Source organism: Microterricola viridarii, assembly GCF_900104895.1.
In the GTDB taxonomy this organism is placed as follows: domain Bacteria; phylum Actinomycetota; class Actinomycetes; order Actinomycetales; family Microbacteriaceae; genus Microterricola; species Microterricola viridarii.
In genome coordinates, this window is record NZ_LT629742.1 from 1 (window position 1) to 112,987 (window position 112,987).

A 112,987-nucleotide genomic window follows, 5' to 3' on the forward strand; every position below is an offset into this window, starting at 1 on the left:
CCGACCGCATCGGTCGTCGCCCGATCTACCTGGCCGGCATCGCCATCTGCGGCGTCGGAGCGCTGTTCTACTTCCCGATCCTCCAACTCAACCAGCCGCTCAGCACCTGGTTGATCATCGTGGCCCTGCACGCGGTCGGAACCGGCATGATGTTCTCCATCCAGGGAGCATTCTTCGCCGAGATGTTCGGCACCCGCATGCGCTACACCGGCCTCGGCGTCGTCTACCAGAGCTCCGCCCTGATCGGTGGCGCCCCGACCCCCGCGATCGCCGTCGCGCTGACCTCGGTCTTCCTCGGCTCGTACTGGCCCGCCGTGATCTACCTGATCGCCGCCTGTGTGATCAGCGCGATCTGTGTGCTGCTGGCATCCGAGAACTCCAAGCTCGACCTCAGCGACACCTCGGCCATCGTCACGAACAACAGCGCGCGCAAGCTCGCGCGCAGCCGCTAGGCAGCGGCAGAGCGACAAGCCAGCGGAAGGCAGGCAGATACCCATGACCACCAACGACGCGCGCCCCAACATCGTGCTCATCATGACCGATCAGCAGCGCTTCGACTCGATCGCGGCCCTCGGCCACGACCACGTCGACACGCCGCACCTCGACCGCCTCGTGCGCGAGGGCACCGCATTCACCAACACCTACGTGGCCTCGCCCTCTGCGCACCGTCGCGGGCGAGCCTGTTCACGGGGCTGTACCCGCACAGTTCCGGTGTCTTGCGGAATGACGACAAGTGGTCGCACTCCTGGGTGGAGCTGTTGGCGGCGGAGGGTACCGCTGCACCAGCGTGGGCAAGATGCACACCTACCCGTATGAGGCGTCGGTCGGATTCCACGAGCGGCACGTCATCGAGAACAAGGACCGTGCACACCCGAATCTGCCGTACTTCCTCGACCAGTGGGACAAGGCCATCTGGATCCGGGGCCACGAGAAGCCCTCCCGCGTGACGTACCGCACGCGGGAGGACTACTCGGAGCGCCTCGGCGCATTCGAGTGGGAGCTGCCGGACGACCTGCACGCCGACAACTTCGTCGGCAACCTGGCCCGGCACTGGCTGGACACCTACCCGGACAAGAACGCGCCGTTCTTCCTGCAGATCGGGTTCCCCGGGCCACACCCGCCCTACGACCCCACCGCGAAGCACCTCGAGCCGTACCTGGGCCGGGCGATGCCGGAGGCCAAGCGCACCCAGGCCGACTTGGACTCGCAGCCCACGCCGCTCAAGGAGTTGCGCAAGCACCACCAGGCCAACGACCACGACGCGATCGTGCAGCTGGAGAACCCCACGGCCGAGCAGCTCGAGCGCCAGCGCCGGCACTACTTCGCCAACGTCTCGCTGATCGACGAGCAGGTCGGCGGCATCCTCGATGCCCTCGACGAGCGCGGCGTGCTCGAGAACACCATCGTGGTCTTCACCTCCGACCACGGTGACGCCCTGAACGACCACGGCCACTCCCAGAAGTGGACGATGTACGAGCCGAGCGTGCACGTGCCCGGCATCATCTGGGGCCCCGGCCGGGTGAAGGGCGACCAGCAGCTGAGCGGCCTGGTGTCGCTGATGGATGTCGCGCCGACGCTGCTGGAGCTGGCCGGCATCACCCCGCCGGTCTGGATGGAAGCCGAGTCGCTGCTGCCCGCGCTGCGCGGCGAGGAGTGGAGCGGGCGCCGCTACGTGTTCTCCGAGCACGCCCGCGACTTCATCCTCACCGAGACGGCGCTCATGACGATGGTGCGCGACGAGCAGTTCAAGCTCGTCGAGTTCATCGACTACGACGAGGGCCAGCTCTTCGACCTCGCCGCCGACCCGCACGAGGAGACCAACCTGTGGAGCGAGCCGGAGCACGCCGAGGTGCGCACCCGCCTGGAGAAGGCGATCTCGCACTGGCGCGCCACCAGCTCGATGCACACTGCAACGTGGGGCAAGGAATGGCGCTAGCCGGCCGCCCCAGCACCACCAGAGGAGACGAGATGACCACCACACCCGTGCTGCCAGAGACGATGCGCGTCTCGCAGCTGGACGCCGCGCACAGCGTGCGCCTGACCGAACGCCCCGTGCCGACGCCCGGCGCCAGCGAGGTGCTCGTGCGCGTCGCCGCCGTTGGCGTGTGCGGCAGCGACACCCACTACTACGAGCACGGACGGATCGGGCCCTTCGTGGTCACCGCCCCGCTCGTGCTCGGCCATGAGGCCTCGGGAACGATCGTGGCCGTCGGCAGCGGGGTGGATGCGGCACGCATCGGATCCCGGGTGTCGATCGAGCCGCAGAAGCCGTGCCGCGCCTGCGAGCAGTGCAAGGCGGGCCGCTACAACCTCTGCGCCGCCATGGAGTTCTTCGCAACGCCGCCGATCGACGGCGCATTCGCCGAGTACGTGCTCATCGAGCAGGATTTCGCGCACGACGTGCCCGACTCGATCAGCGACGCCTCCGCGGCGCTGGTCGAGCCGCTCTCCGTCGGAATCGCCGCCTGCCACAAAGCCGAGGTCACCGCGGGCTCGCGGGTGCTCATCGCCGGGGCCGGCCCGATCGGCGTCATCACCGCGCAGGTCGCCCGCGCATTCGGCGCGGTCGAGGTGCACATCAGCGATGTCTCCGAGCCGCGCCTGGCGTTCGCGCTGCAACACGGGGCCACCCATGCCCACCTCGCGGGGGCCCCGCTGGAGCACCTCGCGGTTGACGCCTTCATCGACGCCTCCGGAGCCGCACCGGCCATCCGGGCCGGTATCCCCGCCGTGCGCCCGGCCGGCCGCGTGATCCTCGTCGGCCTCGGCGCCGACAGCCTCGAGATGCCGGTCAACCTGATCCAGAACAACGAGCTCTGGGTGACGGGCGTGTTCCGCTACGCGAACACCTGGCCGACGGCGATCGCACTGCTGGCCAACGGCAGCGTCAACCTCGACGCCCTCGTCACCGGCAGCTTCGGCCTCGACGAGGTCGAGGCGGCGCTGACCGCATCGAGGGACGGCGCCAGCATGAAGACGATCGTGACGCCCGCATCATGAGCGCCGGCGCAGCCGCGACGGCGACGTCCGTCGCCGTCGTCGGCGAGGCGCTCATCGATGTGATCCACCGCGCGGGCGGCGTCGAGGAGCACACGGGTGGCGGGCCGCTCAACATCGCCGTCGGCCTGGCGCGGCTGGGCGTCCCCAGTGCCCTCATCAGCGCCGTCGGTGACGACGAGCACGGCGAGCGCATCCGCGGCTACCTGGCCGAGAACGGCGTGACCCTGCACAACGCCGATGTGCAGGGAGCGGCGACGAGCACCGCGATCGCCCAGGTCAGCGCGACGGGCGATGCGAGCTACGAGTTCGCCGTCAACTGGGCCGTGGAACCGGGCGGGGTTGCGCTCGACGCCCCCGTGCAGCACGTGCACGTCGGTTCGCTCGGTGCCGTGCTGGCGCCGGGCGCCGACGCGGTCTTCGCGTGGGCGCAGGGCCTGCGCGCGAGCGCCAGCGTGAGCTTCGACCCGAACTGCCGCCCCTGCTCGGCATCACGCCGGCCGAGGCGCGCGTCGCGGCCGAGCGCTTCGTGCGGAGCAGCGACATCGTGAAGGCCAGCGAGGAGGACCTCGGCTGGCTCTACCCCGGGCAGAGCCCGGTGGAGTCGGCACGGCGGTGGGCCGAGATGGGGCCGGAACTCGTGGTCGTGACCCGGGGCGGCGACGGATCCGTCGCGCTGACGCCGGGCGGCGCCGAGGCCATCGTGGTGGATGCCGTGCGCAGCCTCGGCCTGGTCGACACCGTCGGGGCCGGCGACTCGTACATGGCGGCGCTCGTCGCCGCGATCGACGACGCGGCGGCCATCGGGCCGGAGCGGCGCGGCCGCCTCGACGAGGAGACGCTGCGCTCGGTGCTGCGCTACGCGAGCGCGGCCGCGGCGATCACCTGCTCGCGGGCCGGGGCCAACCCGCCCACCCGCACAGAGGTCGCCCGCCTGCTCTGACGCGCCGGCGCTTGAGCGCCCAGCCGGAGCCTCCGTGTGACACGCCGTGCCCCGCCCGGGGCACGGCGTGTCTGCGTTTCCACCGGCGGGCCGCACTCCCGTTGGCTCGAGGAGGCGCCAGCGACCGAAACCAACCGGCCCGGGTCGCAGTTATCCCGCGAGCACCTTGTTGATGCGCTGCAGGGAGACGCTCTCCGCGGTGCGCAGCTCCTGCGCGAACAGGCTGATGCGCAACTCCTCCAACATCCAGCGGGCCTTCACGAGGTTCGCCGGCGCGTGCGGCGCCAGCGGGATCGTGCCGCCGGCATTGCGGAACGCGGTCTGCGCGGCCTCGATCTCGGTGAGCCCGACCCGGTCGCGACCCGGGTTCGCCACGAGCTTCTCAACGCGCACGCTGATGCCGCCGAGGTAGCGCGGCAGGTGCCGCAGCCGCTCCAGCCCGGTCTGCGAGACGAAGCCGGGGTAGACCAGCCCATCCAGCTGCTGCCGGGCATCCGCCAGCGCCGACATGATCGTGATGCTGCTCGCCGCCTTGAGTGCCTTGTCGGCCTTGCGTGCAGCGGTGAGGGCGCTGGTCACCATCTTCACCGTCTCGAACATGGTGTCCATCACCACGGACGACACCCGGTCGCGCACCGTCTCGAACTCGGCCTTGCTGAACACGAGCCCGTCCGGCTTCACCCGGAACAGCACATCGTCGACGCAGGCGGCCAGGCAGTCATCGAAGAGCGCCTGGGTGGTGCGGTACGGGCTGGCCGCCAGCGTGAGCTTCTCGTTGCCGGTCAGGTGCTTCTGCACGTAGCTCGACGGCGACGGCACGGCCAGCAGAAGCAGGCGCCGGATGCCGCCGGGCATCGCCCGCGCCTGCTCCTCTGCGGTCGTCAGCAGTCGCAGCGCGACGCTCTGGCCCTCGTCGACCAGCGCCGGGTAGGCGCGGATCGTGTTGCCGCCCTGCTGCAGGTCGACGAAGCGGGGGATCTCGGTGCCCTGCTGGTCCGGTCCGTTGCCCGGAATGCTCGGCAGCCCGGTGGGGAAGGTTGTGAGGCCGCTGCGCTCGACGAACGCGGAGGCCGCCGGGGCTCCGGGGCCGCCGGGCCGACCAGGGCGCCCGCCGCGCGGCTGCACGCTGAAGTCGCCGGTCTGGGGGTCGTCGGAGCCCGGCCGCCCGCCGCGTCGGCCACGGCCGCCGGCATCCGGGTCGGCGAAGCTGCTCGCCACGGCGTCGCGGGCCCGCTCGCTGAGCCGGCCCTGCAGTGCGCGCAGGTCCTTGTCGCTGTCGATCTCGCGGCCCTTCCCGTCGACGACGCGGAAGGTGACCCGCAGGTGCGGCGGCACCCGGTCCAGGTCGAAGTCTGCGCCGGTGACGGGGATGTGGACGAGCTTCTTGATCACGGCGGCGATGGCCTCGGTGAACGGCGTCACGGTGACGGGGGCGGTGCTGCGCGAGCCGGCCGCGCCGCCCTCCGGGCGCTCCGGCAGCTCGGCGGCGATCTTGGCCGCCCAGTCGGCCGCCGGACGACGTTGCGCCGGATCACCTTGGGCAGGCTCTTCAGCAGCGCGGTGATGAGCTCGCCGCGCAGGCCGTCCACCTGCCAGTCGAAGCCCTCCGGCCGCAGCCGGGCCAGCAGGGTCAGCGGCACGACGAGCTCACGCCGTCGTCGACCGCGCCCGGCTCGAACTTGTAGCGCAGTACGCCGCCGAGCTGGCGCCAGGACGACCAGGTCTTCACGCTGCGCTACAAGTTCGAGCCGGGCGCGGTCGACGACGGCGTGAGCGTCGTCGTGCCGCTGACCCTGCTGGCCCGGCTGCGGCCGGAGGGCTTCGACTGGCAGGTGGACGGCCTGCGCGGCGAGCTCATCACCGCGCTGCTGAAGAGCCTGCCCAAGGTGATCCGGCGCAACGTCGTCCCGGCGGCCGACTGGGCGGCCAAGATCGCCGCCGAGCTGCCGGAGCGCCCGGAGGGCGGCGCGGCCGGCTCGCGCAGCACCGCCCCGTCACCGTGACGCCGTTCACCGAGGCCATCGCCGCCGTGATCAAGAAGCTCGTCCACATCCCCGTCACCGGCGCAGACTTCGACCTGGACCGGGTGCCGCCGCACCTGCGGGTCACCTTCCGCGTCGTCGACGGGAAGGGCCGCGAGATCGACAGCGACAAGGACCTGCGCGCACTGCAGGGCCGGCTCAGCGAGCGGGCCCGCGACGCCGTGGCGAGCAGCTTCGCCGACCCGGATGCCGGCGGCCGTGGCCGACGCGGCGGGCGGCCGGGCTCCGACGACCCCCAGACCGGCGACTTCAGCGTGCAGCCGCGCGGCGGGCGCCCTGGTCGGCCCGGCGGCCCCGGAGCCCCGGCGGCCTCCGCGTTCGTCGAGCGCAGCGGCCTCACAACCTTCCCCACCGGGCTGCCGAGCATTCCGGGCAACGGACCGGACCAGCAGGGCACCGAGATCCCCCGCTTCGTCGACCTGCAGCAGGGCGGCAACACGATCCGCGCCTACCCGGCGCTGGTCGACGAGGGCCAGAGCGTCGCGCTGCGACTGCTGACGACCGCAGAGGAGCAGGCGCGCGGCGATGCCCGGCGGCATCCGGCGCCTGCTTCTGCTGGCCGTGCCGTCGCCGTCGAGCTACGTGCAGAAGCACCTGACCGGCAAACGAGAAGCTCACGCTGGCGGCCAGCCCGTACCGCACACCCAGGCGCTCTTCGATGACTGCCTGGCCGCCTGCGTCGACGATGTGCTGTTCCGGGTGAAGCCGGACGGGCTCGTGTTCAGCAAGGCCGAGTTCGAGACGGTGCGCGACCGGGTGTCGTCCGTGGTGATGGACACCATGTTCGAGACGGTGAAGATGGTGACCAGCGCCCTCACCGCTGCACGCAAGGCCGACAAGGCACTCAAGGCGGCGAGCAGCATCACGATCATGTCGGCGCTGGCGGATGCCCGGCAGCAGCTGGATGGGCTGGTCTACCCCGGCTTCGTCTCGCAGACCGGGCTGGAGCGGCTGCGGCACCTGCCGCGCTACCTCGGCGGCATCAGCGTGCGCGTTGAGAAGCTCGTGGCGAACCCGGGTCGCGACCGGGTCGGGCTCACCGAGATCGAGGCCGCGCAGACCGCGTTCCGCAATGCCGGCGGCACGATCCCGCTGGCGCCGCACGCGCCGGCGAACCTCGTGAAGGCCCGCTGGATGTTGGAGGAGTTGCGCATCAGCCTGTTCGCGCAGGAGCTGCGCACCGCGGAGAGCGTCTCCCTGCAGCGCATCAACAAGGTGCTCGCGGGATAACTGCGACCCGGGCCGGTTGGTTTCGGTCGCTGGCGCCTCCTCGAGCCAACGGGAGTGCGGCCCGCCGGTGGAAACGCAGACACGCCGTGCCCCGGGCGGGGGCACGGCGTGTCACACGGAGGCTCCGGCTGGCGCTCAAGCGCCGGCGCGTCAGAGCAGGCGGGCGACCTCTGTGCGGGTGGGCGGGTTGGCCCCGGCCCGCGAGCAGGTGATCGCCGCGGCCGCGCTCGCGTAGCGCAGCACCGAGCGCAGCGTCTCCTCGTCGAGGCGGCCGCGCCGCTCCGGCCCGATGGCCGCCGCGTCGTCGATCGCGGCGACGAGCGCCGCCATGTACGAGTCGCCGCCCCGACGGTGTCGACCAGGCCGAGGCTGCGCACGGCATCCACCACGATGGCCTCGGCGCCGCCCGGCGTCAGCGCGACGGATCCGTCGCCGCCCCGGTCACGACCACGAGTTCCGGCCCCATCTCGGCCCACCGCCGTGCCGACTCCACCGGGCTCTGCCCGGGGTAGAGCCAGCCGAGGTCCTCCTCGCTGGCCTTCACGATGTCGCTGCTCCGCACGAAGCGCTCGGCCGCGACGCGCGCCTCGGCCGGCGTGATGCCGAGCAGGGGCGGCAGTTCGGGTCGAAGCTCACGCTGGCGCTCGCGCGCAGGCCCTGCGCCCACGCGAAGACCGCGTCGGCGCCCGGCGCCAGCACGGCACCGAGCGAACCGACGTGCACGTGCTGCACGGGGGCGTCGAGCGCAACCCCGCCCGGTTCCACGGCCCAGTTGACGGCGAACTCGTAGCTCGCATCGCCCGTCGCGCTGACCTGGGCGATCGCGGTGCTCGTCGCCGCTCCCTGCACATCGGCGTTGTGCAGGGTCACGCCGTTCTCGGCCAGGTAGCCGCGGATGCGCTCGCCGTGCTCGTCGTCACCGACGGCGCTGATGAGGGCACTGGGGACGCCCAGCCGCGCCAGGCCGACGGCGATGTTGAGCGGCCCGCCACCCGTGTGCTCCTCGACGCCGCCCGCGCGGTGGATCACATCGATGAGCGCCTCGCCGACGACGGCGACGGACGTCGCCGTCGCGGCTGCGCCGGCGCTCATGATGCGGGCGTCACGATCGTCTTCATGCTGGCGCCGTCCCTCGATGCGGTCAGCGCCGCCTCGACCTCGTCGAGGCCGAAGCTGCCGGTGACGAGGGCGTCGAGGTTGACGCTGCCGTTGGCCAGCAGTGCGATCGCCGTCGGCCAGGTGTTCGCGTAGCGGAACACGCCCGTCACCCAGAGCTCGTTGTTCTGGATCAGGTTGACCGGCATCTCGAGGCTGTCGGCGCCGAGGCCGACGAGGATCACGCGGCCGGCCGGGCGCACGGCGGGGATACCGGCCCGGATGGCCGGTGCGGCTCCGGAGGCGTCGATGAAGGCGTCAACCGCGAGGTGCTCCAGCGGGGCCCCCGCGAGGTGGGCATGGGTGGCCCCGTGTTGCAGCGCGAACGCCAGGCGCGGCTCGGAGACATCGCTGATGTGCACCTCGACCGCGCCGAATGCGCGGGCGACCTGCGCGGTGATGACGCCGATCGGGCCGGCCCCGGCGATGAGCACCCGCGAGCCCGCGGTGACCTCGGCTTTGTGGCAGGCGGCGATTCCGACGGAGAGCGGCTCGACCAGCGCCGCGGAGGCGTCGCTGATCGAGTCGGGCACGTCGTGCGCGAAATCCTGCTCGATGAGCACGTACTCGGCGAATGCGCCGTCGATCGGCGGCGTTGCGAAGAACTCCATGGCGGCGCAGAGGTTGTAGCGGCCCGCCTTGCACTGCTCGCAGGCGCGGCACGGCTTCTGCGGCTCGATCGACACCCGGGATCCGATGCGTGCCGCATCCACCCCGCTGCCGACGGCCACGATCGTTCCCGAGGCCTCATGGCCGAGCACGAGCGGGGCGGTGACCACGAAGGGCCCGATCCGTCCGTGCTCGTAGTAGTGGGTGTCGCTGCCGCACACGCCAACGGCGGCGACGCGCACGAGCACCTCGCTGGCGCCGGGCGTCGGCACGGGGCGTTCGGTCAGGCGCACGCTGTGCGCGGCGTCCAGCTGCGAGACGCGCATCGTCTCTGGCAGCACGGGTGTGGTGGTCATCTCGTCTCCTCTGGTGGTGCTGGGGCGGCCGGCTAGCGCCATTCCTTGCCCCACGTTGCAGTGTGCATCGAGCTGGTGGCGCGCCAGTGCGAGATCGCCTTCTCCAGGCGGGTGCGCACCTCGGCGTGCTCCGGCTCGCTCCACAGGTTGGTCTCCTCGTGCGGGTCGGCGGCGAGGTCGAAGAGCTGGCCCTCGTCGTAGTCGATGAACTCGACGAGCTTGAACTGCTCGTCGCGCACCATCGTCATGAGCGCCGTCTCGGTGAGGATGAAGTCGCGGGCGTGCTCGGAGAACACGTAGCGGCGCCCGCTCCACTCCTCGCCGCGCAGCGCGGGCAGCAGCGACTCGGCTTCCATCCAGACCGGCGGGGTGATGCCGGCCAGCTCCAGCAGCGTCGGCGCGACATCCATCAGCGACACCAGGCCGCTCAGCTGCTGGTCGCCCTTCACCCGGCCGGGGCCCCAGATGATGCCGGGCACGTGCACGCTCGGCTCGTACATCGTCCACTTCTGGGAGTGGCCGTGGTCGTTCAGGGCGTCACCGTGGTCGGAGGTGAAGACCACGATGGTGTTCTCGAGCACGCCGCGCTCGTCGAGGGCATCGAGGATGCCGCCGACCTGCTCGTCGATCAGCGAGACGTTGGCGAAGTAGTGCCGGCGCTGGCGCTCGAGCTGCTCGGCCGTGGGGTTCTCCAGCTGCACGATCGCGTCGTGGTCGTTGGCCTGGTGGTGCTTGCGCAACTCCTTGAGCGGCGTGGGCTGCGAGTCCAAGTCGGCCTGGGTGCGCTTGGCCTCCGGCATCGCCCGGCCCAGGTACGGCTCGAGGTGCTTCGCGGTGGGGTCGTAGGGCGGGTGTGGCCCGGGGAACCCGATCTGCAGGAAGAACGGCGCGTTCTTGTCCGGGTAGGTGTCCAGCCAGTGCCGGGCCAGGTTGCCGACGAAGTTGTCGGCGTGCAGGTCGTCCGGCAGCTCCCACTCGAATGCGCCGAGGCGCTCCGAGTAGTCCTCCCGCGTGCGGTACGTCACGCGGGAGGGCTTCTCGTGGCCCCGGATCCAGATGGCCTTGTCCCACTGGTCGAGGAAGTACGGCAGATTCGGGTGTGCACGGTCCTTGTTCTCGATGACGTGCCGCTCGTGGAATCCGACCGACGCCTCATACGGGTAGGTGTGCATCTTGCCCACGCTGGTGCAGCGGTACCCCTCCGCCGCCAACAGCTCCACCCAGGAGTGCGACCACTTGTCGTCATTCCGCAAGACACCGGAACTGTGCGGGTACAGCCCCGTGAACAGGCTCGCCCGCGACGGTGCGCAGGAGGGCGAGGCCACGTAGGTGTTGGTGAATGCGGTGCCCTCGCGCACGAGGCGGTCGAGGTGCGGCGTGTCGACGTGGTCGTGGCCGAGGGCCGCGATCGAGTCGAAGCGCTGCTGATCGGTCATGATGAGCACGATGTTGGGGCGCGCGTCGTTGGTGGTCATGGGTATCTGCCTGCCTTCCGCTGGCTTGTCGCTCTGCCGCTGCCTAGCGGGCTGCGCGCGCGAGCTTGCGCGCGCTGTTGTTCGTGACGATGGCCGAGGTGTCGCTGAGGTCGAGCTTGGAGTTCTCGGATGCCAGCAGCACACAGATCGCGCTGATCACACAGGCGGCGATCAGGTAGATCACGGCGGGCCAGTACGAGCCGAGGAAGACCGAGGTCAGCGCGACGGCGATCGCGGGGGTCGGGGCGCCACCGATCAGGGCGGAGCTCTGGTAGACGACGCCGAGGCCGGTGTAGCGCATGCGGGTGCCGAACATCTCGGCGAAGAATGCTCCCTGGATGGAGAACATCATGCCGGTTCCGACCGCGTGCAGGGCCACGATGATCAACCAGGTGCTGAGCGGCTGGTTGAGTTGGAGGATCGGGAAGTAGAACAGCGCTCCGACGCCGCAGATGGCGATGCCGGCCAGGTAGATCGGGCGACGACCGATGCGGTCGGACCAGCTGCCGAAGAACGGCAGCAGCACCATCTGCACGCCGGCCGAGATCGTGAAGCCGACCAGGATCAGGGTGCTCGGCAGGCCGAGGTAGGTGGTCGTGAAGGAGATCGCGAAGACGTTGATGATGTTGTAGGTCACGGCGTCGGCCATGCGGGCGCCGATGCCGAGGAGCAGGTTCTTCCAGCCCTCGCGGATCAGCGCGAAGAACGGAACAGAACGCACCTCGTCCTTGTCGGCCTCGAAGGCCGGCGTCTCCGGCAGCGAACGACGGATGACGAAGGCGAGCAGGACGAAGACACCGCTGAGCAGGAACGGCACGCGCCAGCCCCACGAGAAGAAGTCGTCCTCGGGGAGCAGCTGCATCAGGCTGAAGATACCCGTCGAGACCAGGAGTCCGGCCGGGGTACCCATCTGGTGGAAGCTGCCCATGAGGCCGCGCTTGCCCGTTGGTGCGTTCTCGAGGGCAACGAGCGAGCCGCCGCCGAACTCACCGCCGATGCCGAAGCCCTGCAGCAGGCGTGCGAGCAGAAGCAGCACGACCGACAACACACCGAGCTGCTCGTAACCGGGCAGCAGGCCAATGACGAAGGTGCAGATACCGATGATCAGCACCGTCATGATCAGCATCTTCTTGCGGCCAAGCTTGTCGCCGAAGTGGCCGAACACGATGGCGCCGAGCGGGCGCATCAGGAAGCCGGCGGCGAAGCTGCCGAACGACATCAGCAGTGCAACGGTCGGGTCTGACTCGGGGAAGAAGATGCGGGGGAACACGAGCGCGGCAGCGATGCCGTACAGGTAGAAGTCGTACCACTCGATGAATGCGCCGGCGAATGCTGCGGCGACGGCCTTCTTGGGCGAGGCGGGGGTGGCGACCGCAGGTGCAGCTGCGGTTGCCACGGACGTGGGGGAAGTCATGGGGGCCCTTCTTTGGACGTGTTGCGCTCAAATGAGCGCAGCCATTTGCACATTAGTGATCGGTTCACTGTAGCCACCGGGAAAGCCTCGCGCAAACGTGAGGCGCAATTCGCACATATGAGCGGTAGAATGGCAGCTCGAAGAGGAATGAGGCTCGACGTGGCAACTCGCACACCCCCGAAGCACCCCACCCATGATCCGTCACAGGTGCTGAGAGTTGCCCGCTCCTACTACCTCGACGACGAGTCGAAGGTGGCGATCGCCGAGCGCGAGCTGCTCAGCCGCTGGCAGGTCGCCCGGATCCTCGAAGACGCCCGCGCCTCCGGGCTGGTGCGCATCTCTGTTGGCGACCCGGCCGAGATCGACTCGGTCGCCGGCGCGAAGATCACGAGCGCCCTCGGCCTGGCCGAGACCATCGTGGTCGGCCGCTCGCGCAAGCTCGGCCTGGAGCCGTCGCTCGACAGCGTCGGCGAGGCGCTGGCGCGCTACCTCACCGCGACCGTGCTCGAGGGGGATGCCGTCGGGCTCACCTGGAGTCGCGCGATCGAGGCAATGGCCGCCCACCTCGACCACCTCGCGCCGTGCGACGTCGTGCAGCTGGCCGGAGCGCTCACCCTGACGGGGAACCGCATGGGCTCCGTCGAGATCATCCGCCACGTCGCCCGTCTCGCCCACGGCACGGCGTACCCGATCTACGCCCCCCTGGTGGTGGAGAGCCCCGACATCCGGCGCGCGCTGGAGCAGCAGGCCGAGATCGCGGCCTGCCTGAAGCGGGCCGCGGACCTCAGCATCGCCGTCGTCTCGGTCGGCACCTGGTCGGAGGAGGGCTCCTCGCTCTACCCGCTCGTCCCGGCGAAGCTGGCGCAGCAGGCCGCGGCGGCCGGCGCCGTCGGCGAGATCAGCGGCCGCGTCTTCACGGCCGACGGCACGCTCGCACTCGCCGCCCTCGATGACCGGGTGCTGGGCATCTCGGCCGAACAGCTGCGCGCCGTCCCGCACATCGTGGCCACCAGCTACGGCGCCCACCGCGTCGACGCGACCATCGCGGCCGCCCGCGCCGGTTACGCACACACGCTGATCATCGACAGCGCCCTCGCCGACGCCATCACCCTGAAGCTGGGGCTCTGATGAGCGCGGGCGACCCGCACGGCAGCTCGTGCTGCGCCCCGCAGGGCCGGCACGGCCTGACCCTCTCCCCCAGCGCCGCCTCCCCCGCCACCGGTGCGGGAGCGGCAGGCAGGCCGGGGCACACGATCGAGCAGGCGCTCGTTCCCGCCCAGACGTTCGCCATGGGAGACCACCAGGGCGTCGGCTACCGCGCCGACGGCGAGCAGCCGGTGCACGCCGTGACCCTCGACGCCTTCAGCATCGACGCCACCTCCGTGACGAATGACGCGTTCCGCGCCTTCGTCGAGGCCACCGGCTACCGCACGGAGGCCGAGACGTTCGGCTACTCCGCCGTCTTCCACCTCGCGCTGGCCGCACCGCAGAAGGACATCGTCGGGCAGCCGCCCGCGACCCCGTGGTGGCTCGGCGTGCGCGGCGCCGATTGGCAGCACCCGGGCGGCAGCGACTCCGACCTGAGCGGCCTCGGCGACCACCCCGTCGTGCACGTGAGCTGGAACGACGCCGCGGCCTACTGCCGCTGGGCCGGCCGCGCGCTGCCCAGCGAGGCGCAGTGGGAGGCGGCGTCCCGGGGCGGCCTCGACGGGGCGCGCTACCCGTGGGGCACCGAGCGCGAGGACTGGCGGATGAACATCTGGCAGGGCACCTTCCCCACGGTGAACACGCTGGACGACGGCTGGCTCACCACCGCGCCGGTGCGCAGTTTCACCCCCAACGCCTACGGGCTCTGGCAGACCGTCGGCAACGTCTGGGAGTGGTGCGCGGACTGGTTCGACCCCGGGTACTACGCCGCCTCGCCGAGCGAGAACCCGCGGGGCCCGGATTCTGGCGCGCTGCGCGTCATGCGCGGTGGGTCGTTCCTCTGCCACGACTCGTACTGCAATCGGTACCGCAATGCGGCCCGCTCGTCGAACACACCGGACTCGTCGATGTCCAACGCCGGATTCCGCACCGTCGCCCGTGTCGCCCCGCCGGTCGACGAGTAGGCACGGCCTCGTCTGGTTGGCTTCGGTCGCACGCTGCCCCGAGCCAACGGGGAATGCGAAAACCCGCCGGTTGAGCGAACCCCGGCGGGGATGCAACGAGGCCCGGCTTCCCGCGGGAAGCCGGGCCTCGTGCGAGGTCTCGATACGCTCGTTCCTCGTCACTCGACCAGCGAGTTCGGCTAGAGCACCTTGGAGAGGAACGCCTTCGTGCGCTGGTGCTGCGGGTTGGCGAGCACCTCGCGCGGGTCGCCGGCCTCGACGACGACGCCGCCGTCCATGAACACCAGGGTGTCGGCCACCTCGCGGGCGAAGCCCATCTCGTGGGTGACGACGATCATCGTCATTCCCGACTTGGCGAGCTCCTTCATGACGTCGAGCACCTCGCCGACGAGCTCGGGGTCGAGCGCGCTGGTCGGCTCATCGAACAGCATGAGCTTGGGGTCCATGGCGAGTGCGCGCGCGATGGCCACGCGCTGCTGCTGGCCGCCCGAGAGGTGCGCCGGGTAATAGTCGGCCCGGTCGGCGAGACCGACGCGGTCCAGCAGCTCGCGTGCGCGCTTCTCGACCACCGCCTTCTTCTGGCCCTTGACCCGGATCGGCGCCTCCATGATGTTCTCGATCGCCGTCATGTGCGGGAACAGGTTGAAGCGCTGGAACACCATGCCGATGTCGCGGCGCTGCTTGGCGGCCTCCTTGGGGTGCAGCTCGTAGAGCTTGTCACCCGACTCGCGGAAGCCGACGAGCTGGCCGTCGACGCTGAGCCGCCCGGAGGAGAGCACCTCGAGGTGGTTGATGCAGCGCAGGAAGGTGGACTTGCCGGACCCGCTGGGCCCGACGAGGCAGAGCACCTCGCCGTGCTTGACCTCGAGGGAGATCGACTTGAGCACCTCGTTGGAGCCGAAGCTCTTCGAGACGGCCTCGGCAACGACCATCGGCGCCGCGGGGGTGGCGGGTGCAGCAGACGTGTTGCTGCCGCTCAGGGTGTCGCTCATGAGCGGGTTCCTCCGTGTCCGGGGTCGATCGGCTGGTCGCCGGCATCCGCGCCCTGGACAGGGGCAGCGCCGGTGATGACGGTGGGCTGGTTGCCGCCGATGACGGGCAGGGTTCCGGTGGCCGTCGTGCCGCGGTCGGGGCGGCGGTCGCCGACGCCGCGGGCGAAGTAGCGCTCGAGGAAGTACTGGCCGACCATGAGCACCGAGGTGAAGGCGAGGTACCAGATGGATGCCACAATGAGCAGCGGGATCGGGTTGAACGTCTCGGCCGAGATGTCGCGGGTGCGGCTGTACAACTCGGTGGAGAGCGGCACGGCCGTGACCAGCGAGGTGGTCTTCAGCATCGAGATGACCTCGTTGCCGGTCGGCGGGATGATCACGCGCATGGCCTGGGGCAGGATCACCCGGCGCATGGTCTGGAACCAGCCCATGCCGAGCGCGGTGGCCGCCTCCTCCTGACCCTTGTCGACGGAGAGCAGGCCGGCGCGCACGATCTCGGCCATGTACGCGGCCTCGTTGAGGGCGAGTCCGATCACGGCGAGCCAGAAGGCGCCGATCAGGTCGTTGGTGCTGAAGGTCACCCACGGCTCGCTGAACGGGAGGCCGATGTCGATCGTCTTGTAGATGATCGCGATGAGGCCCCAGAACACGAGCTGCACGTAGACCGGGGTGCCGCGGAAGATCCAGAGGTAGAACCAGGCGACGCCCTTGACCACCGGGTTCGGCGAGAGGCGCATGATCGCCAGCGACACACCGAGGATGATCGCGAAGAACATCGCGAGCACGGTGAGCTCGAGGGTGACGAGCGCCGCCGCCGAGACGCGGCTGTCGAAGAGGTACTTGCCCACGGAGGGCCAGTCATAGGCCGGGCGCTGTGCCGCGTCGATGACGAAGAGCGCGAAGATCACCACGAGCACCACGGCGAAGGTGTTGCGCCAGGGGTGCTTCAGGCGGATGGCTTTGAGGGCGGAGGCGCCGCCAACGCCGTTCGGCGGCAGGGAATCCCCTGCCGCCGAACGGTGTGGTTCAGATGTTGTCATGAGTTATTTCTTTAGGAGGTTGCGACGTTGATGGTGATCGTGCTGATGCCGCCGTCCGAGACGCCCCAGCCGTCGAGGATCTTCTTGTAGCTGCCGTCGTCGACCATCGACTGGAGGGCGGCCTGCACGGCTTCGGCCATGCCGGAGTCCTTCGCGACGACGACACCGTACGGGGCGACGTCGAAGGTCTCGCCGGCGAGCTGGAGGGCGTCGCCGGTCTGGGAGATCGCGTAGAGGGTGACGGGCGAGTCGGCGCTCATCGCGTCAACCTGGCCGAGCTTGACGGCGTTCGTCGCGGCATCCTGCGTGTCGAACTGCTTCTTGTCGATGGGCGCCTTGCCGGCGGCGACACAGGCCTCGCTCTTGGCGGGAACCTCATCGGTGTCCTCGTAGGTGGTGGCCTGCACGGCGACCTTGAGGCCACAGGCGTTGTCGGGGTCGACGTCATTGCCCTTGGCCGAGGCCCACTGGATGCCGGCGTTGAAGTAGTTGACAAAGTCGACCTGCTTCATCCGCTCCTCGGTGATGGTGAAGCTGGACATGCCGATGTCGGCCTTGCCTCCGGTGACGCTCGGGATGATGTTGTCGAACTTCGAAACCTGGAACTCGGGGGTCAGCCCAAGCTTGCCGGCGATGCCCTCTGCCAGCTCTGCACCCCAGCCGATCGGGTTGCCGTCGGCGTCCTTGAACTCGTTGGGCGCGTAGGTCGGGTCGATGCCGATGATGAGCTTGCCATTGGCGCCAACGCCCTCGGGCAGCAGCGCCGCCGCTGCGTCGTCCTTGGCGATGGCCGGAGCGCTCTCGTTGCCACCCGTGCTCGGGCTGGAGTTGTCTACACAGCCAGAGAGCAGAAGCACGGCGGCTGCTGCGAGGGCGGGAACGGCGTAACGAAGTCTCATTGCGGAATCCTCTACTCTAGGGTCGGTCCCCACATCGTTGTGGACGTGACCTTTTCTCGGGTGAGTTTGAGCATAGTGCACGAGGAACTCAGCGATTCGCTGCGGGGATAACGTTTTGGGCGCACATAAGAAGGCGCGATATGTGCAGTTTCGCGCAATTTACGTGCGAATGAGCCCGGGCCAGCGGAGTTTTGTTGCGTATCGGCGCGAATGCCAGCACCGATCGCGATGCGCCCTCGGCGCTGGATTCGTGCCGCCCGCTATGCGGACGCCGGACCGGTCGCCACCGGCAGCTCGGCGCGGTTCGCCCATGCCGACCACGAGCCGGGGAACAGTGCGGGCGCGAATCCGGCAAGGGTGAGCGCCAGTGCGTCATGGGCGGCGGTGATGCCGGAGCCGCAGTACACGCCGACGGGCGCGGCGTCCGTCACCCCGAGCGCCTCGTAGCGCTCGCGCAGCGCCGCGGCCTCGAGGAATCTGCCCTCAGCGTCGAGGTTGCCGGCGGTCGGCGCGCTCAGCGCACCCGGGATGTGCCCGGCGCGGGGGTCGATGGGCTCGACGTCGCCGCGGTAGCGCTCGGCGGCGCGGGCGTCCAACAGCACGCCGGAATCCGGCAGCGCCCCCGCCTGCTCGGTCGTGAGCACGGGCAGGCCGCCGGGCACCACGGTGAGGGTGCCCGGCGCCGGCGCAGTCGTGGCGTCCGCGGACGTCGCGAGCGGCCGGCCGGCGGCCAGCCAGGCGGGCAGGGCGCCGTCGAGCACGCGCACGTCGGCGACGCCGGCGTAGCGCAGCAGCCACCAGGCGCGCACGGCGGCGTGGCTGCGCCAATCGTCGTAGACGACGACGGTGTCGCCGTCGTTCAGCCCCCAGCCGCGCGCCGCGGCCTGGAAGTCGGCCATGTCCGGCAGCGGGTGCCGCCCGTCGCGGGGCTCGCCGTGGCCGGCCAGCTCGGTGTCGAGGTCGACGTAGACGGCTCCGGGGATGTGGCCAGCGTCGAACAGCGGCCGGCCGGCCGGGCCGCCGAGGCTCCAGCGCACATCGAGCACCCGCACGCGGGCGCCTGCTGCGGCGTCCTGCAGCAGGGCGGCGAGCTCGTCGGCGGTCACGAGGGGGTGCGGCATCCGTCATTCTCCAATCGGGGCGGCTCCATCGACCTGGCCGACTAGCGGCCGAAGCACACCCTCTGACACGCTATATCCTGCGACGACGATTGGCCGCCGCCTCCAACCGGGCTCGGTAGAATTGGGGAATCGTGAGCACCTACTCTGACCTCCTCAAAACGGCTGGCGTTGCGCGCATCATCACGGCCCAACTCGTGGCCCGCTTCCCGTTCGGGATGCTCTCGCTCGCGTTCCTGCTGCACGTGGAGCAGCAGACCGGCAGCTACGGAGCCGCCGGGCTCGTGCTCGCTGCCACCAGCGTCGGCCAGGCCATTGCCGGCCCGCTGACCAGCCGCCTGATGGGCCGCTGGGGCATGCGCCCCGTGCTCACGATCACCCTGGCGATCTGCGCGGCCATGGTCAGCACGATCGCTCTCGTGCCGATGTCGGTACCCCTCTACATGGTGGTCGGCGCACTGGCCGGACTCAGCATGCCCCCGATCCAGCCGGCCGTGCGCACCATCTACCCGAAGATGGTCAACTCCCGACAGCTCACTCCCCTGTTCTCGCTGGACGCGACCGCGCAGGAGATCATCTGGGTGGTCGGCCCCGTCGTCACCACCTTCGTCGCGACCCAGATCAGCACGGTGTGGGGCATCATGCTCGCCGTGATCTTCATGGTCGGCGGCGGCATCTGGTTCATCGTGCTGCCGGAACTCGGCCGGGTGCGCATCCCGCGCAGCAAGCGCAAGCTGGGTGCGGTGCTGCGCCGCCCGCCGGTACTGCTGGCGACGGGCGTCGGGTTCCTGCTCGTCGGGGCCTGCGCCGCCGTGGAGGCCGCGGTCGTCGCGACCTTCGGCCACGGCGGGGCCGAGGCCGGCATCGTGCTCGCGATCTTCTCCGTCGGCTCGATCGCCGGCGGCCTGGGGCTCGGCCACGTTCCGATCGGCCCGTGGTCGACGGCCCGCCGCATGCTCATCGTCTTCGTAGGCATGGGCCTCGCGGCCGTGGTGATGGTGCTCGTCAGCAGCGACATGGTCTTCTGGTGGCTCTCGGCGGCCCTCTTCGTGGCCGGCATCGGCATCGCCCCGGCCCTGGCCGTGCTGTTCGCCATGGTCTCGGCCAGCGTCAAGTTCAGCGACACCGCCGAGGCGTACGGCTGGGTCGGCACCGGCCAGCTCATCGGCGCGGCCCTCGGCTCGGCGGCGGCCGGCTTCCTGATCGACAGCAACGGCGCGGTCGGCGGATTCTGGGCCGCCGCGCTCTTCGCCCTGGTCGGCTTCATCGTGCCGGTGCTCGCCAAGCGCTACCACCCGGACCTCCGCGGCCGCGATGCCAGCCCACTGCCCGACACCGAGGCGATCCCGGTCCAGCCGACCTCGTAGTCGCTCCCCCGCGACGACGGCGCGCTGCCACGGCGCGCTGGCGGCTCGCTGGCGGCTTGCTGGCGGCGGATGCCGCGGGGCGGGCATGATGGACGGGAGCGCGCGGCGAGGATGCCGTGCGGCGAACGCCGAGACGGAGCGATGATACGCGTGGGCACGACTGTTTTCGAGAGACGACGACCGGCGGCATCCGTGGTCGAGCACGCGCTGACCGGCACCCGGCAGGCCGCGTTCTGGCTGGATGACGTGCAGCGGCCGCGCCACCCGGAGCTGCGCGGGGCGGTGACCGCCGACCTCGCCATCGTCGGCGGCGGCTACACCGGGCTGTGGACGGCGGTGCTCGCCAAGCAGCGCAACCCGGACGCCCGCGTCGTGCTGCTGGAGGGCCAGCGGATCGGCTGGGCGGCATCCGGCCGCAACGGCGGGTTCTGCGAGGCCAGCCTGACCCACGGCCGCGAGAACGGCGAGAACCGCTGGCCGGAGGAGCTCGATGAGCTCGACCGGCTCGGCCTGGAGAACCTCGACGAGATCGAGGCGGCCAGCGCAGAGCTCGGCATGGACTTCGAGTTCGAGCGCAACGGCGCACTCGACATCGCCGTCGAGCCGCACCAGGTGGAGTGGCTGCGCGAGGCGGCGGCGGATGCCGCGGCGCGAGGCGACGACAGCGTCGAGCTGCTCGTGGGAGACGCGGCCAGGGCCGAGGTCAACTCCCCCACCTACCTGGCCGCGCTCTGGAACAAGCGCACCTCTGCCCTGCTGCACCCCGCCAAGCTGGCCCTCGAGCTGGCCAGGGTCGCCACCGAGATGGGCGTGCAGATCTTCGAGCACAGCCCGGTGCGCTCCCTCGACACCGACAAGGGCGCGGACGCGGGATCCGTCACCCTGCGCACCTCACAGGGCAGCGTGCGCAGTCGCCAGGCCGTGCTCGCCACCAACGTGTTCCCCTCCCTGCTCAAGCGCAACACCCTGATGACCGTGCCGGTCTACGACTACGCGCTGATGACCGAGCCGCTGAGTGACGGGCAGATGCGCGAGATCGGCTGGCAGAACCGGCAGGGTCTCGGCGATGTCGCCAATCAGTTCCACTACTACCGCCTCTCGCGCGACAACCGGGTGCTGTTCGGCGGCTATGACGCCGTCTACCACTACGGCAGCAGGGTGCGAGAGAGCTACGAGGACAGGCCGGCGGCGTTCGAGCTGCTCGCCAACCACTTCTTCACCACCTTCCCGCAGCTGGAGGGCGCCCGGTTCACGCACAAGTGGGCGGGAGCCATCGACACCTGCACCCGCTTCTCGGCCTTCTACGGCACGGCGCGAGGCGGCCGCGTCGCCTACGCCGCCGGCTACACCGGGCTCGGGGTGGCGGCCACGCGCTTCGCCGCGAATGTGATGCTCGACAAGCTCGCCGGGCTGGAGACCGAGCGAACCCAGCTGCGCATGGTGCGGGAGCGCCCGCTGCCGTTCCCGCCGGAGCCGGCCGCGGCCCTCGGCATCAACGCCACCCGCTGGGCGCTCGACCGCGCCGACCACAACGACGGCAAGCGCAACCTGCTGCTCAAGACGCTCGACGCGCTGGGTCTAGGATTCGACTCATGAGCATTCTGGTTCCCGGCATCGTCAACGATGCGACATCCATCGCCCTCGCCCACGAAGCCGTCCCGGCCGAGCAGCGCATCGCCGGCAACCCGACGACCGGAGCGGTGGAGCTGGGCGAGTTCGGCGACGCGGAGATCGGCATCTGGGAGATGTCGGTCGGAACCATGAGCGATGTCGAGGTCGACGAGGTGTTCGTCGTGCTCTCCGGCCGCGCAACGGTCGAGCTCGAACCGGGCGGACCGGACGCCGAGACCATCGAGGTCTCCGCCGGCTCCGTCGTGCGCCTGGCCGGCGGCACGAACACGATCTGGACCGTCACCGAGACGCTGCGCAAGGTCTACATCAGCTAACCGGACGCGCCCAAGCCTCGTGCAGCCCCCGCTCCCCGCCTAAGCTTGGGTGCAGTGCGCGTCGCGGCCCATCTCCCTGGTGGCGCGAGCGCCCCGAGAGAGGAACGCACGAGTATGTACGCAGTGGTCAACCCCGCTACCGGCGAGACGGTCACCAGCTATCCCACCCTCAGTGACGAAGGGCTGTCAGAGGCCATCGCCGCCGCGGATGCCGCGCACCGCGGGTGGTCTCGCAACTCGAGCGTCGCCGAGCGCGCGGCCCTGATCCGCCGCGTCGGCGAACTGCACGTCGAGCGCCGCGACGCCCTCGCCGAGATCATCGTGCGCGAGATGGGCAAGCCACTGGAGCAGGCGCTCGGAGAGGTCGACTTCAGCGCCGACATCTACGCCTACTACGCCGAGAACGCCGAGGCCTTGATGGCCGATGAGCAGATCACGCTGCGCGCCGGCGAGGGCTCCGCCCTCATTCGCCGCCGTTCGCTCGGCGTGCTGCTCGGCATCATGCCGTGGAACTTCCCGTACTACCAGGTCGCCCGCTTCGCCGGCCCGAACCTGATCGTCGGCAACACCATCCTGCTCAAGCACGCCGAGCAGTGCCCGGAGTCGGCCGCGGCCATCGAGCAGATCTTCCTAGACGCCGGCTTCCCCGTCGGCGCCTACGTGAACATCTACGCCTCGCACGACCAGATCGCCACGGTCATCGCCGACCCGCGCGTGCAGGGCGTCTCGCTCACCGGCTCCGAGCGCGCGGGCGCCGCGGTCGCCGAGATCGCCGGCCGCCACCTCAAGAAGGTCGTGCTGGAGCTCGGTGGCTCCGACCCGTTCATCCTGCTCAGCACGGACGACCTCGACGCGACCGTCGAGGCGGCCGTGATGGCCCGCATCGACAACAACGGGCAGGCCTGCAACGCGGCCAAGCGCTTCATCGTGATCGATGAGCTGTACGACGCGTTCCTGGAGAAGTTCACCGCGGCGTTCACCTCCTACGCCCCGGGCGACCCGCTGGCCGACGGCACCGTGCTCGGCCCGCTCTCCTCTGCGGCGGCCGCCACCACCCTGCAGAACCAGCTCGACCGCGCGCTCGCCCAGGGCGCGACGCTCGTGGCCGGCGGCCCGCGCAACGGCAACTTCTTCCCCGCGACGGTGCTCACCGACATCCACCCGACGAACGACGTCTACCACGAGGAGTTCTTCGGCCCGGTCGCGTCCGTCTTCCGCGTCGCCTCTGAGGACGAGGCCGTCGAGCTGGCCAACGACACCCCGTTCGGCCTCGGCTCCTTCGTCTTCACGACCGACCCGGAGCAGGCGGCCCGCGTGGCCGACGGCATCGACGCCGGCATGGTGTTCGTGAACATCGTCGGCGCGGACGGCGCTGAGCTGCCCTTCGGCGGCGTCAAGCGTTCCGGCTCCGGTCGCGAGCTCGGCCGCTTCGGCGCCGACGAGTTCGTCAACAAGAAGATGATCCGCATCGGCTGATTTGTAGCCGGTCTGCGGATGCATGGCCCCGGGACGCACGCGAACGCGGCGTGTCGGGGCCATTTCCGTGCCCGCATCCGCGAACTGGCTGCGGATGCCGCAGCGGCACGTCAGCGCTTGCGGTCCAGCTGCTCGTCAATCTGCGCCTTGCGGAGCTGCAGGATGCGGCCGAGCAACTCGGCCGGAACCGGCTGCTCCGCGCTGAAGCGCAGTGCGCTGATGCTGTGCGAGAAGTCGGCGAGCTCGTCGTCGAACGCCGGCAGCACGCTGCCGCTGAACGGGTACAGCGCCAGGTGCGCCTTGGTCTGCATGGCGGCGGCATAGCCCTTGCCGCGGTAGAGCAGCGTCGGCATGCCGTAGCTCATGCCTTCTGTGACATCCGGGGCCACCTCACGGGCGATGTCGACGACCCGCTGCAGGGCGGCTCGGTCGGCCTCCGGTGCGATTCCGGCCAGGTACTCGGTGACGGTGCTCTCGGGCATCCCCCATGGTTGCACGTGGATGCGGGTTTCGCGATGGTGGCTTCGGTCGCAACCTCCCTCGAGCCACCGAGGTGGCGACGGCATCCGGCAACGCAGAAGGGCCCGCCGCTTGCGCGACGGGCCCTTCGAATGAAGCGGTGAGACTAGATGGCGTTGACGTCCAGGGGGATGCCGGGGCCGAACGTGGTCGACACAGCGCCCTTCTGGATGTAGCGGCCCTTGGAGCTGGACGGCTTGAGGCGAACGATCTCCTCGAGAGCGGCCTTGATGTTCTCGTCGAGCTGCTCGGCCGAGAAGGCCGCCTTGCCGACGACGAAGTGCACGTTGGAGTGCTTGTCGACGCGGAACTCGATCTTTCCACCCTTGATGTCGGAGACGGCCTTGGCCACATCCGGCGTCACGGTTCCGGTCTTCGGGTTCGGCATGAGGCCGCGCGGGCCGAGGACCTTACCGAGACGACCGACCTTGCCCATGAGCTCGGGGGTCGAGACAGCCGAGTCGAAAGCGGTGTAGCCAGCGGCCACCTTCTCGATCAGCTCGTCGCCACCGACCTCGTCGGCGCCGGCAGCGATAGCTGCCTCAGCCGCGGGGCCCGTTGCGAACACGATGACGCGAGCGGTCTTGCCGGTGCCGTGGGGCAGGATGACGGTGCCGCGCACCATCTGGTCTGCCTTGCGGGGGTCAACACCCAGCTTGAGGGCGACCTCAACCGTGCTGTTGAACTTGGCGGAACCGGTCTCCTTGGCAAGCGTGACTGCCTCGGTGGGGGTGTAGAACTTGTCGGCTTCGATCTTCTCGGCCGCGGCCCGGTAGGCCTTTGACTTCTGTGCCATGTTGTTCTCCTTGAGAGAATGTGGTCATCTGCGCCTGGCGGGCGCTGCCACGAGTGAAAGTTGGAGGGGGTTGGCCTTAGCCGACCGTGATGCCCATCGAGCGAGCGGTGCCCGCGATGATCTTGTCAGCGGCGTCGAGGTCGTTGGCGTTGAGGTCAACCATCTTCATCTCGGCGATCTCGCGCACCTGAGCGGGGCTGAGGTTTGCGACCTTGACGGTGTGGGGGGTACCCGAACCCTTGGCAACGCCTGCAGCCTTCTTGATGAGCTCCGCGGCGGGCGGGGTCTTCAGGATGAAGGTGAAGGAGCGGTCCTCGTACACGGTGATCTCAACGGGGATGACGTTGCCGCGCTGGGCCTCGGTCGCCGCGTTGTACGCCTTGCAGAACTCCATGATGTTCACGCCGTGCTGACCCAGGGCCGGGCCGATGGGCGGGGCCGGGTTTGCGGCGCCGGCCTTGATCTGAAGCTTGATCAGACCAGTAACCTTCTTCTTCGGTGCCATTGTTTTCTCTCTTTCTTATCGAACGCTCCGGAAGCCGGAGCACTCTCCCGTTCGCTCGGACGCTCCGAGCGACGGTGGGCTGGAAATCTGTGGGGTGCTCTGGTGCTGCTAGAGCTTGGTGACCTGGTCGAAGCTGAGCTCGACCGGCGTCTCACGCTCGAACAGGGAGACGAGGACGATGAGCTTGCCGCTCTCCGGCTTGATCTCGCTGATCGATCCGGGAAGACCCGCGAACGAGCCCTCCTTGATCGTGATGGTCTCGCCGATCTCGAAGTCGACCTCGGCCTGCAGCACGCGCTGCGCACCCTTGACCGCGCCGCCCTTGCCGCCCTTGGCAGCCGGGACGTCCTTGATCTCGACGAGGCTCTTCAGCATGCCGAAGGCCTCTTCGAAACGCAGCGGCGTCGGGTTGTGCGCGTTGCCGACGAAGCCGGTCACACCGGGGGTGTGGCGCACGACAGACCAGCTGTCCTCGTTGAGGTCCATGCGCACCAGCACGTAGCCGGGGATGCGCACACGGGTGACCATCTTGCGCTGGCCGTTCTTGATCTCGACGACATCTTCCATCGGGACCTCGACCTGGTAGATGTAATCTTCCATGGCCATCGACGCCTTGCGGTTCTCGATGTTCTGCTTCACGCGGCGCTCGAAGCCGGCGTAGGAGTGGATGACGTACCACTTGCCCGGCAGGAAGCGGAGGTCCTGGCGGAACTCCTCGTACGGGTCTGCCTCGGCTTCTTCGTCCTCGACGGCCTCAACGGCGGCCTCGGCCTCATCGGCGGAATCAATGTCGAGTGCGTCGTCCACGACGGCGTCGGCCTCGGGGTCGCTCGACTCGACGAGCGCGTCGAGAGCGGCATCCAGATCGACCGCAACCTCGTTCTCATCGAGAACGTGTACGGCGATGTGCTCAGCGGGCTCGACAGACTCTTCGGCCTCGGCGAGGATGTTGCCCTCCTGGGCCTCGTCCTCCTCAGCGGACTGCTCTGCAGCGGTCGCCCAGTCGGCGTCTTCGTACTCAGTCTTAGACACTAAATCTCAATCCTTCGTGTATTGCGTTGTTCGCTGTTGCCGCTTGGTTTCCGTGATGCGCATCTGAGCACATTCGCCGCGAAAACCGAATCCGGCATCCAGTGGAACTATCCCGCTGGAGTACCGAAGACCCACGTCACGCCGAGTGCGAACACCCAGTCCATGGCGTACACCAGAGCCATCATGATGGCTACGAACACCAGCACGACGCCGGTGTAGCTGAGCAGTTCCTTGCGGGTCGGGGTGACGACCTTCTTGAGCTCAGTCAGGACCTGCTTGATAAAGAGGCTGACCCGCGCGAAAGGTCCGCGCTTGATCTCGCGGTCTTTCTTGGCGTTCGCGACGACATCCTCACCGGGTTCGTCGACAACTTTTCGGGCCACCTGATTACACCTTTCGTGGGCCGGCGCATGCACACCGACTTGCAGGGCGGACAGGACTCGAACCTGCAACCTGCGGTTTTGGAGACCGCTGCTCTACCAATTGAGCCACCGCCCTAAGGGCTTGCCTTCAGTGCTGCACCCGCATCTCTGCGAGCACCCCACTTGAGACATTCTACCGGTTTCGTCCGCCTGGCCTGCGCACTCCCCCGCACCCGAAACAGAGTTTCAGCACGAAAATAGGCGCAAAAAAGCTTGGCGGATTCAACAACCTCGACCAAGTGTAGGTCACAGCGGCGAGCCTGTAAAGCTGAGCGGATGCGGGCCCGTGGAGTACCGTTGATCACGGCCGTCTGGTAAAACGGGCCGAACTCCGGGCGGAAGAAAGGGGCGCGCCACCGGCGCAACGATGAAACGTCGTGACTTTCTGATCGGCTCCGCCTCGGCCATCACGCTGCTGGCGCTCACCGCCTGCACCCCGGCCCCGCCGAGCCCGACGCCCACCCCGACGCGCACTCCCGCGCCCCCGCTGCCCACCGGCGTGCCCCAGCCGATCCGGCTGCAGCGCTCCAATTGGGGCACCGATCCCTTCGCGCGCGGCGCGTTCAGCTATCCCCGCGTCGACAGCACCGACGAGCTGCGCGTGCAGCTGCGGCGCTCGCTCGACGATCGGTTGTTCTTTGCCGGCGAGGCTACGGCCAGCGACTCGCCTGGCACCGTTCAGGGCGCCCAGGGCTCCGGCGTGCGTGCGGCGCTCGACATCTCGGACGTCGCGGAGCGCGGCGAGCGCATCGCGGTCATCGGCGCCGGCATCGCCGGGCTGACCGCCGCGCGGGCGCTGCGCGAGTCCGGCTTCGACGTCGTCGTGGTGGAAGCCCGCGATCGCCTCGGCGGCCGCATCCAGAGCATGGTCGACGACCACTGGCCCGTGCCCGTCGAGCTCGGCCCGCTCTTCCTCAGCGATTCCTCCAGCATGCTCGCCGGCCAGCTGGCCCTCGCCGGCGTCGGCACCCAGCCGTTCGCGCGCACCCCCGAGGTGCGCACCGGCGCCGGCACCGTCGTCGGCCCCTCGGATGTGGGCAGCAAGGCGCTCGCCTCGGCGGGCGAGTGGGCAACGGGCCACGAACCGGACAGCTCCGTCGCCGAGGCGCTGACGGAGTCCGGAGTGGCTGCCTCGCTCGGCATCGAGCCCGACGCGAACGGGGTTGCCCCGATCGATTGGCTTGGGCACGAGCTCACCAGCGTGCTGCAACCGGCGGCCGGGGCATCCGCAGACCTGGTCTCCGCCCAGCAGCTCGACCCGCTGCTGGCCAGGGCCGCGTCGATGACCGAGATCGTGACCGGTTCGGCGCAGGGCCTCGGCGGCCTGATCAGCTCGCTGGCCGACGGCCTCGACGTGCTGGTGGGCAGCCCCGTCGCGACCATCATGTGGGACGACACCGGGGTGAGCCTGCGCCTGGCGCACGGCGAATCGCTCCGCACCGACCGGGTGCTCGTGACGATCCCCCTCGGCGTGCTGCAACAGGACACCACGCTGTTCGAGCCCGCACTGCCCAGCTGGAAGCTCGACGCGATCGGCGAGCTCGGCATGGGCACGGTCGACACCGTCTGGCTGCAGTTCGACGAGGCGTTCTGGGCAACGGATGCCACGGTGCTCAGCACGATCGGGCCGGCCGTCGCGTCGGAGGATGGCACCACACCGCCCACAGCGGCATCCGATGAGCCATCCGGAGCGCTTCCCGACGCCACCCCGGTGCCGGCGCCGGAGCGCAGCCCCATCGCCTACTGGACCAACCTCGCCCCGCTCACCGGCTCGCCCGTGCTGGTCGGAACGATTGCCGCCGAGTTCGCGGCCGAGCTCGGGGCGCTCTCCGACGAGGAGTTCAGCGCGCGGGTGCTGGCGGCACTTGCCCCGTTTGCTCCCGGAGCAGGCGCTCCCTGAGCTTCGTCGCCCGCGCCGTGATGCGGCGGCTGACCGCGACCAGCATCGCGGCGACACCGAGGAAGATGCCGAGCACGAGCAGGCAGTAGAAGGCGATGCCCAGCGCCCCGCCGACCTGTGCCGGGTCGAGGAAGAAGTACGGGTACCAGCCGACATCCGCGCCGCGGATCAGCGTGAAGATGAGCCACGCCACCGGGAACGGCAGCACCCAGCCGAGCGTCGACCACGGCATCGGGTCGCTGCGCGGGCTGATCACGGCATCGAAGAACCAGCCCACCAGCGCCAGCGCGGGCACGACGAAGTGCAGCAGCGTGTCTGACCAGGGCACGTCGACCCGGTACGCCCGGGTCGAGGCCTGCGCGACGATCACGGCGAAGACGATGCCGGAAACCAGCAGGTAACACATCACCACCGTGCGCATGATGCTGAGCCAGTGCGGGTCGCGTTCGCGCAGCAGGGCCGCAATGCCGCCCGCGATCAGCATGACGACGGCCAGCATCGCCGACTGGATGGTGAAGTAGCTGAAGAAGTTGTTCGTCGCGAAAGACGAGAAGCCGAGCACGTAGTTGAAGTTGCCGAACAGGGCGAGCAGCTCGAGGCCGGCCAGGGCGAGCCGGTACACGCCGAGCCCGACCCTCAGCGGGCGCGGGCGCGCGGCGCCCCGCTCGAGCGCACCGCCCTGGCCAGCCGAGGCCGCTTGTGGCGCCGCGGGAGTCTGTTGGCCCCGTGCGGGGGTGGCGGACTCGGGGGCACGGCGGTGCATGCTCCCACGCTACGCCGTGCCGGCTGTTGGGCCGATTCCGGGCCGGGCGTGCGCGGCATCCGCGACGGCGCAGGGTGTCACATGAGGCGCGGCGCATGGAGCACCGTTTAGGCTGTGACCGTGACCGAAACTACGCGTATCTCAGCCCGTATCGCCGCAATCGCCGAATCGGCGACCCTCAAGGTTGACGGCAAGGCCAAGGCCCTTCAGGCGGAGGGCCGTCCGGTGATCAGTTATGCCGCCGGCGAGCCCGATTTCGCCACCCCGGCGCACATCGTCGAGGCCGCGCTCGCCGCCGTGCGCGATCCCAAGAACTACCGCTACACCCCGGCCGCCGGACTGCCGGAGCTGCGCGAGGCGATTGCAGCGAAGACGCTGCGCGACTCGGGCCTCGAGGTCTCCCCCAGCCAGGTGATCGTCACCAACGGCGGCAAGCAGGCCGTCTACCAGGCGTTCCAGACGCTGCTCGACCCGGGCGACGAGGTTCTCGTGCCGACGCCGTACTGGACCACCTACCCCGAGGCCATCCAGCTGGCCGGCGGCCGCCAGGTCGACGTCTTCGCCGGCAGCGACCAGAACTACCTCGTCACCGTCGAGCAGCTGGAGGCGGCGCGCACCCCGCGCACCAAGGTGTTGCTCTTCGTCTCGCCGTCCAACCCGACCGGCGCCGTCTACTCCCCCGAGCAGACCAAGGCGATCGGCGAGTGGGCGCTGGAGAACGGCCTCTGGGTCATCAGCGACGAGATCTACCAGAACCTCACCTACGACGGCGTCAAGGCCGTCTCGATCGTCGAGGCCGTGCCGGAATTGGCCGACCGCACCATCCTGGTCAACGGCGTCGCCAAGACGTACGCCATGACCGGCTGGCGTGTGGGCTGGATGGTCGGCCCTGCCGACGCCATCAAGGGCGCGGCGAACCTGCAGTCGCACCTGAGCTCGAATGTCTCCAACATCTCGCAGCGCGCTGCCATCGAGGCCCTGACGGGCCCGCAGGACGCCGTCACCGAGATGCGCACGGCCTTCGACCGCCGCCGCAAGCTGATCGTCTCGGAGCTGTCGAAGATCGAGGGCATGAACGTGCCGACGCCGGAGGGCGCCTTCTACGTGTACCCGGATGTCACCGGGCTGCTGAACCGGGAGTGGGCCGGCGTCACGCCGACCACCTCCCTCGAGCTGGCCGACCTGATCCTGGACAAGGCCGAGGTCGCCGTCGTGCCCGGTGAGGCGTTCGGCCCGAGCGGCTTCGTGCGCCTGAGCTACGCGCTCGGCGACGCCCCACTGCTCGAGGGCGTGCAGCGCCTGCAGCGCCTCTTCGCCGTCTAGTCGGCATGCCGCCGCGGTGTCCGCAAGGCTCCGCGGGAGGCAATAGTCGCGCAGGGAGGCCAGATTCTCGGAATCTGGCCTCCCTGGCTCGTTAAGGCCTCCCGCGGGCAGGCGGAGCGCGTCTAGTGGGACCCGGCCGTGGCCGCGGCTAGCTCGCTGAGCTGGCCGTCGACCATCTCGAGCACGCGGTCACAGTGACCGAGCACGTCGCGGTCGTGGGTGACCATCACAACGGCGACGGCGGACCGCTTGGCCCGCTCGGCGAGGATCGCGACGACCTCCTGGCTCCGATCCCTGTCCAGGGCGGCCGTCGGCTCGTCGACGAGCAGCAGGGACGGGTTGTTCACGAGTGCGCGGGCGATGCCGACCCGTTGCCGCTCTCCGCCGGAGAGCTGCCTTGGCCGGTGGCCCGCCCGGTGCGCCATCCCCAGCTCGGCCAGCAGTGCCTCCGGCTCGGCCGTGCGGTTGCCCGCCAGGCGCGCCGCGAGTCGCAGCTGGTCGGCGGCGCCCAGTGCGGGGATCAGGTTGCCGGACTGGAAGACGAACCCGATGTTCCGCAGGCGGAAGCGGGCCGCGGCGGCCCGGTTGAGGCTGGCCAGGTCGGTGCCGTGCACGCGCACGGACCCGGAGTCCGGCTTGCCGAGCGCGCCCGCGATGGCGAGCAGCGAGGACTTGCCGGAGCCGGACGGCCCGACGACGGCCACGAATTCCCCGGGCTGCACGCGGAGCGAGACGGAGTCGAGTGCGCGCACCCGGCCGTCGCCGTCACCCAGTTCCAGCACGGCGTCGGTGATCTCCAGCGCCGGGGCGCTCGTGAGAGCAGTGTTCACAGTGTGTGTCGTCATCGTTGGCCTCCGAGGGCGGTGATCGGGTCGACGCGGGCAATTCGGAGGACCGCGACGGCGGCGCCCAGGAGCCCGAGTGCGATGGTGAGCAGCGAGGCGAAGGCCACGGGGGCCGCCTCCAGCTCGAAGGGCATGGCCTCCGGCATGACGGCGCCGAGGCCGACGCCTGCTGCAACGCCGATCGCGGTGAAGCCGACGAGGAGCATGGCGGCCTGGGCGAGTCCGTCCCGCAGCAGGTATCCGCTCGACGCGCCCACGGCCCGCAGCACGGCGATCTCATGGGTGCGCTGGATGGTCCAGACGGTGAAGAAGGCGCCGACGACGAGCGCGCAGATGGCGTAGAGGAACACCTGGATCATGCTCAGCGTCAGCGTCTCTGCCTCGTAGCCCGGTGAGGCGTTGAAGGCCTCCGTGCGCAGCATCGTCATGGTGCCGGCCGCGTCGTCGCCCGCCTCGATGTCGATCGAGGAGCCTGCGGCGGCCTGGAGCGCCACAACGCTCGAGTACGGGTAGTCGGCGGCCAGCACCGAGGCCTCTGTCGGCACACCGGGCGCGGCCGTGTTCGACGCGATCAGGCGCCACGTGCCGATCGGCAGATAGGCGACGTCGACGTGGCCGAAGGTCGCCTGCCCGGCGGTGAAGCCCACGACGGTGAGCTCGAGCCCGACACGGTCCAGGGTGACGACACTGCCGACCTCGAGCCCGGCGGCCCGCGCGGTGTCAGAGACGACGATGCCGTCGGGCGCGCCGAGGCCGCTCCCCTCGGAGAGCTCGGGGGCGAGGAACCCGCCGGGCTCGACGCCGAAGAGTGTGAGGTCGACCTGCATGCCTTGGTCACTCGTCCCGTTGACGATGCTCACGCCCATCGGCTCAGCCGACTCGACGCCCTCGGCCCGCGCCCAGTACTCGAGTTGCTCGTCATCGACGAGGGAACGGCTGAACGCGTTGTCCGTCATGGTGCCCTCGTCGAAGGCGAATGCCGTGGCCGGCATCGACTTCAGGCCAGAGACCCCGTCGTTGACGAGGCCGGTCGAGAGGCCGGACAGCAACACCACGAGAACAGCGATCAGCGCGATCACGATTCCCATGAGTGCGAAGCGCCCTCTGGCGAACCTGAGTTCGCGCAGCGCTAGGAACATGGAGACTCCTTGGGGGTCAGAACACTCCGACAGTGTGTCGGCAAGATACCGACAGTCTGTCACCAAGAAGGCCGTGCCCCCAAATCAACGCGCCTCAGGCGAGGAGCCCCCGGGTGAGGAGCGCCATGACCTTGGCGGTGACGTCGTCGGCCGACATCCCGTGGGTCACCAGTTGGACGCCCGTGTTGAGCAGCCCCTGCACCAGGTAGGCCTGTGCCGCGGCGTCCGGGACACCGAGATCCTCGAGCACGGTGCGCACCGGCTCCAGCAGCGCATCATGCAGCGCCTTGATGTCCTCCTGCTTGCTCGGGGACAGCTCCTCGCCACGCAGCTCGGCGGCGATGGCGTGCCGCCCGTCCGCCGTCATCCGCATCGTGGCGGCCACATAGGCGGTGAGCCTGTCGATGCCCGGCTCCGTGCCGCGCAGGGCCTCGTCGATCTCGGCACCCCACTCGTCGAACGCGCGCATGGCCACGGCCGCGAGCAGGTCGTCCTTGGAGGGGAAGTAGTCGTAGAAGCTGGAACGGGCCAGGCCCGCCCGCTCGCCGACCGTGCGCGGGTTCACGCCGGCGACACCGCCCTCGAGCAGCAGCGCCTCGGCGGCCGAGAGGAGTGCGGCGCGCTGGGCGCTGCGGTGTTCGGCGACCGTCGGCTTGGATATCTTCGGCATCCGCCCATTATGCCCGGGCCCGTGCGGTGGGGCCTCAGGCCGGCAGGAGCGCAGCGCGGGCGGCGGCCTCCACGGCGTCGGCCACCCGGCTGAGCAGCCCGGAGGCGAGCCGCCACTGCTGCCAGTACAGCGGGATGTCGACGCCGCCGCTCGGGTCGAGGTCGACGAGGGCGCCGGACGCCACGCGCTGCTCCACCTGAAGCGGCGGCAGCATGCCCCAGCCGAGGCCGAGCTCGACGGCGGCGGCGAAGTCGGCGGAGGACGGCACGAAGTGGCTCGGCGGACGCGGGACCGCACCGGCATCCGCCCCCTGCCCGCGCCGGCGGAACCGCGCCGCCAGGTAGCCGTGCTGCAGGTCGTCGCGCCGGTCGAAGTTGACCACCGGCGCCTCGGCCAGCGCCGCGAGGCTCACGCCCTGCGGAAACCAGCTGGCGGCGAAACCGGGCGAGGCCATCGGCCGGTACTGCATCGCGCCGAGCGGGCGCACGGTGCAGCCGGGCACGGGCTCGGCGGCGGAGGTGACGGCCGCCATCACGGTGCCGGCCTCGAGCAGTGCCACCGTGTGGGCCTGATCCTCGCGGTAGAGGTCGAAGCGCACGTTCTCGGTGCGGGAGAGCTCGGCGAGGGCCGGCAGGATCCAGGTGCCGAGCGAGTCGGCATTGACGGCGAGCGGCACGGTGACCGGCGACTGCGCGCCGCTCTCCACGCCGAGCGTCGCGAGCGTCTCGTGCTCGAGCTGGTCGAACTGGCGCGCCAGGCGCATCACCAGCTCGCCGGAGGCCGTGGCCCTGATCGGCTTCGAGCGCACCAGCAGCACCCGGCCCAGCTGCTGCTCGAGCGCCTTGATGCGCTGGCTGACGGCGGAGGGCGTGACGCTGAGGGCGCGCGCGGCCGCGTCAAAGCTGCCCTCGTCGAGCACGGCCGCGAGGGTGCGCAGGTGATCGGAGTGCAGTTGCATGGGGACAGGCTAGTGCAGCCCCAGATCAGTTCTGCTTATGTCACGTAAAGAATATGAGCTGGATTGATTCGAGGCGAGGGCCTAGCGTCGGAGCGTGACCCCTTCGCTCGCTCCCCTGCTCGCCGGCATCGGCCTCGGCTTCTCCCTGATCATCGCGATCGGCGCGCAGAACGTCTTCGTGCTGCGCCAGGGCATCCGCCGCGAGCACGTGCTGGCCGTCGTCATCCTCTGCGCGGTCTCCGACGCCGTGCTGATCATGGTCGGCATCAGCGGGATCGGCGCGCTGCTCGGCCAGCTGCCCTGGCTGCTGCCGGTCGCCCGCTGGGCCGGGGCGCTCTTCCTCGTCGGCTACGGGTTGCTCGCCGCCTGGCGGGCGCTGCGCCCGGGCGGGGCCGGGCTGCTCGCGGATGCCGCGGGCGGCGAGGGCGAGGCAGCCGTCGCCGCGGAGGGTGCCGAGCTCGCCGCAACCGGGGGCGGGGCCGGCGCGACGCGCAGCGCGACGGCCATCCGCGCCGCACGCACCACAACGACGGGCACCAGAACGTCGGGCACCAAAATACCGGGCACCGCCAGGGCCGGCACCCTCGGAGCGGCGCTGGCGACGGCGTTCGCGCTCACCTGGCTGAACCCGCACGTCTACCTCGACACCGTGTTCCTGCTCGGCTCCGTCGCGAACGGGCACGGCGACCCCGGCCGCTGGCTGTTCGGCGCCGGCGCCATCGTCGCGAGCCTCGTCTGGTTCACCTCACTCGGCTTCGGCGCGCGCTACCTCGGCCGCTGGCTCGGCACCCCACGCGCCTGGCGCGTGCTCGACGCGGTGATCGCCGTGGTGATGGTCACCCTCGGCGTGCTGTTGGTGCTGCCGCACTAGCGAGCCGGCGTCGCACTCGCCCGCCGGCTCCGCCCTAGCTCGTCGCGGCTGCGTCGGCTCCGGCCGCGTTGATCCTGATCTGCTCGAGGCCGCCGGCCCCGACTCCCCAGGCGTCCAGGATCGCGCCGTAGCTGCCGTCCTCGATCATCCCCTGCAGCGCGAGCTGCACCGCCTCGGCCATGCCGGAGCCCTTCGCGACGGCGAAGCCGTACGGGGCGACATCGAAGGTCTCCCCGACCGGCTTCAGCTTGCCGTTCAGCTTGGAGATGGCGTAGAGCGCCACCGGGGAGTCGGCGCTGAACGCGTCGGCCTGGCCGAGCACGACCGCGTTGATCGCATTGCCCTGGCTGTCGAACAGCATCTTCTCGATCGCCGGCTTGCCCGCGGCGACGCAGGCGGCGCTCTTCTCGGGGATCTCGGTCGTGTCCTGGAAGGTCGTCGCCTGCACCGCCACCTTCAGCCCACAGGCGTCCTCCGGGTCGACGGTGCTCTCGGCCGGGGCAGCCCACTGCACTCCGGCGTCGTAGTAGTGCACGAAATCGAGCTGCTTCTCGCGCTCGACGGTGTCGGTGAAGGACGACGCCCCGATGTCGAACTTGCCGCCGCGGACGGAGGGCACGATGTTGTCGAAGCTCGCGTCGTAGACCACCGAGTCCAGGCCGAGCGCCGCGGCGACGCCCCGGGCGAGCTCCAGGTCCCAGCCGACCGCCTGGCCGTCACTGTTCTTGAACTCGTTGGGCGCGTAGTTGGGCGCGGTGCCGATCGCGAGCACGCCGGAGCCGGCGACATCCGCCGGCAACAACGCGGCCGCCTCCGCGTTCACCGTGACGGTGGCCACCCGGGCATCCGCGCCCGTCATCTCGGGCAGCGAGTTGTCGACGCAGCCGGTGAGCAGCAGTGCGGCGACGGACAGCGGCGGGAGGACGTAGCGGGCGCGCATGGGAAATCCTTAAATCGAGTACGTCAGAAGAGCCTCAGTCCTCGCCTGCGGCGGCGAGATCACGCTGAAGCTCGGAACGTCGTACAAGACAGACGACTATGGCCCCACGCGGGCGCCCCTCCGATGGGTGCCCTTCGAGTCTAGGCGAGGCACGCTGGGAGAAGCTGTGCCCGCCAGGCGGCGCCCGGCGGCATCCACCGATCGGTGGATGCCGAATCAGCCGGTCCACCACTGGTGCGGTCGCCGGGAGGCGAGCAGGCTGGGCTCATGACAACACGCAATGCAACCCCCAACGACCCGGTGGTGCGGGTGCGCGGCCTGGAGAAGCGCTACGGCGACCTCGCCGCCGTCGACGGAGTGAGCTTCGACATCGAGCGCGGCGAAACTTTCGCCCTGCTCGGGCCGAACGGCGCAGGCAAGTCGACGACGATCGAGATCCTCGAGGGCTACCGCACCCGCAGCGGCGGCGACGTCAGCGTGCTCGGCATCGACCCCACCCACGGCGGCCTCGACTGGAAGTCGCGGCTCGGCATCGTGCTGCAGTCGACCGGCGAGACCGGCAACGCCACCGTGGTCGAGCAGCTGCGCCACTTCGCCGGCTTCTACCCGAACCCGCGCAGCGTCGACGAGGTGATCGCCGCCGTCGGCCTCCAGGCCAAGGCGAAGACCCGCATCAGCAAGCTGAGCGGCGGGCAGCGCCGCCGCGTCGATGTCGCCCTCGGCATCATCGGCCGGCCGGAGCTGCTCTTCCTCGACGAGCCGACGACCGGCTTCGACCCGGAGTCGCGCCGCGACTTCTGGACGCTGATCCGGCAGCTCAAGGCCGAGGGCACGAGCATCCTGCTCACCACCCACTACCTCGACGAGGCCGCCCAGCTGAGCGACCGGGCCGGTGTCATCGCCGGCGGAAGGCTGATCGAGATCGGCGCCATCGACGAGATCGGCGGGGCGGATGCCCGGGTGCCGGTTGTCCGCTGGCGCGACGCTTCCGGCGCCCCGCGCTCCGTGCAGAGCGAGCACCCGGCCGCCACGGTGGCCGCCATCGCCGCAGAGCTCGGCGGCGAGCCGCGCGAGCTCGAGGTGATCCGGCCGAGCCTCGAGGACATCTACCTCGGGCTGGTCAAGGCGCACGACGCCGCCAGCGCGGGCGGGGCCGCCGCGGCATCCGCCACCCCCAGCATCGCAACCAGCCAGGAGGTTCGCTCATGAGCACCGTCACCGCGCAGCGGCCCACCATCGCCCGCCCCGGCGTCGTCGCGCTCGGCCTCAGCCGCATCGGCTACGAGGTGCGCAGCTACTTCCGCTCGCCGGACGCCGTCTTCTTCACCTTCCTCTTCCCTGTGATCATGCTCGGCATCTTCACCTCGGCGTTCAGCGCCTCCGGCAACATCGGCACCGCGCCAGACGGCACCGGAGGCATCAGCGTCGGCGCCTACTACCTCCCCGGCATGATCGCGGCCGGCATGCTGCTCTCCGGCGTGCAGAACCTCGCCGTCGACATCGCCGGCGAGAAGAGCGACGGCACGCTGAAGCGCCTCGGCGGCACGCCGCTCTCCCCCACCGCGTACTTCATCGGCAAGATCGGCCAGACCCTGGTCACCGGCACGCTGCAGGTGGGCCTGCTGCTGGCGGTCGCCGTGTTCGCCTTCGGCATCGCCCTGCCGACCGATCCCGCCGCCTGGGGCACCTTCGCCTGGGTGTTCCTGCTCGGAATCATCACCTCCGCCCTGCTCGGCATCGCGCTCTCGGCGGTGCCCCGCTCCGGCAAGAGCGCCACCGCTGTGGTGATCCCGATCGTGCTCGTCCTGCAGTTCATCTCCGGCGTCTACCTGCAGTTCAACCAACTGCCAGAGTGGATGCAGAACGTGGCCAGCCTGTTCCCGCTCAAGTGGATGGCGCAGGGCATGCGCGCCGTGTTCCTGCCGGAGAGCTTCGAGGCGCTCGAGCCGAGCGGCGCCTGGGACCTCGGCCTCGTCGCACTGGTGCTCGTCGGCTGGCTCGTGGTGGGTCTGGTGCTCAGCCGGCTGACGTTCCGCTGGATCCGGCGCGACGCCTGATGCCGCCCGCAGCAGCGGTGGGGCGGATGCCGGTGCAGCCGGCATCCGCCCCACTCGGCGCGCTGGCGGCACCCCCGAGGTGCCAGAGTAGGAGCATGATGACGTCTCGACGATGGTGGGATGCCGCGATGATCGCGGTCGCGGCGCTGCTCATCGCGGTCACCGTGCTGTGGGACCAGCCCGACGCGGGCGGCGAGTGGGGCGTGTTGGCCGTGCTGGCCGTCGTGCTGCTCTGCTACTTCTCCTGGGGGCGGCGCTACATCGGCGGCGACGGCGCGCTGCCCGGGCTGCTCTACGCCGGGGTGCTGCTCGTGGCGCTCGGCGTCGGGATCGCCCTCGACCCGACCTTCGCGTTCTTGCAGATCATCCTGTTCCCCTCGCTCTGGGTGCTCTCCGGCAGCACGCGGCAGGCCGTTGTGCTGAACCTGCTCGCGATCGTGCCGATCACGCTGGGCTACTGGGCCTACTTCGGCCCGAGCGGAATCCTCTCCGGACTCGGCGCCTCGGTGCTCGCCGTCGCGTTCAGCCTCTCCCTCGGCGCCTGGATCACGAGCATCGAGCGCTCCGGCGCCGAGCGGGCCAGGCTGCTCGACGAGCTGCTGGCGGTGCAGGGCCAGCTGGCCGCGGCCAACCGGGAGGTCGGCGTCGACAGCGAGCGCGCCCGCCTGGCCCGCGAGATCCACGACACCATCGCCCAGAGCCTGACCGGGCTGGTCATGGTGGCGCAGCGCACGGGCAGCGCGCTGGCCCGGGTGACGGATGCCGACCCTGCCGATGCCTCGGCCTCTGTCTCTGCCCTGGCCGGTGCCCGCGCCGATGTCGAGCTGATGGAGTCGATGGCCAGGGACGCCCTCACCGAGGCCCGCGGCCTGGTCGCCGCCATCGCGCCGGTGCGGGTGGAGTCGACGCTGGCCGAGGCGCTCGACCGGCTGGCGGAGCGATTCGAGCGGGAGACCGGCGTGCAGGTGCGCACCGAGCTGGCCGCGCTCGCGCCCGCGGCTGCGGCCGCGGGCGGGGGCGGGGCGTCCGGCGCACTCGGCGCCGAGCTGGACGTGGTGCTGCTGCGCTGCGCACAGGAGGCGCTCGCCAACGTGCGCAAGCACGCGCGGGCGGGCACGGCATCCGTCGGCATCAGCCGCAGCGCCGGGCAGGTCGTGCTGACCGTGGACGATGACGGCGTCGGACCGAGCCACTCCCCCGATGCCGGCGCGGGAACGGGCTTCGGCCTGGCCGGGATGACCGAGCGACTCGCACTCGTCGGCGGAACCGTGCGGCTGGAACAGGCGTCGCCGCGCGGCAGCCGACTCACCGTCACGATCCCGCTCGCCCCCGCCCTCGCTCCCGACCCCGCTCCCCTCGCCGAGACTGCGCGACTTGTCGTTCAGGGCGAGCTGAACAGCACTTCGCGCAGTCTCGGCGGCAAGAAGAGGGAGGCGCAGGGGTGATCCGCGTGCTTGTGGCCGATGACCACCCGATCGTGCGCAGCGGCATCGTCGGGCTGCTGCGCGGCGCCGCCGACCTCGAGGTGGTCGGTGAGGCGCACGACGGCGCGGAGGCGGTGCGGCTCGCCGCCCAGCTCACGCCCGACCTTGTGCTGATGGACCTGCGGATGCCGGTTCTCGACGGCGTCGCGGCGACCGCGCAGATCATGGGCGCCGGCGACGGGGCACCCCGAGTGCTCATCCTCACCACCTACGACACCGACGAGCTGATCCTCGGCGCGATCGAGGCCGGCGCCGGCGGCTACCTGTTGAAGGCCGCCCCGCAGGAGGAGATCCTGGCCGGGGTGCGGGCCGTCGCAGCCGGGGAGACCGTGCTGGCCCCGTCGATCGCGGCGAAGCTGGTGCAGCGGGTGCGGGCGGATGCCGCGGGCGGGGGCGCTGCGGCATCCGCGGGCCCGGCGCTGTCGCCGCGCGAGCTCGAGGTGCTGCGCCTGGTCGCGGCCGGCCGCAGCAACCCGCGCATCGCGTCGGAGCTGTTCATCGGCGAGGCCACCGTGAAGACCCACCTGCTGCACGTGTTCGAGAAGCTCGAGGTGGGCGACCGCACGCGTGCCGTCACCCGCGCGATGGAGCTGGGTCTGCTGTAGCGCGGTCCCGAGGGTGCCAGCGGGGATTGGCTTCGGTCGCAAGCTCCCTCGAGCCAACGGGAAGGGGCTCCCTCGAGCCAACGGGGAGGGGGCTAGAGGAGCTTGCGGGCCGTGGCCCACGCCGTGAGCTCGTGCCGGCTGGAGAGCTGCAGCTTGCGCAGCACCGCCGAGACGTGGGTCTCGACCGTCTTCGGTGAGATGAACAGCTCGCTGGCGACTTCCTTGTAAGCGTAGCCGCGGGCGATCAGCCGCATCACCTCCTGCTCGCGCACCGAGAGCCGGTCGAGCTCCTCATCGGTGGAGGCCACCTCGCCGCTGACCACGCCGAAGGCGTCGAGCACGAAGCCGGCCAGCCGGGGCGAGAACACGGCGTCCCCGCCGGCGACGGCGTGCACGGCGCGGCTCACGTCGATCCCGGAGCTGCCCTTGGTGATGTAGCCGCGCGCGCCGGCGCGGATGACGCCCACGACGTCCTCGGCGGAGTCCGAGACGCTGAGCGCGAGGAAGCGGGTGCCCGGAACCAACGGGGCCGCCTGCCCGATCACCGCCGCACCGCCGCTCGGCGCCGCCGCCACGGCCGTCGCGGCATCCGCCGCCACCGCGCCGTCCGGCAGGTGCACGTCGAGCAGCACCACGTCGGGCGCGGTTGCGGTGACCACGCGCACGGCGGACTCCACGTCCTGCGCCTCGCCGACGACCTCGATCGAGGCGTCCAGATCTGCCTTGAGGCCGGAGCGGAAGATCGAGTGGTCGTCCACGATCACCACCCGCACGCTGCGTTCAGCCACCTGTTGTTGCCCCATTCTGTGTCGTCTGCTCGGCGGATGCCGCCGGCTTGGCGCCGTTCGTGAGCGGGGCGCCGAAGCGCAGCCGCACCTCGGTGCCTGTTCCACCCGCGCCGACGCCCACCGTGGCGCTGCCGCCCGCGCGGCGCATGCGGCCGATGATCGATTCGCGCACGCCGAGGCGGTCGGCCGCGACATCCGCCACCGCGAAACCCGGCCCGCGGTCGCGGACGAACACCTCGACCGCGTGCGCAGTGCCCTCGATGTAGACCGAGACCTCGCCGCCGGCGTGCCTGGCCGCGTTCAGCATGGCCTCCCGGGCGGCGGCGGCGATCTCGCCGCTGGCCCGCTCGCCGGACTCGCCGACGACCACCACGTCCACCCGCACCGGGTAGTCGAGCTCGAGGGCGGCCGCCCAATCGCGCAGGTCGGTGGCCAGGTCGCTGTCGGCCGGGGCATCCGCCTCGAACAGCCAACTGCGCAGCTCCCGCTCCTGGGCGCGGGCGATGCGGGCGACCTCGCTGGAGGCCCCGGCCCGGTTCTGAATGAGGGCGAGGGTCTGCAGCACCGAGTCGTGCAGGTGCGCGGCGATCTCGCTGCGCTGCTCCTCGCGCACGCGGCGGGTGCGCTCGGCGCCGAGCTCGCGCCACAGGCGCAGCAGCACCGGGGCGAACACCAGCGCGATGCCGAGCAGCAACAGCAGGGCGTAGACGATGGCGTAGATGCTGCGCTGGGCGGCGAACGGCCCGAACAGCACCGAGATCAGGAGCACCCCGAGCACGACGGTGACTGCCGTGCGCACGAGTTTCTCGGTGCGCCGGCCACGCTCCGGGTCGATGCGGTCGACGAAGGTGACCCAGAAGCTGGCGGCGACGGCCAGGGCGATCGCCGCGAGCAGCGCCGGCGCGACATCCGCGAACGGCCACGCCTCGTAGTAGTAGTTGTTGCGGCCGAGGTACAGGGCGAGCCCTGCGGCGAGCGCGGAGAGCACGACCAGCCCCCAACCGACGGGCGCGCTGCGCGTGACGGTGTCGGCCTCGCTCGTCGCCGCCTCGAAGGGCATGAACGCCCAGAACCAGCAGTAGAGCAGGATGCCCAGGCCGGAGAACAGCGCGAGCACCACGAAGATCGCCCGCACCACGCCCACCGGCCAGCCGAGGTGGGTGGCCAACCCAGCCGACACCCCTGTCGCCATGCACGAACGCGGCCGGGAGAGGCGGGGGCGCGGCGGCGGGGCGGTCGAGAGTGCAGCGGCCGAGGGTGCGGCGCGCGTCGCGCGGTTCCCCGCGGCGTCCGCGCGCGTGCCGGCGGCCGGCGGGTGCGCAGAAACGGCACCCGGCTCGGGCGCGTGCGCACCCTGCACGTTCGTCGACATAGAAGCATCCAAACAGAGATGAGCGTCCTTCGCTGACGCCCGGGCCCGATCTCAGGGTGCGTTCAGGGATTCACCCCATAGCGAGCGGATGCCGGCAGGCGGCACGATCGATACATGACCACCGAACACCCACCCGTTGCGCCGCGCTCCGAGGCTGACTCCGACGCTGCGGCAACGGCCCCCGCAGCGGAGCCCGGCCCCGCCACCGGCACGCCCAGCCAGCCCGGCCCGTCCAGCCACGCCCACCAGCCGGGCTCCGCACAGCAGCCGACTGACGAGTACGGTGGCGCCCCGCACGGCTTCTTCGCCTGGCTGCGCGGGCTCGGTCTGCAGCGCCAGCCCGGCTGGATCGGCGGCGTGTGCATGGGCATCGCCGCGCGGATCGGCATCGACCCGATCATCGTGCGCGGCATCTTCCTCGTGCTGGCGCTCTTCGCCCCGCCCGTGATCATCTTCTACGGAGTCGCCTGGCTGCTGCTGCCGGACACGGACGGCCGCATCCAGATGCAGCGCCTGCTGCGCGGCGACCCGCAGCCGGCGCTCGCTGGCATCGCGATCCTGATCTTCGTCGGGCTGGCCCTGCCGCTCTCCTCTGCGGCCCAGCTGCTCACCGGCATCAACGTCTTCTCGCTCGGCGGCGCCTTCTTCTGGGGCTGGCCGGGCTCCTCCGCCATCGGCGTGCTGTTCAACCTCGCGCTGCTCGCCGGCGTCGGCGCCTTGGTGTTCTGGCTCGTGCGACGCAACAGGAAAGACTCTCGGAGCGGGGGTGCTGCGTCTGCCTCGCGAATGGCTTTCGCGAGCCCCACCGCCGCTCCGAGCACCAACGGCGGCGGCGTCGGGTCGGGGGACCCTGACGCCGCCGCTCGCCCGACCGGCCACCCGGCCGCCCACCTCGCCGCCCGCCAGGCCGCCCGCGAGGCCGCCCACCCGTCCACGGCGTCTGCCGTCGCGGACACCGCGCCAACGGCGGGTGAGCCCGTCAACCCCGGTGCCGGGGCCTCGGTCGACGAGATGGCCGCGTGGAAGCTGCAGCACGAGGCCTGGCGCACCGAGCGCGAGCGGTTCAACAAGGAGCAGTCCGAGGCCAACCGCGCCGCCCGCGCCCAGTGGGCCGCCGAGAACAAGGCCCGCTCTCTGCAGTTCGCCGCGCAGGCCAGCGAGCACCGCCGTGCCCGCAAGCTGGAACGCCCGCGCGCCAGCGCCGCCGCGGTGTTCTTCACGCTCGGCCTGGCCCTCGTCGCCGGTGCAGGCAGCGCCATCACCGCCCTGGCCAGCGCCGAGAACGCCGACTACGCCGCCACGATCGGCGTGCTGGTCGCGGCGCTCGTGGCCGCCATCGCGATGGTGGTGGCCGGGGCGATGCGCCGGCGCAGCGGCTTCCTCGCCTTCATCGCCATGCTCTTGCTGCTCATCGGCGTCGGCACCGCCATGCTGCCGCGGCAGACGCAGCTCCTGGCCCCGTGGTCGTGGGTGAACAACACCCAACAGCTCGGGACAATGACGCAACCGTGGGGCGACCTCGTCGTCTGGGTTCACAACCAGTCGAATGACGCGGCGGCCGCACCCCGCAACCTGGTGTTGACCAAGGCGACCGGCGATGTGCACATCTACGTCGACAGGGGCAGCTCCCTGGTGCTGCGCGCCGAGCTGGAGCAGGGCCGGCGGGTCCACCTCCTGCAGCAGTCGTATGACACCGGCGACATCGTCGATGCCCCGACGCCCCGCCCCAACGCGGGCGGCGACTACACCGTGCGGGTCGGCAGCTTCGCCGGTGGCCCCGTCGCCGACCTGACGCTCGACGCCACCCTGACGAGCGGTTCCATCTTCATCACCGAGTACACGGACTGAGGCCAGCACGATGACCACGAACAAGAAGCCGACGGCCGAGCAGAAGGTGGCGGCGGATGCCGTGACCCAGGTGATCAGCGCCGACGTGACCAGCCCCGAGGCGACCAGCACCGACGTGACCAGCACCGAGGTGATCGTCGCCGAGGTGATCGCTGACGCCGAGACCGCGACGGTGACCACCCCGCTGTTCACGACCCCGCTCGCCGAGAACCGCGGCGATGCGGACACCGTGATTGCCGGGCCGGATGCCGCGTGGGCACCCCCCGGGCAGCACGACGCCCCCGGCGCCGCGGAGCACCGCCCCACCGCCGGGCCGCGCATCCGTTGGGCGGCCATCGTGTGGGGGCTGCTGTTCGCGGCGATCGCCGCCGGCACGCTCCTCACCCTGCTGAGCCCCGAGCGCCGCGACGCCTTCGCCGCCTGGGCCGTCTCGCTCTCCCCCACGACGGTGATGCTCTACGGGCTGCTGGCCGTCGGCGCGCTTGTGCTCGTCCTCGGCCTGGTCGGACTGCTGCGCCGCGCGCAGCGCCGCCTCGCCCGGTCGTAGCGCCCGGTCGTAGCGCCCGGTCGTAGCGCCCGGTCGTAGCGCCCGACGGGCCGCGCCGATCCGCGCGCCCGCGCGGGCGGAAGCCGCGTTGTGCTGTCGTTGAAACGGCCGCACAGCGCGGCTTCTGCCGCAGTGGGCCATCGGCGGATGCCGCGGCGGGCGGCGGGCGCACGAGCGCCGCTACTCGACGGCGCTGGTGATGATGCCGCTGGCGCTGATGCCGGCGTCTGTCGTGCCGGCGTCTGTCGTGCCGGTGCCCGGCGTGCCGGCATCCGCCTGGGCGTCGCCCCTGGAGCTGCCGCCGCGCTTGGCCACACGCCGGCGCTTGTTCTCGGCCGCCTCCTCGGCGGCCAGCGCCGCGAGGGCCTCGGCCGTCTCGGACTGGCCGGAGGGACGCGCCTTCTTCTTCTTCTTTTTCTTCAGCGGCTTGGGCTCGGCGGTGGCGTCGTCGAGCATGCCGAGCCAGGCGTCGCGGCCGAGGGCGTGCACCACTTTGCTCAGCGTCGTCAGGGTCGACCCCTTGCCCTTCTCGAGGCTGCGCAGAGCCGTCAGGCCGACGCCGGCCCGGTCGGCCAACTCGCGCTGGGAGTAGTCGCGTTTGATGCGGAGCTCCCGCACGACGAGGCCGAGATCCCGCTCGACACGATCGACATCGAAGTCAATCATCGCAAATCCGGCGCTTGATGCACTAGCATGTAGTCAAGTGTCGCATATGCGACCCTTATTTCAGCCAGTGGTGGGGCAAACTCACCGCATCGCACAGATCGTTGCCCGTCGGAACCTCGCACGGGCAACCCGCTTTTGTATCTGCGCACAGAAAGGATTTCTCTCATGATCGTTCAACTTATCGCCGCAGGCCTGTTTCTGATCGCCGCATCAACCATCACGTGGGCAATGCTCGCTCTGCGCAAGTCGCAGAGCCGACGCTCGGCCGCGGCCTAAACCACTCGGTTCCTAGAGCTCGAGGCCGACCAGCACCGGCTCGGGGTGCAGGATCACGCCGAACTCTGACTGCACTCGGCCCTGCACGTAGCGGGCCAGCTGGGCGACCTCCTCGGCGCTCGCGCCACCGGTGTTGGTGATCGCGAGCGTGTGCTTGCTCGAGATGGCGGCCCGGGAGCCCGGCAGCCTGAAACCGCGCCGGATGCCGGCGTGCTCGATGAGCCACGCGGCCGAGAGCTTCACGAGCGTCTCCGCGGAGGCGGCCGCCCCGGCATCCACCGTCGAGGCGGCGAGGTCGGCCTGGTGCGCGAGGAACTCGTCGAGCGGGCTGTCGGCGACGGTCGTGCCGAGCGGCACGACCACGTCGGCGGCGGCCGGAACCAGCGGCCAGCGCGGGGCCTCGGCCGGGAGGGCGCGGGCGAAGTTCTCGCGCACGATCGGGTTCGTGAAGAACGAGCCGGCGCTGGCGGTGTCGCGGTCTGCGGGGTCGAGCACCATGCCCTTGGACGCGCGCAGCGCCAGCACGGCGTCGCGCATGGCCTGCACGCTCACCCGGTCGCCCAGCTGCACGCCGAGCGCCGACGCCAGCTGCGCGTAGGCGATCGGCTGGCCGAGGGCCTCGCCGAGGACGGCCTGCGCGTCGGCGGTGTCGTGCAGGTCGAGTTCGACCGCGAGCACGATTCCCTCGCGGCCCTGCTTGAGCACGGAGGTGCGGTAGCCGAGCTCGAGCTCGGCGGCCGGGACGCGGCTGACCTCGCCACTCAGGTAGTCGAGGAACTCGATCGCGACGAGGCTGGAGGAGAGCTCCTGGCCGTAGGCGCCGATGTTCTGCACCGGAGCGGCTCCGGTCGATCCGGGAATGCCGGAGAGCGCCTCGATGCCTGACCAGCCGCGCTCCACCGCGTAGGCGACGAGATCGTCCCACGGCTCGCCGGCCTGCACGCGCACGCGCACGCGGCCGGGGGTGTCGGCATCCGTCGGCAGCACCTCGATGCCGCGGGTGGCCACCCGCAGCACGGTGCCCTCGAAGGGCTCGTCGGCGGCGACGGTGTTGGAGCCGCCGGCCAGGACCAGCCACTCGCCGCCGTCGGACCACACGTCCAGCGCGGCGTCGATCAGCTCGCGCTGGGTGCTGGCGGTGATCATGCGCTCAGGGACCCCGCCGACCTGCATGGTCGTGAGGGCGGAGAGCGCGACTCCGGCGTCGTTCATGCCGTGAGCGTCGCTCATGCCGAGAGCAGGACGCGCGCCTGGGCCTTGCCGAGCACGGTCGCGCCGTCGAAGCTGACGGTGAGGTCGATGCGGGCGATGCCGGCGTCCGGCTCCAGCGCGCCCACCTTGGCGAGCACGGTGACCTCGGCGCCGGTGGCCGGGTCGACCGGCACCGGGCGGGTGAACTTCACCTGGTAGTCGACGACGCGGGCCGGGTCGCCCGCCCAGTCGACGACGGGCTGCACGGCGAGGCCCATCGTGAGCATGCCGTGGGCGAGCACGCCGGGGAGGCCGACGGATGCCGCCACGTCATCGCGGTAATGGATCGGGTTGAAGTCGCCGGAGGCGCCGGCGTAGCGCACGAGCGAGTCGCGGCTGAGGGCGTAGCTGCGCTCGGCGACGACGTCGCCGACGGCGAGCTCGGAGAGGACGGGAAGAACCACGCTGGTCGAGCTTGTCGCCGCGGCGGTTTCTGGTGTTCCGGGCATTATGCGTCGTCTCCTCTGACCACGAGCGTGGAGATGGCCGTGACGACGTGCTCGCCGGCCGCGTCGGTGATGGTGGACTCCGCCGTCACCATCGCGTGCGGGCCGAGCGTCTTGACGCTGGCGACGCGGAGGGTGGCGGTGAGCTCATCGCCGGCCACGATCGGGCGGCTGTAGCTGAAGCGCTGGTCCCCGTGCACGACGCGGCTGAAGTCGATGCCGGCATCCGGCTCGGCCAGCAGCTGGGCGAGGGTGCGCTCCTGCACCACGACGGCGAACGTCGGCGGGGCGACGATGTCGGCGTGGCCGGCGGCGCGGGCCGCCTCCGGGTCGAGGTTGACCGGGTTGGTGGCGAAGACGGCGCGGGCGAACTCGCGCACCTTCTCACGGCCGACCAGGTAGGGCGCGATGGGCGGGAAGATCCGGCCCTGCAATTCGGGGTTCACAGACACGAGACCAGTCTAGGCAACCCAGCTGGAAGGCTGCGCAGCCGGCGGCCCCGGCATCCGCTCGGGAGGCAGAAATGAGAATGGGAGGCCAGAATCCGTGGATTCTGGCCTCCCATTCGACCGTTCGCCTCCCGTGCGTGTGCAGGGGGCGAGCGGATGCCGCGATGCGCCTAGTCGGCGGCCGCCCGGGAGAGCGTCTCGCCGCGGAAGAAGGCCGGCCGCCTGCGCGACTCGATGATCATGATGATGGCGCCGCCGACCAGCACGACCATGCCGAGGATGAACACCAGGCCGACGCCGCCGACGTTCGAGCCCGATCCGTAGTCCGGGTCCATGCTGTCGATGAGCGTCGCCACGAAGATCACGGCCAGGATGATGCCGCCGACGAGCGGGGCCAGCAGGGTGAAGAAGAACTCCCGCACGCTGTTGGTCCACTGCTTCCGGAAGTACCAGACGCAGGCGAAGGCGGTGATGCCGTAGTAGAAGCAGATCATCATGCCGAGGGCGGTGATGGTGTCCCAGAGCACGTTCTCGCTGATGAAGCGCATCACCGCGTAGAACACGCTCGCGACGACCGCGGAGACGATCGTGGCGTAGCCGGGGGTGAAGAAGCGCGGGCTCACCTTGGCGAACTTCGGCGACAGCGCGCCGTAGTGCCCCATCGCCAGCAGGGTGCGGGCGGGCGAGACGAACGTGGACTGCAGACTCGACGCCGAGCTGGTGAGCACGGCGAGGGAGACCAGCACCGCGAGCGGTCCGAGGATCGGGCCGGCGAGGTGGAAGAACACGTTGTCCTGGATGTCGGGGTTGCCGAGGCCGAACTCCCCGTCGCTGACGCCGGCGAAGGCGATCAGGGACACCGCGATGAGCAGGTACAGGATCACGATCAGGAACACCGTGATCGTGGCGGCCCGGCCGGGCGTCTTCTCGGAGCCGCGGGTCTCCTCGTTCATGGTGAGGGTGACATCCCATCCCCAGAAGATGAAGATCGACAGCGAGATGCCGGCCGCGAACGCCGAGAAGGAGCTGACGGCGAAGGGGTTGAACCAGGAGGCCTCAATGGCCGTGGCGTCGAAGGCATTGCCGGTGGCCACCTGGTAGAGCGCCGCACCGGAGAAGATCAGCAGCACCAGAACCTGGAAGCCGACCAGCCAGTACTGCAGCTTCTGCGTCGTCTGCATGTCGCGATAGGAGATCCAGGTCGCCCCGAGCATGAACAGCAGACAGGTCACCACGTTGATGAACGGGTTCGTCGCCAGCGACGCGATGTCCGGGTTGCCGGCGATCTGCGAGATCAGCAGGAACAGGAAGTCCACCGCGATGCCGGCCAGGTTGGAGAGCACGAGGATGGTGGCCGCGATGAGCCCCCAGCCGGCCATCCAGCCGATCCACGGACCGAAGGCCCGCGTCGCCCAGGTGAAGGAGGTTCCCGAGTCCGGCATCCGCCGGTTCAGCTCGCGGTAGCCGAGGGCCACCAGCAGCATGGGGATGAATCCGACGAGGATGACGGCGGGCACCTGCACGCCCACCTCGGACACGGTCGGGCCGAGGGCGGCCGTCAGCGTGTACGCGGGGGCGATGCAGGAGATGCCGATGACTACGGCCCCGACGAGGCCGACGGAGCCTGCGCTGAGGCCCTTCTTGGAGATGCCGGTGTCGATGGTTGCAGCGGACTCAGCCGCTGCAGCGACGTCCTTGGCGCTGTCGTTGTTCATGTGGGCTACTCCCCAACCGTTGTGGTGGCGGCATCCCGTGGCACGACGACCATGGGAACCGAAAGTTCGTGCAGCATTTTCGCCGCGGTGGACCCGAGGAAGAGCCGGCGCGGCTGCGCGAGCCGGCTGGAGCCGACGAGCACGATGTCGTCGTCGTCCCAGTCGACGCGGGTGACGGCCTCTTCGATGCTCTGGCCGGATGCCACCTCCGTGGTGACCTCGGCGTCCTCGTTGAGGGTGGCCAGCGCCTGCTTCGCGGCGGCGTCGGCGTGTGCCGCGCCCACCCGGAGCACCTCTGGGTCGTCGTGCCCGCCGGGCAGGTCGACGCCCACGAGGGAGATCAGGCGGAGCGGGACATTGCCGCTGGCGGCGAGCTTGATGCTCTCCTCCAACAGCGCCTGCGCGCCAACGCGGGTGCCGATGGCGCATGTGATGCGGGTGAGCGGGCGCTCCATGCCGCCGTTGCGCGTGCCCTCAGGAGCCAGCGCGACGGGCACGTGCGAGACGTGCAGCAGCGAGCTCGCCACGCTGCCGATGGTGAACCGGCCGAGCAGGCCGTGCCGGGCGGCGCCGACGACGATCATCTCGCTGCCGAGGGTCTCGGCGGTCTCGAGCAGGCCGTCGGCGAAGGAGTGGGCGTAGACCAGGTGCGTCTGCGCCGCGACATCCGCCGGCACCATGGCCCGGGCCTCGCGCAGCCATCCGGCGGCGAGCTGGGACAGGTGACGCTCGTAGCCCGCGTCGGTCGGAACGACCGTCGGGCGTTCCTCGCTGTGCAGCACGAGGACGATGTCAATGCCCGTTCCCCGGCTGCGTGCCAGGCGGACACCGAGGGCGAGGGCATCCTCGCCCGCCGGCGTGGCGGTGTAGCCGACGAGCAGGCTCATGATCAGCCCTTGAGCTCTGCGGCGATGGCCGCTGCTGTCTCGCGGCCGACGCGGATCGCGCCGTCGACGTGCTGGTAACCGGCTCCTGCGAAGTCACTGCAGGAGAAGGAGATCGGGCCGACCGGCGTGCGCTGGTCGGCGCCGTAGCGGGAGAGGCCGCCCATGTCGAAGCTGGCCGCGTATGCACCGCGGGTCCACTCCTCGCTGCCCCAGTCGCTCTCGTAGTAGAACACCGGGTTCTTGGCCTGCTCACCGTAGTAGTGCGAGAGCGACTCGAGGATGCGGGCCTTGCGCTCCTCGGCGCTCAGCTCGAAGACGCCGTCGGCGTTGCGGTCGGAGACGAAGCCGACCAGGGTGCCGAACGGGTCGTCGTGGTTGGTGTTGTCGTAGGCCTCGTGCGAGAGCTCGTACGGGCTGAACGCGGTGCCGGAGAGGCCGGCCTCGCGCCAGAACGGCGTCTCGTAGACGGCGTGCACCTTGATGACGAAGCCCATCGAGAGGTGCTGGTGCAGCTGGTGCTGGTGGCGCGGCAGCGGCGGCTCGTAGGAGATGCGGCTGAACAGCACCGGCGGGACGGCGAGGATGGCGCGCTTGGCGTGCACCTCCAGGCCGCTGGCGGTGATGGCCACGACGCCGTCCTCGCTCCAGCGCAGGGTGCGCACCGGCTGGCCGAGGTGCACGTCGTCGCCGAGGCGCTCGGCGAGGGCGATCGAGACGCCCTGCATGCCGCCGACGACGCGCTTGTCGAGGATGAAGTCGGCGTCGACGAGGTGGGTGAAGCTGCCGGCGGATGCCGCCATCAACAGTGCCTGCAGGAACGAGAACGCGTGGTCCGGCTTGGTGATCATCGCCGCGCCGATGTACAGCGAGATGTTGTCGCGCGCCTCCTGGTCGGCCGTCGCCTCCTCGAGCCAGTGCTTGAAGGTGATCGAGTCGTACTCCTCCGCACGCGGGTGGGCCCACGGCTTCTCGGCGTCGATCTCGGCGACGATGACGTCGAGCTCATCGATGAGGCGGATCAGCTCGGCCTCGGTCTCCGGCTTGACGGGGAAGATGTCGCCGGTGAACAGGCGCTTCTCGCCGTCCTTGTCGATGTAGACGTTCTCGCCCTCGCGGTAGCGGGAGTACGTCTCCAGGCCGAGCTCGGCGAGGGTGTCGAGCAGCGCGTCCTGGTCGGGCGAGACCCACTGGCCGCCGATCTCGATCATGTGGCCATCGAAGTGGTCGGTCCAGGTGCGGCCGCCCACGCGGTCGCGGGCCTCGAGAACGGCCACCGTGAGGCCGGCCTTGGTGAGTTCGTTGGCTGCGGTGAGGCCAGAGGGGCCTGCTCCGATGATGACGACATCACGTTCAATGGCGGTCATTGTTGCTCCTTGCTGTTCAACTGCGTTGTTCGAACCGTCGACGCTGACGGGAGTGTGGTGCGTGGCGTTCGGGCGTTAGGAGGCGGGGATCAGAGTGTACTTGGTGGAGAGGTACTCGTGGATGCCCTCGAGGCCGCCCTCTCGCCCGAGCCCGGACTGCTTGACGCCGCCGAAGGGTGCCGCGGCGTTGGAGACAAGGCCAGTGTTGAGCCCCATCATGCCGGTGTCAAGCTTTTCGATCATTCGGTGGCCGCGGGCCAGCTCCTCGGTGAACACGTAGCTGATCAGACCGTACTCGGTGGAGTTGGCCAGGCGCACGGCCTCGTCCTCGGTGGAGAAGGTCACGATGCCGACGACCGGGCCGAAGATCTCCTCGCGCAGGATGTCGCTGCCGGGCTGCACGTCGGCGAGGACGGTCGGCTCGTAGAACGATCCGGCACCCTCCGGGCGCTTGCCGCCGGCCAGCAGCTCTGCGCCACGCTCGATGGCGTCCTGCACGAGGGCGTCGGTGTCGGAGACGGCCTTCTCGCTCACGAGCGGGCCGATGTTCACCCCGTCCTCGGTGCCGCGGCCCAGGGTGAGCCCGCGCACGCGCTCGGCGACACGGGCGGCGAACTCGCTCGCGATGGACTCGTGCACGATGAACCGGTTGGCCGCGGTGCAGGCCTGGCCGATGTTGCGGAACTTCGCCAGCATGGCGCCCTCGACGGCCTTGTCCAGGTCGGCATCCTCGAACACCACGAACGGCGCGTTGCCGCCGAGCTCCATCGAGGTGCGTAGCACGCCCTGGGCCGCCTCGCGGATGAGGGCCTGGCCGACGCCCGTCGAGCCGGTGAAGCTGAGCTTGCGCAGCCGCGGGTCGGCGATGATCGGGCTGGAGACGGCGCCGGAAGTCGAGGTGGTGATGACGTTGACGACACCGGCCGGGACGCCGGCGTCCTCGAGCAGCTGTGCGAAGAAGAGCGTGGTCAGCGGGGTGAGCGTGGCCGGCTTGATGACGACCGTGCAGCCGGCGGCCAGCGCCGGGGCGATCTTGCGGGTGGCCATGGCGAGCGGGAAGTTCCACGGGGTGATCAGGAAGCAGGGTCCGACCGGGCGCTGCGAGATGACCATGTGGCCGGTGCCCTCGGGGTTCTGGCCGTAGCGGCCGCTGATGCGCGGGGCCTCCTCGCTGAACCAGCGCAGGAACTCGCCGCCGTAGGCGACCTCCCCGCGGGCCTCGGCGATCGGCTTGCCCATCTCCATGGTCATCAGCAGCGCGAACTCCTCCTTGCGCTCCTGCAGCAGGTCGAAGGCGCGGCGCAGGATCTCGCCGCGCGCACGCGGAGCGGTGGCGGCCCAGGCGTCCTGCGCGGCGACGGCCGCGTCCAGGGCCCGGATGCCGTCGGCGGCGTCCGCGTTGGCAATCGTCTTGATGACCTCGCCGGTGGCCGGGTCGGTCACGTCGATCGGCGCGCCGGCGCCGTCCTGCCAGGTGCCGTTGATGTACAGGCCGCTGGGGACGCGAGCGAGCAGGTCGGCCTCGTGCGGGGCCAGGGTGGCGGTTGCTGCGGTCATGCTGTTGCTCCGATCGAATGGTGCTGCGTGTCAGATGATTCAGAAGTGTGGGGTGCCCGCCGGGTGAGCCGGTCGAAGCCACGCCCCCGGGTCTCGATACGGCCCTGGCGGGCCTACTCGACCAGCGGGTTTGAGGCGGGCGGGCCTACTCGACCAGCGGGTTTGAGGCGGGCAGGCCCACTCGACCAGCGGGTTTGAGGCGGGCGGGCCCACTCGACCAACGGGTTTGAGGCGGGCCGCCCACCGAGCGGGAGGGACGTAACCGGGGGGCCGCGCAACCGGCAGAAGTGCGGCGCCCCCGGAGGCAGGGACCGCTAGTTGGCGGCGAGTGCGTCGAGGACGACCTGCAGGCCCTCGCGCAGCAGCTCGTCGCCGATGGCGAGCGGGGGCAGGAAGCGGATGACGTTGCCGTAGGTTCCGCAGGTGAGCACGATCACGCCGAGGGCGTGGGTGGCCGCCGCGACCCGGGCGGTCAGGGCGGCGTCGGGCTCGCCCGTCGCGGCATCCACCAGCTCGATCGCCATCATGGCGCCGAGGCCGCGCACCTCGCCGATACGGGCGTCGGTGGCCTGTGCGGCGCCGAACACCTCGCGGACGATTGCGCCGATCTCGACCGCGCGCTCGAGGAGGCCGTCCTCTTCGTAGGTCTCGATGGTGGCGAGGGCCGCGGCGCAGGCGAGCGGGTTTCCACCGTAGGTGCCGCCGAGTCCGCCGATCTGCGGGGCGTCCATGATCTCGGCGCGACCGGTGACGGCCGAGAGCGGCAGGCCGCCCGCGATGCCCTTGGCGGTGACGACGAGGTCGGGCACGATGCCGAACTGCTCGCTGGCGAACATGGTGCCGGTGCGGGCGAAGCCGGTCTGCACCTCGTCGGCGATGAAGACGACGCCGTTGGCGGTGCACCAGTCGACGATGGCGTTCATGAAGCCGTCGGCGGGGACGATGAAGCCGCCCTCGCCCTGGATGGGCTCGATCATGACGGCGGCGAGGTTGCCCGCGCCGACCTGCTTCTCGATCTGGGTGATGGTGAGCTTGGCCGCCTCGGCACCGCTCAGGCCACCGTCGCGCAGCGGGTAGCTCGTGGGCACCCGGTAGACCTCGGGTGCGAAGGGGCCGAAGCCGTTCTTGTACGGCTGGTTCTTGGCGGTGAGCGCCATGGTGAGGTTGGTGCGGCCGTGGTAGGCGTGGTCGAAGACGACGACGCCCTGCTTGCCGGTGTAGTGGCGGGCGATCTTGACGGCGTTCTCCACGGCCTCTGCGCCGGAGTTGAAGAGGGCGCTGCGCTTCTCGTGGTCGCCGGGGGTGAGCCGGTTGAGGGCCTCGGCGACCTCGACGTAGGAGTCGTAGGGCGCAACGGTGAAGCAGGTGTGGGTGAACTGTTCGAGCTGCGCGGCCACGGCGGCGACAACCCGGGGGGCGCTGTTGCCCACGCCGGTGACGGCGATGCCACTGCCGAGGTCGATGAGCGAGTTGCCGTCGACGTCAACGAGCACGCCGCCGCCGGCGGCAACGGTGAACACGGGAATGGTCGAGCCGACCGAGGCAGAGACTGCCTGCGCCTTGCGGGCGAGGAGCTCCTGGGACTTCGGTCCAGGAATAGCTGTGACGAGCGTGCGCTGCTGTGGCAGTGACGGCCCGCCCACGGGCGCTGCGGTGGTGGAGACGGTAACCGCTGATTCGGTGAGTGTCATTGCTACTCCTGAGTTGTTCGTGCGGCTCGTGGCCGCAGTGCCGATGGGCAATCGTAAGCTCCGGGCGCAGCGCGGCGGCACCGCCGCGACGTATAGTTGGGGCACACAATTTCGCCACACTGTATAGGCGATCTCGGACCGACGGATGACGATGCTCCCCACCCTGCGCAGCCTGACCACCAACCGCGAGCTCGCCCTGCAGTTGCTGACCCCGGAGGAGGCCCTGCCGGCCGGCGCGTTGGACGCCCCGATCGCCTGGGTGCACAGCTCCGACCTCGCCGACCCGACCCCGTTCCTCTCCCCCGGGCAGGTGCTGTTGACCACGGGCACCCAGTTCGGCGGGCAGGACGACGACGAGCTGATCGGCGCCTACGTGGAGCGCCTGAGCGCGGCGGGCATCAGCGGGCTCGGCTTCGGCACCGAGGTGGTGCGCGCCGGCACCCCCGACGCCCTCGTCGAGGCCTGCCGGCTGGCGGGCCTGCCCGCATTCGAGGTGCCCTACAGAACCCCGTTCATCGCCGTGGCCCGCGCCGCCGCCGATATGGCCGCAGAGGAGCGCTTCGCCCGGCGCAGCTGGACGCTCGCGGCCCACCGCGCCATCGCGCTGGCCGCGCTGCGCCCGGACGGCCTGAGCGCCTCGCTGCATGAGCTCTCGCTCCAGCTCGACCGCTGGGTGGCGCTGTTCGACGCGAACGGCGGGCTCGATCGGGTGTTCCCCGCCGAGGCGGCCGCCGCGGCATCCGCGGCAGAGGACGAGGCGACCCGGCTGCTTCGGCGCGGCAACCGGGCCAGCAGCAGCCTGGCGGCCGGCGGGGAGACCGTCTCGCTGCAGACGCTCGGCCGCCGGGACCGGCTGCGCGGGGTGCTCGCCATCGGCGGCAGCAGCGAGCTCGACGCGGCCGGCAACGAGGTTGTCACCGCCGTGATCGCGCTGGCCGGGCTCTCGCTCGAGCAGGGCCACACGCTGGACCGGGCCCAGAGCAGCCTGCGCTCGGCGGTGCTGGCCGCGTGGCGACGGGGCGACGTGGAGTTGGCCCAGAGCGTGAGCCGAGAGATGTGGGGCGAGCTGCCGGAGAGCCCCGTGTGCATCGCCCTGCTCGACGCCCCGGCCGAGAAGCTGCACTCCGTCACCGAGTATCTGGAGGCGCGGGTGGCCGAGCAGCCGGGCGCCCTCTTCTTCGCCGCGGACCCGTCTGCCGGCGAGGACCGGATCGCCCTGGTGCTGGGCCAGAAGTCGCTGCCCCTGCTCGACGCGGTGGCCGCGAACTTCGCCGTGCACATCGGCGTCAGCGAGCCCCGCGGCGCGTCAGAGCTGGCAGGCGGCCTCACCCAGGCCGAGCAGGCCCTGGCCAGAGCACAGGACGGCGGGCCGGGGGTGAGCGCCTTCAGCGAGCTCGCCCAGGAGGGGGTGCTGGCCTACCTCAGCACGACGGATGCCCGCGAGATCGGTCGCGCGACGCTGCAGCCGCTGCGCGCACACGACGAGGCCGCAGGCAGCGAGCTGCTGCACACGCTGCGGGTCTGGCTGGAGCAGAACGGCCAGTTCGATGCGAGCGCCGGCCTGCTCGGCGTGCACCGGCACACGGTGCGCGCGCGGATCGGGCTGGCCGAGCGGCTGCTCGGGCGCGATCTCAGCACGTTCCGGGGCCGCGCCGAGATCTGGGCTGCGCTGCTCGTGGCCGGCGATGAGCCGCCGGCCTAGCCCGCGGGCTGGCCGCGGGCTGGCCGCGGGCTAGGCCGCGGCTACGCGGCGGGCAGGCCGTCCGGTGCGGCCCGCGCGGCGGCGGCCGCCTCGGCTGCGGATTCGGCGACGGCAGCCTCGGCACGCGCGCGGTGCTCTGCGGCATCCGTTCGCCTCTCGTCGCTCGACGTGGCGGAGACGGTGCGGAGGAAGACGATGATCCAGCTGAAGATGAGCACGGCCGCCACCAGCTCAACCGCCGTCAGGTTGTAGTAGCCGGTCGCGAACAGCACCGCCGTGAACACGATCACGGCGAGGAACAGGTAGCCGAGCGACATGAACGTCTTCGGCAGCTGCGGCAGGAACCGGGGCAGGCCGGCGACGAGCACGGCGAATGCGACCACCATGCCCGTTGCCACCGTGTTGTGGATGAGGAAGAAGTCGTCGACGTGGAAGATGCCGACGCAGGCGAGCGCGATGCCCATGACGACGAGGCCCCAGCGCACGAATCGCACGCCGCGCGGGATCGCCTCGCCCTCGCGGATCAGGCCGGCCGTTGCGTAGCGCGCAATCGTGGTGAGGATGACGCCGGCCACGATCAGGGTGAGGTTGAACGCCATGGCAGACACGTCATCCGTGATGCCCAGCGCGCTCAGGTTCATCCTCCACCAGTCGGGGTCGTTCGAGGTGAGCATGGCGGTGAGCGAGCCGACGACGAGGAACACCAGCAGCACCCCGGAGAGGCGCATGGCGTTCATGCCCGCAGCCGAGAGATAGCTGAAGTAGGCGCTGACGGCGGCCGCGGCGCCGGAGAGGATGAGCGCCGGGATGGTGAACACCTCGGCGCCCTGGAAGCTCTTCTCCAGCAGGTCGGCGATGCCCGTCCACATCAGCAGGAAGATCACGCCGTGGGCGAGCGCCAGTGCGGCCACATCGAGGAAGCGCGGCGCGCGATGGGTGGTGAACCCGACGAGGGGGCCGTCGACGCCGGTGATAACCGCGGGGCCCGCGCCGTCGTGGTGGTGCGCCGAGAGCACGCGACCGCCGACGAATGCGGCGAGCGCGACGGCCGCGCTCGCGATCGCGACGTACTCGCCGAGTGATCCGGGCCCGGCGATGTCCACCGGCTGCAGGCCCAGGACCGGCCACGCCAGCAGCGCGGCGATGAGGAAGGCGATGGCGCCAGCGGCGAGCGCGAGCGATTCGGTCGTGGCCTCTTTGGCGGCGAGCCGCACCCGCAGCTCATGCAGCTGGGCCAGTGCGCTCATCGGTGTCCCCCATGCCGCGCACCGTGCTCCGGGCGGCTCTCGTCCGGTGCGGCAGCGCAGACTGTGAAATCATCATGGCGCAGCCAACTGCCCAGTGTCGAGAGGTCGCACCATGCCTGCCGCAACACCCGCCCCCGTCGTTCTCGCCCTCGCCGCTGCGCTCGGCTCCTCGGTCGTGACGGATGCCGCGGCCCTCCGCGACGCGCAGGCCGACAAGTCGGGGCACCGCTCGGCGGTGCCGCCGCTGGCCGTCGTCGCCGCCCGCACCGTCGCAGAGGTGCAGCAGACGCTCCGCATCGCGAGCGCCCACGGCACCCCCGTCGTAACCCGCGGCGCCGGCACCGGCCTGGCCGGCGGCGCGATCGGCTCCGCCGGCGAGATCGTGCTGTCGACGCTGGCGATGGACCGGCTGCTCGAGGTGAACGCCGCGGACGAGCTCGCCGTCGTCGAGCCCGGCATCATCAACGCGGCCCTGAACGAGCAACTGGCCCCGCACGGACTCTGGTTCACCCCCGACCCGGCCAGCCGCGCCATCTCCACCGTCGGCGGCAACATCGCCACCAACGCGGGAGGGCTGCTCTGCGCCAAGTACGGCGTCACCCGCGACTCGGTGCTCGGCCTCACGGTCGTCCTGGCCGACGGGCGCCTGCTCGAGCTCGGCCACCGCAGCGTCAAGGGGGTCACCGGCCTCGACCTCACCGCGCTCATGGTCGGCTCGGAGGGCACGCTCGGCGTCATCGTCGAGGCGACCGTGCGGCTGCGCCGCCTGGTGCCCGGCATCACGCCGACGATCGGGGCGTACTTCGCCGATGTGCGCGCGGCGGCCGCCGCCTCTGCGGCGGTGACCGCGGCCGGCATCCGCCCCGCCGTGATGGAGCTCGTCGACGCGGCCAGCCTCGACGCGATCGGCGCGCTGCTCGGGCTGCCGCTGCGGGAACGGGGCGCCGCCTACCTGCTCGTGCAGACCGACGGCGCGGCGGCAGAGGCGGAGGCCGCCCAGCTGCTGGCGTTGCTCGCGGCGGCGGGCGGCACGGCCGAGTTGACGACGGATGCCGCGGAGGCCGCGCGCCTGCTCGAGGTGCGCCGCGCGATGCACCCGGCGATGGAGCGGCTCGGCACCACCCTGATCGAGGACGTCGCCGTTCCGCGCAGCGCATTGCCGGCGATGTTCGACGCGATCGCCGCGATCGAGCGGAAGTACGGCATGGTCATCCCGACCATCGCGCACGCCGGCGACGGCAACCTGCACCCGAACTTCGTGTTCGAGGGGCCGGACGTGCCCGAGCACGTCTGGCAGGCGGCCGACGAGATGTTCCAGGCGGCGATCGCGCTCGGCGGCACACTCACCGGCGAGCATGGCATCGGCCTGTTGAAGCGCCGCTGGCTGCGCGGCGAGCTCGGCGACGAGCAGTTCGAGCTGCAGCAGCAGATCAAGCGGGTGTTCGACCCGGCCGGCATCCTGAACCCCGGCAAGGTGTTCTAGGGCGCCCAACCGCCCGTTGGCTCGAGGGAGCCCGCGACCGAAGCCAGCCGCCGCAGCATGCAGGCGTAGGCTCAGTGCGGCGCACGACCTGGAGGCACGGATGTTCAGCAGCTACACCGCAATCGGCGACAGCTTCACCGAGGGGATGGGCGACGAGCTGCCGGACGGCGCGGTGCGCGGCTGGGCGGACTTCGTCGCGATCGGCCTCTCGCAGGCCTCGGTCGCCGCCGGCGCCGGCCCGATCGGCTACGCCAACCTCGCCATCCGCGGCCGCAAGCTCGGCCCGCTGCTGGCCGAGCAGCTGCCGCCCGCGATCGCCATGAAGCCAGCCCTGCTCAGCCTGAACGGCGGCGGCAACGACATCATGCGCCCGAAGGTGCTCATCGACGACGTGGCGGAGCAGCTGGTGCAGGCGGCCAGGCAGGCGGCGGATGCCGGCATCCACGTGCTGCTGCTGAGCGGCGCGAACCCGGGCAAGCACCTGCCCATGGGCGCCGTGATGAACCGGCGCGGCGACGAGCTGGCCGAGGCCGTCACGAAGCGGTTCCCGATCGAGAACATGACCTACGTCGACAACTGGTCAGACCAGGAGCTCACCAGAATCGAGTACTGGTCCAGCGACAAGCTGCACCTGAACGCCCTCGGGCACGCCCGCGTCGCCGGCAACGTGCTGCGCGGGCTCGGCGTCGAGGTGCCGGCGGCGTGGGGCATCGACGAGGCGGCGATCTCGCGGGCGAACGCGCGCAACAACCTCGGCTACTACCGCGACTACGTCGTGCCGTGGATCGGCCGGCGGCTCACCGGGCGCTCCTCCGGCGACGGGCGCGCGCCGAAGCGGGCCAGCCTGCTGCCGGTCGAGGTCGAGGCCACGGGCGCCACCGGAACCGGCGCGTGACGGGCGCTCCCCCCGTCTTCATTGCGGGGCCGGCCTCCTGGAACCACATCGTGCAGCTCGACGCGCTGCCGGATCCGACCCCGCACATGCAGTTCGCGGAGGCGGACTGGCACACCGTCGGCGGCACCTCGGCCGGCAAGGCGCTGCACCTGGCCGAGCTCGGCGTGCCCGTCGCCCTGCACACGCTGCTCGGCGAGGATGCGGACGGCGCGCACCTCCGCGCGCTGCTCGGCGCGGTGCCCGGCATCGAGCTGATCGCCACGACCGTGCCCGGCCAGAGCGAGCGCCACCTCAACCTGATGGACCCGCGCGGCGGCCGGGTCTCGCTCTACCTCAGCAGCCCGGCCGCGCCGGGCAGCGCGGATGCCGCAGCACCCCGCATCCGCACGGCACAGCAATCGGCGCTGCGCTCGGCGGAGGCGGCCGTGCTCGACCTGGCCCCGCTCGGAATCCCGCTGCTCGCCGAGGCGCGGGAGGCCGGCGTGCCGGTCTGGACCGACATCCACGACTATGACGGCAGCGCCAGCTTCCACCAGCCGTTCATCGACGCGGCCAGCTTCGTCTTCATGAACGCCGACAAGATCGGCGACCCGCTGCCCTTCGCCCGGCAGCGCATCGCGGCCGGCAGCCGCCTCGTCGTCTGCACCCTGGGAGCCGACGGGGCCGTGGCGGTCGACGAGAACGGCGAGGTGCACCGGGTGGAGGCCGTGCCGGTGCCGACCATCGTCGACACCAACGGCGCGGGCGACGCCTTCTTCGCCGGCTACCTCGCGGCGAGCCTCGGCGGCGCCGGGGTGGCTGATGCCCTCACGGCCGCGGCACGACAGGCCGCCCGGGCCCTCGGCACGCGGCACCTGAGCCCGCTGCTCGACGGCTCGCTGCAGGGCTGAGCGTTTCAGCGCTGAGGAGCGACGTGCGGAGCGCGGCCGAACGCCGCGCCCTGCCGACTAGTCGAACTTCTCGAGCAGGTGGATCGGCAGGCCGATCGAGAGTGCGACAACGCCGATACCGCCGGCGAACATCGCCATCTCGGCGCCGGGCGTGCTGAAGGCGTAGCCCATCATCACGAGCCCACCGAGGAATCCAAGAATTGCCAGAATCGCAATAAAGCCGTTCATTTCGGTGTCCTCCGCAGTGTCCGATCGCGCGCTCAAGGCACGCCTTCACTCAGTCTGGCATGAATCCCACAGCGCGGTCGCGTTGCGGCTGAGAGGGGCGGCAAGGCAAGCTAGATTCCTGCCCGCGGCGACCCGTGGCAGAGGATCGAGTGCAGGGCAATGGAACCAACAGTTCTCGGTGTAATCGCCGTGGCCCTGATCGTCGGCGCGGCGGTGCTCGGCCGCAAGACGGGCATCGCCTCCGTGCTGATCCTGTTGGTCGTCGGCGTCGCCATCGGCTACCTGCCCGGTTTCCCGCCCATCGACATCCCGCCGGAGTGGATCCTGGCCGGGGTGCTGCCGCTGCTGCTCTACTCCTCCTCCGTCAACGTCGCGTTTACCGACTTCCGTCGGAACTTCCGGGCCATCGCGGGGCTCTCGGTGACGCTCGTCGTCGTCACCTCGGTGGCCGTCGGGTTCTTGCTGTACCTGCTGATGCCCGGACTCGGCCTGGCCGCGGCCATCGCGCTGGGCGCGGTGATCAGCCCGACGGATGCCGTCGCCGCCACGTCCATCGCCAAGCGGCTCGGGCTGCCGAGCCGTCTCGTCGCGGTGCTGGAGGGCGAGAGCCTGGTCAACGACGCGAGCGCCCTCGTACTGCTGCGCTCGGCGGTGGCGGCCACCGCGGGCGCGGTGAGCCTGTGGGAGGTCGCCGGCGACTTCGTCTACGCCTCGGCCCTCGGTGTCGGCATCGGCCTCGTTGTGGGCTTCGTCACGGTGTGGATCAGGGCGCGCATCAGCGAGCCCGTGGTCACCACCACGATCTCCTTCGCAATCCCCTTCATCGCCTTCGTGCCGGCCGAGCACTTCGGGGCGTCCGGCGTGATCGCCGTCGTCGCCGCCGGGCTGGTCACCGGCCACCGCGGGGCGAGCCGCTTCGCCGCCAACCAGCGCATCAGCGACCACACCAACTGGGCCACCGTGCAGTTCATCCTCGAGCACGCGGTGTTCCTGCTGATGGGCCTCGAACTGCACGCGCTGATCGAAGACGTCTCCGGGGAGGAGGGCGGCGTGCCGTTTGCGCTGCTGCTCGGCCTCATCCTCACCGCGCTCGTCGTCGTCATCCGCTTCCTCTTCGTGTTCCTGCAGATGGCGTACCTGCGGCGGTCGGAGCGCAGGCGGGTCGAGCGCGGCGATCTGCACCGCGACAGCTTCCGCGACCGGATCGAGGCCGCGCCCGCCGAGACCGAGCGCCAGATCCGCCGCAAGAGCGGCGTGCTGCGGCGCCTGCGCAAGCACGAGGCCGACAGCGACTTCTACCGCTCGGAGGGGCTGGAGTGGCGGGAGAGTTTCGTCATCTCCTGGGCGGGCATGCGCGGCGTCGTCACGCTGGCTGCCGCGCAGTCGCTGCCGCCGTCGATCCCCTTCCGCAGCACGATGATCCTGGTCGCCTTCATCGTGGCCATCGTCACGCTGCTGGGCATGGGCGGCACTCTGCCGGCGGTGATCCGCAAGACCCGGATCAGCGGCGGCGGCGAGGAGGCGCGCCAGGCCGAGACGCACGAGCTGCTCGACGCCGTGAACCGCGCCGCCGTCGCCGTCCTCGACGACCCGGAGCAGACCGTGATCGACGGCATCCCGGCCGACCCCGCCGTCGTGGCCGGGCTGCGCCGCCGGTACCAGCGGGCGGCGGCGGTCGAGCTCGCCGAGGACTCGGCGAGCGAGATCGACGCGCTGTCGCAGATGCGCATCCTGGACGAGCGGATGCGGCAGACCGCCCGGGCCGAGCTGCTGGACGCCCGTGCGCTCGGCAGCTACAGCTCCGAGGCGATCACCGCGGTGCAGCGGGTGCTCGACATCGAGGAGAGCCGCTTCGACGCGCTCTGAGCGAGCGGGTCGGCTCCTCCCCGCGTCGACCCTCCCCTCGTCGGCTGACCGCTACTCCCACGTCGACTGAGCTCTTCTCCCCTCGTCGGCTGAGCGAGGAACGAGCGAAGCCCTGAGACCGTCTGACACTTCGGCCCGTTGGCTTCGGTCGCAAGCTCCCTCGAGCCAACGGGAAGAGGTGCACCCCCACGTCGGCTGAGCGCCTCACCCCTCGTCGGCTGAGCGAGGAACGAGCGAAGCCCTGACAGCGCCCGCCACGCCAGCGGCCACCGGCATCCACCGTGCGGCGGAGGCCGACACGGAAACCCGCCGTGCGGCGGATGCCGTGCGGTATCCGCGGCTCGTAACCTGAGAGCACCGCAGCGAAAGGTGCCCCCGTGTTAGAGATCCGGAATGTCAACAAGAGCTACGGCGAGCGCGCCGTTCTGCAGGATGTGAGCTTCACCGTCGGCCGCGGCCGGATGACGGGCTTCGTCGGCGGCAACGGCGCGGGCAAGACCACGACGATGCGCATCATCCTCGGGGTGCTGAGCGCGGATGCCGGCACGGTCAGCCTCGACGGAGCACCGCTGACGGCGGCCGACCGCCGCCGCTTCGGCTACATGCCGGAGGAGCGCGGGCTCTACCCGAAGATGCGGGTGCACGAGCAGCTGGTCTACCTGGCCAGGCTGCACGGCTTCGCGCCGGCGGCGGCCAAGCGCAATGCGACTGCCCTGTTGGAGCAGCTCGGCCTCGGCGAGCGCGGCAACGACACCGTGGAGAGCCTCTCGCTCGGCAACCAGCAGCGCGCCCAGATCGCGGCCGCGCTGGTGCACGAGCCCGAGGTGCTGGTGCTGGACGAGCCGTTCAGCGGCCTGGACCCGATGGCCGTGGACGTCGTGCTCGGCGTGCTGCAGTCGCATGCGGCATCCGGGGCGCCCGTGCTGTTCAGCTCGCACCAGCTCGACATCGTCGAGCGGCTCTGCGACGACCTGGTGATCATCGCGGACGGCCGGATCCGCGCCAACGACTCGACCGACGCGCTGCGCAAGCAGCACGGCTCCTCCCGCTACGAGATCCTGCTGGGCGGCGGCGAGGGCGGCACCGGCGACGCCGGCTGGCTGCGTGAGGTCGCCGGAGTCTCTGTCATCGACTTCGACGGCGGCTACGCCCTGTTCGAGGCCGGCGACGAGGCCCGCGCCGCCGTGCTCGAGCGCGCCGTGGCCAGCGGCCAGCTGGCCAGCTTCGGCCCGCACGAGCCCTCCCTTGCCCAGGTCTTCCGAGAGGTGATCCGCTGATGAGCACGACGACGACCCCGCGCGGCACGCGCACCACCCCGAGCATGATGAGCAGTGTCGGCCTCGTCGCCGGCCGCGAGATCAGCGTGCGGATGCGCAGCAAGGCGTTCCTGATCTCGACGGGCATCCTCATGCTCGCCGTGCTCGCCTCGGTCATGTTCGGCGGCCTGGCCAGCCAGAACCCCGAGCTGACCAAGGTCGCCGTGATCGGCAGCTCCGCGGATGCCGCGAGCAGCGCGATCGCCGGCACCGACTCGCTGGAGGCCGTCACCGCCGACTCGCTCGAGCAGGCGGAGCAGATGCTGCGCGACGGCGAGGTGAGCGCCATCGTCGTGCCGAGCGAGGACGCGGCATCCGCGAACCCGGTCACCGTGATCGGGCTCGACCAGGCCCCGAGCGACGTCGTCGGCGCCCTGAGCATCCGGCCGACGATCGAGCTGCTCGACGAGCCCGGGCAGAACCCGTTCCTGATCTACCTCGTCGCGATCGGCTTCGGGCTCGTCTTCTTCATGTCGGCGATGACCTTCGGCACCACGATCGCGCAGAGCGTCGTGGAGGAGAAGCAGACCCGCATCGTCGAGATCTTGATGTCGACGATCCCGGTGCGGGCGCTCCTGGCCGGCAAGGTGGTCGGCAACAGTGTGATGGCGTTCCTGCAGATCGTGGCAATCGCGGCGCTGGCGATCCTCGGCATGGTGGTCACCAGCCAGAAGGTGCTGCTGGGCACCCTCGGCAGCTCGGTGATCTGGTTCGTCGTGTTCTTCGCCATCGGCTTCGTGATGCTGGCGGCGCTCTACGCGGCCACGGCCTCGATGGTGTCGCGCTCCGAGGACATCGGCTCGGTGACCTCCCCCGTGATGATCCTCGTGATGCTGCCCTACATCCTGGTGATCCTCTTCAACAACAACCCGACCGTGCTCGCCGTGATGAGCTACGTGCCGTTCTCGGCGCCGGTCGGCATGCCGATGCGCATCTTCCTCGGCACGGCCGAGTGGTGGGAGCCGCTGCTCTCGCTCGCCATCCTGGTGGTCACAACCGTGCTCACCCTCGCGCTCGGCTCGCGCATCTACAGCAACTCGCTGCTGCGGCTCGGCGCCCGGGTCAAGCTCACCGAGGCCCTCAAGCGCTGACCCTCCCCCGCCCACCACACCCCGTCGAGACTGCGCGACTTGTAGTTCAGGAGGCCCTGAACTACAAGTCGCGCAGTCTCGACGCATGTGGGAGGGGGCGGGAGGGGCGGATGCCGCAGCGAAGCTGCGCCCAGCGCACGAAAACTGCGTGCGGCTGGGTGCGAGGATAGAGCGGTGACTGACTCCCTGCATGACCTGAACTCGCGCGGCTTCGCCTCGGACAACTACTCGGGCGTGCACCCCGAGATCATGGCGGCCATCGCCGCGGCCAATGGCGGCCACCAGGTGGCCTACGGCGACGACGCGTACACCGCGAAGCTGCAGCAGGTCTTCGCGCACCACTTCGGCGAAGGCGTCGAGGCGTTCCCCGTCTTCAACGGCACGGGCGCCAACGTCACCGGCATCCAGTCGATGCTGCCGCGCTGGGGCGCCGTGGTCTGCACGGGCACTGCGCACATCCACAGCGACGAGGCCGGCGCCCCGGAGCGCATCGGCGGCATCAAGCTGCTCACCGTGGAGACCCCGGACGGCAAGCTCACCCCCGAGCTGATCGACAAGGAGGCCTGGGGCTGGGGCGACGAGCACCGCGCCCAGCCTGCCGTCGTCTCGATCACGCAGACCACCGAGCTCGGCACCGCCTACACGGCCGACGAGGTCGCCGCGATCGCCGAGCACACCCACTCGCTCGGCATGAAGCTGCACATGGACGGCGCCCGCATCTCCAACGCCGCGGCCGCCCTCGACCTGCCGCTGCGCGCCTTCACCCGTGACGCCGGCGTCGACGTGCTGAGCTTCGGCGGCACCAAGAACGGCCTGCTGATGGGTGAGGCCATCGTGGTGCTGAACCCCGAGGCATCCACCGGGCTCAAATACCTGCGCAAGATGAACATGCAGTTGGCCTCGAAGATGCGCTTCGTCTCGGCCCAGTTCATCGCGCTGCTGGAGGGCGACCTGTACCTGCGGAACGCCAGCCACGCCAACGCGATGGCCGCCCGCCTCCGCGGCGCGCTCGAGGCCGGCATCGCCGACGGCTCGATCAGCGGCCTGAGCTTCTCGCAGCCGACGCAGTCCAACGCGGTCTTCGCCCAGCTGCCGGACGGCGCCGCCGACCGCCTCCGCGAGAGCTTCCGCTTCTACGACTGGGACGCCGCCAAGAACGAGGTGCGCTGGATGGCCGGCTTCGACACCACCGAGGCCGACATCGACGCCTTCGTCGACGCCATCGCGCGCGAGCTGGCAGCAGGCTAGCGGGCCGCTTGGCCCTGCTCGCCGCTTGGCCCTGCGAGCGGATGCCGGTGCGCCGGCATCCGCTCGAAGAGAATCGCGTGGGCGTGGAATAGATCCGCGCGCACTCACGTTCTACCCCGAGATGCCCCAGTGTTGTGGCTGAACTGCACGCCGCTTTACTGTGAGGAATACCTTGACTCTGCTCGAATCTGCACCCCGTACCGCCCAGACCAGCGCCCCCGTTCTCGACGTTCTCGCCGAGCGTTGGAGCCCCCGCGCCTTCGACCCCGACGCCGTGCTCGAGGCCGGCGCACTCGCCGGCGTGTTCGAGGCGGCCCGCTGGGCGCCGAGCGCGAGCAACACTCAGCCGTGGCGCTTCATCATCGCCCGCCGCGGCACCGAGACCTTCGAGACCATCGCCGCCACCCTCATGGGCTTCAACCAGATGTGGGCCGGCAGCGCCGCCGCCCTCGTGGTGAACATCGCGGTCACCGCGGATGCCGAGGGCAACCCGATGCCGTGGGCTCAGTACGACCTCGGCCAGGCCGTCGCACACCTCAGCGTGCAGGCGCACGCCGAGGGCCTGCACGTGCACCAGATGGGCGGCTTCGACCGCGCTGCGATCAGCGCGGCGTTCGACCTCGCCGAGACCTTCGTGCCGACCTCGGTGATGACCATCGGCAAGCTCGGCGACGCCGCCGCGCTGCCCGAGGCTCTGCGCGAGCGCGAGGTTGCACCGCGCGTGCGCCTCGCCCTCGACGAGATCGTGCTGCTGAACAACTAAGCACGCACACGGCAACGAGGGGCTCCCGCGCCGGCGGGGGCCCCTTCGTCGTCTCGGCGCGGGGCGGTCAGCCGGCCAGCCAGTGCGCGGGGCGCTCCAGCCACGCGGGGATGCGGGTCGCTGCGTTGCCGATGGCGGCGTTCAGCTGGGTCTGGGCGAGGAACAGCGCCGTGCTGAGGTCGGCATCCGCCAGCTGTGCGTCGCGCAAGTCGGCGCCGATCAGGTCGGCGTCGCGGAGGTCTGCGCCGCGGAGGTCGGCCGCGATCAGGCAGGCGCCGCGCAGGCTCGCCCCGCGCAGGTCGGCCCCGCGCAACTTCGCGCTCAGGAGGTCGGCGCCGCGTTTGTCGACCCTGCTCGTCTCCGGATGCCGGGCGCGCACCGCCTCGCTCAGCCGCAGCAGCAGGGTGTTCACGCCCGCCCGGTGGGCGTCGACGTCGAGGCTCAGCAGCTGGCCGGGCAGCAGGCGGGTCGCGGCGTCGGTCTCGGCGAGCGCGGTACGCAGGGCGGCGGGCAGCCCGGCGGTCGTTGCGCCGACGGCATCCGTCGCCCGCTCGCTCGCCTCGCTCAGGTACCAGAGCAGCTCGTGCAGCTGGCGCATCACCGGCAGCAGGGCGAACATGTCGCGCTGCGTCTCGGGCGCCTGCCGCCAGGAGGTGCCGCCGAAGCTCATCTGCGACACCTTCTGCCCGGCGCCGAAGCAGTCGTAGACGGTGCAGCCCTTCCAGCCGTCGCGCCGGAGCGTCGCATGGATTCCGCAGCGGAAGTCGTCCTGCAGATTGCGGCACGGCTCCCCCACCGGCTTGCTCACGGGGAAGTCCGCCGACTTCTCATACGCCAGCGCGACGCAGCAGAGTGCGAAGCAGCTGCCGCAGTCGGCACGCAGGCCGAGCTCGCTCCGCGGGGCTGCGGCCCTGTTCCCGCCGTCATTGGTGGACATGACCACCAGCCTAGGACGCCGGGTGCCGGCTGCACCCGTGGTGGTGGTGGTCGTGGTGGTGCCGTGTGCCGCCGCCCGTCTCGTCGGGCGGCGGCACACGGCGGCCATTACTCCGTCGGCGCTGCCTCGGCCAGTTCGCGGCTGCGGCGCCGGCGCAGCGTCGCGGCGACGGTCACGGCGAGGCCGAGCAGAAGCACGGTCAGTGCTCCGAGCGCCAGGCCTCCGCCCTCGAATCCGCTCGACGAGAGGCCCGTCCCGCCACCCACACCCGGTGCCGGCTTGCCGCCGGGGGTTCCGCCGTCCGTGCCGCCGTCGGGGTTGCCGCCCGGGGTGCCGCCGTCCGAGGCGATGAGGATGTCGGTGCGCAGGACGAGCTCCGCCCCCGTCGGCGAGGTGCCGATCGAGACGATGGAGTGCGTGCCCGTGAGGCCGCGCGGGATGGTGACGGTCGCGCGGGCGATCCCGTCGGCGCTCGCGGTCACCGTGGCCAGTGTTGTCGGCTCCGAGTAGATCACGAAGACGACGGGCGAGTCCGGCGCGTACCCGGCGGCGACCAGGTTCAGGCTGGCGCCCGGCGCCGCACTCGCGGGCACGCCGTCGAGCGAGCCGCTGCCGGCGGGAACGGTGCCCGGCGGGGTCGCGGCCTCGGCTGTGGCCAGGCGAATCGTCAGCGTCTGCGTCGCCGTCAGTCCGGCGCCGTTCGTCGCGGTGAGCGTCACCGGGTAGTCGCCGGCGGCATCCGAGGTGCTGCCGCTGATCGCAGCCGTTCCGTCGCCGGCGTCGGCGAAGGCGAGCCCGGCCGGCAGGGCGCCGGCGAGGTTCAGCGCAACGCCGCGCGGGTTCCCGGATGCCGCTTCCACCGTGAAGCTGCCCGAGACGCCGCGGGTGAAGGCCGCGTTGGAGCCGCTGCGGAAGGCCGGGGCCTCATGGACGCTGAGGGTGAACGCCTGCGTGCTCGCTCCCGCCGTGTTCTTCGCGGTCAGCGTCAGCGCGTAGTCGCCGCCGCTGCCGGCCTTCGGCGTGCCGGTGAAGGCGGCCGTGCCGTCGCCGTTGTCGGTGAACGTCAGGCCAGAAGGCAGCCCGCCCTTCACCGCAATGCCGACGGTGCCCGAATAGCCGGGGCTGCTGGTCACCGAGACGGCGGCGGCCGTGCCGACGGTGACCGTTGCGGCGTCCGGGGAGGTGAAGCCCGGCTTCTCGGCCACGATCAGGGTGAACGCCTGGTTGCCCGATCCGGTGGCGTTGCTCACCGTGAGCGTCAGCGCGTAGCGGCCGCCGGCGCCGGCCTCGGGCGTGCCCGTGAAACCGGCCGTGCCGTCGCCGTTGTCGGTGAAGGTGATGCCGGCCGGCAGAGCTCCGGACTGGGCGATCGAGACCGCCCCCGGGTGCCCGGCGCTGCTCGTCACCCCGATGGATGCCGCCGAGCCGACCTCGATCGACGCGGCATCCGCTGAGATGATCGCCGGGTTCTCGGTGACCGTCAGCGTGAACGCCTGGGTGCTCGCCCCCGCACTATTTCGTGCGGTCAGCGTCAGCGGGTAGTCGCCGCCGCTGCCTGCCTTCGGCCTGCCGGTGAAGGCGGCCGTGCCATCGCCGTTGTCGGCGAACGTGACCCCGGCCGGGAGTGTGCCCGTGTGCGTCAGCGCGACGGCGCCCGGGTGGCCGGGGCTGCTCGTCACCGCGACGGAGGCAGCCGCGCCGACGGCGATGGTGGCGGCATCCGGCGAGGTGATCGCCGGCTTCTCCGTCACCGTCAGAGCCAGCGTCTGCGTGTCGGGAGCGCCGTGCCCGTTGCTGGCGCTGAGCGTGACGCTTTGCGCACCGCCCGTGCCGATCGGCGGCGTTCCGGAGATGGTCGCCGTGCCGTCCCCGTTGTCGAGGAAGCTCAGGCCGGCAGGCAAGCCGGTGGCGGTGATCGCGGGCGTCGGGGTCCCGGACGCCGTCACCGTGAAACTGCCGGCGACGTCGGCCGCGAAGCCTGCGGAGCCTGCGCTGGTCAGCTGCGCGGGCGTGACGACCGTGAGCGCCGCAGGGTCACTGGGAGTGCTCGCCCCGTCGGTGAAGACCACCCGGTACAGGGCGCCGCTCTGCAGCTGCACGGCAGTGACGTCGAGGCTTGCCGTGCCGCCGTTCAGGGTTCCCCCGGGCACGTCGGCCCAGGTCGAGCCGTCTCCCGAACGCTGCCACTGGGCGGTCAGCGTTCCCGTCGTCGGCACAGCGGCAGTCGCGCTGGCAGAGAAGGTCGCGGTGCTGCCGGCCCGTGCCGTCTGCGCCGTCGGCTGCGCGGTGATGAGAGGGGGCTGTCGCACCGTCACGAGGATGACGTGCACATCGCTGACGTCGAGACCGTTGTCAGCACCCAGTTGGACGTTGTAGCTGCCCGCGCCCACGCTCGCATCGGCCGTCAGGGCGAAGCTGCCGGCGCCAGTGGACTCCACCGCGAATCCGGGAGACCCGATCACGTTCAGGTTCGCCACTGCGGGGAACCCGGGGGTCACCGTCACCGCGATCGAGCCGCTCCCGCCGACCGCGAGCTCCGCGAACGCGGGGGCGTTGATGACGGGCGGTGCCGTCACCGTCACGGGGATCGTCACCGTCCGGCTCGGCCCGGCAGCGGAGTTGCGCGCCGTGAAGCTCAACAGGTACGCGCCGGTGGCGGTGGGCGTGCCACTGAAGCTGAACGAGTCGCCGCGTGGGCCGGGGCTGATGACGAGGCCGGCGGGGACCTGGCTCGCGGCGTCGAGTTCCAGCGACGCCGAGGCGGGGAAGCCGCCGCTCGCCACCACGACGGGTGCGCCGGCCACGGCCGACCCCCGCGGCAGCACCAGGGAGGCAGGCGCCGTGATGGTCGGCGCCTCCTCCACGGTGAGGAGCAGCGGCGTCGACGCGGCCGTCCCGAAGACATTGCTTGCGGAGACCAGGAAGAGGTAGCTCCCTCCGGAGCCGGCCGGGGGTGTGCCCGCGATCGTCAGCCGTCCGCCGGCGCTCGCACCGATGCTCAACCAGCTGGGAGCCGTCGCCGGTGACAACGGCAGCACGCTGATCGCGGCATCCGGGATGCCGGTGGCGAAGATCTCGAACTGCTGCGCGCTGCCGTCCACTCGCCAGGTGTCGGCGTTCGCGCTCCCGATTGCCGGGCCGGTGCCCACCGTGAGTTGTGCTGCGGCACTCACCAGTGTGGGGTTGACGAAGTAGCGGTAGCGCGCCCCGTTGTCTGCCTGAGTTGTCTGGACCGTCAGCGTTCGGCCGGTCTCGCCGAGGTCTGTCCAGATGGAGCCGTCACGCGAGAGCTGCCAGTGGCCGCTCGGGGCAGGGTAGCCGCCGACGACCACGGTGAGGGTGACCTCGGCGCCGACCAGGACGTTGGCGTCGCTCGGCGGCGTGAGGATGCTCGCCGCCTCGTTCACGGTGAGGGTGACGACCTGCGAGGTGGAGAGCCCTGCCGCGTTCGTGGCCGTCAGCACCAGCGGGTAGATGCGGCCGGCGCCCGCCTCCGGCGTCCCGACCAGTCCGGTGACGCTTCCGGCCGTGACCTGAGTGCTGACGCCGGCGGGCAGATCCCCGCTGAGCGAGAGCACCGTGTCGGCCGGGTAGCCGTTCGCCGTGCTGAAGCGCGCGTTCATCGCGCTGCCGACGGTCGCCGACTGCGTGGCGGAGCTCGTGATAGAGGGGGCCTCGTTCACCGTCAGGGTGAAGCTCTGGACGACATTCGGATCGCGCCCGTTGTTGCGCGCGAGGGTGAGGTCGTACCGCCCGCCGGTGCCCGCGGCCGGGGTGCCGCTGAGCAGAGCGTCGGTCGCCCCGGCCGCGCCGCCGGTCAGCGTCACACCGGCGGGGAGCGGGTCGCCGCCCCGCACGAGCGCACTCAGCGGGAACCCGCTTGTCGAGATCGTGTGCGAGCCGGGGGTTCCGACCTCAAAGGTCGTAGCAGCGGGAGAGGTGAAGAGCACCGGCTCGCGCACGTTCACGATGTACGGCGCCGTGTGCGGGCTCCCCGGGCTCACCGCGTTCTCGGCCTTCAGCTCGGTGGTGAGCACAACGGCGGCCGTTGGCGTCCCACTGATCGTCGCTGTGCCGTTGCCGTTGTCGCGCAGCGTCAGGCCGGGCGGCAGCGGGGCGCCGGAGACCGTGATGGCCGCGGCGGGATAGCCGTCGCTGCTGACCGTCACGTTCACGGGCTTGTTGACCGTGGCCTCCAGCGCCGTCAGCGCGGGGAACGTGGGCGCCTTGGCCATGCCGAACACGGCGGTGGCCGCGGCGCCGTCGAGGCTGGCCGTCACGGATGCCGGCCCGCGCAGCGCGTGGGCGTCGAATCCGACCGTGGCCACGCCGGCGTTGAGCGGGGCGCCCGGCGCAGAGAGGGTGGCTCCGGCGGGGCGAACCTGGTCCCAGGCGACGCTCGCACCGGTGAAGACGCGCAGCTCGGCCGCGGAGACGGGCTTCCCCTCCGAGTTGGTCAACACCGACGCGGTGAGCGTCGTCGTCGAGCTGTCCAACGCGATCAGCGCGGGATTCGCGCTCACCGACAGCGCGAGCGAAGGCTCGACGGTGACGCCGCCCGAAGCCGTGGCACAGGCACTGCCCGCGGCGGGGAGCCGGTTGCAGCCCCACCAGTTGTTGGCGGCGTTGACGGTGGCGGCGAACGCGGGCGGGGCGCTCTCGGGTATCAGTGTGCTGTTGACGACGCTGTATCCGTTTGGCCCGGTGTTTCCGGTGAAACTGTTGTAGGTGGCCACGGTCGCGCCGCCTGCGACGTGAATCGCAATGCCGGCGCCGGTCGCGTACCCGCTGATCTTGTTGTTGGAGAACGTGTTGCGCAGCACGCTCAGCGCGCCACTGTTCTGCAGGATCGCGGCACCGCGGGCGGGGTGGACGTCAGTCGCCGACAGAGAGTTCCCGATGAAGTCGCTGTCGGTGATCGTTGCGGTGAAGCCCGCGGCAGCGGAACCGGCGGTGAATTCGATGGCGCCGCCGCCGATCGCTGCGGGGTTCCCCGAGGTCAGCGAGTTGCCGCTGAACACGCTGTCGCGCACAGTGAAGCTCTCGCCGGCGACCCCGGTCGCCTGGTAGGCGACGCCGCCGCCGCTGCTGGATCCGGAATCGTTGTCGCTGATCGTGGAGCCGGAGATGCTGAGTGCGCCGCCGACGAATTGGATGCCGCCGCCCGGAAAACTGGTTGCGGAGCCGGTTGAGTTGGCCTTGTTGCCGGTGATCGCACTATTCGTGATGGCGAGGACGTCGGCGGCAGCGCCAAGGGCCGACCCGCCGAGGATTCCGCCGCCGCCGAATTCGTTGCCAACGCCGCCGGTGATCGTGAGGCCGTCCAGGGTGGTCGAGATGCCCCCGACGAGGCCGGGGTCGAGCACCAGCACCGAGGTCTTGCCGTCGCCGCGGATGATCGCGCCGCGGTCGGCCGGGCCCTTCAGCGTGATTCTCGAGCCGGGGACGGTGCCGAGCTTGAGCGAGCCGTTCCCGGCATCCAGCGCGTACTCGCCCGCCTGCAGGGTGATCGTCGTGACATCGTTGCCGCGGTTGTTTGCGGCACAGACCGCGTCGCGCAGCGTGACCGGCGAAGCCGGGGTCTTCACGGTCGATCCGGGGGCGCAGGATGCCGGCAGCCCGGCGTCCGAGGTGCTCGTCACCGTCCACGCCTCGGCCGCTGCCGCTGCCGGCGCCGCGACCCCCACCACTGCGCCGCCGAGAGCAAGTGCGACGATGGTCGCAATCGCGACCGCGCGCCGGGGGTTTGATCGAGCGAGGGGGCCGGCGGTGCGGGGCGGAAGCATGTGTATGTGAGGGCTTTCTGCGTTCGGGGCAGGAGGAGCGGAATGGCGACGCGGGGGCAGCCGAGCGATTCCTTGGCGACAAAAATATTGGACGCCGTCCAGCAGCGTAAAGCGTAGTTGCTGCGCAGCCCTGCGTTAAGGCCCCGAACTGGGGGAATTCTCGACCACGCGTGCACGGCCGCTGGCGACAAGAATGGACGACGTCCATCTTCCGATCAAGGAGCTCCATGCTTGAGGTTTCTCGCCGAGCCGTCTTGGCGGTCGGCGCCGGAGCGGTCGGGGTCGTCGCCGTCGGCGCCTTCACCACGCCGGCCGTCGCCGGTGGCATCGCTCAGCTTGCCCCGCCGATTCCCGCCTTCACCCCCGCGCCGAGCGCCGGCCTCCCCGTGCGCTCGCACTTCGCCGGCCACGAGGGCGAGACCTTCGTCGCGACCTTCGCCGAGACGCCGTTCGCCGTCACGCTGACCGCCATCGACGACGTGCCACCGGCCATCGGCACCGACGACGAGAACCGCTTCAACCTGATCTTCACGGCGCCTGGCGTGTCCGTGCTGCCGAGCGGAATTGCCGAGATCACCCACCCCGCTGTTCCCTCGGCCACCCTCTTCGCTTCCCCCGCCGGCGACAGCCCGAAGCGCCAGCTCCAGGCCCTCATCAACCGCGACGCATGACGGTGACCCTCCGCCCGGAACAGGGCAGCGATGCCCCGCTCCTGCGGCAGCTCTTCGCCGAGTCGCGCCAGGCGGAGCTCAACGCGCTGCCCGACGCCCAGAGCCGCGAGTTGTTCCTGTCGATGCAGTTCGAGGCCCAACGGCGCCATCTCGAGGGCACGCACCCGCACGCCGAGAGGTGGATCATCGAGCCCGACATCGGCCGCATGGTTCTTGCAGAGACTGCCGATGGACTGCACATCGTCGACCTCGCCGTTGTCAATACCGAGCAGGGACGCGGCCACGGCAGCTCCATGCTGAGAGCGCTGATCGACCGGGCGAATTCCGCGGCGCTGCCCATCACGCTCAACGTTCAGCACGCCAACCACCGGGCGCGCGCACTCTACGAGCGTCACGGCTTCGCCGTCGACTCCCACCCGCCGGCGACAGCGACGGCCAGCCACCTGGCCCTCCGCTGGGATCCCCGAAAGAAAGCACACAGCGCATGAGCGGGCACACCCCCGGGCTCCCCAGCCACGCCGAGCTCCTCGCCGTCGTCGGTGATGACTTCGCCGCATCGGACGGCGCAGGGCAGCCGCTCGAGCTGACCCTGACCGCGTGCAGCGATCTGCGCAGCGGCGGCGGGTACATGTCGTTCTCGCTCACGCTGCGCAGCGCAGACGCACGCGAGCAGGGCATCTTCGCCCTCAGCCACGCCACGCTCGGCGACGTCGAGATCTTCCTCGTGCCGTCCGGCGCCGACGCATCCGGCACCGAGTACACCGCGAGCTTCACCAGTCTGGAGGCCTGAGAATGGCGCTACCCTATGTCGGCGAGATTCGGATGTTCGGCGGCAACTTCGCCCCGGCCGGCTGGATGTTCTGCGACGGGCAGTTGTTGCCGATCTCCGAGCAGGAAACCCTGTTCAACCTGATCGGGACGACGTACGGCGGCGACGGAGAGTCAACCTTCGCACTGCCCGACCTGCGTGGCCGCGCGCCGCTACACCAGGGGCCCGGCCACGCACTGGCCCAGGCAGCCGGCGTGGAGGAGGTGACGCTGAATCGAACTCAGATTCCCACGCACAACCACCAGGTCATCGCCGCGGGCGTCACCGGCACGAGCAGCAGCGCGCAGGGCAACGTGTGGGCGGGCGGGACAGACACGCCCTACGCCGTGCTCGACCCCCAGTCGCCAGACCTCGTCCAGCTCGCCCCTGGGTCACTGGGCCCGAGCGGCGGGTCGCAGCCGCATTCGAACATGCCGCCTTATCTGGCCGTGAGCTTCATCATCTCCCTGTTCGGCATCTTCCCCGCGCAGAATTGATGCGCCAGCACCGTCCTTCCACCTCCAGAAAGGCCTCCCGTGGCTGAGCCATTCCTCTCCGAGATCCGCCTGTTCAGCTTCGGCTTCCCGCCGAAGGGCTGGGCGTTCTGCGACGGCCAGCTCCTGCCGATCAACCAGAACCAAGGGCTGTTCTCACTGCTCGGCACCACCTACGGCGGCAACGGCCAAACCACCTTCGGACTCCCGGACATGCGGGGGCGCTCCCCGCTGCACGTGGGTAGCGGGCACACCCTCGGCGAGCGCGGCGGCGAACAGGCGCACACGCTGACGCTGGCGGAGATGCCCGCACATCGGCACGCTGTGAACGTCGCGACGTTGCCCGGCCAGCTGAGCCCGGCCGCCGGGATCCCGGCGGCCCCGGGGAAACCGGTCTTCGCCGCGCCCTCGCGCCTGCAGTCCATGGCGCCGTCCATGGTCGCGAACACCGGGGGCTCGCAGGCGCACCAGAATATATCGCCGTACCTCACCCTGAACTTCTGCATTGCGCTGACCGGCATCTTCCCGAGCCAGAACTAGCACCAGCCGCTCGCCCCACCTGCCCGCTCGATCTAAGGAGCACCCATGAGCGATCCATTCGTCGCCGAGATCCGCATGTTCCCCTTCAACTTCGCCCCCAAGGGGTGGGCCTGGTGCGACGGCCAGCTGTTGCCAATTTCTCAGAACACTGCCCTGTTCTCTTTGCTCGGCACCACCTATGGCGGCGACGGCAAAAGCACCTTCGCGCTGCCGAACCTCCAAGGGCGCTTCCCGCTGCACCCCGGCCAGGGCCCCGGGCTCAGCCTCTACGACCTCGGGCAAGAGGGCGGCGCGGAGACGGTGACGCTGCTCGAGAGCGAGATTCCCTCGCACAGCCACGGGTTGCAAGCGCTCAACGCACCCGGCACCTCGACGTCGGCCGAGGACAACGTGCCCGCCATCCCCCGCTCCGGCCGTGCGCAGCAACGCGGCTTCGCCCCGGCGTCGGCGCCTGCCAGCAATCTGAACCTCGCCGCCGTCGCCCCCGCCGGGGGCAGCCAACCGCACAACAATTTGCCACCGTATCTGACGCTCTCCTTCTGCATCGCACTGCAGGGCGTCTTCCCGCCGCGCGGCTGATTGCCGCGGCGCAGCAGCACTACGGCCGCAGCAGCACCTTGATCGCCCGGCGCTCGTCCATGGCGGCGTACGCCTCGGCGACGTCGGCGAGCGGCAGCTCCAGGTCGAACACGCGGCCGGGCTCGATCACGCCGGCCAGCACCTCGGGCAGCAGCTCCTCGATGTAGTTGCGCACCGGAGCGACGCCGCCGTTGACGCCGACGTTCCGGTTGAACAGGGGGCGCACGGGCAGCTCCGGCCCGCCGTTGGGCGCGCCGACATAGCCGACCATGCCGCCGGGGCGTGCCGAGCGGATCGCCTGGTCCATCGACTCCTTGGTGCCGACACACTCCAGCACGCAGTCGGCGCCGATGCCGCCGGTCATCTCCTGGATGCGGGCGACGCCCTCGTCGCCGCGCTCCTCGACGATGTCGGTCGCCCCGAACTCGCGGGCGACGGCCTGCCGCTTCGGATTCCGCGACATCGCGATCACGCGCGCAGCCCCCAGCCGCTTCGAGGCGAGGACGGCGCAGAGGCCGACGGCCCCGTCGCCGACGACGACGACCGTGCTGCCCCGGGTCACCCCGGCGGAGACGGCGGCGTGGTGCCCGGTGCCCATCACGTCGGAGAGGGTCAGCAGGCTCGGAATGAGGGCGGCGTCCGGCATCGACGGCGTCGCGACCAGCGTGCCGTTGGCGTGCGGAACCCGGACACGCTCCCCCTGTGCGCCGTCGGCGAGGGCGCCGAACTCGTCGACGCCACCCCACCACCCGCCGTGCAGGCAGGAGGTGCTGACGCCGTTGCGGCAGTTGACACAGCTGAAGTCGCAGTCGTAGAACGGGGCGATGACGAAGTCGCCCGGCTTCACCGCCGTGACGTCCGGCCCGACCTCCTCGACGACGCCGACGAACTCGTGGCCGATGCGGCGCGGCTCGGGCGTCGGCGTGATGCCGCGGTAGCCCCAGAGGTCGGAGCCGCAGACGCAGGCCGCGACCACCCGCACGATGGCGTCGCCGCCGGTGGAGAGCACCGGGTCCGGCACCTCGTCGATACGGACGTCTCGTTCACCGTGGATCACCGTTGCGCGCATGCATCGAGCCTACGCCTGCCGCGTCGGCTGAAGCCGCCCCGGTCGGTCGAGTAGTGAGGAACGAGCGTATCGAGACCCCGCACGCGGAGCGGCTTCCGGCCGGAAACCAGGTCCCGATACGGCCCTGGCGGGCCCACTCGACCAACGGGAGGGGGGATGGCGCTAGTCGGCGCCGGGGGCGTCGATAATGCGCTCGAACTCCAGCTTTGTTGTAGCGATGTGCGCCCGCATGGCCTCGGATGCCGCCTCGGGGTCGCGCGCGCGGATCGCCTCGAGGATCCGCTGGTGCGCCAGGTAGCTCGATTCCTTGATGAACTCGAACGGCATCAGGTCGACCGAGTCGAAGACGCGCACGCGGGCGTCGTCGATGGCGTGGGCGAGCATCGGGTTGTCGGCGGCCTCCGCGATGGTCAGGTGGAACGCGCTGTCGGCCAGCCGTGACTCAGCCTTCGTGACGGCCGCGGCGAGCTCCTCCTGTGCGGCCTCGAGCCGTTCGACGACTGCGTCGCTCCGCCGCTCCGCCGCCATCCGCGCCGCCGCGCCCTCGACGACGCCGCGGAACTCGGTGAACCCGATGATGTCGCCGCCGCGCGCCACGAGTTCCGTGTGCAGCGACGCGGCATCCGGCTCGGCCTGCTGGACCACCGGCCCGCCTGCTGCGCCGCGCAGGATGCGCAGCTGGCCGCCGGCCTCCAACACCTTGAGCGCCTGGCGAAGCGTCTCGCGCGCCACCCCCAGCTGCGCCGCGAGCTTGCGCTCGGCCGGCAGCCTGTCGCCCGGCCGCAGCCGGCCGAGGGCGATCTCGCGCCGCAGGAAGTCGACGACGTCGTGGTACCCCGGCCGGGCCCGCAGGCCGGTTGGGTCGATCTCGACGGGCGGGTTCACGCGCTCCCCCAACTGGCCCTCCTTCGCACTCACGTTCAGAGAGGCATCCCTGGTCGGTCGGTACCGACGATCTGGGTGCCAGAGAAGAAGTCAAGCACATCGGCATCTCCGTGGCCGCCGAGACCGCTCAGGCCGAAGAAACTCTGCGCGGAGCCTGCGGCCATATCGAGAACCGAGCTGCCGTTCACCTTCACCTCGCCCGCGACGAGACCGGCGCCCATCTGCAGGGCGGCCTGCTCGTCCCCGCCGAAGACGTAGCCGGCGAGCCCGACGTGGCCGGCGTTCGCGAGGGCCAGGGCGTGCGCATCGCCGTCGGACGGCTGCACCGTCAGGAGCGGGCCGAAGATCTCCAGCTCGACGTCGATCTCCTCGGCCACGGCGATGCTCGGCTGGAAGAACCAGCCCTCATCGGGCACGGCACCCTCCCGGTGGATGACGGCGCCCTGGGCCTGGAGCGCATCCCGCTGCCCCTCCAGCTGAATCAGGCGGTCCCGGAACGCGACCGGCCCGAGCTGCGTGCCGTCATCCAGGCTGGAGCCGATTCGCTGCGCGGCGAGCTCGGCGCGCAGCGCCTCGACCAGCTCGGGCAGCAGGGCGCGGTCGGCGATCACGCGGCGGGGTGCCTCGCACCATTGCCCAGAGAGCTTCATGGCGCCCGCGGCGATGACTCGTGCGGCCTCCGCGACGTTGGCGTCCGCGCGCACGATGGCGGGGTTGTTCGAGCCGAGCTCGAGCCGCAGACGGGTGAGGTTGACGCCGGCGGATGCCGCGATGGCGCGCCCGGTCGGGGTCGAGCCCGTCATCGAGATCGCGCGGATACGCGGATCGGCGACGAGGGCCGAGCCGATCTCGCCGCCGCCCAACACGAGGTTGACGACCCCGGACGGAATCCCAGCGGCCACCGCTGCCTGTGCAATCAGCACGGTGCTCCACGGCGAGGCCGGCGACGGCTTCATCACCACGGTGGCCCCGGCCGCGAGGGCGTAGCCGAGCTTCTTGACGGCCATCGCCGACGGCGCGTTCCACGGCATGATCAGGGCGGTGGCGCCCCACGGCACGCGGTGCAGCCGCACGTCGCGGCCGTCGGCTGCGAGTGCGCGGCTGTCCCCGAGGGCCAGCGCGCGCTCCACAACGTCCCGCACGGTGTCGCCGGCGCTTCCCGCGAAGAGTCGCGTGACAGCGATGGGCACGCCGCTGTTCACCGCATCGAGCACCGCGATCTGCTCGCCCAGCTCATCGAGCCGGGCGGCCAGGGCCCGCAACAGTGGGGCCCGGCCGGCGATGCCGAGACCGCGCCACTCGCCCGACTCGTGCGCCGCGTGCGCGGCGCCGATGGCGCGGTCGAGCTGCTCGAGCGATGAGCCGCGATTCTCCGCCAGCGGTTGGCCACTGTTCGGGTCGAACAGCTGGCCCGCCGAGTGTGCGCTCGGCTCGAAGCGCCCCTGGATCAGGGTGCTCAGCTCGGGGAATGCCCGCGGCATCTCTGTCGTACTCATGCGCTCACACCCGATCGAAGTAGCGGTTGAGGTCCCAGTCGCTGACCGCGGCCATGAACGTCTTCCACTCGTTCTCGAGCAGCACCCGGTGGTGGTCGACGATGTCTTCGCCGAACAGCGCGCGCGGGAACCCGGCAGCCACGAAGGCCTTCGACGCCTGCTGCAGGTCGGCAGGCATCTCCTCGTCGGCCGGCAGCAGGTATGCGTTGCCACGGATCGGCTCCGGTGCGGCGACGGCGCGCTCGATCCCGTCCCGTGCGGAGGCGAGCAGCGCCACCAGGGTGAGGTACGGGTTCGTGTCGGCGCCGGGCAGGCGGAACTCGAAGCGCAGGTGCTCCGGTTTGTGCCCGACCACGCGCACCGTCGTGGTGCGGTTGTCGAAGCCCCAGGTGCGGCCGTTGCCCGCCACGTCGCCCGAGTTGTTGCGCCGGTAGGAGTTGATCGTCGGCGAGTACCAGGCCATGAACGCGGGGGCGTGCTCGAGCACGCCGCCGATGGCGCTCAGCATGGTCTCGCTCATGTTCTCTGCGGCGGTGTCGCTCCAGAACAGGCGCTCGCCCGCGGCATCCTGCACCGAGAAGTGCACGTGGCAGGACGAGCCGGGCTGGCCGTTCAGCGGCCGGGCCATGAACGTCGCCGTCATGCCCGCCCGGGCGGCGGAGTCGCGCACGGCCAGCTTGTACAGCGCGTGCCGGTCGGCCATCTCGAGCGGCTCGCCGTAGCGGAAGGTCATCTCCCACTGCCCGCTGCCCCACTCGGACTGGGCGGCCTCCATTTGCACGCCGCTGGCCAGGAGGTCGTCGCGGAGCTTCTGGAAGAACGGCTCGTAGAGGTTGCCCTCGTGGATCATGAAGTCGCTGGGGATCAGCGTGGTGGGGTCGAGGTCGCGGAAGCCGTTCTTGCGCAGCTCGCGCTGTTCGTTGCGGAACAGGTAGAACTCGAGCTCTGTTCCGGCCTTCGGCTGCATGCCGAGTTCCGCGTAGCGCGCGAGCTCCTGCTTGAGCATCACGCGCGGCGAGATGGCCAGCGGTTCGCCGGTGCGCACGTCGACGGGGTCGGCGAAGCAGATGGCGACGTTCTCGAGCCAGGCCGCGCGGCGGAGTGTTCCGAGGTCCACGCGCAGCGTGGCATCCGGAACACCGTTGTGCATGCTGCAGAGCTTGAACAGCCCGGCGTCGATGAGCTCGAGGCCCTGCTCGAGGTCCCAGGCCCAGACGCAGGTGCAGACGTCGACGCCGTTCTCGATGACCCGGTCGAAGCCGTCGACGGGGATCCTGCGGCCGATGAGTCGGCCTTGCAGGTCGGGCGAGGCGACGATGACGGTGCGGATGCCGAGCGCCTCCAGCTCGGACGGGTCCAGCACGTAGTCCTTCATCGGGTGAGCCAGCCGCCGTCGACGGGGAGCTGGATGCCGTCGATCCACGACGCCTCGTCGCTCAACAGCCACGAGATCGCCGAGGCGATGTCGGCCGGCTGGCCGACGCGCGGCACGAGCAGGCGCTGCTTCATGAACTCCAGGCCCTCGGCGCTGGTCACGCTCTCGAGGTCGAAGAAGTTCGTCGCGATGGGGCCGGGGGCGACGCAGTTGACGCGGATGCCCTTCGGCGCGAGCTCGACCGCGAGAGCCTTGGTCAGCATGGGCACGCCGCCCTTGCTCGCGTTGTAGTGCGGCTGCGCGGTGGTTCCGCTGGTGACGACGACGAGGGCCTCCACCGTCGAGAGGTTGACGATGGCCCCGCCGCCGGACTCGCCGATCAGCGGCGCGAGCTCCTGGGCCACGAGGAACTGGCCCTTGAGGTTGACGTCGAGGACGAAGTCCCAAGCGTCCTCGGTGAGCGTCTCGAAGGAGTGGTTGGTGACGACACCGGCGTTGTTGACGAGCAGGTGCAGGCTGCCCCAGGACTCCCGCACGCGCAGGGCGGCGGCACGGATCTGCTCGCGCTCGCGCACGTCGACGCGGGCGGCCAGGGCGATGCCGCCCTCTGCCTCGATCAGCGACACCGTCTCCTGGGCGGCGTCGAGGTTGACGTCGGTGATCATCATGCGGGCGCCCTCGCGCGCCAGACGCAGCGCGGTCTCCCGACCGATGCCGGAGCCGCCGCCCGTGATGAAGCCGTTCTTGTTCTGGTGCCGGGGAGTCATGCTGCTGCTTTCTGTCGTGTGAGCTGTGAGTTCTGCGCGGTCTGGACGAGCCAGTCGAAGAGCGGGTCGCCACCGAAGACCTCCGGGTGCCACTGCACCCCGATCACGGGGGCACTCTCGTGCTCGATGGCCTCGATCACCCCATCAGGGGCCCGGCCGGTGACCCGGAGCCCGGGGGCGAGCCGGCCGACGGCTTGGTGGTGGTAGGAGTTGACCATGACGGTCTCGCCGTAGAGGGTGGCCGCCGTGCTGCCGGCCTCGAGCGCGACGGGGTGCACGCGCTGCGCACGGGGGTACGCGTAGGAGGCGTGCGACTCGCCCTCGCCGATGACGAGGTGCTGCACGAGGCTGCCGCCGAGGGCGACGTTGATGAGCTGCTGGCCGCGGCAGATGCCGAGCACGGGGATGCCACGGGCGATCCCCGCCTCGATGAGCGCGATCTCGAAGGCGTCCCGCTGCGGGTCGATCCAGCCCGTGTGCGGGCCCGGCGCCTCTCCGTAGCGGCGCGGGTCGACGTCCTCGCCGCCCGAGAGCACGACGGCGTCCAGATAGCCGACGAGCTCGCTCGCGTCGGCATCCATCGGCAGGTTCACCGGCAGGCCGCCCGAGCGGATCACCGAGGTCGTGTACTCGCTCATGTAGATGTCGAGCGGGGCGTCGTGGAAGCCGCGCGGGGCGCCGACGGACTCCGCGCGACCGCGTCGGCCGCTGAAGCCGATCAGTGGCTTGGGCAAGGGGACAGACATGTGATTCCTTCGTGCTGGGTGATGCCCGGTGGGCGGCGGGCGTGCGGAGCCGGGGTGATGTTGGTCAATCCTCGCCGAAGCGCTCGATGACCTGGGCGTAGGCCTCCGGCCGCTTCGCGCGCAGCACGAGGGCCTGCACGAGGCCGATGACCGGCGCGACGATCACGACGGCGAACAGCACGGCGCTGAGCACGCCCCAGCTGGGGTTGCCGTCCGCATCGACATCGCCGACCAGCAGCGGGAAGTTCGCGGCGATGAGGCCGGCCGAGACGAGCAGGCCGATGAAGCCGAGGCCGGGGGCGATGACCGTGTGCCAGGGGCTGGTCAGCACCCGGGTGCGCCGGAAGTAGGCGATGACCGAGAGGCAGGTGAGCGCCATCAGCAGCACGATCGCCAGCGTGCCGATGCCGGCGAACCAGGCGAAGATGTTCTCCGCGGTGAAGCCGATCAGCACGAGGAGCACGACGACGGTGGCGGCGGTGCTCACCTGCACGACGGCAGCGCGGTGCGGCGAACGGTGCCGAGGGTGGACGATGCCGAGGCTGTCCGGCATCACTCGCGCGTTGGCCATGCCGTGGTGGTAGCGGGTGAGCACGTTGTGCAGCGAGAGCACGGCGGCGAACATGCTGCCCATGAACAGCACCGCGATGATGATGCCGCCGATCGGGCCGAGGTACTCGTCGGTGATGCGGGAGAGCAGGGTGGCCGGGTCGGCGGCGGCCTCGTCGATGACCGCGGACTCGCCGAATCCCATGATGACGGCCCAGCCGGCGAAGGCGTAGAACACGCCGATGATGACGGCCGAGGCGTAGGTCGCGCGCGGGATCGTGCGCTCGGGGTCGCGAACCTCGTTGCGGTAGACGACGGTCGACTCGAAGCCGATGAAGCTGGCGATCGCGAACATGAGGCCGAGCGCCGGCGAGCCGGAGAGGATGTTCTCGAGCGAGAAGGGGCTGAGCGAGAGGCCCTCCGGGCCGCCCGTGATCAGGATGACCAGGCCGAGCAGCAGCACGATGCCCATCTCGGCGCCCAGCACGATGACGAGCACCTTGGAGCTGAGCTCGATGTGGCGGTAGCCGAGCACGCCCACGACGGCGATCGAGATCAGCGTGAAGACCCACCAGGCGATCTCGGGGCCGCCGAGCAGCGCGATGCTGGAGCTGAGCGTTCCGCCGAGGTAGCTGAAGACGGCGACCTGGACGGTGGTGTAGCAGGCGAGTGCGAGCCACGCCGTCGCCACACCGGGGGTGCGGCCGAGGCCGTGGCTGACGAAGGTGAAGAAGGATCCGGCGTTGGGGATGAAGCGGCTCATCGAGGTGAGCCCGACGGCGAAGAGCAGCAGGATCCCGGTCGCGACGAGGAACATGACCGGGAAGCCCAATCCGTTGCCGACGAGGAGTCCGATCGGGAGGAGGCCGCCGACCACGGTGAGCGGGGCTGCCGCGGCGATCACCATGAAGGTGACGGCGACGGTGCCGAGATTGCCGCTCAGACGCCGATTCTCGGCCGAGACGACGGTGCCTGCGGATTGCGTCATTGGGTCCTCCAGGATGGGCGGCAAGCCGCAAGAATCATTGGTCTATGTTCTAGCCCATTAACTTCCTGGAGCGCAAGTGCCCGTTTTCCCGTGGCGCAGCGGATGCGGGGCGGCGCTGCTCCGTCGTCGCGACGCGGCCCCTTGCGCCGCCGTGCATCCCGGGGCGGGTTCTCGACAGACGCAAGCGGCGGACACACGACAGGCCCAACCGCGGGAATCCCCGCTGATTGGGCCTGTCGAGATCGGGCGACTAGTCGGCGCCCACCGTGAGGCCGTTGCCGTCTGCGGCGAGATCGACCCGCACCAGGTCGCCGTCGCGCACCGCCCCGCTGAGCAGGGCATTCGCGAGCTTGTCGTCGATCTCGTGCTGCATCAGGCGGCGCAGCGGCCGGGCCCCGTAGATCGGGTCGTAGCCGCGCTCGGCCAGCCAGCGCCGGGCATCCGGGGTCACCGCCAGGGTGAGCCGGCGGCTGCTCAACCGCTTCGACAGCCGGTCGATGTAGAGCTCCACGATCTCGCCGAGCTCCTCCTGCGTCAGTGCAGAGAACACCACGATGTCGTCGAGCCGGTTCACGAACTCGGGCTTGAACGCCTGGCGCACCAGCTGCTGCACCGCGGTCTCCTTCTCGGCCCAGGTCAGCGACTGGTCGACGAGGAACTGTGAGCCGAGGTTCGAGGTGAGAACCAGGATGACGTTGCGGAAGTCGACGGTGCGGCCCTGGCCGTCGGTCAGCCGGCCGTCGTCGAGCACCTGCAACAGCACGTCGAACACCTCCGGGTGGGCCTTCTCGACCTCGTCGAGCAGGATCACCGAGTACGGACGCCGCCGCACGGCCTCGGTCAGCTGACCGCCCTGCTCGTACCCGACGTAGCCGGGAGGGGCGCCGACGAGGCGCGAGACGCTGTGCTTCTCGCCGTACTCCGACATGTCGATGCGGATCATCGCCTTCTCGTCGTCGAACAGGAACTCGGCGAGCGCCTTGGCGAGCTCGGTCTTGCCGACGCCGGTCGGCCCGAGGAACAGGAAGGAACCGGTCGGGCGGTCGGGGTCGGAGATGCCCGCACGGGTTCGGCGGACGGCATCCGACACCGCCGCGACGGCCTTCTTCTGGCCGATCAGGCGCTTGCCGAGCTCGCTCTCGAGGTGCAGCAGCTTCTCGGTCTCGCCCTGCAGCAGCCGGCCGACGGGGATGCCCGTCCACGCGGCGATGACGGCGGCGATGTCCTCCTCCGTCACCTGCTCGTTGACCATGCGGTCCTCGATCGGGTCGTTCTCGGCTTGCTCGGCCTCCGCCAGCTGCTCCTGCAGCTGCTTGATCGTCGTGTACTCCAGCTTCGACGCCTCGGCGTAGTTCGCCTCGCGCATGGCCCGGTCGCGGGCGCGGGTGGCGTCGTCGAGCTTCTTCTTGAGGTCGCCGACGGCGTTGAGCGAGCGCTTCTCGCGCGCCCAGCGGGCCTCGAGCACCTTCAGCTCGGACTCCTTCTCCCTCAGCTCCTCGCGCAGCTTCTCGAGGCGCTCCTTGGAGGCGTCGTCCTTCTCCTTCTTGAGGGCGAGCTCCTCGACCTTCATCCGCGCGACCTGGCGCTGCAGCTGGTCGATCTCCACCGGCGAGGAGTCGATCTCCATCTTGAGCCGGCTCATCGCCTCGTCGACGAGGTCGATCGCCTTGTCCGGCAGCTGGCGCGAGGTGATGTAGCGGTTGCTCAGGGTGGCCGCCGCGACGAGAGCGCCGTCGCTGATCGTCACCCCGTGGTGCGCCTCGTAGGCGCCCTTCAGCCCGCGCAGGATCGCGACGGTGTCCTCGACGCTCGGCTCGCCGACGAACACCTGCTGGAAGCGGCGTTCGAGGGCGGCATCCTTCTCGATGAACTCGCGGTACTCGTTGAGCGTGGTGGCGCCGATCAGGCGCAGCTCGCCGCGGGCGAGCATGGGCTTGAGCATGTTGGATGCCGCGACGGAGCCCTCTCCGCCGCCAGCGCCCATCAGCGTGTGCAGCTCATCGATGAAGGTGATGATCTCGCCGTCGGACTCGGTGATCTCCTTGAGCACGCTCTTCAGCCGCTCCTCGAACTGGCCGCGGTACATGGCGCCGGCCACGAGGGCGCTGAGGTCGAGCGAGACGAGCTTCTTCCCCTTGAGCGAGTCGGCGACGTCGCCCTCGACGATGCGCTGGGCCAGGCCCTCGACGACGGCGGTCTTGCCGACGCCCGGCTCGCCGATGAGCACCGGGTTGTTCTTGGTACGGCGGGTCAGCACCTGGCTGAGCCGCCGGATCTCGGCGTCCCGGCCAATCACCGGGTCGAGCTTGCCGCTCGCCGCGATGGCGGTGAGGTCAACGCCGTACTGTTCGAGGGCGCTCTTGGCTTCTTCCTGAGGAGGCTGCTGGTCTGGCTGCATGGCATTCCCTTTCGTACCGCGATCGGCCACCGGGGTGTGGCGGCCGAGCAAACTTGAGTCGATGTGGCTCAAGTTTACCAAGGCGACTGCCGGAGCGGAAGTGCCGCCCCCTGTGCGCGGGCTGTGAGTTCGACGGCCCCGCAATAGGCTGGCGGACACGCCTCTCCCCCTCAGCGACGCAGCGCAGCGCGCCCGAAAGGACAGCATGACCCCGAACCCCGCTCCCACCGTCAGCGTCCTCGTTCCGCGCCGCGCGATCTGCGGGGAGGGGCCGTACTGGCACGCGGCGAGCGGCAGCGTGCTCTGGGTCGACAACGAGCGGGGCGAGATCCTCCGCACCGACCCGGCCACCCTCGACACCGCCGTGACCGTGTACCCGCCGGGCATCGGCGCGGCCGCCCCGCGTGAGGCCGGCGGCCTCATCGCCGCCACGGGCACGGGCTTCGTCGGGCTGGCGGATGACGGCACGGTGACGCACCGCGTGGACTGCCTGGCCGACGGCATCCGCATGAACGACGCCAAGGCCGACCCGGCCGGGATCTACTGGTCGGGCAGTTGCGCACTGGACTTCGCCGCCGGGAGGGGCGGCTTGTGGCGGCTCGACGAGAACTGGCGGGCCGAGCAGGTGCTGGAGGGCCTCGCGCTGCCGAACGGCCTGGGCTGGAGCCCCGACGGCCGCACGTTCTACCTGGTCGATTCGATGGCGCGCGCAATCTACAGCTACCCCTTCGACCCGGAGACGTCCACGCTCACCCCGACGCCGAGCGTGCCCGTCGGCCCGGAGGCGTTCACCGCACTGCCCGACGGCCTGGCAGTCGACGTGCGCGGGCACCTCTGGGTGGCCGAGTACGGCGGCGGCGCCCTGCACGAGTTCGCGCCGGACGGCACGCGGGTGCAGCGCATCGCCGTCCCGACGGCGCAGACCACCTCGTGCGCCTTCGTCGGCCCCGAGCGGGATCAGCTCTGGGTGACGTCGGCCGCGAACGGGCTGGACGAGGACGCCGAGCCGCTCGCCGGCAACGTGTTCCTCGTGACCGGGCACGGCACCAGCGGGCTGCCGGTGGCGAGCTTCCGCGGGTAGGGCGACAGGAAACACAGGACGAGAGCGGGGCGGGGCCGCCCTGCGACTGTCGCGCTGCTCTCGACCTGTGTTTTGAGCAGCGTTGGCTTCGGTCGCAGGCTCCCTCGAGCCCACGTGGGTGTTGGCTTCGGTCGCAGGCTCCCTCGAGCCCACGTGGGTGTTGGCTTCGGTCGCGGGCTCCCTCGAGCCCGCGTGCGCGAGGTGGTGCCCCGCTGAGCGAGCCTGTCGAAATCAGGCGCGGCCGGCGATCCGCCCGACCAGCGCCGTCGCGTGCCGCACGGTCTCCTCGAGGGGCGGGGCAGAAGCGCCCTGCGCCTGGCGCTGCTGCATGGTGAAGCGGAGCACCCCGATGGCCAGCGAGACGACCATCTTGGCCTCGTCGACGAGCTCGGGGTCAGCGGCCGTTGTGCGCCCGTCGGCGGCGAACCGCGCGAGCACCAGATCGACCAGGAGCTGCTCCTGGTCGGCCAGCCACTCCATCCACTTGCCGGTGAGCTCGCTCGAGCTCTGGAACACGCGCATGCGCGCCTCGAACCAGGCACCGTCGCCGGCACCGCCCATGAGCGCGTGCGCCATCCGCTGCGCGAGCGCGCCCAGCACGTCGTCGGAGCGGTCGGCGAGGAAGCGCTCGGCGTCGGCATCCGTGATCGCGGCCGGGATCAGGCCCTTGGCGAAGCCCTCCTTCGATCCGAAGTAGTTGAAGAAGGTGCGCTGGGAGATCATGCTGGCCGCGCAGATCATGTCGACGGTCACGTTGTCGTAGCCGTGTTCGAGCGAGAGCGCGAGCGCCGCCTCCTCGATGGCCGCCCGGGTGGCCGCGCGCTTGCGGGCGCGCAGCCCGTCCGGGTTGCCCGGCTGCTGCTCGGGGTGTTGCTCGGGGTGCTCCTCGGCCATGGGTCCTTCCTACCGCAGCTCCGACCGAATCGCGCCCCTTCGGCGCGATTGGCCGGGATTACTCGTAGCGCAGCGCGTCGATCGGGTTCTGCTTGGCGGCGCGCCGGGCCGGGAGCGTGCCGGCCAGGAAGGCGATCGCCATGACGATGCCGATGATGGTGGCGATGGATGCCGGGGTGAACAGCATGATCGTCAGGCCGGGCAGCCCGGAGAGCACCGTCGCCGAGAGCGCGCTGCTGATGCCGGAGCCGAGCCCGATCGCGACGGCGGCGCCGAGCGCCGAGCCGAGCAGGCCGATGAAGATCGCCTCGAAGCTGAACAGGGCGAAGATCTTGCCGCCGCCCATGCCCATGGCCTTCATGAGGCCGATCTCGCGGGTGCGCTCCTGCACGCTCATCAGCAGCGTGTTGATGATGCCGAAGCCGGCCGCGATGAGGGCGATCACGGCGAAGGCGTTGAGCACGCCGATGATGCCGTTGATGACGTCCTGGATGGCGCCGATCTGGTCGGCGACCGTCATCCCCAGCAGGCCCTGCTCGGTGAGCGCGGCCTGGATGTCGTCGAGCTGCGCCGGCGTGGTGCCGTCGGCCAGGTAGGCGATCGCCATCACGTAGCCGCTCGGCACGGCGGCGGGCTTGCCGGTCTGCCTGAGGGCGTCGAGCCCGTCGCGCAGGTCGGCGTTCAGGCCTGCCCCCGCGGCGAACAGCGAGTCGTTCTGCACGCCCTGCACGACCGCCTCGACGGTGTGCTGGGTGCCCTCGTAGTCGGAGATGGCGAGCGTGACGGGCTGCCCGATCGCCGACTCGGCGTCGGCGAAGCCGAGGCCGTCGACGTAGCTGGCGGGCAGCAGGATCTGGTTCTGGCCGGCGCCGTTCTCCAGCTGCGCGCCGGCGGCGAGGTCGATGGTGGCGATGCCGGCCATCGGGTTGACGGCGATCTCGAACCTGCCGTTGCCATCGAACTCGATGAAGTCGGGCGAGAGCATGACGGCGGGCTGCACGTCGGCGATGCCGTCGACGGCGGCGATCGCGGTCACGTCGTCCTCACTGAGCAGTGACATCCCGCTGGCGGTGGACTGCTTGTCCGGGTCATAGGGCGTCGGGCCGTCGCCGGCGGGCGCGGCATCCGGGGCCGAGGAGACGGTGAGCATGGAGTCGCCGCCGATCGAGGAGATCTGGGCGTCGATGTAGCTGGAGACGCCGGCCCCGATGGCGCTCGTGATGGTGAGCGTGAACGCGCCGATGAAGATCGCGATGACCGTGAGCAGCGTGCGCACCTTGTTGCGGAAGGTGTTGGAGACGGCGGACTTCAGAACGTCGAGGGGGTTCATGCGGTGGCTCCTGCTGCCGAGTTGGCGGGGGCGACGGATGCGGCGGCATCCGGGACTGCCTCGAGCCCGTCCTTGATGAAGAACTGGCGGTCGCAGCGGGCGGCCAGCTCGTGGTCGTGGGTGACGATGATGAGCGTGATGCCCTGCGTCTTGTTCAGGTCGAACAGGATGTCCTCGACGACGGCGCCCGTGGCCGAGTCGAGGTTTCCGGTCGGCTCGTCGGCGAAGATCACCGAGGGGTTGTTGACCAGGGCGCGCGCGATGACGGCGCGCTGCTTCTGGCCGCCGGAGAGGTTGGTCGCCTTGTTCTTGGCCTTGTCGGCGAGCTCCATCTGCTCGAGCACGGCCATGCCGCGGGCCTTGCGCTCGCGCGGGCCGACGCCGGCGATCATCAGCGGAAGCGTGACGTTGTCGAGCACGCTGGAGTTGGGGGTGAGGAAGAACTGCTGGAACACGAAGCCGAAGTCCTTGTTGCGCAGCTTGTTCAGCGCACGCGGCTTGAGCTGCTTCGCGTCGGTGCCGGAGACGCTGATCGTGCCACGGTCGGGCTCGTCGAGCAGCGCGAGCAGGTGCATCAGGGTCGACTTGCCCGATCCGCTCTTGCCGACGATCGCCACGGACTCACCGGCCCGAACGTCGAGGCTGACCCCCTTGAGCGCGTCGAAGCGGCCGTCGCCGTGCCCGTAGGACTTGCCAATGTCCCTGGCCTGCAGAATCAGTTCAGTCATGGGCACAGACTAGGTGCAGAAGCTGAATAAATGCAGTTACTGCACTGTTGGCGCATGCGGTTCAGAACTGCCTTTTGCTCAGCATTTGTGGTGCGGCACGTCCGCCAAGAGCGACCCCGATCGACGCACTACCCTGACGGGGTGAATGACGCAGAAGTGATCAACCCGTTCGTATATCTCCAGCGCAACGCCGAGGCCAACCCCTCGGGAGTCTTCGTCGAGACCGCCACCCAGAAGGTGCTGAACTCCGAGGCTTTCGAGCTGGCGAAGAAGATCGCCTACGAGTTTCGCCACCTCGGCGTGAAGCCGGGCGATCTGGTCGCGCTTGACCTGCCGGAGACGCTGAGCATGATCTTTGCCGAGGCCGCCTTCCACGAGGCCGCCGTGAGCACTGTATTGCCCCACGGCTACGTCGCCGACGGACTTTTCGCCATCGACTGGATCTTCAGCAGTGCGACCCCGGCTCCTGCCGCACACGGCGGTGCGCGCGTGATCAGTGTCGATGCGGCATTCCTGCAGCGGGTGGAGCAGAACCCTTACGGCATCACCCCGCGCGATTTCGATTCCGAGCTGAGCACGGCGCGGCTCGTCTTCTCGAGCGGCACGACCGGGCGGGCGAACGCCATGGAGTACTCACTCGGGATGCTTGAGTACTGCACGGATGCCGCCGCAGACACCTGGCTGGCCGGCGATCCCTGCCTCACGCTCTTCCCGACCGCCACCCCGTTCGGCTTCTTTGCCTTCTACCTGAGCGTCAAGATTGGAAAGCCGTACTGGTCGGTCGAGGCGGGCGACCCGGCGAACATCATCGAGATCGCGCTGCGCAGTTCGGCGACAGCACTCAGGGCGTCCCCCGCGCAACTCGCAGGCCTCGTCGATGTGCTCGAGGCGCGAAACCAGACGCTCCCCGCCGTGCGGGAGGCGCTGACCGTCGGCTCGGTCATGCCGCCGGCCTTGTCTGCCCGGGTGCGCGCTGCGACCGACGGCTGCGTTATCCAGAACCTCTACGGCTCGACGGAGGGCACGGTTGCGCGCCTGCGCCTCACCGATTCAGACGACCCTTTCGATGGCGGCCAGCCGCACCCGCGCTCAGACGTGCAGATCGTTGACGAGAACCACGTTGAGGTGCCCGACGGCCAGATCGGACGCATCCGCCACAAGAGCGCGTACATGATCCAGGAGTACGTGGGAAACCCCGCAGCCACTCTCGAAGCCTTCACCGACGGATGGTTCTACCCGGGCGATCTCGGGCTGATCCGCCCCGACGGCGGGCTCACGCTCACCGGGCGGGTCTCAGAGGTGCTCAACGCGGGCGGCGTGAAGGTCGACCCCGCCACGCTCGATCTGTTTGCCGTCACGCACCCCCTGGTCAGTGACGCCGCAAGCTTCGAGTACGAGAGCAACACGGGCCTCAAGCAGATCGGGATCGTGCTTGTCACGGAAGACGGACTCGACGTGCAGGCGCTGATTCGCGACTTCGGCACCCAGTTCGGCGGCGCCGCCCCGAAGCTCGTGGCCAGGATCGACGAGATCCCCCGCAACACCATGGGAAAGCCGATGCGGCGCGCCCTCGCTGAGCAATACAAACAGAGCTGAGCAACGCCCCGGCGCACCCTGCCGCCGGGCAACGCAAAGAGCCGCCCGAGACTTCTCGGGCGGCTCTCTGCGTGGCCTGGAACTAGTTGGTCTTGCGCGCGCGTCGCGCACGCACGGCGAGCAGCCCGGCGCCCAGGCCGAGGGCGGCCAGGGCGAGCGAGGCGGCGCTCGGGTCGACTGCGGCACCGGTTTTCGCCAGCGGCCCCTCGGCCTTCGGCGGAGCCGGAGTGATGCTCGGCGGCGTCGTGGGGTTCGGCGTCGGCGTCGCGACCGCGGTCCACTTCGCGAAGAACGTCGTCGACGCGCTCACCGGAGCCGAGAAATCCGCCGGAACGGTCAGAGCCGCATCCGAGAACCACCCGTTGAATGTGAACCCAGCCGCCGTCGGATCTACCGGCTTCGCCACCGTGCCACCCGTGACGACCGTCACAGGAGCAACGGTGCCGTGACCGTTCGTGTCGAAGGAAACCGTCACCGTCACCGGAGCGACGGCGCTCCACTTCGCGTAGAACGTCGTCGACGCGCTCACCGGAGCAGGGAAGACCACCGGAACCGTCAACGCCGCATCCGAGAACCAGCCGTCGAATGTGAACCCGGCCGCCGTCGGGTCGGTCGGCTTCGCAACCGTGGCACCCACGGCCACCGTCACCGGGGCAACGCTCGCGCCGTGACCGTTGCCGTCAAACGACACCGTCACCGTCACCGGAGCGACCGCAGTCCACTTCGCAAAGAACGTCGTCGACGCGCTCACCGGAGCAGGGAAGACCACCGGAACCGTCAACGCCGCATCCGAGAACCAGCCGTCGAAGGTGAACCCAGCCGCCGTCGGATCTACCGGCTTCGCCACCGAGGAACCCGTGACGACCGTCACGGGAGCAACGGTGCCGTGACCGTTCGTGGCGAAGGAAACCGTCACCGTCACCGGAGCGACCGCAGTCCACTTCGCGTAGAACGTTGTCGACGCGCTCACCGGAGCCGAGAAATCCGCCGGAACGGTCAGAGCCGCATCCGAGAACCACCCGTTGAATGTGAACCCAGCCGCCGTCGGATCTACCGGCTTCGCCACCGTGCCACCCGTGACGACCGTCACAGGAGCAACGGTGCCGTGACCGTTCGTGTCGAAGGAAACCGTCACCGTCACCGGAGCGACCGCAGTCCACTTCGCGTAGAACGTTGTCGACGCGCTCACCGGAGCCGAGAAATCCGCCGGAACGGTCAGAGCCGCATCCGAGAACCACCCGTTGAATGTGAACCCAGCCGCCGTCGGATCTACCGGCTTCGCCACCGTGCCACCCGTGACGACCGTCACGGGAGCAACGGTGCCGTGACCGTTCGTGTCGAAGGAAACCGTCAGGTTCTGGAGGCTCCAGCGGACCACGGCGATCCCACTCGCGCCGTTGCGGTCCGGGCTCACAACGCTGCCACCGCCGGCGCCACCGCCACCGCTGTTTACCGTCGGGGCGATCAGAGCGAGGCTCCCGTTCACGAGCGCACCGCCACCGCACGTCGCGGTGCCGACGGTAGTGCCGGAACCGTTGGCCCCACCGCCGCCGTAGCAGCTCGTGTCGCCCTCGAACAGCGATCCGGGCGCTGCGACGCTGGCGGCGGTTGCTCCGGCACCACCATTAATGCCGACAGCAGCCGCTCCAGCACCGCCGCCTCCGCCCTGCTGGACACCGGCGTTGCCGGAGCCGCTCGCTCCCCCCGAACCGTTCATGCCGCTGGAGCTCGACGAACCAGCGGCTCCGCTGCCAGCCGACTCTGCGACCGAGCCCTGGGCCGCTGTGGTCGGCCGACTGCTCGAACCGACCGTGACGGTGACCGGCGACATGGAGCCCGCGTCGAATCCGACAACCTTGACTTGACCACCGCCACCGCCACCGCCGGGGGCATAGCCGGCGTTCGTCACGGCGCCAGCACCACCGCCACCGACGAGGAGGACCTCCAGTTTCGTCATCGCGGCAGTGGGCTGGAAGGTCGCGTTACCGGCTGTGATCTTCATTTCACAGACGTTGCCGGCGGGGTCGAGCAGCGTTCCGCCCGTCGCGGTGCACGCGTCCCCCGTCGCGTTCGCGGGCGATACCGCCCCGAACAGCGAGGTGAAACCGATCGCCGCCGCTGTCGCCACGAAGGCGGTTGTCTTTGTTGCCGCTTTGCGCATGTTGCTCTTCCTTGAGGCTTCCCGCTCCCTCAGCGCGCAGCACAGCAGAGCAGTCGGGAGAATCCGCCGACCTCGGCGGAGCGCTTCCGATAGTAGGGGACGCGAACGCCCTTTTTTGGACGGCGTCTGCTTTTTGGGCCACCTGGGCACAAGATCGCCCCCGCATTGGGGGCGGCATCGGGACGGCTGCTATAGCTCGGCCTACGGCAGATCGGCCTCGACCGCACCGATCAGCGAGTCCTGCAGGAAGGCGGCCCAGTCGTAGACACCGCGCTGCAACTCGCGCAGCTGGGCGAGCTCCTCCGACGCGGCCGCCGCGGCATCCGACAGCGAGCCGTCATCGGCGACCCCGATCGAGTCGGCCAACACGAGGCGCAGGTCGGTGAGAAAGGTCAGCCAGGCCAGCAGCGCCTCGGGGTCGATCTCGATGTTGTGGCCGTAGCGCTCGTCGTCGATGCCGAGGGCGGATGCCGCCTCAACGGCTTCGCGCACCGTGACGGCCGCGTCGATCTTGCGCTTCTGCAGCTCGGGCCGGGTATAGCGGGCGAACTCGGCCGCGGCCGAGGTGTCGTCGCTGTAGGCGACGGGGAACAGCCGGGTGAGGCCCGGCGAGGCGGGATCGGACTCACTGAGCAGCGTCTCGACCTGCCCGGCGAGAGAGGCCAGGGCGTCGGCCTCGTCGCCGTCCAGCTGCAGCAGCACGGCGCGCGTGCCGCCGGAGGCCAGCAGGTCGGTGCGGCTGGCTGCCGCCACGATCCGGCTCATGCGTCGGCCTTCGTCAGCGTGGCCTGCAGCCCGTAGCCGTGCAGCGCCTCGACGTGGCGCTCCATCTGCTCGCGGTTGCCACTGGCGACGGCCGCCTTGCCCTCGGTGTGCACCTGCAGCATGAGCTGCTCGGCCTTCTCCCGGCTGAAGCCGAAGTAGCTGCGGAACACGTAGCTCACGTAGCTCATCAGATTCACCGGGTCATCCCAGACGAGCACGAGCCACGGCGTCGCGAAGCGCGCCGCCACGTCGCTGACGGTGTCAGTTGATTCCAACAGTTTCGACATCCCTTCCAGTCTCCCACGCAACCCGCGGCCCGATCCCGCGGGCGAGTCAGCAGCTCTGGCCGATTTCCGGCCGTGTGAATCGTTTCAGACGGCCGGCAATGCCGTGTCGATGACGATTCGAGACGGGCGCGCGACGCCGGCATTGCGACGGTTGCTAGCGTCGAAGGGTGAGTGAACGCGTGAATGTTGCAGTTGTCGGCCTCGGAGCGATGGGGGCCAATGCACTGTGGCGGCTCGCCGAGCGCGGGGTGAGCGTCGTCGGGTTCGAGCAGTTCCAGGTCGCGCACCCGCTCGGTTCCTCGCACGGCGTCACCCGGCTGTTCCGCGAGGCCTGCCTGGAGCACCCCGACCTGACACCGATCGCGCAGCTCTCCAAGCGACTGTTCCGCGAGCTGGAGGAGCTGAGCGGCCAGGAGCTGCTGCGCATCACCGGCGGCGTGATGCTGGGCGCCCCCGATTCCGACGTGATCGCGGGCACGCGGGCCGCGGCATCCGCACACGGCCTACAGCTGGAGGAGCTCGACGCCGGCGAGCTGGCCGCGCGGTTCCCGCTGCTGGCCGGGCTGGCCCCGGCGGATGTCGCGGTGCTCGACCCCGGGGCGGGCGTCGCGTTCCCCGAGCCGACGATCCGCGCCGCCGTCGTGCGGGCGCGCGCGCTCGGCGCCACGGTGCTCGAGAACACCCGCGTGCTCGCGATCGAGCCGGGCGAGGATGGCGTCGTCATCCGCACGGCGAGCGGGCAGTGGCTGGCCGACCGCGTGATCCTCGCCCAGGGCGCCTGGCTGGCGGCCGAGCTGCCGTGGGTCAGCCTGCAGCCGATCCGCACGCCGATGACCTGGTTCGAGCCGGCCGAGCCCGCGGATGCCGCGGACTTCGGCCTCGAGCACCTGCCCGTGTTCGTGCGCCAGCTGAGCGAGAGCGAGGTGCTCTGGGGGCACGGCTCGGTGGGGGCGGCAGCCGGCCCGGAGAAGGGCGCGCTGCTCAAGGCCGGCGTCGGCGACATCTGGCAGGAGCGGGTGCGCATCGACCCGGACGAGCTGGACCGCGGCGTGAAGCCGGCCGACTGGCGGCAGGTCTCGGAGCTGCTCGGCCGGGCCGTGCCCGGCATCGAGCCGCTGCCGGCCCGCGTCGACCCGTGCATGGTGACGATCTCGCCGGACGACCAGTTCGTCGTGGGCCCGTCGCCCCGGCATCCGCGGGTGATCGTCGGCGGCGGCGACAGCGGGCACGCCTTCAAGCACGGCCCGGCGCTCGGAGAGATCCTGGCCCGCTTCGCCCTCGACGAGCCGCAGCTCGTCGACACCGCCTTCATCGACCCGGCCCGCTTCGCCTAGGCGCTCGGCCCGGGCGCTCGGCGGGGCGCTGTGCCGGCCTACCCGGTGTAGGCCCGCGCGGTGCGGCCGCGCAGCAGGGTCGCCAGCTCGTAGGTGATGGTGCCGAGCTCGTCGGACCAGCCCTGCAGGGTGTTGTCGAGCGGCGTCGACCCGATGAGGGCGGCGATGTCGCCCGCGCGCACGCCGTCGGGGTTGTCGCCGAGGTCGACTAGGAACTGGTCCATGCAGATGCGGCCGACCGCGGGGTAGCGGCGCCCGCCGATGCGCACCGAGAAGCGGCCGGACAGCGCGCGCGGCAGGCCGTCGGCGTAGCCCATCGGCACGAGCGCCACGGTGCCGGCCCGCTCGGCCGCCCAGGCGTGGCCGTAGGAGACGCCGTCGCCCGCGCCGATGCGCTTGGTGAGCGCGATCCGCGCCCCGAGCGCGAGGGCGGGGCGCAGGCCGAGGCCGCCGAGCGCCGGGATGGGGGTGAGGCCGTAGCTGGCGATCCCTGCCCGCACCATGTCGAAGGCGAGGTCGGGCCGGGTGAGCGCGGCCGCCGAGTTGGCCAGGTGGTTGACGCTCGGGGTGAGCCCGAGGCGGCGGGCGAGCACAACGCCCTCGCGGAACCGGGCCGCCTGCACGTCGTTCAGAGGGTGCCACGGCTCGTCGGCGCAGGCGAGGTGCGAGAACAGGCCGCGCACGCGCAGGCCGCTCTCTCGTTCGGCCGCCGCGAGCTCGCGCATGACCGGCGCCCACTCGGCGGGCGGGGCGCCGTTGCGGGCCAGCCCGGTGTCGAGCTTGAGGTCGACCCGCACGGGGCGCGCCCGCGTCGCGGCGATCGCGCGCACCGCCCGGGCCTGCGCGATCGACGAGACGCCCAGCGCGATGTCGGCCTCGAGCGCATCCCGGAACTGCTCCTCCAGGAACTGAGCCTCAGGGGCATGCAGCCAGGCCAGGATCGGGGCGCGGATGCCGGCAGCGCGCAGCGCGAGCGCCTCATCGATCGTCGCCACCCCGATCTCCCGGGCGCCGGCCTGCAGGGCGGCCGCGGCGCACGCGGCGGCGCCGTGGCCGTAGCCGTCGGCCTTCACGACCACCATCACCGCCGCTCCCCCGGCGCGCTCCCGCAGCAGCGCCACGTTGTGCCGGATCGCGGCGAGGTCGATCGTCGCCAGCACCGCGGGCTCGGGCTCTCCCGCCGGCCGCGCCACGAGCCCGGGCCCGCCGCTCATCGCAGCGGGTCGAACGGGGCGATCTGCGGCGCCACGACGCCGGTCATCATCTGTTGGGCCAGCAGCTTGCCGGTGGCCGGGCCGAGCACGATCCCCCACATGCCGTGGCCGCCGGCGACGTAGACTCCGGGCGTCGCCGTCGCCCCGACCAGCGGCAGGCCGTCGGGTGTCACCGGGCGGGAGCCGACCCACTCGTCCTGCCGGTCGTCGAGGTCCATGTTCGTGAACAGCGGGCGCACCGAGTTGACGATGTCGTCGATCCGGCGGGCGCGCAGCGGCTCGTCCGGCCGGCGGAACTCCATGGTGCCGGCGATGCGCAAGCGGCCGTGGAACGGCGTGCAGGCCACGCGCCGGTTCGGGAAGTAGATGGGGTACTCGGCGGGCTGATCGGTCGCGACGCTGAAGGAGTAGCCGCGGCCGGCCTGCACCAGGGTGCGCACGCCGTGCTCGCGGGCGAGCCCTGGCAGCCACGCCCCGTTCGCCAGCACGATGGCGTCGGCATCCACGCTGCGGCCATCGCCCAGCTCCGCGACGACCCCGTTGCCGCGGCGCGTCGCCCGGGTGACGGTCGCGGTGGTGTCGATGACGCCGCCGCGCTCGCGCACCGACTGGGCGAGCGCCTCGACGAAGTCGCCGGGCGCCATGAAGCGCTGCCCGCCGAGGGCGAGCACCGTCCGCACGGCGTCGGTGAGCTGGGGCACGAGCTGGCGCGGGTTCTCCACGGTCGTCAGCGGAACCGACTGGCCGGCCCGCTCGACCAGCTCCATCTCGTGCCGGAAGTGGCGGCTCTGCTCCTCCTTCTCGAAGCCGATGATGAACGGCTGCTCCTTCGTCTCGGCCTGCACCCCGCCGGCGACGAGCTCGTCGAAGGCCTCGAGGGCGAGCAGGTCGATCCCGGTCAGGGCGTCCATGGTCTGGGCCCAGGCCCGGTTGGTGGCCCGGGAGATGAAACGGGTCAGGAACGACCAGAGTGTGGGGTCGACCCGCAGCGGGATCGAGAGCGGCGCGGCCGGGTCGAGCATGGCGCGGGGCCCATAGGCCCAGAGACTGGGGTCGGAGAGCGGCATCGCCATGCCGGGAGCCAGCCAGCCGGCGTTGCCCCAGGATGCCCCGGCGGCGACGCCTTCCCGCTCGAGCACGGTGACCTCGACGCCGTGCTCCTGCAGGTGCCACGCGGTGGCGAGGCCGACCATTCCGGCTCCGACGATGGCGACTCGACGCGGGGCGGGCGAATTCACGGGCACGGCAACTCCATTTCGCGCCGTCCACGGTGACGGCCTCAGCTGCCATCTTGGCCAAACATTCAGTCGAGAGCCTTCTCCTTCGCACTATCGGCGGAATAGCATGCCATGCATGGCCACTTATTCGGAATCAGCACGTCCCGAGGCGGACGAAGCAAACATTGTTCGCCTCGACGACGTCGACCGGCTGATCCTCAGGCTCCTGCAGCAGGACGCCCGGATGCCGAACACGGCCATCGCCGAGGCGGTCGGCATCGCCCCGTCCACCTGCCTGGCCCGCATCCGCTCGCTGCGGGAGCGCGGCGTCATCCGCGGCTTCCACGCCGACATCAACCCGGCGGCCCTCGGCCGCGGCCTGCAGGCGCTGATCTCGGTGCGGCTGCACTCGCACGCGCGCCCGCAGCTCAACGCCTTCTCGCAGTACCTCAGCTCGCTCCCCGCCGTGGAGGGCGTGTTCTTCGTCACCGGCGACCGGGACTTCCTCCTGCACGTCGCCGTGCGCGACTCCGAGGCGCTGCGCACGCTCGTGGCCGACACGCTGAGCGTGCGCCCCGAGGTGGCCGGCACCAGCACGAGCGTGATCTTCGAGTACCAGGCCCCGCGCCGCTGAGCCGGCCGCCGCGGGCGGCGGCTCCCGGCATCCGGCGCGCTGCGCTTACTCGCCGACCGAGCTGCCGACCGGGCGCACGGCGGCGTACTCGGCGATGACGGCGCGGATGCGCTCGGTCGCGGCCGCGTCGAGCCCCCCGTCGCCGGTGACGGCCGCCCAGCCGTCGAGCACGACATCGCCGTAGTTGTGGCCGTGGCTGGCCGGAACGCTCTCCCCCATCAGCATGTCCACGACCACCTGCAGCGCCGTCACGACGGGGATCCAGTGCATGTTCGGGCTGACGTCGGCGGCGCGCTGGCCCGGCTGCAGCCAGTCCGGCTCGGCCCAGAGCAGCTCGGGCCCGAGCCAGGTGACCGGGTCGGTGGCGTGCTGCAGGTAGGCGACGTGCGGCTCGCCCCACGGACCGGCCAGTTTGTCGAAGTCGCCGGGCTGCGACATCCAGCGCACCTCGGCGCCCGCGTCGAGCACCGGCTGCCAGGCTGGGCTGCCCGGCTCCCGCGCGGCCTGCAGCTCGCGCCAGAGCGGGGTGCCATTCGGGCTGCCGACGAACAGGGCGCCGTCGGTGCGCTCGCGCACCTCGGCGAGGTCGGCGAAAGTTGACTGACTGCCGTGCGCGCCGAGGCTCAGCCCGTAGCTGATCAGCTTGGGGCGCTCGGATGCCGGGTGCGTCAGCCACTCGGCGTGCACCGCGTCGAAGAGCACCCGGGCGGCGTCGACCGGGGCATCCGGCTCGAACACGAAGGACACCCAGCTCGGCGTGTACGCGTACTGCATCGACACGATCGCGGTGTCGCCGCCGTGCAGGTACTCGAGCGAGTCGGTCGTCTGCGGCTCGAGCCAGCCGGACCCGGTGGCCGTGGCGACGACGAGCACCGAGCGCTCGAATGCGCCCGTGCGCACGAGTTCGTCCACGGCGAGCGCCGCCCGGCCCGCTGTGCTGTCGGCGGTGTGCAGCGAGGAGTAGACACGGATCGGCTCGAGCGCCGGCTCGCCGGTGACCTCGGCGATGTCAGCCGCCGTCGGTCCGCCGCCGAGGAAGGCGGTGCCGTGCCGGCCGAGCGTGTCCCACTCCATCGGAGAGTCGGCGCCGGCCGAGTGGAACTCGCTCGTCGGCTCGCTGACCCAGTGGGCGGGCGCGGCGTTGCGGGCCTCGTAGATGCCATCGATGGCGCCCATCACGACGGTGCCGAGGGTGAATGCGCCAAGCCCGACCAGGAGGGCGGCGCCGAGCGCGCCGATCAACGGCCCGACGAGCCGGCTGAGCCCGCGGTGCAGGCGGCGGATGCCGCGGCCGATGGCGAGGCAGAGCACGGCGACGGGGACGGCGCCGAGATAGAAGGCGGCGATGTCGACGCCGTCGACCGGCGGCATCTCGACGAGCGCACGCACCTCGTTCTGCCAGGCCACGGCCAGGACGGCGAACCAGACCCCGGCGGCGAGCACGACGACGGCCCCGATGATCCAGGCCCAGCGGATGACGGCCGCGCTCGGCCGCCAGCCGATCAGGCGCCGGGCCAGCGGGCGCAGCAGTGCGACGAGCAGGGCGCCGACCGCATACCCGACGGCGAAGCTCAGGCCGGCGATCACGCCCTGCAGCAGCGCGGGGCGCGGCAACAGGGAGGGGGTGAGCGAGAGCGCGGCGAGCAGCAGGCCGAGCGCGAGGCCGCCGGCATCCAGGCGCCACCAGCTGCGGCCCGCGAACAGGCGGAATCGGCTCACAGCGCGGCCGCCGTGCCGCCGACGTGCGCGAAGCCCCCGGATGCGGTCTTGATTTTGTGGCCCTGCCGTTCCATAGTCACACTCACGCGCCGATCCTCCCACAGCGCACGGGCCGCATCGTTCACAAAACTCAGGAGCAGAGCGGCGCCGCCCCTCTGTGGAGGCATCGCACCGCTCTCCTCCTGTTTTTCGCCGGGCGCCGGCCGGGCGGGATGCCGCGTGCTACTGTGTGGTCAGACCACAGTGGTCCGACCACAGGACTGCTGGTCGCAGAACACTGGCAACACAGCCAGCCGGACTCACCGCAGAGGAGCATCATGCCCGTCGTGCCACGCGCTTGGGAGCTCGTGCTGCGCCACATCGAGCGCGAGCTGCTCGACGGCAAACTGCTGCCCGGCGACCACCTGCCGCCGGAACGCGCGCTCGCGACCGAGCTCGGCGTCGGCCGCTCCAGCGTGCGCGAGGCCGTGCGCGTGCTCGAGGGCTTCGGCCTCATCCGCACGCAGACCGGCAGCGGGCCGAGCGCGGGCGCCATCATCATCGCGACCCCGCAAGGCGGCATGTCGGCGCTGATGCGCCTGCAGGTGGCCGCCCAGGGCTTCCCCGTCGCCGACATCGTGAAGACCCGCCTGCTGCTCGAGACGCAGATCGTGGCCGGGCTCGCGGATGCCGCCGGCCCCCTCGACGCGGCCGAGCTCCTGCTCGCGGCCATGGACGACGACGCGCTCACCCCGGCCGAGTTCCTCGCCCTCGACGCGCAGTTCCACGTCGCGCTGGCCGAGGCATCCGGCAACCAGGTCGTCACCGCCATGATGGCCGGGCTGCGCGAGGCGGTCGAGAGCTACGCCCTCGCCGGCTTGCCCGCCGTCGCCGACTGGGGCGCCACCCTGCGCCGCCTCCGCACCGAACACCACGGCATCGTCGCAGCCATCACGGCCAGCGACGCCGCCGCCGCCAGCACCCGAATCCATGCCCACATCACGGGCTACTACACCGAAACACACCCCCAGGAGACTCCGCCATGGTGAAACGCCAGTTCCCGAACCCGATCGAGCTCGCCGAGCTGATGAAGTTCAAGAAGCCCACGATGAACCCGACCAACCGCCGCCTGGAGAAGGCGCTGACGATCAGCGACCTGCGTGACATCGCCCAGCGCCGCACCCCGAAGGCCCCCTTCGACTACACCGAGGGCTCGGCCGAGGGCGAGATCTCGCTGCAGCGCGCCCGCCAGGCGTTCGAGGACGTCGAGTTCCACCCGGCCATCCTGCGCAACGTGCCCGTGGTCGACACCAGCTGCGAGGTGCTCGGCGGGCCGAGCGCGCTGCCGTTCGGCATCGCGCCCACCGGCTTCACCCGCATGATGCAGACCGAGGGCGAGGAGGCCGGCGCCGGCGCGGCCGGAGCGGCCGGCATCCCGTTCACCCTGTCGACCCTCGGCACCACCTCGATCGAGAACGTCAAGGCGGCCAACCCGAACGGCCGCAACTGGTTCCAGCTGTACGTGATGAAGGATCGCGAGGTCTCCTACAACCTCGTGCGCCGCGCAGCCGCGGCGGGCTTCGACACCCTGTTCTTCACGGTCGACACCCCCGTCGCCGGCGCCCGCCACCGCGACAAGCGCAACGGCTTCTCGATCCCGCCGCAGCTGACCCCGGGCACCGTCATCAACGCCCTGCCCCGGCCGGCCTGGTGGATCAACTTCCTCACCACCCCCAAGCTCGAGTTTGCATCGCTCTCCTCCACCGGCGGCACCGTCGGCGAGCTGCTGAACGACGCCATGGACCCGACGATCTCCTTCGACGACCTCGCGACCATCCGCTCGATGTGGCCGGGCAAGCTCGTCGTCAAGGGCGTGCAGACGGTCGAGGACGCCAAGAAGCTCGCCGACCTGGGCGTGGACGGCGTCGTGCTCTCCAACCACGGCGGCCGCCAGCTCGACCGCGCGCCGATCCCCTTCCACCTGCTGCCCGCCGTCGCCCGCGAGATCGGCAACGACATGGAGGTGCAGATCGACACCGGCATCATGTCCGGCGCCGACATCGTCGCTTCCGTCGCCCTCGGCGCCGACTTCACGCTGATCGGCCGCGCCTACCTCTACGGCCTGATGGCCGGTGGCCGCCGCGGCGTCGACAAGACCATCTCGATCCTGAGCACCGAGATCGAGCGCACCATGAAGCTGCTCGAGGTCTCCACGCTCGCCGAGCTCGGCCCGCAGCACGTGACCCAGCTGACCCGCCTGGCGCCGATCCCGCGTGCCGTGGCGGATGCCGCGGAGGCCACGGCCGAGTCGAAGCCCCGCACGGTGCGCACCCCGCGCGCCGCGGCGGCGCCCAAGGCGACCGCCGCGAAGGCAGCAGCTGTGAAGGCGGCGCCGGCGAAGGCAGCTGCCCCCAAGACGGCCGCGGCGAAGGCGGCTCCCGCCCAGACCGCTGCCGCCAAGGCCGCGCCGAAGACCGCTGCCGCAAAGAAGCCCGCAGCAGCAAAGAAGCCCGCTTCCGCCGAGTAGCGGAGGACACACGTCAGGAGGGGCGGCCGGTTCACGAACCCGGCCGCCCCTCCTTCGTTGCGTGAGCTGCATCCGCTGTTCGGGCCCGTCGAAACCCCACGCGTATTGGCTTCGGTCGCAAGCTCCCTCTAGCCAACGGGAGACACCACAACCCGCTGGTCGAGTAGCGAGGAACGAGCGTATCGAGACCCCGCACCACACACAGCTTCACGCCCTGTCAGGGTCTCGATACGGCGCTGGCGCGCCTACTCGACCAACGGGAGAGAGAGTTGGCTTCGGTCGCAAGCTCCCTCGAGCCAACGGGAGACACCACAACCCGCTGGTCGAGTAGCGAGGAACGAGCGTATCGAGACCCCGCACCACACACAGCCTCGCGCCGTGTCAGGGTCTCGATACGGCGCTGGCGCGCCTACTCGACCAACGGGAGAGACAGTTGGCTTCGGTCGCAAGCTCCCTCGAGCCAACGGGAGACGCCACAACCCGCTGGTCGAGTAGCGAGGAACGAGCGTATCGAGACCCCGCACCAGACACAGTCTCACGCCGATTCAGGGTCTCGATACGGCGCTGGCGCGCCTACTCGACCAACGGGAGGGGGCGGCAGGGGGCGACTCAGCGCGCGGGGACCCACTCCGGCCGGGCGCTGCCGAGCAGCGCCACCGGCCCCTGAGCCCGCCCCGGGAGGTCGATGACCGCGCGGGCACGCCGGAGCACGCCGTAGTCGCTCTGCACGGTCTCCAGTTCGGCGGCGAGCGCCACGTCATCCGCCGGCAGCGGCGTCTCACCGGTTTCGCTCGGGCCCAGCGCCAGCAGCTCCTGCGCCGCGGCCGCCAGCGAGGAGCGCACCGTCGCCGGCACCCCGTCCGCGAGCGCCGCGCAGATCGCTCCGGCAAGCACGTAGCCGGTGGCGTGGTCGAGCGCCTGCGCGCGCAGGGCGCCCGGCCGCACGGCGAGCCCAGCGACCCTGCCCTCGATCGGCGCCTCCAGGCGGCCCTCCACCACGGCGATCCCGGATGCCGCCTGCACCAGCGAGTCGAAGCCGCGCCGCACCGCCCACGCGCTGGCCGGTGGGTAGGCGCTGAGGGTGGCAATCACGAGGTGCGGATGCCGCTCGCGCAGCGTCTGCTCGTCGAGCCCGAACCGGGCCAGGCTGCCCGGCCGGTAGCCGAGCACGACGACGTCCGCCCCGGCCAGCAACTGCTCGATCCGCTCGGCGTGCTGGCCGAGGTCGAGCACGGCCGAGCGTTTGCCCGCCCCGGTGTCGATGTGCTGCACGGGGATCTCGGCCGGTTCGGGCGGGTCGATGCGGAGCACGTCGGCGCCGAGCAGCGCGAGCGCCCTGGTGCACGTCGGCCCGGCGATGACGCGGGAGAAGTCGAGCACGCGCGGGCGGCCCGCGCGGCCGGCGCCTGCCCGCCCCTCCGCCGGGGCCGCCGAGGCCGCCGCCCAGTCCAGCAGCGGCGCGCGCGGGATGAGCCGTTCGAACTCCTCGGGTGTGCGCACCCGCACGCAGAGCGCGCCGCGGGCCAGGGCGAGCGCCTCGGCATCCGCCGCAGGCACGGTGGCGAGCACCTCCGCGAGCTCGTCGCGGCCGGCGGAGTCGTCGAGGCCGAAGGCTGCGCACAGCCGGGCGCGGTGGTGTGGGTAGTTGGCGTGCGTGCGCACCCAGCCGTCCGCGGCCTCGAAGAACCCGCTGAGCGGGGCCCAGGCCGCGGCGGGCACCCCGTCGACGCTCAGGTAGTTGTAGCTGCTGAAGTTCACGCCGACCCGGAGTGGGCTGACCTCGATGGCCGGCAGCCCGAGCAGCCGGGCGGCCTGCGCGGCGAAGAAGGAGACGCTGTCCAGGGCGAGTTCCCCCGTCCGCAGCCGGGCCGTGAGGCCCGTCTCACCCGGGTGAATGCTCACGCGGGCGGCCGCGCCCTCGTCACCGACCGTGCGGGCCAAACCCTCAAGAATCGCTCCCATGCGGCGAGCATACGCCCGGGCGCCCGGCTCCGGTCGCAATCGCCCTCGCGCCGACTGGACACGGGCCGCAGACCGGGCAAACGACGAGTGCGCAGCACGACGGCCTCCCGTGGCGGCAGGCCGTCGTGCTGCGCACGCGGTGGGACAGCGGCCGGCGGGGCCGCCGGCCAGGCCCGCTAGTCGGCGGCGTTCGCGGCGGCGAGCAGTTGCTCGATCATCTCGGGCTCGACGCCCACGCCGGGGAAGCTGGCCAGGCGGCCGATGGGGAACGAGGCCATCATCTTCGCCATGCCATCGTCGGTCGCGCCCATCTCCTCGGCGTTGCCGAACATGGAGGCCATGGCCTGCATGATCATCGGGCCGGCCACCGGGTCGGCGATGAGCTCGCCGATGGAGGAGTTGGCCGTGAGCGGCAGGCGCACGGTGTCGCCGTCCACCGCGACGGTGCCGGTGAGGCGGATGTCGCGGCTGGAGGCGCCGACCGTGACCGTGTAGTCGCCGCCCTCGACGACCCAGGTGTCGACCCGGACGTCCCAGTAGGCGAGCTCGTCGCGGCGCAGCTGCACGGTCACCGCGCGGCTCTCGCCGGCGGCCAGCGCCACGGAGGCGAAGCCCTTGAGTTCCTGCGGTGCGCGCTGCACGCCGGAGCCGGCCAGGCCCGTGTAGACCTGCACGATCTCGCGGCCGTCACGCTCGCCGGTGTTGGTCACCGTGAGCGTCGCGGTGATGCCGGCGGCATCCGCCGCCAGCGCCAGGCCCGAGTACTCGAAGCTGGTGTACGAGAGGCCGTGCCCGAACGGGTACTGCACCGCCATCGAGCGGGCGTCGTACCAGCGGTACCCGACGAAGAGGCCCTCGCCGTAGCGCACGTGGCCGAACTCACCGGGGAACTCGAGGTAGGCCGGGGTGTCCTCCAGGCGCAGCGGGATCGTCTCGGCGAGGCGGCCGGACGGGTTCACCACGCCGTAGAGCACGTCGGCGGTCGCGCCGCCTCCGGCCTGGCCGAGCAGCCAGCCCTCGAGGATCGCCGGGACGCGCGCCTCGAAGCCGGACAAGCGCACGACGCCGCCGTTGGAGAGCACGAGCACGGTGCGCGGGTTGGCCGCGAGCACGGCGTCGAGCAGCGCCAGCTGGGCCGCGGGCAGCTCGATGTGCTCGCGGTCGAAGCCCTCTGACTCGTCCGCGGCCGGAACACCGAGGAAGAGCACGACGGTGTCGGCGGCGCCCGCCGCGGCAACGGCCTCGGCCCGGAGCGCCGCCGCCTCGTCGTCGGCGGAGCCCGCGAGGGTGAACCCGGCGGCGAACGCGACGCGCTCGGCGCCGACCACCCGCTCGATCTCGTCGAGCGCGTTGTCGACCTTGGTCGGGTTGATCAGCGAGCTGCCCGCGCCCTGGAAGCGCGGCGTGCGGGCAAACTCGCCGATGACGGCGACGGATGCCGACGGCGAGAGCGGCAGCAGCGCCCCCTCATTCTTCAGCAGCACGATGCTGCGGGCGGCCGCCTCGCGGGCCAGCGCGTGGTGGGCATCGGCGTCGTACGACGCGTCGGCGTCTGCCCCGGCCTGCGCCTTGAGCGCCAGTTCGATGTTGCGCTGGGCGGCGACGTCGAGAACGGCCTCCTCGAGGCGCCCGGCTCGCACCGCGGCGACCAGCTCGGCGTCGGTGCGGCCGCCGCCGCCCGGCATCTCGAGGTCGAGGCCGGCCGCGACGCCGACGACGCGCTCGTTGACGGCGCCCCAGTCGGAGACGACGACGCCGCCGAAGCCCCACTCCTCGCGCAGCACGGTGTTCAGCAGCCACGGGTTCTCCGAGGCGTACACGCCGTTGATGCGGTTGTACGAGCACATGACGGTCCACGGCTGCTCGTCCCGGACGACGCGCTGGAAGCCGCGCAGGTAGATCTCGCGCAGCGGCCGCGGGTCGACGTCCGAGCTCGAGCGCATGCGGTCGTTCTCCTGGTTGTTCGCGGCGAAGTGCTTGAGCGAGGTGCCGACGCCCTGGCTCTGCAGCCCGCGCACGAGCGAGGCGCCGAGAACTCCGGAGACGATCGGGTCCTCGGAGAGGTACTCGAAGTTGCGCCCGCACAGCGGCGAGCGCTTGATGTTGATGCCGGGGCCGAGCAGGACGCCGACGCCCTCCGCCCTGGCCTCCTCGCCGAGGGCGACGCCGACGCGCTCGAGCAGCTCGGTGTCGAAGCTCGAGCCGAGGGCCACGGCGGGCGGGAAGCAGGTGGCGGGAACGCTGTCGGCGAGGCCGAGGTGGTCAGAGCCCTCTCGCTGCAGGCGCACGCCGTGCGGGCCGTCGGTCAGCACGATGCGCGGCACCCCGGCGTGCTCGATCGCCTTCGTGCTCCAGAAGTCGGCGCCGCTGGTGAGCGACGCCTTCTCCTCCAGGGTGAGGCCGGCCACGATGTCAGCGGCGCGGGCGGCAATTGAGGTCGAGTCGGTCATGATTCTCCTTGCGTGGGGTGCTGTAGAGCGTACGAGATTCGGATGCCGTCCCGGCGAGAAACTTTGTGCGCTCGGCCGGGGTGCCGCAGGCCGTCACGCGGCGCACTCGCGCCGCCTCCCCAGCGGATCTGAACGCGTCCCGACAGCACTGTCATGGTGGTCCTTCCGGGGAGATCGACTGCGAACAATGAAAACCATACATGGTTCGGTTTTCAATTCGCAGGAAAGTCCGTACGATTCACATATGGCACGCAGAGGCTCATACGCAAAAGGGGTCGCCAAGCGCGACGAGATCCTGACGGAGGCCCTGCGGGTGATCGCCCGCAACGGCTACAGCCGCACCTCTGTGCGCGAGCTTGCCGACGCCGTCGGGCTGAGCCAGGCTGGGTTGCTGCACTACTTCAGCTCCAAGGAGGAGCTCTTCGCCGCCGTGCTGCAGAAGCGCGACGAGGTCGACTCCCGCGACTTCGTGAGCGGCGACGGCGACCCCTCCCTCGCCTCGCTGGCCGTCAGCGAGAACCCGTTCGGCTCGCTGGCCACGGTCATGCGGCACAACACCGAGGTCCCGGGGCTCGCCCAGCTCTACACGCGCCTGGCGGCCGAGGCGACGGATGCCAGCCACCCCGCTCACGACTTCTTCGTGCAGCGCGGCCACGAGTTCCGCGAGTACTTCGCCCGCAGCGTGCGGGCATCCCAGGCGGCGGGCAGGCTGTCCCCCGCGATCGACGCCGACAAGGTCGCCACCATCATGATTGCCGTGGCCGACGGTCTGCAGACGCAGTGGATGATCGACCCCGAGCTCGACATGGGCGAGCACATCGACTACCTGGCGGAGCTGCTCGGTCTCGTTCCGTAGCCACCGCCGCGCCGGTGCCGGGGTTTCGACCCCGGCACCGGCATTTTGCTGCTTGCCCACAGAGTGCTTCGGGCCCATACTCATTACCAAACGCCGCTAGGTTTTAGGCGCCCAGCGGCGCGTTTTGTGTTCGACCCCGCACCACCACTGTTTCTCAATGAAGAGGAGAGTCGTGTCCACAACATCGCCCAACCCAGAGCTCGCGGATGACGGCCGCACCGCCGTCACCTCGACCGGGATGCAGAGTCCCGTTGCCACCAAGAGGCTGCTGCCGTCGATCGCCGTCTTGTCGGTGTTCGTGTTCGCCACCTACGCCGGCGTCATCGGCATCCTGCTCCCCGCCCAGGTCGCGCAGATCGACCCAGACCCGGTCGCCAAGGTCGCCAACTTCGGCCTCGTCAGCTCGATCTCGTTCGTCTTCACCCTGTTCGCCCAGCCCGTCGTCGGCGCCTTCAGCGACCGCACCCGCAACAGGCTCGGCCGCCGCGCCCCGTGGATGCTGATCGGCGCCTCCGTCGCGATGATCTTCCTGCTCGGCATGGGCGGAATGCAGAACATCCTCTGGGTCACGGTCTTCTGGGTCGTGATCCAGGTGTCGATGAACGCGGTGCAGGGCCCGCTCAGCGCCGTCGTGCCCGACCGCTTCCCCCGCTCCAAGCGCGGCGTCGCCTCGGCCATGGCCGGCGTCGGCATGATGCTCGGCAGCGTCGTCGGAACCGTTGTCGCCGCCCAGTTCGTGGCGAACATCGGCATCGGCTACGCGGTCTTCGGCATCGGCGTCCTCGTCGTGACCGCGCTCTACGTCGTCGTCAACAAGGACTACCCCAGCGGCGGCGCCGTCGTCGAGCCGTGGAGCTGGGCAGCCTTCCTGAAGGGCTTCTGGATCAACCCGAAGCGGAACCCGGACTTCTTCTGGGCCTTCACCGCCCGCTTCCTGTTCATCCTCGGCTACTTCGTGATCGCGGCATACAACCTCTACCTGCTGCAGGACTACATCGGCATGGAGCTCGAAACGGCTGCCGCCTCGGCCGCCACGCTCGCCATGGCCGGCCTGCTGCCCACCATCATCTCGATCGCCCTGGCCGGCTGGTGGAGCGACAAGATCGGCCGCCGCAAGGTCTTCATCTACGCGGCCACCGTGATCATGATCATCGGCCTGGCCTTCCCGCTGCTCATGCCCACCTTCGAGGGCATGCTGATCATGAACATCATCAACGGTTTCGGATTCGGGCTCTACATGGCCTGCGACACCGCCCTGATGACCGAGGTGCTGCCGGGCGGCGGCACCGCGGCCGGCAAGGACCTCGGCATCCTGAACGTCGCCACCAACATCCCCCAGGCGCTCAGCCCGGCCGTCGCCGGCTTCATCATCCTCGCGCTCGGCGGCTATTCGGCCCTGTTCGTCTTTGCGATGATCGCGGTCGTCGCCGCCGCGCTCGCGCTGATACCGATCAAGGGCGTCCGCTAACACGCGGGAGGCTCCGTCCGCCCTGCCACGGTGCGGACGGAGCCTCTCGCATGTTCGCTGCGGCCGCCGTGATGAGCCAGCTGCGGAGCGGCGTTTGCTCTCTGACCCGATGAGGCTCATACTCATTACCGAACGTCGTTTGGTTTTAACGGTGTTTGCGGAAGTGAGAGGGCGCACAGCCCCGCCGCGCCGCTGTTTCTCAATGAAGAGGAGAGTCGTGCCCACCCCATCCACCACCCCGGAGCTCGCCGACGACGGCCGCACCGCGCTGACATCGACCGCAATGCAGAGCCCGGTGGCCACCCGGCGCCTGCTGCCATCGATCGCGATCCTGTCGGTCTTCGTGTTCGCCACCTACGGCGCCGTGATCGGCATCCTGCTCCCGGCTCAGATCGCAACGATCGATCCCGACCCGCTCGCCAAGGTCGCCAACTTCGGGCTCGTCAGCTCGGTCTCGTTCGTCTTCACCCTCTTCGCCCAGCCGATCGTGGGCGCGTTGAGCGACCGCACCCGCAGCCGGCTCGGCCGCCGCGCACCGTGGATGCTCATCGGAGCCTCCGTCGCGATGATCTTCCTGCTCGGCATGGGCGGCATGCAGAACGTGCTGCTGATCGCGGCGTTCTGGGCCACGATCCAGGTGTCGATGAACGCCATCCAGGGCCCGCTCAGCGCCGTCGTGCCCGATCGCTTCCCCCGCTCCAAGCGCGGCGTCGCCTCGGCCATGGCCGGTCTCGGCTCGATGCTCGGCGGTGTCCTCGGAACCGTCGTCGCCGCCCAGTTCGTGAACAACGTCGGCATCGGCTACGCGATCTTCGGCATCGGCGTGCTCGTCGCGACCGTGCTGTACGTGTTCGTCAACAAGGACACCTCCAGCGTCGGGGCAGTCGTCGAGCCCTGGAGCTGGAAGAACTTCCTGACCGGCTTCTGGATCAACCCGAAGCAGCACCCCGACTTCGCCTGGGCGTTCGCCGGCCGCTTCCTGTTCATCCTCGGCTACTTCGTGATCACCGCCTACAGCCTGTACCTGCTGCAGGACTACATCGGCCTGCCGTTGGAGGAGGCGGCCAGCACCGCGGCCCTGCTCTCGGCGGCCGGCCTGGTGCCGATTCTGG

General features: G+C 70.6%; 102 protein-coding genes, 1 tRNA gene and 2 pseudogenes (1 of these 105 cut by a window edge). 48 read left to right on the forward strand and 57 right to left on the reverse strand.

What is annotated here, in order from left to right; all coding sequences use genetic code 11:
- Positions 1–62: 62 nt before the first annotated feature.
- The 6 genes from BLT62_RS17820 (at position 63) to BLT62_RS18245 (ending at position 3,940) form a co-directional block, all read left to right on the forward strand.
- Positions 63–452: an MFS transporter gene (locus tag BLT62_RS17820; RefSeq protein ID WP_231919457.1), complete on the forward strand. Its 390-nt coding sequence runs from the start codon at positions 63–65 to the stop codon at positions 450–452.
- Positions 453–534: 82 nt separating this feature from the next.
- Entirely contained in the window at positions 535–816 is a 282-nt protein-coding gene (locus BLT62_RS18380; RefSeq protein WP_331710522.1) for a hypothetical protein, read from the forward strand.
- A complete protein-coding gene (locus BLT62_RS18235; protein WP_197675152.1) occupies positions 797–1,936 on the forward strand; it encodes a sulfatase family protein in 1,140 nt (379 codons plus the stop codon). Before BLT62_RS18380 ends, BLT62_RS18235 begins: the two co-directional genes overlap by 20 nt.
- 32 nt (positions 1,937–1,968) lie before the next feature.
- A complete protein-coding gene (locus BLT62_RS00015) occupies positions 1,969–3,000 on the forward strand; it encodes an NAD(P)-dependent alcohol dehydrogenase (RefSeq protein WP_083362209.1) in 1,032 nt (343 codons plus the stop codon).
- Positions 2,997–3,548, forward strand: a complete 552-nt coding sequence (locus BLT62_RS18240; protein ID WP_083362214.1) for a PfkB family carbohydrate kinase — start codon at positions 2,997–2,999, stop codon at positions 3,546–3,548. Before BLT62_RS00015 ends, BLT62_RS18240 begins: the two co-directional genes overlap by 4 nt.
- The gene (locus BLT62_RS18245; RefSeq protein WP_269457790.1) at positions 3,545–3,940 is read left to right on the forward strand and encodes a PfkB family carbohydrate kinase; all 396 of its coding nucleotides are present in this window, start codon (positions 3,545–3,547) and stop codon (positions 3,938–3,940) included. The genes BLT62_RS18240 and BLT62_RS18245 overlap by 4 nt, the downstream gene beginning before the upstream one ends.
- A 150-nt stretch (positions 3,941–4,090) precedes the next feature.
- On the opposite strand, the pseudogene BLT62_RS00030 reads toward BLT62_RS18245, so the two are convergent.
- Positions 4,091–5,580, reverse strand: a pseudogene (locus BLT62_RS00030) (DUF3418 domain-containing protein).
- A 90-nt stretch (positions 5,581–5,670) separates the two neighbouring features.
- On the opposite strand from BLT62_RS00030, the gene BLT62_RS18250 reads away from it, so the two are divergent.
- The 3 genes from BLT62_RS18250 to BLT62_RS18260 are packed head-to-tail and all read left to right on the forward strand — an operon-like array spanning position 5,671 to position 7,212.
- Positions 5,671–5,943 (forward strand): DUF3418 domain-containing protein, encoded by a 273-nt coding sequence (locus BLT62_RS18250; RefSeq protein ID WP_083362211.1) that lies wholly within the window; start codon positions 5,671–5,673, stop codon positions 5,941–5,943.
- Positions 5,940–6,644 carry a DUF3418 domain-containing protein gene (locus BLT62_RS18255; RefSeq protein ID WP_172829585.1) on the forward strand — a complete coding sequence of 235 codons (705 nt, stop codon included), beginning with the start codon at positions 5,940–5,942 and terminating at the stop codon, positions 6,642–6,644. Before BLT62_RS18250 ends, BLT62_RS18255 begins: the two co-directional genes overlap by 4 nt.
- Positions 6,544–7,212, forward strand: a complete 669-nt coding sequence (locus BLT62_RS18260; RefSeq protein WP_269457791.1) for a DUF3418 domain-containing protein — start codon at positions 6,544–6,546, stop codon at positions 7,210–7,212. Before BLT62_RS18255 ends, BLT62_RS18260 begins: the two co-directional genes overlap by 101 nt.
- A gap of 150 nt (positions 7,213–7,362) precedes the next feature.
- On the opposite strand, the gene BLT62_RS00050 is transcribed toward BLT62_RS18260, so the two are convergent.
- From BLT62_RS00050 to BLT62_RS00070, 6 genes are all read right to left on the reverse strand, one after another.
- A complete protein-coding gene (locus tag BLT62_RS00050; protein ID WP_083362213.1) occupies positions 7,363–7,542 on the reverse strand; it encodes a hypothetical protein in 180 nt (59 codons plus the stop codon).
- Positions 7,543–7,624: 82 nt separating this feature from the next.
- Positions 7,625–7,756, reverse strand: a complete 132-nt coding sequence (locus BLT62_RS18265; RefSeq protein WP_269457792.1) for a hypothetical protein — start codon at positions 7,754–7,756, stop codon at positions 7,625–7,627.
- Positions 7,753–8,304 (reverse strand): PfkB family carbohydrate kinase, encoded by a 552-nt coding sequence (locus BLT62_RS00055; RefSeq protein WP_083362214.1) that lies wholly within the window; start codon positions 8,302–8,304, stop codon positions 7,753–7,755. The genes BLT62_RS18265 and BLT62_RS00055 overlap by 4 nt, the downstream gene beginning before the upstream one ends.
- Positions 8,301–9,332: an NAD(P)-dependent alcohol dehydrogenase gene (locus BLT62_RS00060; RefSeq protein ID WP_083362209.1), complete on the reverse strand. Its 1,032-nt coding sequence runs from the start codon at positions 9,330–9,332 to the stop codon at positions 8,301–8,303. The genes BLT62_RS00055 and BLT62_RS00060 overlap by 4 nt, the downstream gene beginning before the upstream one ends.
- Positions 9,333–9,364: 32 nt before the next feature.
- On the reverse strand, positions 9,365–10,807 hold the full coding sequence (locus BLT62_RS00065) for a sulfatase family protein (protein WP_083362215.1): 1,443 nt from the start codon (positions 10,805–10,807) through the stop codon (positions 9,365–9,367).
- A 43-nt stretch (positions 10,808–10,850) separates the two neighbouring features.
- The gene (locus BLT62_RS00070) at positions 10,851–12,221 is read right to left on the reverse strand and encodes an MFS transporter (RefSeq protein WP_083362216.1); all 1,371 of its coding nucleotides are present in this window, start codon (positions 12,219–12,221) and stop codon (positions 10,851–10,853) included.
- A 159-nt stretch (positions 12,222–12,380) separates the two neighbouring features.
- Between BLT62_RS00070 and BLT62_RS00075 the strand changes: the two genes are divergently transcribed.
- Positions 12,381–13,349: a sugar-binding transcriptional regulator gene (locus BLT62_RS00075; protein ID WP_172829587.1), complete on the forward strand. Its 969-nt coding sequence runs from the start codon at positions 12,381–12,383 to the stop codon at positions 13,347–13,349.
- Positions 13,349–14,332 carry a formylglycine-generating enzyme family protein gene (locus tag BLT62_RS00080; RefSeq protein WP_083362218.1) on the forward strand — a complete coding sequence of 328 codons (984 nt, stop codon included), beginning with the start codon at positions 13,349–13,351 and terminating at the stop codon, positions 14,330–14,332. Before BLT62_RS00075 ends, BLT62_RS00080 begins: the two co-directional genes overlap by 1 nt.
- A 179-nt stretch (positions 14,333–14,511) precedes the next feature.
- On the opposite strand, the gene BLT62_RS00085 is transcribed toward BLT62_RS00080, so the two are convergent.
- The 4 genes from BLT62_RS00085 to BLT62_RS00100 all read right to left on the reverse strand — a co-directional run bounded on the left by BLT62_RS00085 (position 14,512) and on the right by BLT62_RS00100 (position 18,384).
- The gene (locus BLT62_RS00085; protein ID WP_133161079.1) at positions 14,512–15,264 is read right to left on the reverse strand and encodes an amino acid ABC transporter ATP-binding protein; all 753 of its coding nucleotides are present in this window, start codon (positions 15,262–15,264) and stop codon (positions 14,512–14,514) included.
- A 56-nt stretch (positions 15,265–15,320) separates the two neighbouring features.
- On the reverse strand, positions 15,321–16,364 hold the full coding sequence (locus BLT62_RS00090) for an amino acid ABC transporter permease (RefSeq protein WP_083362220.1): 1,044 nt from the start codon (positions 16,362–16,364) through the stop codon (positions 15,321–15,323).
- An 11-nt stretch (positions 16,365–16,375) separates the two neighbouring features.
- Positions 16,376–17,263 carry an ABC transporter substrate-binding protein gene (locus BLT62_RS00095; RefSeq protein WP_083362221.1) on the reverse strand — a complete coding sequence of 296 codons (888 nt, stop codon included), beginning with the start codon at positions 17,261–17,263 and terminating at the stop codon, positions 16,376–16,378.
- A gap of 260 nt (positions 17,264–17,523) precedes the next feature.
- Entirely contained in the window at positions 17,524–18,384 is an 861-nt protein-coding gene (locus tag BLT62_RS00100; RefSeq protein ID WP_083362222.1) for a sulfurtransferase, read from the reverse strand.
- A 131-nt stretch (positions 18,385–18,515) separates the two neighbouring features.
- Here BLT62_RS00100 and BLT62_RS00105 point away from each other — a divergent pair, with 131 nt between their 5' ends.
- From BLT62_RS00105 to BLT62_RS00120, 4 genes are all read left to right on the forward strand, one after another.
- The gene (locus tag BLT62_RS00105) at positions 18,516–19,748 is read left to right on the forward strand and encodes an MFS transporter (protein WP_083362223.1); all 1,233 of its coding nucleotides are present in this window, start codon (positions 18,516–18,518) and stop codon (positions 19,746–19,748) included.
- Between the two features lie 150 nt (positions 19,749–19,898).
- Positions 19,899–21,344, forward strand: a complete 1,446-nt coding sequence (locus BLT62_RS00110; RefSeq protein ID WP_083365223.1) for an NAD(P)/FAD-dependent oxidoreductase — start codon at positions 19,899–19,901, stop codon at positions 21,342–21,344.
- Positions 21,341–21,694, forward strand: a complete 354-nt coding sequence (locus tag BLT62_RS00115; protein ID WP_083362224.1) for a cupin domain-containing protein — start codon at positions 21,341–21,343, stop codon at positions 21,692–21,694. The genes BLT62_RS00110 and BLT62_RS00115 overlap by 4 nt, the downstream gene beginning before the upstream one ends.
- Positions 21,695–21,808: 114 nt before the next feature.
- Complete coding sequence (locus tag BLT62_RS00120) at positions 21,809–23,170, forward strand: NAD-dependent succinate-semialdehyde dehydrogenase (RefSeq protein ID WP_083362225.1); 1,362 nt, start codon at positions 21,809–21,811, stop codon at positions 23,168–23,170.
- Positions 23,171–23,280: 110 nt separating this feature from the next.
- Here the strand turns inward: BLT62_RS00120 and BLT62_RS00125 are convergent, their stop codons facing one another.
- The 6 genes from BLT62_RS00125 to BLT62_RS00150 form a co-directional block, all read right to left on the reverse strand.
- On the reverse strand, positions 23,281–23,652 hold the full coding sequence (locus BLT62_RS00125) for an iron chaperone (RefSeq protein ID WP_083362226.1): 372 nt from the start codon (positions 23,650–23,652) through the stop codon (positions 23,281–23,283).
- 143 nt (positions 23,653–23,795) lie between these two features.
- Positions 23,796–24,485, reverse strand: a complete 690-nt coding sequence (rplA, locus tag BLT62_RS00130) for a 50S ribosomal protein L1 (protein WP_083362227.1) — start codon at positions 24,483–24,485, stop codon at positions 23,796–23,798.
- Positions 24,486–24,561: 76 nt separating this feature from the next.
- Positions 24,562–24,990, reverse strand: a complete 429-nt coding sequence (gene rplK / locus BLT62_RS00135) for a 50S ribosomal protein L11 (RefSeq protein ID WP_083362228.1) — start codon at positions 24,988–24,990, stop codon at positions 24,562–24,564.
- A gap of 108 nt (positions 24,991–25,098) precedes the next feature.
- Complete coding sequence (gene nusG, locus BLT62_RS00140; protein WP_083362229.1) at positions 25,099–26,022, reverse strand: transcription termination/antitermination protein NusG; 924 nt, start codon at positions 26,020–26,022, stop codon at positions 25,099–25,101.
- A 107-nt stretch (positions 26,023–26,129) separates the two neighbouring features.
- Positions 26,130–26,405 carry a preprotein translocase subunit SecE gene (gene secE / locus BLT62_RS00145; RefSeq protein WP_083362230.1) on the reverse strand — a complete coding sequence of 92 codons (276 nt, stop codon included), beginning with the start codon at positions 26,403–26,405 and terminating at the stop codon, positions 26,130–26,132.
- A 42-nt stretch (positions 26,406–26,447) separates the two neighbouring features.
- Positions 26,448–26,520 (reverse strand) — tRNA-Trp (locus BLT62_RS00150).
- 291 nt (positions 26,521–26,811) lie between these two features.
- On the opposite strand from BLT62_RS00150, the gene BLT62_RS00155 reads away from it, so the two are divergent.
- Positions 26,812–28,344, forward strand: a complete 1,533-nt coding sequence (locus BLT62_RS00155) for a flavin monoamine oxidase family protein (RefSeq protein WP_083362231.1) — start codon at positions 26,812–26,814, stop codon at positions 28,342–28,344.
- On the opposite strand, the gene BLT62_RS00160 is transcribed toward BLT62_RS00155, so the two are convergent.
- Positions 28,286–29,107, reverse strand: a complete 822-nt coding sequence (locus tag BLT62_RS00160; protein WP_156786190.1) for a Pr6Pr family membrane protein — start codon at positions 29,105–29,107, stop codon at positions 28,286–28,288. The genes BLT62_RS00155 and BLT62_RS00160 overlap by 59 nt on opposite strands.
- Positions 29,108–29,227: 120 nt before the next feature.
- Here BLT62_RS00160 and BLT62_RS00165 point away from each other — a divergent pair, with 120 nt between their 5' ends.
- The gene (locus BLT62_RS00165) at positions 29,228–30,430 is read left to right on the forward strand and encodes a pyridoxal phosphate-dependent aminotransferase (RefSeq protein WP_083365224.1); all 1,203 of its coding nucleotides are present in this window, start codon (positions 29,228–29,230) and stop codon (positions 30,428–30,430) included.
- Between the two features lie 122 nt (positions 30,431–30,552).
- On the opposite strand, the gene BLT62_RS00170 is transcribed toward BLT62_RS00165, so the two are convergent.
- From BLT62_RS00170 to BLT62_RS00185, 4 genes are all read right to left on the reverse strand, one after another.
- A complete protein-coding gene (locus tag BLT62_RS00170) occupies positions 30,553–31,275 on the reverse strand; it encodes an ABC transporter ATP-binding protein (protein ID WP_083362233.1) in 723 nt (240 codons plus the stop codon).
- A complete protein-coding gene (locus BLT62_RS00175) occupies positions 31,272–32,363 on the reverse strand; it encodes an ABC transporter permease (protein WP_331710508.1) in 1,092 nt (363 codons plus the stop codon). The genes BLT62_RS00170 and BLT62_RS00175 overlap by 4 nt, the downstream gene beginning before the upstream one ends.
- Before the next feature lie 145 nt (positions 32,364–32,508).
- Positions 32,509–33,084 (reverse strand): TetR/AcrR family transcriptional regulator, encoded by a 576-nt coding sequence (locus BLT62_RS00180; protein ID WP_083362235.1) that lies wholly within the window; start codon positions 33,082–33,084, stop codon positions 32,509–32,511.
- Positions 33,085–33,118: 34 nt separating this feature from the next.
- Positions 33,119–34,042, reverse strand: coding sequence for a LysR family transcriptional regulator ArgP (locus BLT62_RS00185; RefSeq protein ID WP_083362236.1), 924 nt, complete (start codon positions 34,040–34,042; stop codon positions 33,119–33,121).
- Positions 34,043–34,136: 94 nt separating this feature from the next.
- Here BLT62_RS00185 and BLT62_RS00190 point away from each other — a divergent pair, with 94 nt between their 5' ends.
- Entirely contained in the window at positions 34,137–34,913 is a 777-nt protein-coding gene (locus tag BLT62_RS00190) for a LysE/ArgO family amino acid transporter (RefSeq protein WP_083362237.1), read from the forward strand.
- Between the two features lie 34 nt (positions 34,914–34,947).
- On the opposite strand, the gene BLT62_RS00195 is transcribed toward BLT62_RS00190, so the two are convergent.
- Positions 34,948–35,853: an ABC transporter substrate-binding protein gene (locus BLT62_RS00195; RefSeq protein WP_083362238.1), complete on the reverse strand. Its 906-nt coding sequence runs from the start codon at positions 35,851–35,853 to the stop codon at positions 34,948–34,950.
- A 267-nt stretch (positions 35,854–36,120) separates the two neighbouring features.
- Here BLT62_RS00195 and BLT62_RS00200 point away from each other — a divergent pair, with 267 nt between their 5' ends.
- From BLT62_RS00200 to BLT62_RS00215, 4 genes are all read left to right on the forward strand, one after another.
- Positions 36,121–37,062, forward strand: a complete 942-nt coding sequence (locus BLT62_RS00200) for an ABC transporter ATP-binding protein (protein WP_083362239.1) — start codon at positions 36,121–36,123, stop codon at positions 37,060–37,062.
- Entirely contained in the window at positions 37,059–37,910 is an 852-nt protein-coding gene (locus BLT62_RS00205; protein WP_083362240.1) for an ABC transporter permease, read from the forward strand. Before BLT62_RS00200 ends, BLT62_RS00205 begins: the two co-directional genes overlap by 4 nt.
- Positions 37,911–38,008: 98 nt before the next feature.
- Positions 38,009–39,355, forward strand: coding sequence for a sensor histidine kinase (locus BLT62_RS00210; protein ID WP_156786191.1), 1,347 nt, complete (start codon positions 38,009–38,011; stop codon positions 39,353–39,355).
- Positions 39,352–39,999, forward strand: coding sequence for a response regulator (locus BLT62_RS00215; RefSeq protein ID WP_083362242.1), 648 nt, complete (start codon positions 39,352–39,354; stop codon positions 39,997–39,999). Before BLT62_RS00210 ends, BLT62_RS00215 begins: the two co-directional genes overlap by 4 nt.
- Before the next feature lie 92 nt (positions 40,000–40,091).
- On the opposite strand, the gene BLT62_RS00220 is transcribed toward BLT62_RS00215, so the two are convergent.
- Together BLT62_RS00220 and BLT62_RS00225 are read right to left on the reverse strand one after the other, a co-directional pair.
- On the reverse strand, positions 40,092–40,802 hold the full coding sequence (locus BLT62_RS00220) for a LuxR C-terminal-related transcriptional regulator (protein ID WP_083362243.1): 711 nt from the start codon (positions 40,800–40,802) through the stop codon (positions 40,092–40,094).
- Positions 40,780–42,159 carry an ATP-binding protein gene (locus tag BLT62_RS00225; protein ID WP_083362244.1) on the reverse strand — a complete coding sequence of 460 codons (1,380 nt, stop codon included), beginning with the start codon at positions 42,157–42,159 and terminating at the stop codon, positions 40,780–40,782. The genes BLT62_RS00220 and BLT62_RS00225 overlap by 23 nt, the downstream gene beginning before the upstream one ends.
- 114 nt (positions 42,160–42,273) lie before the next feature.
- Between BLT62_RS00225 and BLT62_RS00230 the strand changes: the two genes are divergently transcribed.
- Together BLT62_RS00230 and BLT62_RS18050 are read left to right on the forward strand one after the other, a co-directional pair.
- Positions 42,274–44,007 (forward strand): PspC domain-containing protein, encoded by a 1,734-nt coding sequence (locus BLT62_RS00230; RefSeq protein WP_083362245.1) that lies wholly within the window; start codon positions 42,274–42,276, stop codon positions 44,005–44,007.
- Positions 44,008–44,017: 10 nt separating this feature from the next.
- Positions 44,018–44,554, forward strand: coding sequence for a hypothetical protein (locus BLT62_RS18050; protein WP_231919288.1), 537 nt, complete (start codon positions 44,018–44,020; stop codon positions 44,552–44,554).
- Between the two features lie 180 nt (positions 44,555–44,734).
- On the opposite strand, the gene BLT62_RS00240 is transcribed toward BLT62_RS18050, so the two are convergent.
- From BLT62_RS00240 to gabT, 9 genes are all read right to left on the reverse strand, one after another.
- Positions 44,735–45,220 carry a helix-turn-helix domain-containing protein gene (locus BLT62_RS00240; RefSeq protein ID WP_083362246.1) on the reverse strand — a complete coding sequence of 162 codons (486 nt, stop codon included), beginning with the start codon at positions 45,218–45,220 and terminating at the stop codon, positions 44,735–44,737.
- A 288-nt stretch (positions 45,221–45,508) separates the two neighbouring features.
- Positions 45,509–46,726, reverse strand: coding sequence for a UDP-N-acetylmuramate dehydrogenase (locus BLT62_RS00245; protein WP_231919289.1), 1,218 nt, complete (start codon positions 46,724–46,726; stop codon positions 45,509–45,511).
- Positions 46,723–47,196 carry a MaoC family dehydratase gene (locus BLT62_RS00250; RefSeq protein WP_083362247.1) on the reverse strand — a complete coding sequence of 158 codons (474 nt, stop codon included), beginning with the start codon at positions 47,194–47,196 and terminating at the stop codon, positions 46,723–46,725. Before BLT62_RS00250 ends, BLT62_RS00245 begins: the two co-directional genes overlap by 4 nt.
- Complete coding sequence (locus BLT62_RS00255; protein WP_083362248.1) at positions 47,196–47,645, reverse strand: MaoC family dehydratase N-terminal domain-containing protein; 450 nt, start codon at positions 47,643–47,645, stop codon at positions 47,196–47,198. Before BLT62_RS00255 ends, BLT62_RS00250 begins: the two co-directional genes overlap by 1 nt.
- 167 nt (positions 47,646–47,812) lie before the next feature.
- On the reverse strand, positions 47,813–49,357 hold the full coding sequence (locus BLT62_RS00260; protein WP_083362249.1) for an APC family permease: 1,545 nt from the start codon (positions 49,355–49,357) through the stop codon (positions 47,813–47,815).
- 5 nt (positions 49,358–49,362) lie between these two features.
- Positions 49,363–50,244 (reverse strand): universal stress protein, encoded by an 882-nt coding sequence (locus tag BLT62_RS00265; protein ID WP_083362250.1) that lies wholly within the window; start codon positions 50,242–50,244, stop codon positions 49,363–49,365.
- Positions 50,245–50,246: 2 nt separating this feature from the next.
- Entirely contained in the window at positions 50,247–51,608 is a 1,362-nt protein-coding gene (locus BLT62_RS00270; RefSeq protein WP_083362251.1) for a flavin monoamine oxidase family protein, read from the reverse strand.
- A gap of 75 nt (positions 51,609–51,683) precedes the next feature.
- A complete protein-coding gene (locus tag BLT62_RS00275; RefSeq protein ID WP_083362252.1) occupies positions 51,684–53,165 on the reverse strand; it encodes an NAD-dependent succinate-semialdehyde dehydrogenase in 1,482 nt (493 codons plus the stop codon).
- A gap of 314 nt (positions 53,166–53,479) precedes the next feature.
- Positions 53,480–54,856 (reverse strand): 4-aminobutyrate--2-oxoglutarate transaminase, encoded by a 1,377-nt coding sequence (gene gabT, locus BLT62_RS00280; protein WP_083362253.1) that lies wholly within the window; start codon positions 54,854–54,856, stop codon positions 53,480–53,482.
- Between the two features lie 145 nt (positions 54,857–55,001).
- Here gabT and BLT62_RS00285 point away from each other — a divergent pair, with 145 nt between their 5' ends.
- Complete coding sequence (locus tag BLT62_RS00285; protein WP_156786192.1) at positions 55,002–56,558, forward strand: PucR family transcriptional regulator; 1,557 nt, start codon at positions 55,002–55,004, stop codon at positions 56,556–56,558.
- Positions 56,559–56,599: 41 nt separating this feature from the next.
- On the opposite strand, the gene BLT62_RS00290 is transcribed toward BLT62_RS00285, so the two are convergent.
- The gene (locus tag BLT62_RS00290) at positions 56,600–57,805 is read right to left on the reverse strand and encodes a DUF998 domain-containing protein (protein WP_083362254.1); all 1,206 of its coding nucleotides are present in this window, start codon (positions 57,803–57,805) and stop codon (positions 56,600–56,602) included.
- Between the two features lie 112 nt (positions 57,806–57,917).
- Between BLT62_RS00290 and BLT62_RS00295 the strand changes: the two genes are divergently transcribed.
- From BLT62_RS00295 to BLT62_RS00305, 3 genes are all read left to right on the forward strand, one after another.
- Positions 57,918–59,288 carry an FAD-binding oxidoreductase gene (locus tag BLT62_RS00295; protein WP_083362255.1) on the forward strand — a complete coding sequence of 457 codons (1,371 nt, stop codon included), beginning with the start codon at positions 57,918–57,920 and terminating at the stop codon, positions 59,286–59,288.
- A gap of 100 nt (positions 59,289–59,388) precedes the next feature.
- Positions 59,389–60,183, forward strand: coding sequence for an SGNH/GDSL hydrolase family protein (locus BLT62_RS00300; protein ID WP_172829589.1), 795 nt, complete (start codon positions 59,389–59,391; stop codon positions 60,181–60,183).
- Positions 60,180–61,073: a carbohydrate kinase family protein gene (locus tag BLT62_RS00305; protein WP_231919290.1), complete on the forward strand. Its 894-nt coding sequence runs from the start codon at positions 60,180–60,182 to the stop codon at positions 61,071–61,073. The genes BLT62_RS00300 and BLT62_RS00305 overlap by 4 nt, the downstream gene beginning before the upstream one ends.
- Before the next feature lie 57 nt (positions 61,074–61,130).
- Here the strand turns inward: BLT62_RS00305 and BLT62_RS17560 are convergent, their stop codons facing one another.
- Positions 61,131–61,301 (reverse strand): hypothetical protein, encoded by a 171-nt coding sequence (locus BLT62_RS17560; protein ID WP_156786193.1) that lies wholly within the window; start codon positions 61,299–61,301, stop codon positions 61,131–61,133.
- 159 nt (positions 61,302–61,460) lie between these two features.
- On the opposite strand from BLT62_RS17560, the gene BLT62_RS00310 reads away from it, so the two are divergent.
- The 5 genes from BLT62_RS00310 (at position 61,461) to BLT62_RS00330 (ending at position 67,585) form a co-directional block, all read left to right on the forward strand.
- A complete protein-coding gene (locus BLT62_RS00310) occupies positions 61,461–63,167 on the forward strand; it encodes a cation:proton antiporter (RefSeq protein WP_083362256.1) in 1,707 nt (568 codons plus the stop codon).
- 377 nt (positions 63,168–63,544) lie between these two features.
- On the forward strand, positions 63,545–64,444 hold the full coding sequence (locus BLT62_RS00315; RefSeq protein ID WP_083362257.1) for an ABC transporter ATP-binding protein: 900 nt from the start codon (positions 63,545–63,547) through the stop codon (positions 64,442–64,444).
- Positions 64,444–65,574 carry an ABC transporter permease gene (locus BLT62_RS00320; RefSeq protein ID WP_083362258.1) on the forward strand — a complete coding sequence of 377 codons (1,131 nt, stop codon included), beginning with the start codon at positions 64,444–64,446 and terminating at the stop codon, positions 65,572–65,574. The genes BLT62_RS00315 and BLT62_RS00320 overlap by 1 nt, the downstream gene beginning before the upstream one ends.
- Before the next feature lie 174 nt (positions 65,575–65,748).
- Positions 65,749–66,822, forward strand: a complete 1,074-nt coding sequence (locus BLT62_RS00325; protein ID WP_083362259.1) for a threonine aldolase family protein — start codon at positions 65,749–65,751, stop codon at positions 66,820–66,822.
- Between the two features lie 172 nt (positions 66,823–66,994).
- Entirely contained in the window at positions 66,995–67,585 is a 591-nt protein-coding gene (locus BLT62_RS00330; protein ID WP_083362260.1) for a nitroreductase family protein, read from the forward strand.
- A gap of 67 nt (positions 67,586–67,652) precedes the next feature.
- On the opposite strand, the gene BLT62_RS00335 is transcribed toward BLT62_RS00330, so the two are convergent.
- Both BLT62_RS00335 and BLT62_RS00340 read right to left on the reverse strand, forming a co-directional pair.
- Positions 67,653–68,522: a pentapeptide repeat-containing protein gene (locus BLT62_RS00335; RefSeq protein WP_083362261.1), complete on the reverse strand. Its 870-nt coding sequence runs from the start codon at positions 68,520–68,522 to the stop codon at positions 67,653–67,655.
- Between the two features lie 107 nt (positions 68,523–68,629).
- Positions 68,630–74,164: a beta strand repeat-containing protein gene (locus BLT62_RS00340; RefSeq protein ID WP_156786194.1), complete on the reverse strand. Its 5,535-nt coding sequence runs from the start codon at positions 74,162–74,164 to the stop codon at positions 68,630–68,632.
- A gap of 371 nt (positions 74,165–74,535) precedes the next feature.
- Between BLT62_RS00340 and BLT62_RS00345 the strand changes: the two genes are divergently transcribed.
- Genes BLT62_RS00345 through BLT62_RS00370 form a run of 6 tightly spaced genes read left to right on the forward strand, consistent with a single transcriptional unit; the run spans position 74,536 to position 77,400 of the window.
- The gene (locus BLT62_RS00345; RefSeq protein WP_156786195.1) at positions 74,536–74,979 is read left to right on the forward strand and encodes a DUF6916 family protein; all 444 of its coding nucleotides are present in this window, start codon (positions 74,536–74,538) and stop codon (positions 74,977–74,979) included.
- Positions 74,976–75,467, forward strand: coding sequence for a GNAT family N-acetyltransferase (locus BLT62_RS00350; protein ID WP_083362264.1), 492 nt, complete (start codon positions 74,976–74,978; stop codon positions 75,465–75,467). The genes BLT62_RS00345 and BLT62_RS00350 overlap by 4 nt, the downstream gene beginning before the upstream one ends.
- Complete coding sequence (locus BLT62_RS00355) at positions 75,464–75,769, forward strand: DUF6916 family protein (protein WP_083362265.1); 306 nt, start codon at positions 75,464–75,466, stop codon at positions 75,767–75,769. Before BLT62_RS00350 ends, BLT62_RS00355 begins: the two co-directional genes overlap by 4 nt.
- A 32-nt stretch (positions 75,770–75,801) precedes the next feature.
- Positions 75,802–76,284, forward strand: coding sequence for a phage tail protein (locus BLT62_RS00360; protein ID WP_231919291.1), 483 nt, complete (start codon positions 75,802–75,804; stop codon positions 76,282–76,284).
- 39 nt (positions 76,285–76,323) lie between these two features.
- Positions 76,324–76,821: a phage tail protein gene (locus BLT62_RS00365; protein ID WP_083362267.1), complete on the forward strand. Its 498-nt coding sequence runs from the start codon at positions 76,324–76,326 to the stop codon at positions 76,819–76,821.
- Positions 76,822–76,866: 45 nt separating this feature from the next.
- The gene (locus BLT62_RS00370) at positions 76,867–77,400 is read left to right on the forward strand and encodes a phage tail protein (RefSeq protein WP_083362268.1); all 534 of its coding nucleotides are present in this window, start codon (positions 76,867–76,869) and stop codon (positions 77,398–77,400) included.
- 19 nt (positions 77,401–77,419) lie between these two features.
- Here BLT62_RS00370 and BLT62_RS00375 read toward each other — a convergent pair whose 3' ends face one another.
- The 8 genes from BLT62_RS00375 to BLT62_RS00410 all read right to left on the reverse strand — a co-directional run bounded on the left by BLT62_RS00375 (position 77,420) and on the right by BLT62_RS00410 (position 87,673).
- Positions 77,420–78,469, reverse strand: a complete 1,050-nt coding sequence (locus BLT62_RS00375) for a zinc-dependent alcohol dehydrogenase family protein (RefSeq protein WP_083362269.1) — start codon at positions 78,467–78,469, stop codon at positions 77,420–77,422.
- Positions 78,470–78,631: 162 nt separating this feature from the next.
- The gene (locus tag BLT62_RS00380; RefSeq protein WP_083362270.1) at positions 78,632–79,387 is read right to left on the reverse strand and encodes a FadR/GntR family transcriptional regulator; all 756 of its coding nucleotides are present in this window, start codon (positions 79,385–79,387) and stop codon (positions 78,632–78,634) included.
- A gap of 2 nt (positions 79,388–79,389) precedes the next feature.
- Positions 79,390–80,850 (reverse strand): aldehyde dehydrogenase family protein, encoded by a 1,461-nt coding sequence (locus BLT62_RS00385; protein ID WP_083362271.1) that lies wholly within the window; start codon positions 80,848–80,850, stop codon positions 79,390–79,392.
- Positions 80,851–80,854: 4 nt separating this feature from the next.
- Positions 80,855–82,225, reverse strand: a complete 1,371-nt coding sequence (locus BLT62_RS00390; RefSeq protein WP_083362272.1) for a glutamine synthetase family protein — start codon at positions 82,223–82,225, stop codon at positions 80,855–80,857.
- Positions 82,222–82,992, reverse strand: a complete 771-nt coding sequence (locus BLT62_RS00395) for an SDR family NAD(P)-dependent oxidoreductase (protein ID WP_083362273.1) — start codon at positions 82,990–82,992, stop codon at positions 82,222–82,224. Before BLT62_RS00395 ends, BLT62_RS00390 begins: the two co-directional genes overlap by 4 nt.
- Positions 82,989–83,738: a gamma-glutamyl-gamma-aminobutyrate hydrolase family protein gene (locus tag BLT62_RS00400; protein ID WP_083362274.1), complete on the reverse strand. Its 750-nt coding sequence runs from the start codon at positions 83,736–83,738 to the stop codon at positions 82,989–82,991. The genes BLT62_RS00395 and BLT62_RS00400 overlap by 4 nt, the downstream gene beginning before the upstream one ends.
- A 64-nt stretch (positions 83,739–83,802) precedes the next feature.
- On the reverse strand, positions 83,803–85,275 hold the full coding sequence (locus BLT62_RS00405; protein WP_083362275.1) for an APC family permease: 1,473 nt from the start codon (positions 85,273–85,275) through the stop codon (positions 83,803–83,805).
- Positions 85,276–85,525: 250 nt separating this feature from the next.
- A complete protein-coding gene (locus BLT62_RS00410) occupies positions 85,526–87,673 on the reverse strand; it encodes an ATP-dependent Clp protease ATP-binding subunit (protein ID WP_083362276.1) in 2,148 nt (715 codons plus the stop codon).
- Between the two features lie 205 nt (positions 87,674–87,878).
- Between BLT62_RS00410 and BLT62_RS00415 the strand changes: the two genes are divergently transcribed.
- Positions 87,879–88,754, forward strand: a complete 876-nt coding sequence (locus tag BLT62_RS00415; RefSeq protein ID WP_083362277.1) for an SMP-30/gluconolactonase/LRE family protein — start codon at positions 87,879–87,881, stop codon at positions 88,752–88,754.
- A gap of 231 nt (positions 88,755–88,985) precedes the next feature.
- Here the strand turns inward: BLT62_RS00415 and BLT62_RS00420 are convergent, their stop codons facing one another.
- Genes BLT62_RS00420 through BLT62_RS00430 form a run of 3 tightly spaced genes read right to left on the reverse strand, consistent with a single transcriptional unit; the run spans position 88,986 to position 91,706 of the window.
- Positions 88,986–89,648: a TetR/AcrR family transcriptional regulator gene (locus BLT62_RS00420; RefSeq protein ID WP_083362278.1), complete on the reverse strand. Its 663-nt coding sequence runs from the start codon at positions 89,646–89,648 to the stop codon at positions 88,986–88,988.
- Between the two features lie 58 nt (positions 89,649–89,706).
- A complete protein-coding gene (locus BLT62_RS00425) occupies positions 89,707–90,978 on the reverse strand; it encodes an ABC transporter permease (RefSeq protein ID WP_083362279.1) in 1,272 nt (423 codons plus the stop codon).
- On the reverse strand, positions 90,975–91,706 hold the full coding sequence (locus BLT62_RS00430) for an ABC transporter ATP-binding protein (protein ID WP_083362280.1): 732 nt from the start codon (positions 91,704–91,706) through the stop codon (positions 90,975–90,977). The genes BLT62_RS00425 and BLT62_RS00430 overlap by 4 nt, the downstream gene beginning before the upstream one ends.
- 141 nt (positions 91,707–91,847) lie before the next feature.
- On the opposite strand from BLT62_RS00430, the gene BLT62_RS00435 reads away from it, so the two are divergent.
- On the forward strand, positions 91,848–93,302 hold the full coding sequence (locus tag BLT62_RS00435) for a class I adenylate-forming enzyme family protein (RefSeq protein ID WP_172829590.1): 1,455 nt from the start codon (positions 91,848–91,850) through the stop codon (positions 93,300–93,302).
- 82 nt (positions 93,303–93,384) lie between these two features.
- Here BLT62_RS00435 and BLT62_RS00440 read toward each other — a convergent pair whose 3' ends face one another.
- The 3 genes from BLT62_RS00440 to clpS all read right to left on the reverse strand — a co-directional run bounded on the left by BLT62_RS00440 (position 93,385) and on the right by clpS (position 96,515).
- A complete protein-coding gene (locus BLT62_RS00440) occupies positions 93,385–95,463 on the reverse strand; it encodes an InlB B-repeat-containing protein (protein ID WP_083362282.1) in 2,079 nt (692 codons plus the stop codon).
- A 201-nt stretch (positions 95,464–95,664) separates the two neighbouring features.
- Positions 95,665–96,228 carry a DUF2017 family protein gene (locus tag BLT62_RS00445; RefSeq protein WP_083362283.1) on the reverse strand — a complete coding sequence of 188 codons (564 nt, stop codon included), beginning with the start codon at positions 96,226–96,228 and terminating at the stop codon, positions 95,665–95,667.
- Positions 96,225–96,515 (reverse strand): ATP-dependent Clp protease adapter ClpS, encoded by a 291-nt coding sequence (clpS, locus tag BLT62_RS00450; RefSeq protein ID WP_067231105.1) that lies wholly within the window; start codon positions 96,513–96,515, stop codon positions 96,225–96,227. The genes BLT62_RS00445 and clpS overlap by 4 nt, the downstream gene beginning before the upstream one ends.
- Positions 96,516–96,694: 179 nt before the next feature.
- Between clpS and solA the strand changes: the two genes are divergently transcribed.
- On the forward strand, positions 96,695–97,849 hold the full coding sequence (gene solA, locus BLT62_RS00455) for an N-methyl-L-tryptophan oxidase (RefSeq protein ID WP_172829591.1): 1,155 nt from the start codon (positions 96,695–96,697) through the stop codon (positions 97,847–97,849).
- 38 nt (positions 97,850–97,887) lie between these two features.
- Here the strand turns inward: solA and alr are convergent, their stop codons facing one another.
- A complete protein-coding gene (gene alr, locus BLT62_RS00460) occupies positions 97,888–99,063 on the reverse strand; it encodes an alanine racemase (protein ID WP_083362285.1) in 1,176 nt (391 codons plus the stop codon).
- The gene (locus tag BLT62_RS00465; RefSeq protein WP_197675153.1) at positions 99,060–100,307 is read right to left on the reverse strand and encodes an NAD(P)/FAD-dependent oxidoreductase; all 1,248 of its coding nucleotides are present in this window, start codon (positions 100,305–100,307) and stop codon (positions 99,060–99,062) included. Before BLT62_RS00465 ends, alr begins: the two co-directional genes overlap by 4 nt.
- A gap of 109 nt (positions 100,308–100,416) precedes the next feature.
- Between BLT62_RS00465 and BLT62_RS00470 the strand changes: the two genes are divergently transcribed.
- A complete protein-coding gene (locus tag BLT62_RS00470) occupies positions 100,417–100,914 on the forward strand; it encodes an Lrp/AsnC family transcriptional regulator (RefSeq protein ID WP_083362287.1) in 498 nt (165 codons plus the stop codon).
- 45 nt (positions 100,915–100,959) lie between these two features.
- Here the strand turns inward: BLT62_RS00470 and BLT62_RS00475 are convergent, their stop codons facing one another.
- The gene (locus BLT62_RS00475; protein ID WP_172829592.1) at positions 100,960–102,633 is read right to left on the reverse strand and encodes an alpha/beta hydrolase; all 1,674 of its coding nucleotides are present in this window, start codon (positions 102,631–102,633) and stop codon (positions 100,960–100,962) included.
- A gap of 317 nt (positions 102,634–102,950) precedes the next feature.
- On the opposite strand from BLT62_RS00475, the gene BLT62_RS00480 reads away from it, so the two are divergent.
- Positions 102,951–103,661, forward strand: a complete 711-nt coding sequence (locus BLT62_RS00480; protein WP_083362289.1) for a FadR/GntR family transcriptional regulator — start codon at positions 102,951–102,953, stop codon at positions 103,659–103,661.
- Positions 103,655–104,896 (forward strand): annotated as a pseudogene (locus BLT62_RS00485) (alpha-hydroxy acid oxidase); the annotation flags it as partial. The gene BLT62_RS00480 and the pseudogene BLT62_RS00485, both read left to right, overlap by 7 nt.
- 852 nt (positions 104,897–105,748) lie before the next feature.
- On the opposite strand, the gene BLT62_RS00490 reads toward BLT62_RS00485, so the two are convergent.
- Positions 105,749–107,101, reverse strand: coding sequence for a CoA transferase (locus BLT62_RS00490; RefSeq protein ID WP_156786198.1), 1,353 nt, complete (start codon positions 107,099–107,101; stop codon positions 105,749–105,751).
- Between the two features lie 176 nt (positions 107,102–107,277).
- A complete protein-coding gene (locus tag BLT62_RS00495; RefSeq protein ID WP_083362292.1) occupies positions 107,278–109,551 on the reverse strand; it encodes a glycoside hydrolase family 3 C-terminal domain-containing protein in 2,274 nt (757 codons plus the stop codon).
- 244 nt (positions 109,552–109,795) lie between these two features.
- On the opposite strand from BLT62_RS00495, the gene BLT62_RS00500 reads away from it, so the two are divergent.
- The 3 genes from BLT62_RS00500 to BLT62_RS00510 all read left to right on the forward strand — a co-directional run.
- Positions 109,796–110,407, forward strand: coding sequence for a TetR/AcrR family transcriptional regulator (locus BLT62_RS00500; protein ID WP_083362293.1), 612 nt, complete (start codon positions 109,796–109,798; stop codon positions 110,405–110,407).
- Positions 110,408–110,579: 172 nt separating this feature from the next.
- Positions 110,580–111,875, forward strand: a complete 1,296-nt coding sequence (locus BLT62_RS00505; RefSeq protein ID WP_231919292.1) for an MFS transporter — start codon at positions 110,580–110,582, stop codon at positions 111,873–111,875.
- 217 nt (positions 111,876–112,092) lie between these two features.
- Positions 112,093–112,987 carry the 5' portion of an MFS transporter gene (locus tag BLT62_RS00510; protein WP_231919293.1) on the forward strand. It continues 401 nt past the right edge of the window, so the window shows 895 of its 1,296 coding nt (coding positions 1–895); it begins with the start codon at positions 112,093–112,095; its stop codon lies off the right edge, out of view.

What these genes read in the sequence shown, in the direction of transcription:
- gabT (WP_083362253.1), bottom strand. Translation starts at nt 54,856, where the DNA reads ATGACACTCACCGAATCAGCGGTTACCGTCTCCACCACCGCAGCGCCC.
- alr (WP_083362285.1), bottom strand. Translation starts at nt 99,063, where the DNA reads ATGAGCGGCGGGCCCGGGCTCGTGGCGCGGCCGGCGGGAGAGCCCGAG.
- BLT62_RS00175 (WP_331710508.1), bottom strand. Translation starts at nt 32,363, where the DNA reads ATGGGAATCGTGATCGCGCTGATCGCTGTTCTCGTGGTGTTGCTGTCC.
- BLT62_RS17560 (WP_156786193.1), bottom strand. Translation starts at nt 61,301, where the DNA reads ATGAACGGCTTTATTGCGATTCTGGCAATTCTTGGATTCCTCGGTGGG.
- BLT62_RS00405 (WP_083362275.1), bottom strand. Translation starts at nt 85,275, where the DNA reads ATGACGCAATCCGCAGGCACCGTCGTCTCGGCCGAGAATCGGCGTCTG.
- BLT62_RS00335 (WP_083362261.1), bottom strand. Translation starts at nt 68,522, where the DNA reads ATGTCCACCAATGACGGCGGGAACAGGGCCGCAGCCCCGCGGAGCGAG.
- BLT62_RS00230 (WP_083362245.1), top strand. Translation starts at nt 42,274, where the DNA reads ATGACCACCGAACACCCACCCGTTGCGCCGCGCTCCGAGGCTGACTCC.
- BLT62_RS00445 (WP_083362283.1), bottom strand. Translation starts at nt 96,228, where the DNA reads ATGAGCCGGATCGTGGCGGCAGCCAGCCGCACCGACCTGCTGGCCTCC.
- BLT62_RS00480 (WP_083362289.1), top strand. Translation starts at nt 102,951, where the DNA reads ATGCCCGTCGTGCCACGCGCTTGGGAGCTCGTGCTGCGCCACATCGAG.
- BLT62_RS00420 (WP_083362278.1), bottom strand. Translation starts at nt 89,648, where the DNA reads ATGGCCGAGGAGCACCCCGAGCAACACCCCGAGCAGCAGCCGGGCAAC.
- BLT62_RS00250 (WP_083362247.1), bottom strand. Translation starts at nt 47,196, where the DNA reads ATGCCCGGAACACCAGAAACCGCCGCGGCGACAAGCTCGACCAGCGTG.
- BLT62_RS00080 (WP_083362218.1), top strand. Translation starts at nt 13,349, where the DNA reads ATGAGCGCGGGCGACCCGCACGGCAGCTCGTGCTGCGCCCCGCAGGGC.
- BLT62_RS00055 (WP_083362214.1), bottom strand. Translation starts at nt 8,304, where the DNA reads ATGAGCGCCGGCGCAGCCGCGACGGCGACGTCCGTCGCCGTCGTCGGC.
- rplA (WP_083362227.1), bottom strand. Translation starts at nt 24,485, where the DNA reads ATGGCACAGAAGTCAAAGGCCTACCGGGCCGCGGCCGAGAAGATCGAA.
- BLT62_RS00390 (WP_083362272.1), bottom strand. Translation starts at nt 82,225, where the DNA reads ATGAAGGACTACGTGCTGGACCCGTCCGAGCTGGAGGCGCTCGGCATC.
- BLT62_RS00370 (WP_083362268.1), top strand. Translation starts at nt 76,867, where the DNA reads ATGAGCGATCCATTCGTCGCCGAGATCCGCATGTTCCCCTTCAACTTC.
- BLT62_RS00440 (WP_083362282.1), bottom strand. Translation starts at nt 95,463, where the DNA reads ATGCGCAAAGCGGCAACAAAGACAACCGCCTTCGTGGCGACAGCGGCG.
- BLT62_RS00275 (WP_083362252.1), bottom strand. Translation starts at nt 53,165, where the DNA reads ATGACCGCAGCAACCGCCACCCTGGCCCCGCACGAGGCCGACCTGCTC.
- BLT62_RS00385 (WP_083362271.1), bottom strand. Translation starts at nt 80,850, where the DNA reads ATGAGTACGACAGAGATGCCGCGGGCATTCCCCGAGCTGAGCACCCTG.
- BLT62_RS00410 (WP_083362276.1), bottom strand. Translation starts at nt 87,673, where the DNA reads ATGCAGCCAGACCAGCAGCCTCCTCAGGAAGAAGCCAAGAGCGCCCTC.
- BLT62_RS00430 (WP_083362280.1), bottom strand. Translation starts at nt 91,706, where the DNA reads ATGACTGAACTGATTCTGCAGGCCAGGGACATTGGCAAGTCCTACGGG.
- BLT62_RS00050 (WP_083362213.1), bottom strand. Translation starts at nt 7,542, where the DNA reads ATGGCGGCGCTCGTCGCCGCGATCGACGACGCGGCGGCCATCGGGCCG.
- BLT62_RS00220 (WP_083362243.1), bottom strand. Translation starts at nt 40,802, where the DNA reads ATGGGGCAACAACAGGTGGCTGAACGCAGCGTGCGGGTGGTGATCGTG.
- BLT62_RS00400 (WP_083362274.1), bottom strand. Translation starts at nt 83,738, where the DNA reads ATGTCTGTCCCCTTGCCCAAGCCACTGATCGGCTTCAGCGGCCGACGC.
- BLT62_RS00245 (WP_231919289.1), bottom strand. Translation starts at nt 46,726, where the DNA reads ATGAGCGACGCTCACGGCATGAACGACGCCGGAGTCGCGCTCTCCGCC.
- BLT62_RS00200 (WP_083362239.1), top strand. Translation starts at nt 36,121, where the DNA reads ATGACAACACGCAATGCAACCCCCAACGACCCGGTGGTGCGGGTGCGC.
- BLT62_RS00285 (WP_156786192.1), top strand. Translation starts at nt 55,002, where the DNA reads ATGACGATGCTCCCCACCCTGCGCAGCCTGACCACCAACCGCGAGCTC.
- BLT62_RS00100 (WP_083362222.1), bottom strand. Translation starts at nt 18,384, where the DNA reads ATGCCGCACCCCCTCGTGACCGCCGACGAGCTCGCCGCCCTGCTGCAG.
- BLT62_RS00320 (WP_083362258.1), top strand. Translation starts at nt 64,444, where the DNA reads ATGAGCACGACGACGACCCCGCGCGGCACGCGCACCACCCCGAGCATG.
- rplK (WP_083362228.1), bottom strand. Translation starts at nt 24,990, where the DNA reads ATGGCACCGAAGAAGAAGGTTACTGGTCTGATCAAGCTTCAGATCAAG.
- BLT62_RS00260 (WP_083362249.1), bottom strand. Translation starts at nt 49,357, where the DNA reads ATGAACAACGACAGCGCCAAGGACGTCGCTGCAGCGGCTGAGTCCGCT.
- BLT62_RS00425 (WP_083362279.1), bottom strand. Translation starts at nt 90,978, where the DNA reads ATGAACCCCCTCGACGTTCTGAAGTCCGCCGTCTCCAACACCTTCCGC.
- BLT62_RS00375 (WP_083362269.1), bottom strand. Translation starts at nt 78,469, where the DNA reads ATGCGCGCAACGGTGATCCACGGTGAACGAGACGTCCGTATCGACGAG.
- BLT62_RS00290 (WP_083362254.1), bottom strand. Translation starts at nt 57,805, where the DNA reads ATGAGCGCACTGGCCCAGCTGCATGAGCTGCGGGTGCGGCTCGCCGCC.
- BLT62_RS00070 (WP_083362216.1), bottom strand. Translation starts at nt 12,221, where the DNA reads ATGACTTCCCCCACGTCCGTGGCAACCGCAGCTGCACCTGCGGTCGCC.
- BLT62_RS00090 (WP_083362220.1), bottom strand. Translation starts at nt 16,364, where the DNA reads ATGACAACATCTGAACCACACCGTTCGGCGGCAGGGGATTCCCTGCCG.
- BLT62_RS00060 (WP_083362209.1), bottom strand. Translation starts at nt 9,332, where the DNA reads ATGACCACCACACCCGTGCTGCCAGAGACGATGCGCGTCTCGCAGCTG.
- BLT62_RS00265 (WP_083362250.1), bottom strand. Translation starts at nt 50,244, where the DNA reads ATGAGCCTGCTCGTCGGCTACACCGCCACGCCGGCGGGCGAGGATGCC.
- BLT62_RS00495 (WP_083362292.1), bottom strand. Translation starts at nt 109,551, where the DNA reads ATGACCGACTCGACCTCAATTGCCGCCCGCGCCGCTGACATCGTGGCC.
- BLT62_RS00490 (WP_156786198.1), bottom strand. Translation starts at nt 107,101, where the DNA reads ATGGGAGCGATTCTTGAGGGTTTGGCCCGCACGGTCGGTGACGAGGGC.
- BLT62_RS00180 (WP_083362235.1), bottom strand. Translation starts at nt 33,084, where the DNA reads ATGCCGAAGATATCCAAGCCGACGGTCGCCGAACACCGCAGCGCCCAG.
- BLT62_RS18380 (WP_331710522.1), top strand. Translation starts at nt 535, where the DNA reads ATGACCGATCAGCAGCGCTTCGACTCGATCGCGGCCCTCGGCCACGAC.
- BLT62_RS00240 (WP_083362246.1), bottom strand. Translation starts at nt 45,220, where the DNA reads ATGATTGACTTCGATGTCGATCGTGTCGAGCGGGATCTCGGCCTCGTC.
- BLT62_RS18240 (WP_083362214.1), top strand. Translation starts at nt 2,997, where the DNA reads ATGAGCGCCGGCGCAGCCGCGACGGCGACGTCCGTCGCCGTCGTCGGC.
- clpS (WP_067231105.1), bottom strand. Translation starts at nt 96,515, where the DNA reads ATGTCGAAACTGTTGGAATCAACTGACACCGTCAGCGACGTGGCGGCG.
- BLT62_RS00155 (WP_083362231.1), top strand. Translation starts at nt 26,812, where the DNA reads ATGAAACGTCGTGACTTTCTGATCGGCTCCGCCTCGGCCATCACGCTG.
- BLT62_RS00170 (WP_083362233.1), bottom strand. Translation starts at nt 31,275, where the DNA reads ATGACGACACACACTGTGAACACTGCTCTCACGAGCGCCCCGGCGCTG.
- BLT62_RS00210 (WP_156786191.1), top strand. Translation starts at nt 38,009, where the DNA reads ATGACGTCTCGACGATGGTGGGATGCCGCGATGATCGCGGTCGCGGCG.
- BLT62_RS00015 (WP_083362209.1), top strand. Translation starts at nt 1,969, where the DNA reads ATGACCACCACACCCGTGCTGCCAGAGACGATGCGCGTCTCGCAGCTG.
- BLT62_RS00310 (WP_083362256.1), top strand. Translation starts at nt 61,461, where the DNA reads ATGGAACCAACAGTTCTCGGTGTAATCGCCGTGGCCCTGATCGTCGGC.
- BLT62_RS00120 (WP_083362225.1), top strand. Translation starts at nt 21,809, where the DNA reads ATGTACGCAGTGGTCAACCCCGCTACCGGCGAGACGGTCACCAGCTAT.
- BLT62_RS00185 (WP_083362236.1), bottom strand. Translation starts at nt 34,042, where the DNA reads ATGCAACTGCACTCCGATCACCTGCGCACCCTCGCGGCCGTGCTCGAC.
- BLT62_RS00350 (WP_083362264.1), top strand. Translation starts at nt 74,976, where the DNA reads ATGACGGTGACCCTCCGCCCGGAACAGGGCAGCGATGCCCCGCTCCTG.
- BLT62_RS00295 (WP_083362255.1), top strand. Translation starts at nt 57,918, where the DNA reads ATGCCTGCCGCAACACCCGCCCCCGTCGTTCTCGCCCTCGCCGCTGCG.
- BLT62_RS00500 (WP_083362293.1), top strand. Translation starts at nt 109,796, where the DNA reads ATGGCACGCAGAGGCTCATACGCAAAAGGGGTCGCCAAGCGCGACGAG.
- BLT62_RS00125 (WP_083362226.1), bottom strand. Translation starts at nt 23,652, where the DNA reads ATGCCCGAGAGCACCGTCACCGAGTACCTGGCCGGAATCGCACCGGAG.
- BLT62_RS00065 (WP_083362215.1), bottom strand. Translation starts at nt 10,807, where the DNA reads ATGACCACCAACGACGCGCGCCCCAACATCGTGCTCATCATGACCGAT.
- BLT62_RS00300 (WP_172829589.1), top strand. Translation starts at nt 59,389, where the DNA reads ATGTTCAGCAGCTACACCGCAATCGGCGACAGCTTCACCGAGGGGATG.
- BLT62_RS00205 (WP_083362240.1), top strand. Translation starts at nt 37,059, where the DNA reads ATGAGCACCGTCACCGCGCAGCGGCCCACCATCGCCCGCCCCGGCGTC.
- BLT62_RS00415 (WP_083362277.1), top strand. Translation starts at nt 87,879, where the DNA reads ATGACCCCGAACCCCGCTCCCACCGTCAGCGTCCTCGTTCCGCGCCGC.
- BLT62_RS00345 (WP_156786195.1), top strand. Translation starts at nt 74,536, where the DNA reads ATGCTTGAGGTTTCTCGCCGAGCCGTCTTGGCGGTCGGCGCCGGAGCG.
- BLT62_RS00395 (WP_083362273.1), bottom strand. Translation starts at nt 82,992, where the DNA reads ATGACTCCCCGGCACCAGAACAAGAACGGCTTCATCACGGGCGGCGGC.
- BLT62_RS00085 (WP_133161079.1), bottom strand. Translation starts at nt 15,264, where the DNA reads ATGGTCGTTGCCGAGGCCGTCTCGAAGAGCTTCGGCTCCAACGAGGTG.
- BLT62_RS00195 (WP_083362238.1), bottom strand. Translation starts at nt 35,853, where the DNA reads ATGCGCGCCCGCTACGTCCTCCCGCCGCTGTCCGTCGCCGCACTGCTG.
- BLT62_RS00360 (WP_231919291.1), top strand. Translation starts at nt 75,802, where the DNA reads ATGTTCGGCGGCAACTTCGCCCCGGCCGGCTGGATGTTCTGCGACGGG.
- BLT62_RS00470 (WP_083362287.1), top strand. Translation starts at nt 100,417, where the DNA reads ATGGCCACTTATTCGGAATCAGCACGTCCCGAGGCGGACGAAGCAAAC.
- BLT62_RS00160 (WP_156786190.1), bottom strand. Translation starts at nt 29,107, where the DNA reads ATGCACCGCCGTGCCCCCGAGTCCGCCACCCCCGCACGGGGCCAACAG.
- BLT62_RS18050 (WP_231919288.1), top strand. Translation starts at nt 44,018, where the DNA reads ATGACCACGAACAAGAAGCCGACGGCCGAGCAGAAGGTGGCGGCGGAT.
- BLT62_RS00095 (WP_083362221.1), bottom strand. Translation starts at nt 17,263, where the DNA reads ATGAGACTTCGTTACGCCGTTCCCGCCCTCGCAGCAGCCGCCGTGCTT.
- BLT62_RS00225 (WP_083362244.1), bottom strand. Translation starts at nt 42,159, where the DNA reads ATGTCGACGAACGTGCAGGGTGCGCACGCGCCCGAGCCGGGTGCCGTT.
- BLT62_RS00355 (WP_083362265.1), top strand. Translation starts at nt 75,464, where the DNA reads ATGAGCGGGCACACCCCCGGGCTCCCCAGCCACGCCGAGCTCCTCGCC.
- BLT62_RS18235 (WP_197675152.1), top strand. Translation starts at nt 797, where the DNA reads ATGCACACCTACCCGTATGAGGCGTCGGTCGGATTCCACGAGCGGCAC.
- BLT62_RS00115 (WP_083362224.1), top strand. Translation starts at nt 21,341, where the DNA reads ATGAGCATTCTGGTTCCCGGCATCGTCAACGATGCGACATCCATCGCC.
- BLT62_RS00270 (WP_083362251.1), bottom strand. Translation starts at nt 51,608, where the DNA reads ATGACCGCCATTGAACGTGATGTCGTCATCATCGGAGCAGGCCCCTCT.